At 63.7% G+C, this 115,343-nt stretch carries 95 protein-coding genes and 1 riboswitch; of the genes, 26 read left to right on the top strand and 69 right to left on the bottom strand.

Annotated elements, in window-relative coordinates; genetic code table 11:
• Positions 1 to 243 precede the first annotated feature (243 nt).
• The 4 genes from CHB97_RS18140 to CHB97_RS18125 are packed head-to-tail and all read left to right on the top strand — an operon-like array spanning position 244 to position 3,448.
• Positions 244 to 774 carry a hypothetical protein gene (locus CHB97_RS18140; protein WP_089289410.1) on the top strand — a complete coding sequence of 177 codons (531 nt, stop codon included), beginning with the start codon at positions 244 to 246 and terminating at the stop codon, positions 772 to 774.
• Positions 775 to 820: 46 nt separating this feature from the next.
• Entirely contained in the window at positions 821 to 1,402 is a 582-nt protein-coding gene (locus CHB97_RS18135; protein WP_089289409.1) for a glycoside hydrolase family 108 protein, read from the top strand.
• 16 nt (positions 1,403 to 1,418) lie between these two features.
• Positions 1,419 to 1,955, top strand: coding sequence for a hypothetical protein (locus CHB97_RS18130; RefSeq protein WP_089289408.1), 537 nt, complete (start codon positions 1,419 to 1,421; stop codon positions 1,953 to 1,955).
• Positions 1,952 to 3,448 carry a hypothetical protein gene (locus CHB97_RS18125; RefSeq protein ID WP_089289407.1) on the top strand — a complete coding sequence of 499 codons (1,497 nt, stop codon included), beginning with the start codon at positions 1,952 to 1,954 and terminating at the stop codon, positions 3,446 to 3,448. Before CHB97_RS18130 ends, CHB97_RS18125 begins: the two co-directional genes overlap by 4 nt.
• 33 nt (positions 3,449 to 3,481) lie before the next feature.
• Here the strand turns inward: CHB97_RS18125 and CHB97_RS18120 are convergent, their stop codons facing one another.
• The 3 genes from CHB97_RS18120 to CHB97_RS18110 are packed head-to-tail and all read right to left on the bottom strand — an operon-like array spanning position 3,482 to position 5,794.
• The gene (locus tag CHB97_RS18120; protein WP_089289406.1) at positions 3,482 to 3,919 is read right to left on the bottom strand and encodes a DUF4157 domain-containing protein; all 438 of its coding nucleotides are present in this window, start codon (positions 3,917 to 3,919) and stop codon (positions 3,482 to 3,484) included.
• 4 nt (positions 3,920 to 3,923) lie between these two features.
• Entirely contained in the window at positions 3,924 to 5,279 is a 1,356-nt protein-coding gene (locus CHB97_RS18115; RefSeq protein WP_089289405.1) for an ATP-binding protein, read from the bottom strand.
• Positions 5,276 to 5,794, bottom strand: a complete 519-nt coding sequence (locus CHB97_RS18110) for an RICIN domain-containing protein (protein WP_089289404.1) — start codon at positions 5,792 to 5,794, stop codon at positions 5,276 to 5,278. Before CHB97_RS18110 ends, CHB97_RS18115 begins: the two co-directional genes overlap by 4 nt.
• A 183-nt stretch (positions 5,795 to 5,977) precedes the next feature.
• On the opposite strand from CHB97_RS18110, the gene CHB97_RS18105 reads away from it, so the two are divergent.
• Entirely contained in the window at positions 5,978 to 6,337 is a 360-nt protein-coding gene (locus tag CHB97_RS18105; RefSeq protein ID WP_089289403.1) for a lysozyme inhibitor LprI family protein, read from the top strand.
• A 339-nt stretch (positions 6,338 to 6,676) separates the two neighbouring features.
• Here CHB97_RS18105 and CHB97_RS18100 read toward each other — a convergent pair whose 3' ends face one another.
• The 17 genes from CHB97_RS18100 to CHB97_RS18025 form a co-directional block, all read right to left on the bottom strand.
• Positions 6,677 to 7,468 carry a hypothetical protein gene (locus CHB97_RS18100; RefSeq protein WP_089289402.1) on the bottom strand — a complete coding sequence of 264 codons (792 nt, stop codon included), beginning with the start codon at positions 7,466 to 7,468 and terminating at the stop codon, positions 6,677 to 6,679.
• Positions 7,469 to 7,491: 23 nt separating this feature from the next.
• Positions 7,492 to 9,429 carry a hypothetical protein gene (locus tag CHB97_RS18095; protein ID WP_089289401.1) on the bottom strand — a complete coding sequence of 646 codons (1,938 nt, stop codon included), beginning with the start codon at positions 9,427 to 9,429 and terminating at the stop codon, positions 7,492 to 7,494.
• 27 nt (positions 9,430 to 9,456) lie between these two features.
• Positions 9,457 to 12,843, bottom strand: coding sequence for a contractile injection system tape measure protein (locus CHB97_RS18090; protein WP_143270998.1), 3,387 nt, complete (start codon positions 12,841 to 12,843; stop codon positions 9,457 to 9,459).
• Positions 12,840 to 15,440, bottom strand: a complete 2,601-nt coding sequence (locus CHB97_RS18085; protein ID WP_089289399.1) for a hypothetical protein — start codon at positions 15,438 to 15,440, stop codon at positions 12,840 to 12,842. Before CHB97_RS18085 ends, CHB97_RS18090 begins: the two co-directional genes overlap by 4 nt.
• A 2-nt stretch (positions 15,441 to 15,442) precedes the next feature.
• Positions 15,443 to 18,928: a hypothetical protein gene (locus CHB97_RS18080; protein ID WP_089289398.1), complete on the bottom strand. Its 3,486-nt coding sequence runs from the start codon at positions 18,926 to 18,928 to the stop codon at positions 15,443 to 15,445.
• A gap of 3 nt (positions 18,929 to 18,931) precedes the next feature.
• Positions 18,932 to 19,366, bottom strand: a complete 435-nt coding sequence (locus CHB97_RS18075; protein ID WP_089289397.1) for a GPW/gp25 family protein — start codon at positions 19,364 to 19,366, stop codon at positions 18,932 to 18,934.
• A 2-nt stretch (positions 19,367 to 19,368) separates the two neighbouring features.
• Complete coding sequence (locus CHB97_RS18070; RefSeq protein WP_089289396.1) at positions 19,369 to 19,665, bottom strand: PAAR domain-containing protein; 297 nt, start codon at positions 19,663 to 19,665, stop codon at positions 19,369 to 19,371.
• A 12-nt stretch (positions 19,666 to 19,677) separates the two neighbouring features.
• On the bottom strand, positions 19,678 to 21,462 hold the full coding sequence (gene vgrG, locus CHB97_RS18065; protein ID WP_089289395.1) for a type VI secretion system tip protein VgrG: 1,785 nt from the start codon (positions 21,460 to 21,462) through the stop codon (positions 19,678 to 19,680).
• Positions 21,455 to 22,132 carry a hypothetical protein gene (locus CHB97_RS18060; protein WP_089289394.1) on the bottom strand — a complete coding sequence of 226 codons (678 nt, stop codon included), beginning with the start codon at positions 22,130 to 22,132 and terminating at the stop codon, positions 21,455 to 21,457. The genes vgrG and CHB97_RS18060 overlap by 8 nt, the downstream gene beginning before the upstream one ends.
• Before the next feature lie 9 nt (positions 22,133 to 22,141).
• A complete protein-coding gene (locus CHB97_RS26485) occupies positions 22,142 to 22,312 on the bottom strand; it encodes a DUF5908 family protein (protein ID WP_160105991.1) in 171 nt (56 codons plus the stop codon).
• A gap of 24 nt (positions 22,313 to 22,336) precedes the next feature.
• The gene (locus tag CHB97_RS18055; RefSeq protein ID WP_089289393.1) at positions 22,337 to 22,816 is read right to left on the bottom strand and encodes a phage tail protein; all 480 of its coding nucleotides are present in this window, start codon (positions 22,814 to 22,816) and stop codon (positions 22,337 to 22,339) included.
• A gap of 3 nt (positions 22,817 to 22,819) precedes the next feature.
• The gene (locus CHB97_RS18050; RefSeq protein WP_089289462.1) at positions 22,820 to 23,278 is read right to left on the bottom strand and encodes a phage tail protein; all 459 of its coding nucleotides are present in this window, start codon (positions 23,276 to 23,278) and stop codon (positions 22,820 to 22,822) included.
• Between the two features lie 46 nt (positions 23,279 to 23,324).
• Positions 23,325 to 24,902, bottom strand: a complete 1,578-nt coding sequence (locus CHB97_RS18045) for a phage tail sheath C-terminal domain-containing protein (protein WP_200820008.1) — start codon at positions 24,900 to 24,902, stop codon at positions 23,325 to 23,327.
• Positions 24,903 to 24,978: 76 nt separating this feature from the next.
• On the bottom strand, positions 24,979 to 25,785 hold the full coding sequence (locus tag CHB97_RS18040; RefSeq protein WP_089289392.1) for a hypothetical protein: 807 nt from the start codon (positions 25,783 to 25,785) through the stop codon (positions 24,979 to 24,981).
• Positions 25,782 to 26,345, bottom strand: a complete 564-nt coding sequence (locus CHB97_RS18035; RefSeq protein WP_089289391.1) for a DUF4255 domain-containing protein — start codon at positions 26,343 to 26,345, stop codon at positions 25,782 to 25,784. The genes CHB97_RS18040 and CHB97_RS18035 overlap by 4 nt, the downstream gene beginning before the upstream one ends.
• Before the next feature lie 332 nt (positions 26,346 to 26,677).
• On the bottom strand, positions 26,678 to 27,217 hold the full coding sequence (locus CHB97_RS18030) for a thioesterase family protein (RefSeq protein WP_089289390.1): 540 nt from the start codon (positions 27,215 to 27,217) through the stop codon (positions 26,678 to 26,680).
• 122 nt (positions 27,218 to 27,339) lie between these two features.
• Entirely contained in the window at positions 27,340 to 28,962 is a 1,623-nt protein-coding gene (locus CHB97_RS18025; RefSeq protein WP_089289389.1) for a tetratricopeptide repeat protein, read from the bottom strand.
• A 326-nt stretch (positions 28,963 to 29,288) separates the two neighbouring features.
• Here CHB97_RS18025 and CHB97_RS18020 point away from each other — a divergent pair, with 326 nt between their 5' ends.
• Complete coding sequence (locus CHB97_RS18020; protein WP_089289388.1) at positions 29,289 to 31,091, top strand: hypothetical protein; 1,803 nt, start codon at positions 29,289 to 29,291, stop codon at positions 31,089 to 31,091.
• A gap of 3 nt (positions 31,092 to 31,094) precedes the next feature.
• Entirely contained in the window at positions 31,095 to 32,642 is a 1,548-nt protein-coding gene (locus tag CHB97_RS18015) for a hypothetical protein (protein WP_089289387.1), read from the top strand.
• Between the two features lie 27 nt (positions 32,643 to 32,669).
• On the opposite strand, the gene CHB97_RS18010 is transcribed toward CHB97_RS18015, so the two are convergent.
• Positions 32,670 to 33,554, bottom strand: coding sequence for an EamA family transporter (locus tag CHB97_RS18010; protein WP_089289386.1), 885 nt, complete (start codon positions 33,552 to 33,554; stop codon positions 32,670 to 32,672).
• A gap of 118 nt (positions 33,555 to 33,672) precedes the next feature.
• Positions 33,673 to 33,981: a hypothetical protein gene (locus CHB97_RS18005; RefSeq protein ID WP_089289385.1), complete on the bottom strand. Its 309-nt coding sequence runs from the start codon at positions 33,979 to 33,981 to the stop codon at positions 33,673 to 33,675.
• A gap of 213 nt (positions 33,982 to 34,194) precedes the next feature.
• Here CHB97_RS18005 and CHB97_RS18000 point away from each other — a divergent pair, with 213 nt between their 5' ends.
• Complete coding sequence (locus CHB97_RS18000; RefSeq protein WP_089289384.1) at positions 34,195 to 35,691, top strand: aldehyde dehydrogenase; 1,497 nt, start codon at positions 34,195 to 34,197, stop codon at positions 35,689 to 35,691.
• Between the two features lie 160 nt (positions 35,692 to 35,851).
• Here the strand turns inward: CHB97_RS18000 and CHB97_RS17995 are convergent, their stop codons facing one another.
• The 21 genes from CHB97_RS17995 to CHB97_RS17895 form a co-directional block, all read right to left on the bottom strand.
• Positions 35,852 to 36,250: a hypothetical protein gene (locus CHB97_RS17995; RefSeq protein ID WP_089289383.1), complete on the bottom strand. Its 399-nt coding sequence runs from the start codon at positions 36,248 to 36,250 to the stop codon at positions 35,852 to 35,854.
• Between the two features lie 102 nt (positions 36,251 to 36,352).
• Positions 36,353 to 36,733, bottom strand: a complete 381-nt coding sequence (locus CHB97_RS17990; protein WP_089289382.1) for a helix-turn-helix domain-containing protein — start codon at positions 36,731 to 36,733, stop codon at positions 36,353 to 36,355.
• Entirely contained in the window at positions 36,730 to 36,981 is a 252-nt protein-coding gene (locus CHB97_RS17985; RefSeq protein ID WP_089289381.1) for a type II toxin-antitoxin system RelE/ParE family toxin, read from the bottom strand. Before CHB97_RS17985 ends, CHB97_RS17990 begins: the two co-directional genes overlap by 4 nt.
• 70 nt (positions 36,982 to 37,051) lie before the next feature.
• Positions 37,052 to 37,975: a ribokinase gene (locus CHB97_RS17980; protein ID WP_089289380.1), complete on the bottom strand. Its 924-nt coding sequence runs from the start codon at positions 37,973 to 37,975 to the stop codon at positions 37,052 to 37,054.
• Between the two features lie 74 nt (positions 37,976 to 38,049).
• Positions 38,050 to 39,774, bottom strand: coding sequence for a long-chain fatty acid--CoA ligase (locus tag CHB97_RS17975; protein ID WP_089289379.1), 1,725 nt, complete (start codon positions 39,772 to 39,774; stop codon positions 38,050 to 38,052).
• A 163-nt stretch (positions 39,775 to 39,937) separates the two neighbouring features.
• Entirely contained in the window at positions 39,938 to 40,315 is a 378-nt protein-coding gene (mnhG, locus tag CHB97_RS17970) for a monovalent cation/H(+) antiporter subunit G (protein ID WP_089289378.1), read from the bottom strand.
• Positions 40,308 to 40,646: a monovalent cation/H+ antiporter complex subunit F gene (locus CHB97_RS17965; protein WP_089289377.1), complete on the bottom strand. Its 339-nt coding sequence runs from the start codon at positions 40,644 to 40,646 to the stop codon at positions 40,308 to 40,310. Before CHB97_RS17965 ends, mnhG begins: the two co-directional genes overlap by 8 nt.
• The gene (locus CHB97_RS17960) at positions 40,643 to 41,116 is read right to left on the bottom strand and encodes a Na+/H+ antiporter subunit E (protein WP_089289376.1); all 474 of its coding nucleotides are present in this window, start codon (positions 41,114 to 41,116) and stop codon (positions 40,643 to 40,645) included. The genes CHB97_RS17965 and CHB97_RS17960 overlap by 4 nt, the downstream gene beginning before the upstream one ends.
• A complete protein-coding gene (locus tag CHB97_RS17955; RefSeq protein WP_089289375.1) occupies positions 41,113 to 42,675 on the bottom strand; it encodes a Na+/H+ antiporter subunit D in 1,563 nt (520 codons plus the stop codon). The genes CHB97_RS17960 and CHB97_RS17955 overlap by 4 nt, the downstream gene beginning before the upstream one ends.
• Positions 42,672 to 43,031 carry a Na+/H+ antiporter subunit C gene (locus CHB97_RS17950; protein WP_089289374.1) on the bottom strand — a complete coding sequence of 120 codons (360 nt, stop codon included), beginning with the start codon at positions 43,029 to 43,031 and terminating at the stop codon, positions 42,672 to 42,674. The genes CHB97_RS17955 and CHB97_RS17950 overlap by 4 nt, the downstream gene beginning before the upstream one ends.
• A 4-nt stretch (positions 43,032 to 43,035) precedes the next feature.
• On the bottom strand, positions 43,036 to 43,455 hold the full coding sequence (locus CHB97_RS17945; protein ID WP_089289373.1) for a Na+/H+ antiporter subunit B: 420 nt from the start codon (positions 43,453 to 43,455) through the stop codon (positions 43,036 to 43,038).
• Positions 43,455 to 45,794: a putative monovalent cation/H+ antiporter subunit A gene (locus CHB97_RS17940; protein ID WP_089289372.1), complete on the bottom strand. Its 2,340-nt coding sequence runs from the start codon at positions 45,792 to 45,794 to the stop codon at positions 43,455 to 43,457. Before CHB97_RS17940 ends, CHB97_RS17945 begins: the two co-directional genes overlap by 1 nt.
• Before the next feature lie 215 nt (positions 45,795 to 46,009).
• Positions 46,010 to 46,627: an ATP-dependent Clp protease proteolytic subunit gene (locus CHB97_RS17935; RefSeq protein WP_244559601.1), complete on the bottom strand. Its 618-nt coding sequence runs from the start codon at positions 46,625 to 46,627 to the stop codon at positions 46,010 to 46,012.
• Between the two features lie 177 nt (positions 46,628 to 46,804).
• On the bottom strand, positions 46,805 to 47,749 hold the full coding sequence (locus CHB97_RS17930) for a Gfo/Idh/MocA family oxidoreductase (RefSeq protein WP_089289370.1): 945 nt from the start codon (positions 47,747 to 47,749) through the stop codon (positions 46,805 to 46,807).
• A gap of 232 nt (positions 47,750 to 47,981) precedes the next feature.
• Entirely contained in the window at positions 47,982 to 48,824 is an 843-nt protein-coding gene (locus CHB97_RS17925) for a class III extradiol dioxygenase subunit beta (RefSeq protein ID WP_089289369.1), read from the bottom strand.
• Positions 48,825 to 48,845: 21 nt separating this feature from the next.
• On the bottom strand, positions 48,846 to 49,232 hold the full coding sequence (gene ligA, locus CHB97_RS17920) for a protocatechuate 4,5-dioxygenase subunit alpha (protein WP_089289368.1): 387 nt from the start codon (positions 49,230 to 49,232) through the stop codon (positions 48,846 to 48,848).
• Complete coding sequence (locus tag CHB97_RS17915; protein WP_244559600.1) at positions 49,232 to 50,140, bottom strand: amidohydrolase family protein; 909 nt, start codon at positions 50,138 to 50,140, stop codon at positions 49,232 to 49,234. Before CHB97_RS17915 ends, ligA begins: the two co-directional genes overlap by 1 nt.
• A gap of 1 nt (position 50,141) precedes the next feature.
• Positions 50,142 to 51,182, bottom strand: a complete 1,041-nt coding sequence (locus CHB97_RS17910) for an amidohydrolase family protein (protein WP_244559599.1) — start codon at positions 51,180 to 51,182, stop codon at positions 50,142 to 50,144.
• Positions 51,183 to 51,324: 142 nt separating this feature from the next.
• Positions 51,325 to 52,209 carry an NAD(P)-dependent oxidoreductase gene (locus tag CHB97_RS17905; protein WP_089289367.1) on the bottom strand — a complete coding sequence of 295 codons (885 nt, stop codon included), beginning with the start codon at positions 52,207 to 52,209 and terminating at the stop codon, positions 51,325 to 51,327.
• Positions 52,210 to 52,218: 9 nt separating this feature from the next.
• A complete protein-coding gene (locus tag CHB97_RS17900) occupies positions 52,219 to 53,304 on the bottom strand; it encodes a 4-oxalomesaconate tautomerase (protein WP_089289366.1) in 1,086 nt (361 codons plus the stop codon).
• Between the two features lie 6 nt (positions 53,305 to 53,310).
• A complete protein-coding gene (locus CHB97_RS17895) occupies positions 53,311 to 54,000 on the bottom strand; it encodes a 4-carboxy-4-hydroxy-2-oxoadipate aldolase/oxaloacetate decarboxylase (protein WP_089289365.1) in 690 nt (229 codons plus the stop codon).
• A 154-nt stretch (positions 54,001 to 54,154) separates the two neighbouring features.
• On the opposite strand from CHB97_RS17895, the gene CHB97_RS17890 reads away from it, so the two are divergent.
• A complete protein-coding gene (locus CHB97_RS17890; protein WP_200820007.1) occupies positions 54,155 to 55,333 on the top strand; it encodes a LysR family transcriptional regulator in 1,179 nt (392 codons plus the stop codon).
• Here CHB97_RS17890 and CHB97_RS17885 read toward each other — a convergent pair whose 3' ends face one another.
• Positions 55,334 to 56,215, bottom strand: coding sequence for a helix-turn-helix domain-containing protein (locus tag CHB97_RS17885; RefSeq protein ID WP_200820006.1), 882 nt, complete (start codon positions 56,213 to 56,215; stop codon positions 55,334 to 55,336).
• Positions 56,216 to 56,361: 146 nt separating this feature from the next.
• Here CHB97_RS17885 and pobA point away from each other — a divergent pair, with 146 nt between their 5' ends.
• The gene (pobA, locus tag CHB97_RS17880; protein WP_089289364.1) at positions 56,362 to 57,531 is read left to right on the top strand and encodes a 4-hydroxybenzoate 3-monooxygenase; all 1,170 of its coding nucleotides are present in this window, start codon (positions 56,362 to 56,364) and stop codon (positions 57,529 to 57,531) included.
• Between the two features lie 121 nt (positions 57,532 to 57,652).
• Here pobA and CHB97_RS17875 read toward each other — a convergent pair whose 3' ends face one another.
• Positions 57,653 to 58,906: an MFS transporter gene (locus CHB97_RS17875; RefSeq protein ID WP_089289363.1), complete on the bottom strand. Its 1,254-nt coding sequence runs from the start codon at positions 58,904 to 58,906 to the stop codon at positions 57,653 to 57,655.
• A gap of 123 nt (positions 58,907 to 59,029) precedes the next feature.
• Here CHB97_RS17875 and CHB97_RS17870 point away from each other — a divergent pair, with 123 nt between their 5' ends.
• The 3 genes from CHB97_RS17870 (at position 59,030) to CHB97_RS17860 (ending at position 61,166) form a co-directional block, all read left to right on the top strand.
• On the top strand, positions 59,030 to 59,497 hold the full coding sequence (locus CHB97_RS17870) for a GNAT family N-acetyltransferase (RefSeq protein WP_089289362.1): 468 nt from the start codon (positions 59,030 to 59,032) through the stop codon (positions 59,495 to 59,497).
• Between the two features lie 71 nt (positions 59,498 to 59,568).
• Positions 59,569 to 60,627, top strand: a complete 1,059-nt coding sequence (argC, locus tag CHB97_RS17865; protein ID WP_089289361.1) for an N-acetyl-gamma-glutamyl-phosphate reductase — start codon at positions 59,569 to 59,571, stop codon at positions 60,625 to 60,627.
• Positions 60,624 to 61,166 carry a gamma carbonic anhydrase family protein gene (locus CHB97_RS17860; protein WP_244559598.1) on the top strand — a complete coding sequence of 181 codons (543 nt, stop codon included), beginning with the start codon at positions 60,624 to 60,626 and terminating at the stop codon, positions 61,164 to 61,166. The genes argC and CHB97_RS17860 overlap by 4 nt, the downstream gene beginning before the upstream one ends.
• 16 nt (positions 61,167 to 61,182) lie before the next feature.
• Here the strand turns inward: CHB97_RS17860 and CHB97_RS17855 are convergent, their stop codons facing one another.
• The 7 genes from CHB97_RS17855 to CHB97_RS17825 form a co-directional block, all read right to left on the bottom strand.
• Positions 61,183 to 61,485 carry a SemiSWEET family sugar transporter gene (locus CHB97_RS17855; protein WP_089289360.1) on the bottom strand — a complete coding sequence of 101 codons (303 nt, stop codon included), beginning with the start codon at positions 61,483 to 61,485 and terminating at the stop codon, positions 61,183 to 61,185.
• A complete protein-coding gene (gene treY / locus CHB97_RS17850; RefSeq protein WP_089289359.1) occupies positions 61,476 to 64,262 on the bottom strand; it encodes a malto-oligosyltrehalose synthase in 2,787 nt (928 codons plus the stop codon). The genes CHB97_RS17855 and treY overlap by 10 nt, the downstream gene beginning before the upstream one ends.
• Positions 64,255 to 66,081 carry a malto-oligosyltrehalose trehalohydrolase gene (gene treZ / locus CHB97_RS17845; protein ID WP_244559597.1) on the bottom strand — a complete coding sequence of 609 codons (1,827 nt, stop codon included), beginning with the start codon at positions 66,079 to 66,081 and terminating at the stop codon, positions 64,255 to 64,257. Before treZ ends, treY begins: the two co-directional genes overlap by 8 nt.
• A 143-nt stretch (positions 66,082 to 66,224) precedes the next feature.
• Entirely contained in the window at positions 66,225 to 67,628 is a 1,404-nt protein-coding gene (locus tag CHB97_RS17840; RefSeq protein ID WP_089289358.1) for a glycoside hydrolase family 30 beta sandwich domain-containing protein, read from the bottom strand.
• Positions 67,625 to 69,913: a glycoside hydrolase family 3 protein gene (locus CHB97_RS17835; protein WP_089289357.1), complete on the bottom strand. Its 2,289-nt coding sequence runs from the start codon at positions 69,911 to 69,913 to the stop codon at positions 67,625 to 67,627. Before CHB97_RS17835 ends, CHB97_RS17840 begins: the two co-directional genes overlap by 4 nt.
• Positions 69,914 to 70,199: 286 nt before the next feature.
• Complete coding sequence (locus CHB97_RS17830; RefSeq protein WP_244559596.1) at positions 70,200 to 71,705, bottom strand: tryptophan halogenase family protein; 1,506 nt, start codon at positions 71,703 to 71,705, stop codon at positions 70,200 to 70,202.
• Between the two features lie 75 nt (positions 71,706 to 71,780).
• On the bottom strand, positions 71,781 to 74,618 hold the full coding sequence (locus CHB97_RS17825) for a TonB-dependent receptor (protein ID WP_089289355.1): 2,838 nt from the start codon (positions 74,616 to 74,618) through the stop codon (positions 71,781 to 71,783).
• Between the two features lie 869 nt (positions 74,619 to 75,487).
• On the opposite strand from CHB97_RS17825, the gene CHB97_RS26065 reads away from it, so the two are divergent.
• Both CHB97_RS26065 and CHB97_RS17815 read left to right on the top strand, forming a co-directional pair.
• Positions 75,488 to 75,967, top strand: a complete 480-nt coding sequence (locus CHB97_RS26065) for a hypothetical protein (protein ID WP_143270995.1) — start codon at positions 75,488 to 75,490, stop codon at positions 75,965 to 75,967.
• A gap of 203 nt (positions 75,968 to 76,170) precedes the next feature.
• The gene (locus CHB97_RS17815; RefSeq protein WP_089289354.1) at positions 76,171 to 76,584 is read left to right on the top strand and encodes a hypothetical protein; all 414 of its coding nucleotides are present in this window, start codon (positions 76,171 to 76,173) and stop codon (positions 76,582 to 76,584) included.
• Positions 76,585 to 76,623: 39 nt separating this feature from the next.
• Here CHB97_RS17815 and CHB97_RS27060 read toward each other — a convergent pair whose 3' ends face one another.
• From CHB97_RS27060 to CHB97_RS17800, 3 genes are all read right to left on the bottom strand, one after another.
• On the bottom strand, positions 76,624 to 80,157 hold the full coding sequence (locus CHB97_RS27060; RefSeq protein WP_089289353.1) for a YhaN family protein: 3,534 nt from the start codon (positions 80,155 to 80,157) through the stop codon (positions 76,624 to 76,626).
• Positions 80,157 to 81,401 (bottom strand): DNA repair exonuclease, encoded by a 1,245-nt coding sequence (locus tag CHB97_RS17805; RefSeq protein ID WP_089289352.1) that lies wholly within the window; start codon positions 81,399 to 81,401, stop codon positions 80,157 to 80,159. The genes CHB97_RS27060 and CHB97_RS17805 overlap by 1 nt, the downstream gene beginning before the upstream one ends.
• Before the next feature lie 75 nt (positions 81,402 to 81,476).
• On the bottom strand, positions 81,477 to 83,561 hold the full coding sequence (locus CHB97_RS17800) for a methyl-accepting chemotaxis protein (protein ID WP_160105989.1): 2,085 nt from the start codon (positions 83,559 to 83,561) through the stop codon (positions 81,477 to 81,479).
• A gap of 200 nt (positions 83,562 to 83,761) precedes the next feature.
• Positions 83,762 to 83,963: riboswitch (cobalamin riboswitch) on the top strand.
• Positions 83,964 to 84,134: 171 nt separating this feature from the next.
• Between CHB97_RS17800 and CHB97_RS17795 the strand changes: the two genes are divergently transcribed.
• The 5 genes from CHB97_RS17795 (at position 84,135) to CHB97_RS17775 (ending at position 89,656) form a co-directional block, all read left to right on the top strand.
• Positions 84,135 to 85,988 carry a TonB-dependent siderophore receptor gene (locus CHB97_RS17795; protein ID WP_089289350.1) on the top strand — a complete coding sequence of 618 codons (1,854 nt, stop codon included), beginning with the start codon at positions 84,135 to 84,137 and terminating at the stop codon, positions 85,986 to 85,988.
• Between the two features lie 24 nt (positions 85,989 to 86,012).
• Positions 86,013 to 86,810, top strand: coding sequence for an ABC transporter ATP-binding protein (locus CHB97_RS17790; protein ID WP_089289349.1), 798 nt, complete (start codon positions 86,013 to 86,015; stop codon positions 86,808 to 86,810).
• Positions 86,807 to 87,328, top strand: a complete 522-nt coding sequence (gene cobU / locus CHB97_RS17785) for a bifunctional adenosylcobinamide kinase/adenosylcobinamide-phosphate guanylyltransferase (RefSeq protein WP_089289348.1) — start codon at positions 86,807 to 86,809, stop codon at positions 87,326 to 87,328. The genes CHB97_RS17790 and cobU overlap by 4 nt, the downstream gene beginning before the upstream one ends.
• Positions 87,325 to 87,942: a cob(I)yrinic acid a,c-diamide adenosyltransferase gene (gene cobO, locus CHB97_RS17780; protein ID WP_089289347.1), complete on the top strand. Its 618-nt coding sequence runs from the start codon at positions 87,325 to 87,327 to the stop codon at positions 87,940 to 87,942. Before cobU ends, cobO begins: the two co-directional genes overlap by 4 nt.
• Positions 87,943 to 88,189: 247 nt before the next feature.
• Positions 88,190 to 89,656 carry a cobyric acid synthase gene (locus CHB97_RS17775; RefSeq protein WP_089289346.1) on the top strand — a complete coding sequence of 489 codons (1,467 nt, stop codon included), beginning with the start codon at positions 88,190 to 88,192 and terminating at the stop codon, positions 89,654 to 89,656.
• Between the two features lie 434 nt (positions 89,657 to 90,090).
• Here CHB97_RS17775 and cbiB read toward each other — a convergent pair whose 3' ends face one another.
• Positions 90,091 to 91,065: an adenosylcobinamide-phosphate synthase CbiB gene (gene cbiB / locus CHB97_RS17770; RefSeq protein ID WP_089289454.1), complete on the bottom strand. Its 975-nt coding sequence runs from the start codon at positions 91,063 to 91,065 to the stop codon at positions 90,091 to 90,093.
• On the opposite strand from cbiB, the gene cobD reads away from it, so the two are divergent.
• The 3 genes from cobD (at position 91,064) to CHB97_RS17755 (ending at position 94,780) form a co-directional block, all read left to right on the top strand.
• Positions 91,064 to 92,089, top strand: a complete 1,026-nt coding sequence (gene cobD / locus CHB97_RS17765; RefSeq protein ID WP_244559595.1) for a threonine-phosphate decarboxylase CobD — start codon at positions 91,064 to 91,066, stop codon at positions 92,087 to 92,089. The genes cbiB and cobD overlap by 2 nt on opposite strands.
• 185 nt (positions 92,090 to 92,274) lie before the next feature.
• Complete coding sequence (locus CHB97_RS17760) at positions 92,275 to 93,465, top strand: aspartyl/asparaginyl beta-hydroxylase domain-containing protein (RefSeq protein ID WP_089289344.1); 1,191 nt, start codon at positions 92,275 to 92,277, stop codon at positions 93,463 to 93,465.
• 76 nt (positions 93,466 to 93,541) lie between these two features.
• Positions 93,542 to 94,780: an SGNH/GDSL hydrolase family protein gene (locus CHB97_RS17755; RefSeq protein ID WP_089289343.1), complete on the top strand. Its 1,239-nt coding sequence runs from the start codon at positions 93,542 to 93,544 to the stop codon at positions 94,778 to 94,780.
• A gap of 148 nt (positions 94,781 to 94,928) precedes the next feature.
• Here CHB97_RS17755 and CHB97_RS17750 read toward each other — a convergent pair whose 3' ends face one another.
• The 8 genes from CHB97_RS17750 to CHB97_RS17715 all read right to left on the bottom strand — a co-directional run bounded on the left by CHB97_RS17750 (position 94,929) and on the right by CHB97_RS17715 (position 102,913).
• Positions 94,929 to 95,711 carry an amino acid ABC transporter permease gene (locus tag CHB97_RS17750; protein ID WP_089289342.1) on the bottom strand — a complete coding sequence of 261 codons (783 nt, stop codon included), beginning with the start codon at positions 95,709 to 95,711 and terminating at the stop codon, positions 94,929 to 94,931.
• A complete protein-coding gene (locus CHB97_RS17745) occupies positions 95,708 to 96,517 on the bottom strand; it encodes a transporter substrate-binding domain-containing protein (protein WP_089289341.1) in 810 nt (269 codons plus the stop codon). The genes CHB97_RS17750 and CHB97_RS17745 overlap by 4 nt, the downstream gene beginning before the upstream one ends.
• 3 nt (positions 96,518 to 96,520) lie before the next feature.
• On the bottom strand, positions 96,521 to 98,032 hold the full coding sequence (locus CHB97_RS17740) for a tetratricopeptide repeat protein (RefSeq protein WP_089289340.1): 1,512 nt from the start codon (positions 98,030 to 98,032) through the stop codon (positions 96,521 to 96,523).
• Between the two features lie 115 nt (positions 98,033 to 98,147).
• Positions 98,148 to 98,348, bottom strand: a complete 201-nt coding sequence (locus CHB97_RS17735) for a hypothetical protein (protein ID WP_089289339.1) — start codon at positions 98,346 to 98,348, stop codon at positions 98,148 to 98,150.
• A 64-nt stretch (positions 98,349 to 98,412) separates the two neighbouring features.
• On the bottom strand, positions 98,413 to 98,733 hold the full coding sequence (locus tag CHB97_RS17730) for a hypothetical protein (RefSeq protein WP_089289338.1): 321 nt from the start codon (positions 98,731 to 98,733) through the stop codon (positions 98,413 to 98,415).
• Positions 98,734 to 98,755: 22 nt separating this feature from the next.
• Positions 98,756 to 100,339, bottom strand: a complete 1,584-nt coding sequence (locus CHB97_RS17725; RefSeq protein WP_089289453.1) for a sigma-54 dependent transcriptional regulator — start codon at positions 100,337 to 100,339, stop codon at positions 98,756 to 98,758.
• Positions 100,340 to 100,786: 447 nt separating this feature from the next.
• Positions 100,787 to 101,245, bottom strand: a complete 459-nt coding sequence (locus CHB97_RS17720; protein WP_089289337.1) for a hypothetical protein — start codon at positions 101,243 to 101,245, stop codon at positions 100,787 to 100,789.
• A gap of 243 nt (positions 101,246 to 101,488) precedes the next feature.
• Positions 101,489 to 102,913 carry a mannose-1-phosphate guanylyltransferase/mannose-6-phosphate isomerase gene (locus tag CHB97_RS17715; RefSeq protein ID WP_371333116.1) on the bottom strand — a complete coding sequence of 475 codons (1,425 nt, stop codon included), beginning with the start codon at positions 102,911 to 102,913 and terminating at the stop codon, positions 101,489 to 101,491.
• 532 nt (positions 102,914 to 103,445) lie between these two features.
• Between CHB97_RS17715 and CHB97_RS17710 the strand changes: the two genes are divergently transcribed.
• A complete protein-coding gene (locus tag CHB97_RS17710) occupies positions 103,446 to 103,745 on the top strand; it encodes a CHAT domain-containing protein (RefSeq protein ID WP_160105987.1) in 300 nt (99 codons plus the stop codon).
• Positions 103,746 to 103,769: 24 nt separating this feature from the next.
• On the opposite strand, the gene CHB97_RS17705 is transcribed toward CHB97_RS17710, so the two are convergent.
• The 5 genes from CHB97_RS17705 to CHB97_RS17685 form a co-directional block, all read right to left on the bottom strand.
• On the bottom strand, positions 103,770 to 105,356 hold the full coding sequence (locus CHB97_RS17705; protein WP_089289334.1) for an AMP-binding protein: 1,587 nt from the start codon (positions 105,354 to 105,356) through the stop codon (positions 103,770 to 103,772).
• 69 nt (positions 105,357 to 105,425) lie between these two features.
• Positions 105,426 to 106,703 (bottom strand): MFS transporter, encoded by a 1,278-nt coding sequence (locus tag CHB97_RS17700; RefSeq protein ID WP_089289452.1) that lies wholly within the window; start codon positions 106,701 to 106,703, stop codon positions 105,426 to 105,428.
• A gap of 90 nt (positions 106,704 to 106,793) precedes the next feature.
• On the bottom strand, positions 106,794 to 108,254 hold the full coding sequence (locus CHB97_RS17695; protein WP_089289333.1) for a M81 family metallopeptidase: 1,461 nt from the start codon (positions 108,252 to 108,254) through the stop codon (positions 106,794 to 106,796).
• A 32-nt stretch (positions 108,255 to 108,286) separates the two neighbouring features.
• Positions 108,287 to 109,861 (bottom strand): M28 family peptidase, encoded by a 1,575-nt coding sequence (locus tag CHB97_RS17690; protein ID WP_089289332.1) that lies wholly within the window; start codon positions 109,859 to 109,861, stop codon positions 108,287 to 108,289.
• Between the two features lie 27 nt (positions 109,862 to 109,888).
• Positions 109,889 to 112,732, bottom strand: coding sequence for a TonB-dependent siderophore receptor (locus tag CHB97_RS17685; RefSeq protein WP_089289331.1), 2,844 nt, complete (start codon positions 112,730 to 112,732; stop codon positions 109,889 to 109,891).
• 191 nt (positions 112,733 to 112,923) lie between these two features.
• Here CHB97_RS17685 and CHB97_RS17680 point away from each other — a divergent pair, with 191 nt between their 5' ends.
• Both CHB97_RS17680 and CHB97_RS17675 read left to right on the top strand, forming a co-directional pair.
• Positions 112,924 to 113,655 carry a TetR/AcrR family transcriptional regulator gene (locus CHB97_RS17680; protein ID WP_089289330.1) on the top strand — a complete coding sequence of 244 codons (732 nt, stop codon included), beginning with the start codon at positions 112,924 to 112,926 and terminating at the stop codon, positions 113,653 to 113,655.
• A gap of 110 nt (positions 113,656 to 113,765) precedes the next feature.
• Positions 113,766 to 114,902, top strand: a complete 1,137-nt coding sequence (locus CHB97_RS17675) for a DUF3089 domain-containing protein (protein ID WP_089289329.1) — start codon at positions 113,766 to 113,768, stop codon at positions 114,900 to 114,902.
• Positions 114,903 to 115,343: the final 441 nt, after the last annotated feature.

The following is a 115,343-nucleotide window of genomic DNA, read 5'->3' as shown; positions in this document are numbered from 1 at the left end:
GCGGGCGAGATTCGCGGGTGACGATAGCGAGTGATCGGCATAGCGACAAAAACCTGGAGAGGTTAAGAATTGATCAGTTGCATCTTTTGATAGAGTGTTTTAATAATAATCTTATGAATAATGCAACGAGTAATATGGCGCAGCAGTGTGATGTCTGCTGCGTGCCCATCGTGCTGACAGTTTCGGGGCCGCAGGATCGGATAGGGCTTAGGGAAGATGGTTGACGCACGGCAATGGTCACAGATGTTCACACGCAGCCGGCGTGCCTTTTTCGGGGCGGCGGTTGGCCTGGGCGCCGGCTTCGGGATGAAGGCGGCGCCGGCGCGCGCCACCATGGCGCGCCAGCCGATCAGTTGGGTGCACGGCAACAGTGCCACTGTCGTCGATGCCCAGGGGTTGGAGCGTGACAGGGTGGAAGACAATGCCCGTGTCGTGCATGGCCGGTCCTGGTCGCGCGTCCCGTTACACTTTGCGGTGCCTTCGCTCGCCCTGGATACAGGGTCCGGTCAGCGCGTCACGGCGATCTGGATACGGTTTAAGGCTGAACAGGGGGCCTTGATCAGCGCCATGACGCTGCATGATTGCGAACGCACCCTGACACACCGCGAAAATCTGGCGTTGCAGCATGTGGATTGGGACGATGTGCGCATCGCCCTGGACCCGCCCTGTCTTATGTCGCGCAGCCTTGGGCTGACACTGGAATGCAGCTTTTCTGATGTGGCGCGTCAAATATCGATCAGCGCCATCGGTTGCGAGTTTGGGATGACGGTCTGACCCGGCGTGCCCCGCATCGCCCGGCTGCCCGGAAGAGGGAACAGATATGGCTGATTTTTCACAATTTCTGCCCATCATTTTGCGCAATGAAGGCGGTTGGGTCGATAATCCCGCCGATCCAGGTGGTGCGACCAACAAAGGGGTCACGTTCCAGACCTTCAAAACCTATGCGCATTTATTGAACGTGGCGCCAACACTGGACAATTTGAAAAAATTGACCGATGAGCAGGCCGGGAAAATCTATAAAATTGAATATTGGGATCCGATATTTGGTGACGAAATACAATATCAGAATCTCGCCAACATATTTTGCGACTTCCATGTTAATGCCGGGTATCACGCAATTGAGCTTTTTATAAAAATTCTCAATACACTTGGAAGTAATCACCATCCTTCCGGAAAACTAACGCGCACAGTAATGAGTTCACTGAATAACCATGATTCAACAGAAATATATATGGAATATAAAGATGGACGAATCAGCTATTATCGTGAGCTGGCGCAGACACATCCGATGTTACGCATCTTTCTGAAAGGTTGGGTCGCCCGGGTCAATTCTTTCCCTGATGTTGCCGTTCCCGGCCGCGCTGTAGCGGCCAACACGGCCGCATCGACGGGTAGAAACTGAACAGGAGTGCTGACCCGTGTCCGATCCGGATCATGATCATGAGGAAAAGGCCGGCAGCAGCCCTGATGCCGGTGCCGCGAAGGGGGCAGACGGCCCCCGGCCGCCTTCGCGTATTTCCTTGACCGGGCTGCTGGAAACGGTTCATGCCAGCGTGGTTGGTCAGGTGCGGGAGCATAGCGACCGGGCACTGGAACATCTGCTGGCCCGTTATTTTCCGCTGGATCCACAAACCGGCCGCATGATGCCGAAAACGGTGCAAATGCCGCTGCCGGGCCCCAATGGAACACCGGTTCTCCGGGATGTTCCCCTGTTTTTGCTGACCAATCACCATGATGTCGCCATCGACAACTTTGTCATCAGACTGAAAACCGGCCTGCTGGAAAAGACGGGGGCCAATGGCGCCTCTCAATTGATGTTGGAACTGGAAGCCGGGGAGGGGGGCGGCCATGCCATTGCCGAGATCGAAATCCAGTTTCGTGGCACCTCTGCGGCCCACGGGATCGCCCGGATCAATGATACGATCGTAAAACAGATGGGTGGGGAGGAGCGATGAGCGACTCCCTTTCCGCCGGTGCCGCCGCACCCGTGACACGCAATGTCCTGATCGTGCTGCTGATCCGCTTGGCGGCAGTCCATGTGATGGCCCTCTATGCCGGTATTTTCACCGTAATCCATTGGTTGCGCGATGTGCCACTTGTGGAAAGCTGGATCATCGGCGCCATCGGCTTTGCGATGTTGTTTCTGGCCTTCGGGGTGATGCTGACCGGGCGCGCGACCGGTTTTTTCAGCACGCCCCATCACCGGTTCAGTGTCGATTGGCTGCCATTGCTGCTGATCTGGCCGCTGGGCCTTTCGCTTTGGTCCTGTTTCGGCTTGGGTCTGGCAAGCATGCAGGCCCGGCAACACATGGCCAATGGGGTGGCCATGCCGTTGATGCTGCTGGCCGCCACGGTGCCGCCCCTGCTCTTGGGGCGGATAGCCCCCTGGCCGGAACAGCGCCGCACCTGGCAGAAGCTGCTGGATGCGCATTATGCCCTTGCAACGATGGCCGCGGCGGCCGCCCTGTTTCTCGCCATCCACACGGCAGTGCAGCAGGATTCGGCGATGGGGAATGAGGGTGGGGGGCCCGCTTCCACGGCTTCCACCACCGCTGCCACACCGGGCTTTGTCTGCGATCGCACGAAGATCATCAAATCAGACAATGAGGAGGAGGCGGCGGACAATCAATGTCCCCCTGTCCAGCAGCCAGCCCCCCTTCAGGTGGTGGCACCGGGTGACGCCAGCAAGCGCCCCATTGATCGGCATGCGTCGTCCTGGGGCATGATATGGCTGCTCCTGGCCGGTGCGGTGCTGGGGGTGACCCGGTTCATCGCTGCGCGGGCGGCAACGGCCCATCCAGCCACAGACGACGCGGACGCAGATAGCGCGTTGCCCGCCGGTGCCACGGCGCAGGGAGCGGACATGGCGGGGCGGTTGATGGCGATGGTGCGAACGCAGGCGCTCTCGCAGGCTGCGGCATTACTGCGCGGCAGTGCCGGCACCGCGCCCAATGGCGATCTGCTGACGGATATGGTGGGAAAGATCGTCAGCCGCCCGGCATCCGCGTCACCGGCGGCGCTGGCGCCTTTGCTGGCGAACACGGTTGCGGCTGTCGCGGCAGCGCCGTCAGCCTCAGCCACGCCACCAGCGCCTGAAGTGCCGGTCCCGGCATCGGTGGCGCCGCCTCCCGCTGCGCCAGCCCCGGAACCGGTTCCGGTTGCGCCTCCGCCACCGGATGATCATGTGGCCGCCGCGTTGCAGGAACAGGTCGCTGGCATGAATAGCGCGCTGAACAAACAGCAGGATACGGCCGCGCAACTGCAATCCAGCGTCGTTTCCCTGCAAGACAAGCTGGAACAGCAGGCCCAGGCCATGAATCAGGTCATGACGGAATCGCAGCGCGCCGCGGAGGAAAGCCGCCGTACCATCGACAGCCTGACCCGGCTGATGCAGGGGATGAAGGCCGATCTGGAGCGTCTGAGCCGCAGCCAGTCAGAGGCGTCGTAGCAATATAGAAGGCTTTGGCGATGGCGGCGACGGTCAGCCGCCCTTCAAGGCGCGTTGGCCCATAAGGTCAGCCTCCCGCTCCAGGCCGGGGCTGTCATTGATGGCGGTGCCATTGACCGTCGCCGTGGGTTTGACCCGGCCCTGGGCCTGTTGCACCACATGCCAGGCCTCATGCGGCAGATGTTTTTCCTGCCCGCTGGCCAGATGGATATCGCTGCCCTGGGCGTAGGCATGGGCCTGCATGGCTTGCGGTTTGGCTGAATTATAATGGACCCGTACATTGCCCATGCCAACGCCCGACAATTTCTCGATGCCCTGCGCCAGGTTCATTGGCATCCCGCCGGTTGTGCGCTCATCCTTCAACTGCCGGGGCTGCACGCCGGGCCGCAGGTCGTTCAGCTCAAGCCCCGTTGCCGCCCGCCGCTGTGCCGACGGTTTATGCTTTCTGCCCAGGGATGCGTAGTCGCTCATGAGCTTATCTCCATTGCAGGCTCTTGCTGTCCTTGGCCAGTTCGCGCCGCAGCGCCTCCACCAGGACGCTCCGGGTGACAATACGGCTGTCGCTGGCGGCGGCTGCCAGGGTGACGGTCCGCAGCACATTGATGATGGCGCCACCGGCAACCTCTGCCCGTTCTGCCAGTTCATGCAGATCGATATCGGCGGCCAGTTCCACGCTGCCGGCGAAGGCCGACTGCCACAGGCGCAGCCGTTCTGATGGCCCCGGCATGGGGAATTGCACCATGGCCTGGAAGCGTCGGGTGAAGGCTTCATCCATATTGGCGCGCAGATTGGTGGAGAGGATCACGACGCCGGGGAAATCCTCAATCCGTTGCAGCAGATAGGCCGTCTGCTGATTGGCATGGCGGTCATTGGAACTGCTGGCGGCCGTGCGTTTGCCGAACAGGGCGTCTGCTTCGTCGAAGAACAGGACCCAATCGCGGTATTGTGCCACATCGAAGACGCGGCCCAGATTCTTCTCCGTCTCGCCAATATATTTTGACACCACCATGGAGGCATCGACCCGGTAAACCTCCCGCCCGGTGACCTTGCCCAGCAGGCAGGCCGACAGGGTTTTACCGGTGCCCGGCTGGCCGAAGAACAGGGCGCGATAGCCCGGCTTGATCTTGCCGGCCAGTCCATATTCGCCCATGACCCGCTGGCCATGGGCCAGCCAGAGACGGATTTCATTCAACTGCCCCATGGTCTGGGGATCCAGCACCAATTCCTGCCAGCCTTGCGCGCAGGAAATGGGGCGGGCCGGGAAATCATATTCACTTTCCGGCCGCGCCGGCTCCCCGGTCAGCAGATAATGCAGCCAGGCTTCCGACAGGCGCAGCGGGCTGGCAATGCGCGGCAACCGGTCGCCCTCGCTCTCCAGCCGTAGCACCTGTTCGCGCATCAGCCGGTGGGAAGGGGTGGTCAGCCGGTGATAATCTGCCCAGCCGGACCGGTTACCGGCCGAGAGCAGAAAGGCCAGGGTCTGGCCGCTGGGCAGGAAGCCGCGATGGTTATTTTCCGCCACGCCGCCGAATTCGGTCAAGACACGGCCGGTCTGGCTGCTGGTCAGCAACAGCAGATCCAGCAGTTCCGGCCGCAGATGGGGGGCCAGGGTCAGGGCCAGGGCAATCCGCTCGGCCCGGCCCAGGTCCCAATCCTGCACCAGCCGCCCCAGGGCAGAGGGCGGCTCCGTCAGGTCCGGCGGTGGAAAGTTCGACAGCAGATCGGGATCAGGTTCGGCCGAAAGATAATTTTCCACCTGCGCCTGCAACAAGGCGCCGAACCAGTTCAACTCCTGCTCCAGGGCCGCCAGATTGGCGTCCAGCCCCGTCATAAGGCACAGGCCCGCAATTGCCAATATTGGTTGCGGTTGCCGGCATCCTTCCGCCACAGCTTGGCGGCCCCGCCCTGCAGGTTGTTGCCACCGGAATCCAGCACATAGGGGCCGGCTGCCGGACCATATTGGATGGATAGCGACAGGCCGATATTCTGTACGAAGAAGCTGCCATCGCCGCGCGGTGTGATCTGCCATAGCTGGGTCTGGCGTTGCGGTATATCGGAATTGAGATAGACCAGACAACCGCTGCCATCGGGGAAGACGCCATTCACCTCATGCTGGTCCGGCAGGTTAGCATCCAGGCAGAAGCTGGTCGGCTTTCCGGCAGCATCCAGCAGATATATCCGGCCATTGTCCCGTTTCTGTATCCAGCCATTGGTGCCGGAATTGGGGTGCAGCGGATGCTTGGTTACCAGCACATTGGCACCCGCCACCGGTACTTCCAGCAGCATGTCTGTGTGGCCGTCATTCCAGATCAATTGAAACGGCGTGCCGGTGGCATAGGGGCTCAAAGTGGGGCTCCATCACGGCAAAACGATAAGATTTCATGGTATATTAAACCAATGGTAAGTGCAATTTCTATAAAAAAGACCACAATAGGTGGTCATACAATGCAGGTACGTGACAAATTTGCCATTTGTCCCGCTGCCCTTTACCGGTTAGGCTGTAGTCAGCCGATCTTCTGAAGGGATATCATGATGCGCATCCTGTCTGTGGCACTGCTGGCTTCCCTGCTGTTGGCCGCACCGGCCCATGCCGTTGACTGCGACAATGCCACAACCCAGGCCCAGATGACGCAATGTGCGGCGGATATGTATAGCGAAGCGGACAAGCTGCTGAATCAGACCTATAAGGATGTAATGGCCAAGCTGGAACCTGCTCGCCAAAAGGCCCTGAAGCAGTCGCAGCGCGACTGGATCAAGTACCGCGATAGCCACTGCAAGGCGGAATCCTCGCAAATGTTGGGGGGGAGCATGTATGGAACGGTGCTGAATTCCTGTCTGGCGGAGACGACGACGGCACGGACAGAGAAGTTGAAAGAGATGGGAAAATAATATTTCTTGAATTTCTTATACCAATCCGCCGAGGGTTTGACCCTTGGCGGATTGGAGGCTGGCGACTGCCGGCCCGCGCCACCTGCCGCGTAAGCCAAGGGCGCGGATGCGCCCGCCCGGCGCCTGAGCAACTGTCTCTTTGTTCATGCATGGTTCGTTCTCCTGTTTCTGTCACGCCACTGGCTCTGCCTGTCGGGCTGTCAACAGCATACAGTTGCTGTGATTGACGGCCGTGCATTTCGGGCGTGACAACGCCCCATTGCAACATGAAGTCCCTGAGCATCTCATCGCTTGGCGCCAAGCCACTCTTGAAATGAAATGCCCAGGGAGAACGCAACCTCAAGCCGCCTTGGCATCCACCGCCGTGGCTGCCGCCAGCCCCGCCTGCAGGGAGGCCAGCCGCGCCTTGGCGGTGGCAAGGGCCGCGTTGGCATGATCAAGCTGGGCGGTGGCGTTGGTGCTGCTGGCCAGTTCGGCGTTATAATGCTCCGCACTCTTCTGGTAGAGCCGTTCCAGATGGCCCAGAACGCCGGCTTCATGCTGCTTGCCGGGCTGCAATTCATGACGCAGCGTGTCCGCCTGTGACTGGGCCAGATCCAGGCAGCCACGGGTGGTGGACAGGCCAGCACTGGCGGTCAGGCAACTATCTTGGGCCACCAGGGCCAGGGCCACGACATTGGCGCAATCGCCGGTGGCCTTGCCCAGCTGTTCGATCAGCGCATCGGGGATCAGCGGGTTGCTGGCCTTCTGCTTGTTGGCCAGATGGCCGGCTTTTTCCAGCAGGTTGATGGTGAAGGTCAGTTGGCGCAGCAGTTCCACCTCTGCGTCGGTCACCCGGGTCAGCGCCTCATCCACCGCCGTCACCTGCCGGTGGGATTCCGCACAGGCGGCGGCCAGACCATTGGCGGCGGATTGGGCCGATTGCGCCTGGTTCAGGTTGGCCAGCGCCGTGGCGCGGGCGGCATCGGCCTGGGCCAGCCGTTCCTGGAAATGCTGGGCGCGGGCCGACAGGCTGTCAATGATGGTCTGGCGGGATTCCACCTCCCGCTGCAGCCGGGCCACGGCATCGGTCAGGGCATTGATCTCGGCCAGTTTCAACTGGGCAATGTCGGGGATCAGAAAGGCGGTCATGACAATCTCCGAAGCAAAGGGGTTCAGGCGCGGTGCCAGACATGGTCAAGAATGGTCAGCCTATCCTGCCAGCCGCTGGGTTCAGTGCTGCGCAGGGTGGCCAGGATCAGCGGGGCATAGCGATGGCCGGGCAGCAGCGGGTTGCCGAAGCAATCCTTATCCTCCGGGCTGAGATCGACCGCGTACCAGAGCACGGGTTTCTGCCCCAGGCCGGCCGGAACCTTCACCCCGTCGGGCGCCTTCTCCAGCGGCTTGGCCAAGCTATAGTTGGCGGGCGCCACCCGCTGGGCGGTTTCCAGCGTGAAATAGGCGGGCAGCTTGCCCTTGTGTTCCGGATCGGACAGGCTGGCATCGATGGCATGGTCCAGCAGGATGCAGCGCAGTTCCAGCCGCTGCACCGCGCCCGCCGGGCGGCGGACCGGGGCGGCGGCCTGTTCCAGCAGGGTCAGCAGTTCCGGCAGAAGCTGGCGCAGGGCCGTCAGCTCCGTCAGCGGTACTTCCGGCTCTGGCCAGCTCGCCAGCCGTTTCAGCAGGTCGCGACCGGCGGCCACACCGGTTCCCGGCCGGCCCTCCTTCACGGCGGCCAGGTCTGCCTTGACCAGCTGCACAAAGGGCGGAACCACGGCATCCAGCCCCAGGGCCAGTTCCGGGTCCAGGCTGGCGCCATTGGCTTGCAGCCAGCTGGCCAGCGGGTCCAGCTTGCCGGCCCCGGCCTCCAGCGCCGGCAGAACGGTGCTTGGGGCACTGCCGATCTGCCCTTCGTCGGCCACGGCCAGCAGCAGCTGGTCCGCCGTCGCCCCCTGGCCGGCATAGTGCGGCGCTGGCAGCGCCGTCAGCGGGGTGAAGGGCGCGCTGGCGATGGAGAGATAATCCGCGAAGTTCCCCAGATAGCGCTTATAGTCGATGCTGGGTTCAATATAGAGGAAGGCGACATAGGCGCTGTCGCTGCTGACCGGATTGCCATAAACATCCAGTGCCAGGGTCACGCTGCTCTCGCCCGGCTGCACCCCGGTGAAGCTGCCGCTGTGCCCATCCCATTTGCTGAACAGCTGGGCTGCCCGGTCGGTGCTGAACTGCACGGCCAGATTCTGCGGCACAATGGCCAGGAAATTCCGGGGATGGGGCGCCGGGGCTGCCGCGTGATCGCCGGCCGCGACAGGCGCCTGGAAGGGGCTGAAGCGCAGCTTGATCTGCTTGGCGGAGGCAACCTCCACCTGCAGGTCCAGGTTGGCGGTGCGGCGGGCCCCGATCAGCATGGCTGACATGGTTTCCTGGCGCGCCTGGGCTTCACGCAGCAGATTATGGGCGGTGAACTCTTCAGCCAGACTGGCGCGCAGGGCGGTTTCGTCATTATTGACCGCGGCCACCTTGCCATCCAGGTCGGCCTGGGTCTGGGCCAGCAGGTCGCCCAGGCGGGCCTGCACCCCTGCACCCTGGTCGGCCAGCGCGCCGACAATGCTTTCCGCGCATTTGCTGGACACCTCGGTCCCCTTCAGTGCCAGGAACCGGGCTTGGTTGGCCACGCGGTTGAGGTTGGCGTTGACGCGGGCGATCTGGTGATACAGCTCCGTATCATACAGCGCCGCACTGGCCACATTCATGGCGGCCCCGATGGTGGCGGCCAGCTGCATCACCGCATCGGCGCTGGCCTGCAGGTTCTTGGCGGTGGTGGCGGTATTGGTGATGGCCCCGTCGCTGCCATCCTTGGCCAGCGCCAAGGTACCGCGCAGGGCCGTGGACTGGTCATAGGCCCGCTGCGCGGCCTGATGCACCGACCGGCGCTCATCGCGGTGGCGCTGGTCAGCCTCCAGCCGGTCACGGGTTGCCAGTACCGCACCCTTGGCATGGTACAGATCGGTTTCGGCCAGGGATTGGCCATGCAGCAATGCGGCCTGCTGGTCAGCCAGGGCGGCCAGGCTTTGGCTCAGGCTCTCACGCAAATTATCGTCATAGCTGTTCATGATGCTCTTCCTCAGGGCAGGGGGCGGTCAGGATGGCCAGGTGACGTAGACGGGCTTGCCCATCCACGGCAGCTTGATCACGGCGTAGGAAAACGGACTTTTGCTGAGCAGAATGTCCCAGGGGCGTCGCACCACGGTCAGCCCCCAATGGTCGGCATTGTCGGCCAGGATGCCGTCACGCAGCAGCCAGCTGCCGCGAAACCCGTCCAGGCTGCTGGCGCCCGATTGCGGCCAATGGCCGATGACGGCGCGCAACAGGCCCTCCATCAGGCCGATTTCCCCGGGGGCGAAATCGGCCTCAACGGGGACCGGATCGGATGGCATCAGCCCGCAGAGCAGCTTGTTCAGCACCAGTTGCGGCTCTTCGGCCCGTATCCGCCCGCAGGCCAGGAATTGCAGCGCCAGCAGGGCACGATGGGCGGCGGCAGGGGAGACGAATTTGCGTTCCCGCATCAGGCTCAGCCGTTCGAACAGCGGCGGCAGATAGGCGTGCAGCAGCACCAAACCGGCATTGGACAGGGGCAGACGCTGCGCCTCCATCGGTCGGTCGGCCGGCGGGAAGGTGGCGGGTCTGGCCGGTCGTTCCGGCGGTGGCGGCGCCAGGGCGGCGGCAATGGCGGCCGGGGGCCGCGCTGCCTGCATCCGTTCGTCCAGCCGGTTCGCCTTCAGCCCCGCCAGCGGCAGCACGAACTGACGGAAGGCCGCCAGCAGGCGGGCGGGTTCCAGCGCGCGCCAATCCTGGTGCAGCCAGGCCTCCCAGACCATGCGCCACAGCCAGGCCTCGCGCCGTCCGGCATGGGGAAGGTTCAGCCGCCGCTGCCAGGCCTGCCATTCGCCGATCAGGCGAATGGCCTGTCGCCCTGTTGCCGAAGTGCCCTTGTCGCGGCCGACCAAATCCAGCAGATGCGGCAGGGCCAGGGCCGCCTGCAGCCGCGCCTCCAGCGCCGGGCGGACCGACGCGCGCCGCCATGGCTTGGCCAGCAGACGGCGGAAACTGTCCGGGCGGGTCCAGGCCCATTGATAGACGGCGGTGGCCAGCCGTTGATCGGGTGTGCCCAGGGCCGGCAGCATCCCCACCCCGTGGCGGCGATGCAGGGCGGGCGGTGAATGCCGGCAGAGCAGGCGCAGCATCTGCGCCTGTCCCTGGCTGGTTTCCAGCCATTGGCCCCAGGCATCCGGCCGTGCCGCCCGCCGCCGGTCCGGACCGGCCAGAGGCAGCGGATCAATACCGCGCCCCTCCGCCCAGGCCAGCAATTGGGCGAACGCTTCCCGCCAAAGGGGGCTGGGTGGGGCGGCCAGCCCGCGGGCGGCGCAGGCAGCCACGCCCAGCCCCAGACGTTGACACCAGAGCAGCAGACATTGCGCCAGGAAGAGCGCCGGGGCCAGGGAAGCCGCCCGGGGATCCAGCGCCAGATGCCAGACCACCGGTTCCAGCAGGGCGCGCGGTGCGATGGGTTGTCCCGGCCCGCCGAACCAGCGCACCGCCTGATCCAGCAACGCCTCCACCGGCCGCAGGGCATAAGGCACCAGCCGCGACAGCCAGCGCCGGGCCGCCGGCACGACAGCCAGTTGCGGCAACAGGTGGGCGCGGTCAGGTTGCGCCAGCAACCAGCGCCGCAGCGCCACCGCCGGCAGATGTTCCCACAATGTGGCCAGCGGCATCTGTTTCAGCGGCGGTGGCAGATCAGGGGCGGCACGGCCCATGCGCAGATGCCAGCGCAGCGCCTTCCAGATCAGGGATGGCGGCGGGATTTCCCCCATCGTTGGCACCGCTGACGCCACGGGGGCCGCTGGGGCCGGCACCTTCCAGGGGTCCGCCGCGACGGCGCGGCCGGCGGCGCTGTGCGGGTCTGCTGCCATGGGCATGTCCGCCGCCCATTCCGCCTGCAGGTCCAGCAGGATTTGCAGCAGGATGTAATGGCGTGGATCGGGTCCGGCCACCTGGGCATAGGCGATCAGCAATGCCAGTGAGGCGGCCAGGTCAGTGCTGTGGCGCCGACAGCTCTCCCGCAGCGTTGTGGCCACCAGCTGCCGGCGTTCAAAGCGTGATGCCTGGTCGGAGAGCAGGAAGCTCAGCACCACATCCCAGATGGCGCGGCGTGGCCAGTGGCGGCGCTGCGCCAGATGCTGGCTGTATGATATATGGGCCAGAATGAATTCCGCTTCGGCGGGCTGCAGCAAGATGATCGTGCGGCGCAGGGCGCGGTCATCCAGATGGCGGGCCAGCACCGGGCCGGCGGATGCGCCGGCCGCCACCATGGTGCGCGCCAGCCGCCGCCCGTCCCGCGCTGCCAGCCGGGTGAACAGGCTCTGCAGCCGGATCGGGCGTCCCTGTGCCTGTTCATGCTGGTCCTCCGCCGGGGGCGTCCATTCCCCCAGGCCACGGCTCAACATCCGCGACCATAGGCGCCATTCGCGTTCCTCCCGCGCATCCGGCACGGCGGCAGCCAGCCGGACGGGGCTAGGGGGAATGTCGCGGGCCAGGATGGCGCGGATCAGCGCCTGGAAACGTGGCGGCAGATGCGGGGCAGCCTGATGGCTGATCTGCTCCAGCCGGTCTCGCAAGGCCGCATAGGGGATGCCATAGCTGTTGGCAAGCTGGCGCAGATGGGCGCTGGTAAAGTCTGTCAGGTTGAACAGGCTGCCGCGATCGCTGAACAGACAGGTCAGCAAGGCCAGCCAGACCGCCTGTTCAAAGCCGCTGGCATCATCCTGCACCAGCCTTTCATCGGCATGGCGGGCCACCAGATCGCCCACCCATTCCACCAGGGCTGCGGCATGGGCGGGTTCCGCCAGCCGGATCAGCGCCGGTAACCGGGGCCGCCCCAGCTGCCAGACCAGCCGCTTTCGCACGGTCTCCTGCCGGCCGATGCGGCGCAGCAGGTCCAGCAGCAGGCCGGCCTCCCCCGTCAGCAGGCCCTCCCAGAGCGACAGAAAGCCGGCGGGCTGCTGCTGCCACCAGGGCAGGGTGCCATGCCGCAGCAGATGGTCCAGCAGGGCCAACTTTGTTTCTGTCTGCTCCCCCGCCTCTTCATCGGTGAAGCCGGGCTTGTCCCCAACCGCGTCGGCGGTGCCCCCCATGGAAGCGGACTGCACCGTTGGGGGAGCGGAAAAAGCGCCGAAATGGCGCAACAGCGCACTTGTCAAGGCGGTGGCCAGCCGCTGCGGTAAATCGTCGGACGCCCGCGACAGCGGGATGGTGCCCAGATCCAGTTCCAGCCGATCACAGCGCCAGGTGTGGCCGGGCGGGCAGCAGCGATCAAAAATGTCGGCCAGCAGATCGGGCAGGCTGTGCCGGGAGAAATCCGACAGCCAATCCTGCTGGGCCCGCACCTCCGACGGATCATCGAACCCGCTGTCCCAGATCAGGCGCCCGACAAGATGGGCGGGTGGCGGGGGGGCGCTCATCTTCATGTCGCCCCCCCGGCCAGCCAGCTCATCAGCGCCCGTGCCTTGGCTGCCAGCGCCGCCGGATCGGGATCGGGCTGGCCATAGAGATTATACCAGCCGACAAAGGCCGGGATCAGGCTTGCCATGCGGGCAAAGGACAGGCCTTGTGCCGCCAGCTCCACCGGCGCGGGCCAATGGCGCTGTCGAAGGGTTTCGATGAAGCCCGGCAGATGGCTGGCCAGCCGCGGCACCCAGTCGGGCCAGAACAGACAGGCTTTCAGGCGCAGCGCCGTTTCCGGCATCTCCTCTTCCGGCGGCAGCAGTACAGGTTCCAGCAGCAGCAGCCCCCGGCGCTGGCTGGCCAGCCACAGCAGCTGCAGTGCATGGGCATGGCAGGTCAGGAACCGTTCATCTTCCGCCGTTCCCACCGGGGCGCCAAAGCCACCATTGCTGCCCGCCATGTGCCAGAAATCCGGCCAGCCCGTATGGGCGTTCGGCCTGTCCCAGCCAATTTCCAGCAAGGCACTGCCGGGGGCGGGCGCTTCCGGCCCTGTGCCTTCGCACAGCCAGACCCCGGCGGGAACGGCGAACAGGAACAGATCGCTGTCCGGCACCGCGAAACGGCTGCCGGGCCGGGCGGAGGCGCCCAGCCACTGGCGCACGCCGGGGGCATAGAGTGCCCGGGAAAGGGCGGCGGCAAGGTTGCCCAGATAGGTCGACAGGTCGAGCAGCAGGTCCAGTTTCAGCTCAAAACTGCTGTATCCGGCCAGCGATGTCTCTTCAAAGCGCGTCAGTGCCTCGATCCGGTGCAGATCGGGACGGCCGTTGAAATCCGGCCAGGCCAGCAGGCGCTGCCACCAGGGGATAAGTTTATTGGCACCCAGCCGGGCAAGGAAGCGCGGGTTATCCTCCGGCATGGCCGGATCGCCCGGCAGAAGCAGCGGCGGGGCCGGATAGCGGGCGGCGCAGAAACGGGCGTGTGAAAGGAAGGCCAGATTGCGCAACCAGGCTGCATGAACGATCATCAAGGTGCGTTCCCGGCTGCCATACCATTGGAAGGCCAGGATCATCGGTTCATAATCGGCGGCATCCTCGCCATGGCGGGCCAGCAGATGGCGCAGCATGGCCAGCCGGTTCACCACCGCCTCATGCTCGCTTTCCGTCTGGGTGGCCAGGGCATGGCGATAGGCATTGTGGGAAAAAAGCTGCACCTGTTGCCAGCTTTCCTCCGGCCGGGGCTCCCCCAGCCAATCATCGAACATATGCTGGCCGGCCAGCAGATCCTGGATATCGGGAACCTGATAGAGCGGCTGGCTGTAACTGCTGCGGGCCAGCGGCTGCCAGGGCACATCCTCCGGCCGGTCGCCCCGGTCGGGCGGTGGCGGATGCGCGGGGGAAAACAGGGCGCCCAAATTGGCCAGCTGGGCGAACTGATTGGTCAAGAGCTGCTCGAACGGCAGCAGATAGCCCTGCAGCTGCCGCGCCTGGGCCTGTTGCAGGGCGGTGCGGTCCACCTCCCGACCGGTCAGGCCCCAGTTTGGCGGCAGGGTCATCTGCACCGGGTGATAGGCTGCCAGATTGCGGAAATGCCCCTGCGGCAGCGGGGCCGCGCGGTCGATGCCGGCACTGATGCCGCGCGCCGCATGGGCTGACTGCATGGCCAGCATCCCGGCCGCACGCGAAGGGCCCTGATAATGCAGACAGGGGTGATTATCGGCCCAGAAGGTGAAATCCAGGGTCCAGGCGACAATATCATGCGCGTCCAGCGCCACCTGCCGGACCTCCACCCCATCCGCTTCCAGCCGCAGCGACAGCACGGCCTGGATGCCGGGTACATCGGCCAGCAACCCGGCCAGCGCGCTGATCCGCACCACTTCTGGCAAGGCGGGCAGGGGCCCCGGTATCCAGCCGCGTTCCAGGCGCGGGCCATGGATGATGTCGTCCCCCTCCAGCCCCTGGTCCCGCCAGCTGTGATAGCCGCCCCGTTGCGGGATCGGCGCGCTCATCCGGTCCAGGGCCAGGGAACAGGCATCCGCCACTTCGGCGGCCATGCCGGCATTGGCCAGCATGATGGTGGCACACAGCGTCAAGGGGCGCTGGTGCAGCCAGCGGGGCGGCAGAACCCGATGGCCGGGCAAACGCCAATCGCGCAGATAATCCCTGGCGGCGCGGGCCAGCTGCTGGACCGCGGCATCATCCAGTTGCGGCTGCGGGGCCAGGTAACAGATCTGCCGGCCCGTCGGATGCCCGTTGACATCCGTTTCAGGCAGGATCTGCACGGCCCGCAGACCGCTCAGCCGATCAAACAGTCCCTTGCCATAATCATCGGCATTCACCGGTTGATGGGACAATATCGCCGTCTGGTCGGGGAACTGGTCCGGCACGGCCAGTCGGCCATCGGTGCCGGCCAGCAGATCTTCCAGCGGGAAGCTGGCGCAATAGGCCACTTCCGACAGGGCCCAGCAGAGATGTTCCAGCAGGGTGACGCCGGGATCGACATCATTATAAAGGCTCCAGACGGCGCCGACGCGCTTTTCCAGCGCCTGAATCCCCTGGGATTTCAGCCAATAGGGGTTCTCGGCTGGCGCAGGGGGCTGGTTGAGGATGACGCGATCATTCATGGCTAACCCGCCGCCACAGTCAGTTGATGATCGTTGGCGGACACCCAGAGATGACCGGGCGGGGCGATGATCTGTTCATCGCGGCATAGAGTGCGGGCGCCCTGCGGGCTGGTCAGGGTAACGGTCAGATCCTCAATGGCGAAGACACCCGGAAAGGCAGCAATGCGGCGCAGCAGATCGGCCCGCCGCAGCCCCTGGCGCAGGTCATAGCGGGGCAGATCGCTGCTGATCCAGGGCGAGAGATAAATCCGCAGCGCCAGATTCCAGGTCTGGCGCAGCGCTGGCCAGGCCGCCAACGCGGCCTCCGACAGGATCAGGCTGGCGGACAGCGTCACCTCGCAGGCCGCCATATTCTGCACCAGAACAAGGGCCGTGTCGGCGCTGCGGGCTTGCAGCTGTGCCGCCAGGCCGACGCGCGCGCCGGGGCTGACGCGGGGGCGGAAGGCGCCAGTCATCGATGCGCTGGCCATGCGGGGCACCACGCCCAGTCTCACCTCCCCGCGATGGGCGTTGGCCGGTGGCAATATTTCGGCATGGAACAGGTCCGGCATGAATTCATGCGCCAGCAGCACATAATCGCGTGGCGCCAGCGCCCGGCCCTTGTGCGCCAGCCGCTGCGCCCCCCGGCGGTAAAAATTATTCTCCCCGCTGAAGCCCTCTGCGGTTTCCGCCCCCCGCCCCCCCTGGGATGCCAGGGGCTGGCGGATCGCGGCAATGCTGGGCAAGGGCGGTTTGCTGATGGCGCCGGGGGCGATGGCCGGCACCTGACCCGCGTCGGCCGGCACATCCTGGCGCACCAGCCCCACGGGTTGGGTGGCCAGCAAGGCCACCGACAGGGGCCGCCAGCCGCCCTTGGGCGTTATGGCCAGAAAGGCACAATCCGCAAGGGTGGGCGTCAGGGCCAGTCCGGCGGGCGGTTCCGGCAGCGACAGCTCCAATATGCCAGAGGCAGACAGGCCCGCCGTGCCATCATGCCAGATTTCCACCGGCAGCCAGCCCGCCGGGCTGTAGCGCCAGATGTCAAAACCCGTGGCGTCGCCATCATCGGTCACGGCGGCGAACAGGCGCAGGGTGCAGGGTGAGGGCAGGCCGCTGATGGCCAGCAGCAGGCCGCCATCCGCGGCAACGCGCGGAACCATGGTCAGGCCGGCCTCCGCCAGACCCGGGGCCAGCGGCGCATGGCGGGGAAGCGCCCCGCCGCTGGCCCAGGCCAGCCAATTGTGCCAGGGGCCGTAATGCCGCCATTCCAGCGGGCAGGGCGGATCACTGACGCCGGCATCGGTACCCGGCACCCAGCGATAACGGGCGCTATATTCCACGCTGGCCGATTTCAGCGCCGGGGTGAAGGGTGGGTTGGGGGTTTTGGGGGGTGTTGATCCACCGCCCTTGCCCTGTGCGGACTGGATCATCGCCTGGGCCTGCTGCTGGCTGGCCCAGATCAGCACCTGCGGGTAAATCTGGTGACCAAAGCCATTGGCGGGCTGTTCCAGGGTAAAGGCCAGATAGCCGCCCAGCGCAGTGGCCGGCTCCGCCAGCGCTCCCCCGCCCGCCAGCCCCGGCAAGGGGCGCTGGCCGGGCAGTTGAAAGCTGAAAATGCTTTTGCCATTGCCCTGGAACAGCGTGTGTGGCGATGCCCCAGCCGGTGGGGTGACCGTCGCCACCTTCCAGCCATCCGGTTCCAGCCAGTGCCAGCTGCCCCGCACCGCGTTGGTGGAAAAAGGTGGCAGGTCGTGACGTTCCACGGCCTGCCACATATTATATTCGTGATACCAGCTTGCCAGATCGGCGGGCATGGCGGCCCATTCCAGGGTCAGGCTGATCCGTTCCACCGGTTTGGCGAAAATCTCCCGGCTGCCCAGCAGGAACTGGCTCCCCACTTGCGGCACCGGCCCCAGCGGATAGGGGGCGGCGGCCGAAAGCGGGGCCTGCGTGCTCCAGAGCACCAGATTGGTAAGATCGCGCGCCTTCACCTCCAGATTGATCGCGCTGATCCGGGGCCAGGGATGGGCGCTGGCAGCCGGGGGCAGCGCCATCTTCATCTGCGGCCAGGGACTGTCCTGGCCGTCCAGCGGCTTGGCCGCTGGCTGCAAGGCCGGCGCGTCGGGCGGCAGCATCCATTCCAGCACCAGCTGGCCGGGCTTGCCATCGGCCGGCGGGGTATAATGCGGGGGAAAGCCATAGGCCCCGACATCAAACCACCCTTTGGCCGTGCTGACCCAGCTGCGCCAGCCGCCTGCCCAGTCGGCCGGCAGGTCGGGGGCATTGCCCGTCATCTCCAGGGTCAGGATGATCGACCGCGTCCCCGCCTCCAGCAGCAACAGGGGGCTGGCCAGGGAGAAACCGAGGCCCTGCGGCCGGGCCGCCGGGCTGGCGAACAGGGCTTGATCCAGCGGATGACCGCTGGCGTCGCGCTGGATGCTCTCCAGATCGGCCAGGGTGGTGGCGTGGATACCGGGTTTGAACGCTGGTCCGCCCCGGTCGGCCTTTAGGCTATAGGCGGCGGCTATCCGCGCTTGATTGAGGGTGGTGGTCTGGCTATTGGCAAAAAAGATGGGCGTCCCCTGCGCATCCTTGCCGGCGGCAAAGCGCGTCCCGGCGGGAATGACCAGGATGGGCTGGTCGGGCTGCGGCGACGCCATCACCACCACCTGATCGGGCTGCGCCGGGCGTGGTGCCATCTGCAGCACATTCCGGTAGTAGAAATCCAGATGGCGGCGGCCAATGCCATTGATTACCTGCTGCTGATGCGCCATCAGCTCAACAAAGACGCGCAGCAGGGCGGTGTCGGGGTGCGGCGTGGGCTGGTTGGCCACATCCTCATAATGCTGGGCCGCCGCATCCACCGTCTGGATCAGCACATTCAGCGTATCCAGGTAAAGCTGGCGCAGTTCCGCCAGGGCCTGTGGCAGGGCCTGCTCCGGCGGGCCGGCAAGATGCAGGGTCGGATCGGCCTGGCCGGTGACGCGCCAAGCCGGGCCCAGCCCATTATACCAGCTCTGATCCGGGGCATCGGTCCATTGGCGCAGCGACAGTGCCTGATGCAGGGTGCGGATCTGGGCCAGGGCAGGGGCCAGCGTATGGCGCACCTCCCGCGTCAGGAACTGGCGCAGGGGAAAATCCGCCGGCTGCCATTCCAGCCAGGACAGCCAGTGCGCCAGCGTGGACACCATATGTCGCAGCAGCCGCAGCAGGGCCTGAAGCTGGGCGGGCCGCGCGCCGACAGTACCGGCCTGCCCGCTGGTCAGCGCCTGAAACTGGGCATTCAAACTGCGATAATCGGTAGCGGCAATGCTGGCCAGCAGGATGGCCGCATCCTTCAGCATGAAGGGTTCCCATGTCCCTTCGACCTGATTATGGACGGTGTAGAAACGCACCAGCCGTGCCAGCCGCGCGACAAAGGCCAGCCGGTCGCGCGCGCTTTTCCCGTCCACCGGCGCGGTGCCGGGGTCCAGACAGGATAGCAGCGGCGTCAGCGGGGCAGCCGGCATGAATCAGGCCCCCCCGACACGGGGTGGGGGCGCCAGATTGGACCCTTCCAGGGTGGCGAACGGATAGACGTGGTTATGCCGCGTATTGGTCTGGGTGACGTGATAGCTGATGACCAGCTGCAAAAGGCTGCCATCGGCGCTGTGCTGGGCCTGCAGCTTCTCCACCACGATGCGCGGTTCGCCATGCAGCAGGATGAAACGGGCGGCCGATGCCAGTTCCTCCAGCATCTGGCTGTCGCTGCGGCGGAAGACGAACTGATGCAGATTGCTGCCGAAATCCGGCAGCAGGGCGCGGCTGCCCCGCAAGGTGGAGAGAAGCAGGTCCAGCGACTGGGCGATATTCTCCTCCCCCGCCACCATATTGACGCTGGCATCGGCGGCGTTGAAGCTGGGGGGAAAGCGCCAGCCGCGTCCCAGGAACGGGGCGTCATGACCCATGCTCAGCCCCCGATCATCACGGTCGCCGCGCCCAGCACGATGGTGCCGCCATGGGCAGTGCTGTCGCCCATGCGGGCGGCCGGCATCCCGCAGATCATCACCGTGGAAGAGCCTTTGACGATACTGTCCGGCGGCCCGACGCAGACGGCCATGTCCCCGACACGGGCCGCCGGCAAGCTGCAGATCATCACCGTCGGCGCCCCGACGGAGATGGGGCCGCCGACATGTGGAATGGGGGGCAGGCCTGGCGTGACCATCGGGCATTGGTGGAAATCGCTAAGACGGGCGGCGGGTGGCATGGCATCACTCCTTCAGTTGATCATCACCATGCCGCCCTTGAGCGTCAGTTGCGCGCCGCCCTGAACCTCGGCGCTGGCGCTGCCCTTGGCGGTCAATTGTGCATTGGCCGTCAGCGCCACATTGGTGCCGGTGACGGTGACGTCGCCGCTGCTGCTCTCGGCGGTGATGCCGCTATCGCCCTGCAGGGACAGGGTGGTGGCCGCCTGCACGGTCAGGGCGGCGGCACTTTTCAAGGTGACGCCGCTGCTGTCCATCTGCAGGGAATTGCCATTCTGATCGACCAGTTGGATCTGGCCGTTCTGGTCATCCAGCACCAGCTTGTTGCCGCCGGGTGTGGACAGGGTGATGATCTTGTCCGCATCGTTGAAATCCAGGAACGACCCGGCCTTAGTATAAAGGGCCTTGTGGCTGTTGGTGGAATCCGGTGTCAGGGCGCTGTTGGGCGTGCGACCCTTGCTGTAAAGGCTGCCCAGGATGACGGGGAAACGCGGATCGGCGTTGAGGAAACCCACCAGCACCTCGTCCCCGATCTCCGGCAGGAAGAAGGCGCCGGCCCCGCTGGTGGCGTGGAAATGCGCCATGCGGGCCCAGATGCCGGCATTATTGTCGTTGAACAACGGGATTTCCACCTGGATGCGGAACCCATTGTCAGGATCGCTGTCGATCTTCAGCACGGTGCCGCAGAACAGGCCGCCAATGCCGGGCAGCAGGCCGGCGGCCGGCGGGCTGTTGACATCATGCTCCTGAATGAACCATTGCCGTTCATGGCCCAGCAGCAATTCACTGGTCCAGTTTCCCGCCCGCAAATGATGGCGGATACCGGTGATCAGATGGGTGCCGTTGAACCGGTCGCCCAGCCCGGCCAGCGTCACCGTTTGGCCGGGGATCAGGTCGGAACGGCCCTGCACGGTGGCGCTGGCCACGATCTTTGCCAGCGTGCTTTTCGCCACCTGGGCCTTGGCCCAGCCGGTCAGCCCGTCACTGGTTTCAGCCCCGCCGGTCTGCTGGCTGACCGATCCCGGCCCCGCGGCACTGGCCAGGGTCTGGGTGGTCAGGTTGCCGGGGCCGGCAAAGCTGGCGCTGGCGGTGCCGCTGATCAACTGCTGGCTGATCGGGTCCCAGGCATTGGCGGTCACCTGACTGAGCTGGCCCACCGCGTCCAGCGTGCCCTCGAACCCGAACAGGTCAATGCCCTGGGTGATGGTGACCGACGGGCTACTCTGGTCCAGGGGGTCGAACACCGTCACCGTACCGTTCAGGGTCAGGACCAGCAGGCCGTTAATTTCCGCCCGGCTGAGGATGAAATCCCAATCGGTGCTGTCATACTGAATCAGGGCTTCCTGCTGCGGCGTGGTGGCAGTGACATCCGCCGTCAGCCCAGCATTGGAGAGGATGGCCGAGATGGCGTCGCTGTCGGTGGTGCTGGCATAGGCGGATGATTTCCGCCCCACGGTCAGCAGCACCGCCTTGTCCCGGCATTCCACCTGCAGCGTTGAGCCGGCACCCGATGACATCGACAGGCGCTGGCCGGTGATGATGCCGGAAAAAATCACGCTGGTGGTGTTGTCATAGCCCATGGCGATGCTGATGGTGGCGCCGGGCAGGAAGGTGGAGCCGCTGCTGATGGAGAAATCCTGGGTCGCCGGATCGCCATCGGGCAGGGTCAGGCGGGCCCGGGCAATCCGGTTGGCCAGCTGTTCAATCTCGATATCGGTCACCTGAATTTCGGTGGGCAGCGCCGCACCATTCACGGTGATGATAAAGGAGGCGAGGCCGCCATCATTGCCGTCAGCCATGCTGGCCCTCCGCAGCTTTCAGGGGCGGGGTCAACAGGGTGGTGCCCCCCGCCAGATGCCGGAACTTGTCCAGCCGGTTGGCCCTGGCCAGCGCCACGAAGAATTCCGGCCGGCGATAGACCGACTGCGCGATCAGCGGCAGGCTGTCGCCATCACGCACCAGAATATGGTGGGTGACGTCGGGTGATTGCTGGTTCTGTTGCTTGGCCAGGGTGGCGGCATCGATATAGGAGCGGAAATCCAGCTTCACCTTGGCCCGCAGCGCCGTGCCATCGGGTCTGAAAAACGTGTAATTCACGCTCATATTGGTCAGCACACCCTTGAAATTCAGCGTGCTGCCCCAGACCACGGTGACATAATTCGTCCGGTGGATCGCGCTTTTATAGTCGCGGACCACGGCCGACAGCGTGTCCAGTTCTGTCTTCAGGTCGGTGCGGGTATCATCAACGACACCGGTACAATCGATGATCAGTTCAAAGCGGAGCGTGTCACTGGGCAATTGCTTGAATTTCGGTGCGGCGGCCGAGGTGCCGCTGCTATCCTCGCTATGGTCCACCCCGCGCTCCAGACTGATGCTGGAGGGGTTTAGCATGGCCACATATTGGCTGGGCGCCGGGGCCTGCGTGGTGAATTGCTCATCGCTGTAGCCGGTGAGGGTCAGATTGGCCATGGCCTGTTCCTAGCGTTCGAAGCGGTTGCGGCCCTGGGCGCTGCGCAGCAGCCGTTCGCATTCCTCCAGCATGTCGCGCCGCAGGGCCTGGATCTCCGCCAGCCGCGTTCGCTCCTGCCGGTCCGCCACCCCGGTTTCCAGGGTGGTTTTGATCACCAGCTCGCGGATTTCAACCGGCATGGCCCCCTCCTGTCTTCAGCTGACCTAAACCAGCACATAGCGGCGATAGGCCAGTTCGATGGTTTCGATCAGCAGGGCGTTTTCCTGGGATTTCAGGTCGCTCATGCTCCATTTCACCGGATAGGCGCCGATGACGCTCCAGGCCATGGTCGGCATATGCTGGTTGTTATAGAGCGTCACCAGCACATCCATGGTCGTCACCGGCGTGGCGAAATCACTGTCCAGCACGGCGGCGCACCAGACGGAAAAAGCCGCGCCGCTGATCGCCACGCCGCGCCGCAGCACCAGATTTTCATATTTCACCCGGCCGGGCAGGCGGTAAGCGAAGCGGTTTTCGCCACCGCTCACCACCTCCTCCACCTCCATCTGCTTGGACAGGCCTGACACTTCCTGAAAGGCGGCATCCAGGGCAAAGGGAAGCACGCTGACCCCGAAATAGAAACTGGGCTGCAGCTCGTTCAGCGAGGAGGCGTAATCCGCCAGGGCCGATAGCAGACCGGCCATGGCTTAGCCCCCGTTGGTGACAACGATCTGTTCATGCGCGATTTCGATCGTGTCCACCGCCACTTCATTGCCGTCCGATTTCAGATCGGTGCTGGTGATCTTGGTCGGCCAGGCATTATTCAGGGTCCATAGCATGGTAACGGCGCCATTTTCATCCAGCAGCTTGATCAACACCGTCCGCCGTTTAATGGTGTTCATCTTGATTTCGTTCATCCAGTTCCAGAATGTGTTGTCATTGACGAACACACCCCGTTTCATGGTGATATTGCTGTATTTGGCAATGCCCGGCATCTTGATCGCCGAAAATAGCGGGCTGTTGCTATGGCGATATTCGATGATCTGGACCTCGGCATCCATGCCGGATACTTCCTGAAAGGCGATGCCTGTCAGTTCGGTGCCGAAATCCACCTCAAAACGGAATTTCGGCAAGGGCCATACATTATCTTCTACTTCACCGGCCATGATCATACCTCTCTAAGACGGAAGGGGGTGCGGATGTCGCCCATGCTCAGCCGGACTTGGCCATCTGCTGCTGGAAGGTGATCTCGATGAATTCGGCCGGCCGCACCACCGCCACCCGCACGGTGACGCGCATATAGCCGTTCAGCAGGTCGTCAGCGGTCATGGTGCTGCCCAGCCCCACCGCGACGGAGAAGGCATCGTCGGGCTTGGCGCCCTGCAGACCCCCTTCCTTCCAGACATCGGTCAGGAAGCTGGAGATCATGCTTTTCACCGCCGCCCAGGTATTGGCATTGTTGGGGGCAAAGACATAGGCGCGGGCCGCCAGCTTCACCGACTGTTCCAGAAAGATCATGGTGCGGCGGACGGAGACATAGCGCCAATCCTGGCTGTTGCCGTCCAGCGTGCGGGCCCCCCAGATCAGGATGCCCTGGCCGTTGAAGAAGCGGATGGCATTGATGGATTTGCCGGACACCGCATCAATGTTCAGATTGGCCTGCTGGCTGTCGGACAGTTTGATGGGCAGGCTGGCGGCCCCGACGATGCTGACATTGGCGGGGCTGTTCCAGACGCCCCGCACATTATCATTGACCGTATAGACACCGGCCATCGCGCCGCTGGGCGGCAGCAGATTGGCCACATTGGTCACCTGTTTGATGATCAGCCCATAGGTCTTGCTGGCGTTCAGCAGGGCGCCGTGCAACTGGCTGTTGGTCAGCGGGGTGGGCGGCGGGTTTTCGATCATGGCGATGATTTTGGCCGCCACCGGGTTGGGGCTGGTGGGGGAATCCAGCAGCGGTGCAAGTTGCTTGATATCGCCGCCGAACAGGTTGGTGAAATCGATCTCCCCGCTCTGCATCACCGTGGTGCCGATGAACGGGTAATAGCAGATGCCGTATTTCAGCCCCTGGCTGCCGGTGCCGTTACGGAAGGTTTCAATATCCTGTGTGTACTGGATCGGGTCCGGCTGGTTGCCGTTGATCACATCGAACAGGCAGACGGCCGTTTGCAGTTCCTGCACCTGCAGCAACATGCTCTGCATCAAGGTGGCGTTGTCCGCCACCGGCAGCAGCGTCGCCTCCGGGCAGACATAGATGGTCGGTTCCAGCTCGATCTTCAGCAGGTCAAGTGCGCGCTGAAGATCGGCCAGCTTGACATTGGGGTTGACCAGCGGCGCGGTAGCGCTGTCCAGCGGCTTGCCGCTGGCCGCCCCATAGGGGCCGACAGAGATGATCCAGGCATCGCCACCGCCATTCTGATAGAATAGCCGGATGCTGTTATAGAGATAATAGATGCTGTTGGGATCGGGCAGGACGGAATAGAATTTGCCGTCCACCGCCAGATGCGGGCCAACCTCCGGCTCCTTATCCTGTGCCACCAGATAATATTGGGGGGCATATTGCTTGGCGGCATCGGCCGGTGCCGGCGGGCTGGGCAGGGTGAAATAAGCCTGGTATTCCGCGAAGGAGGTGATGCGCACCGGCTTGTTGTAATAGGATTTGCCCTCATAATCGGCGCGCGGCGTGTAGCCGATGAAGACCGGCACGGCGGTGGCGATGGGGACCACGGAATTGGGAAAGGCGTTGACCTCGTTGATGTAAACGCCGGGTGTCGAATAGGTTGCCAAGATCGCCTCTTCCTTGTCTGGGGTGATGGGTGAAGCCGCATGGTTCAACCCGGCCGGTACATGCTGTCAGGATGTGCTAGAGATAGATGGTCGTTGCCGCGCTCACCTTCCGGTCCGGCCCCTGCCGGTCCCAGATCAGGGAGCGCGGGTCCGGCAGGGGCAGGGATCTGATCAGGCAGACCTCCGTCATCTGATCGGACAAGGGCGACTGAAACTGGTCGAACAGGCCAAGCCGCAGCGTGGGCATCCGGCTGAGGGGCAGGGCCTGCCCGTCCGTGTCGAAGCGCAGGGCCTGATCCCCATCGGGCAGGGAGGTTTCCACCGGTCCGGCCAGCAGGCGCCCGTCAGAGGCGCGCATGAATGGCCGGTTCAAGGGCCGGTGGCTGCGGTTAACGACATAATAAATCCAGGGCAGCCGGGTTGCTTCAAACCGGATGATCCAGCATGTCTCCGGCCCGGCCTTACCTAGATCGTCGGCATAGAGCCATATCGTTGCCAATGGCCCCCTTTCCTCCGACAGGGGCCGCAGGATATGGTCGGTGCCGCCATCGGCGGGCCTGTCCACATTACGGCTGCTGTAATGGGGCAGGGTGCGCGGCCCCTCTGGCAGGTCAGTGACGCTGGCCAGGTGTGCCAGATCGCCGCTGAAGACCAGGCAGAGCGGGGCGCCCTCCAAGGCGCGCGCCAGACCGGCCAGCAGATTTTCCGCTGTCCCGGCGCGGCCGGTATAGAGTGTCCATTCACCGGCTTCATACCGCCACCACAGATCAAAGCGGCGCAGTAGGGTGCGGCTTTGGGCATCGGGCTGCAGGCTTATTGCCGCCACGGGATGCGGCGCGTACCACCCATGGCGGAGCTGCAGGCGGACCAGCGGGTGGTTCATGACCCCACCTCTGTCAATGGCTCCCGCATCGGGGTCTGGAAACCGGCGATCTGCCGGCCATCCATCATTAAACGGCGGATTTTATAGAGGACGGATGGCAGATAGCTGCTGCCCAGAGCGCCCCACATCTCATAGGATTTTGCGTCCGACGTGCTTTCGATTTCGATGTCAAGACTTTGCAATGTCTCTGGCAGGTGCGGATATGATGCACGTTGAAAGCTGTTATTAGATTGAAAAAACAAAATTGCATGAGAAAGAACTTTCAAAGATTCGATATAATCATCAAAATTTGAAGAAATTAATATATTTAAATTAAAGAACTGTGGAACGTTTTTCGATGTTTGTCCGTTTTGACTCTGTGAATTATTGTAATATGCACGAGACGTGTCATATTCAAGTTTTGTTAAGGTCATGATCAGGCGATTTTGATTTTTTTGATTGCCGGCGCCATCATTGGTACTGAGATGATTGAGAACAACGACAGATTCCGGCAGCGACAGACTCCGCTGCAGATGGGAATCGAGGGCGTCTTTCACGAACAGCAGCGCCCGATCCAGCATCTTCCCCCTCCTCCAGGCGCCAAAAACCGATGAAATGAGTAATATGACTGGGGGTAAAATAAGACGAATTTTTCGTCTGTCAATTGCATTTCTTACTATCTTATCTCAATTAAAATTTAACGCGTTTACATGTCAGCAGCCTTCGGTGGCGTTGTCGTAGGTTTTCCTTGCGTTTCCAGCAGTGCAAATCGGCATGAACGCTACCATAGGAGGTGACTCCCTCCTATTAACCAACGATAAGCCATGCAATCAGGGGCTGTGATGATATCAGCGCCCATGGTGGAAATTCCGCCGGCCGGCCAGCACCCGGCTCCCGGGGGGGATCGGACGGCTCAGCCTTCCTTGGCGCGGTTGCTGATGGCGCGTTCGGTATGTTGCCACGCTTCAATATCCGCCGGCATCGGCGGGGAGGGGATATCCAGGCCTAAGGCATGCATCAGTTCAGCCGTATCGACCGACCGGCCTTTTTCCAGAAACACCGCCTTCACCACGATGACGGCAGCGACATCGCCGCCCATGGTTTCGAAGACATGTTCCAGGAAGATCCATTTGCCTTCCCAGCACAGGACCCTGGTTTTCAGCCGATAGGGCTGAAGCGGCTTCAATTCGCGGCGGAAGCGGATGGTCGCCCCTCCCAGCACGGGCATCCATTTCCGCCGCAGGATCAAGCGCAACATGCCGCTGCGGATCATCAGATCAACCCGGCCAAGATCAGCCACCGTGAAGTAGCGGCCATTATTCATATGAAGGTTGGTGTCCAGGTCATTGATCCAGACCCGGAAACCCACGACGGATGTATCCAGCGGCGCCAGCCGCCTGCGCCAGAGCAGGGCCGCAATCACCACACGCAACAGACGCAGGAACAGATTCATCCGGCTTATCCCCGACAAAGGCTAAGGGCGGCGCCAAATCTGGCGCCGCCCCTCATGCTGGTTGGGGAGTGTGGCAGGGTCGGGGGAGAGGTCAAGCCCCCTCCCGACCGTCTGACGATTGCTCAGATATAGAAGTGGATCTGGGTGCGGTCGTACCCAGTGCCGATCATCACCGGCTGGCCCTTCACCACCGGCAAATCCTGGCCGAAGAAATAGACGGCCTGCTTCCAATGGTTGGTCCGGGTGGGGGAGTTGGAATTGTAGGTCACCTGCCCATCCATATGCAGGTCGAACCAGAAGGCGACACCATGGGCAATGCCCGTCTCGCTGGCGGTGACAGTCAGCGCCTTGGAGGCGGTGGCCGGCATGTTCTTGTAGAAATCGAAGAACCAGGCCTGTTCCGGGTTGGAAAGCAGCTGGTGATTATCGGCGGCCAGATCCAGCGTGCAGTAACCCGGCGTGCGGAACTGGTCGAAACGCGACATGTCAAAGCCGCTGATGGTGCGGATCGGGCTGATCCGGCGCAGATCGTCAGCCTGCACCAGGGAGCACCAGACGGTGGCCGAGGCCGGGATGATCTTGGCACCCGGCTTCAGCAGGTTCTGGCGGGCATGTTGCAGGATGGCCAGCATGTCCGGCGCCAGCATCCCGACATTGATCAGTTCAGAGACGAAGATATCGGCCTTTTCCGGCATGTCGCTGCCGATCACCAGATCGGTGGATTTCTTGCCGATGACGCTGACGCGGTCGCTATAGCCGTTCACCGCCACGGTTTCCCGCGCCACCTCAACCAGCGGCTTGTGCATCTCGCAGGTATAGACATGGCCGGCGCCAGCGCGGGCGGCCATCATTGCCACCAGGGCGGAACCGGTGCCGATTTCCAGCACCACATCGCCTTCCTGCACATTGTTCAGCAAGGCCGCCTCATAGGCATCATTGCGTTCATGATCATTGATCATCGGGATGTGCCAGGCGGGGATCTGCGTGGAACGCAGCAGCTGCAGGGCGAACAGCACATCGGAATTTTCAGGCATACGGTTGTGAACCCCGGTCAGCAGGGCGATAGCATCATCAAGACGGCCCTGGCCCTGGAACACCTGCGCCAGACCGATGGCGGCTTCCCCGCGGGAAGGATCGCCGGCCAGCACATTGGCGAACAGGCGGCCGGCTTCATCCAGCCGGTCAGTATAAAGCAGCAAGGCTGCCAGATTATAAGCGGCATCCAGGTTCTTCGGCCGCAGCGCCAGGGAATGGCGGAAGCAGAATTCCGCCTCGCCCAGATTGCCCAGATCGCGCAGCGTGTTACCCAGATTGTTATGCGCCTCGGCATAAGAGGGGCGGCGGGCGATGGCGCGGCGGAAGCACTGCTCTGATTCCATCAGATCGCCCTGGGCGCGCAGGGCATTGCCCAGATTATTGTGGGAAACCGGATCATTATCATCCAGTTCCACCGCCTTGGCGAATTCCACCGCCGCTTCGACGAAGCGGCAGCAGCCATAGAGCAGCACGCCGCGGCTGTTATGGAATTCCGCCTTATGGTCGTCCAGGGCGATGGCCTTGTTGAACAGGTCATTGGCTTCGGCCGCGCGGTTGGAGCGCAGTGCGATGATGCCCAGCAGATGGGTGGCTTCCGAATGTTCCGGTTCGGCCTGGAGCGCCGTGCGGCAGCTCATCTCGGCTTCGGCCAGATAACCGGCCATCAGATGCTGACGGGACAGGCTGACGCAATCCTGGACGAACGACATGGGAAAACTCCTTCGGTTCTTTCTGCCGGTCCGTTGCCCCCCTCGGGCCGCCCGGTATTCGGGAAATCATGAAAGCAAATGGCGTGCCAGCGGGTGAATTTGGCGGAAATGCTGGGGTTTCTGACTGAGGCGGCGGAAAATGCCGGGGTGTGTCCGGCGGTGGGGCGGCGGATTTTTCCCGCTGCCCCGTCCTCCCGGCAGAAGCGGCCCGGCAAATCTGGTGGAACAATGTCCAATTATGAACAACTTTAACTTGACCATGTCATAGGCGTAGGCTGACAGTTCGGGCGGGAGATTTTTCCACCATGTGCAACTAGGGGTGAGAGATGACCGATTTCACATTCGGCACGCCGGCCTTCATTGTTGATTTTCCGGCTTCCACCGAGAAGCAGGCAGCGCTGGCCGCGCTGTGGAATGACAATCTGAAAGGCTTTGTGCAGCAGGCGATGCCAGCGGCCCCGTCCTTTTTTTATGATCCCACGGACACGGTCATTCCGCCCGGCTCCCAGACGGCGCAGGTGTCCTGGTCGGCCTTTTCCGGCCGCCTGATGCAATATTGCTCCGCCACGCCACCGATCCCGCCGGCCAATCCCTATAAGCTGGAGATGCCGGATATCTATTCCCTGGCCGATACTGGCTATTACGGGGCAAATGCTACCCCGTTGCCGGATATTCCGGCACAGTTCTGCCCGCAGGCGAACTGGAGCGGCCCGTTGCAGAAATACGGCCCCTATGGCCCGCGCGGCTGGCATGATGAATATTGTGAATGGGCGGCAGCACGGGATGAAAATAATAATATCATCCGTATCGATTTCTGCTGCGAAAACCCGGAATATTGGTATTCCCTCTGGGCCATCAGCCCCACCCGCGTGGTGGAGCTGTATAATGAAATCCTGAATTATGGCCTGCATACCGATCATCTGGTGGTCATTACCGAGGGTGATCTGACATTGAAGGACGCCGACGGTAACGTCGTGACGGATCCGGGCACGGGCCGCCCCGCCTATAACCCGTTGAACAAGTGGAATAGTGGCCCGAAATCGTCCCGCACGGGCGCGCTGGCCGACCGCAGCGGCGGTGCCATCCATCTGACCAGCACGCCCAATACCCTGCAGACGGAAATCGGACTGGCCGGCGTTTCCACCCAGCAACTGGTCAGCGGCAACAGCGATGCGCAGAAGCTGCTCTGCTGCGGCCAGTACGGCCAGGCCTATCGCAACAGCGACCCGCATATCGGCCAGACGGTAAACCAGGTGGTCGGCGGTCAGGTGACGGGGGCGTATCAGCTGGTCAATCTGGCCAATCCGTTCGGGCTTTATATTCAGATGCCCAATTTCACCACCTGGAGCTTCGGCCCGCGTATCCAGGTCGGCAAGAATGTCCCGGCAGACGCCAAGCCGTCCGACATCTGGCAGGTGGTGCGCGGTGCGGCCACGCTGGTTGACCCGGTGACCGGCCAGAATTTCCCCGGCAATACCGGCGATGGTGGTTTCATCCTGCACGCCGCCTGTCAGATACCATTGTCGTGGCTTGCCATGGATCCATCCCTGACCCTGGCCGACATCCAGATCAATGGCAGCGCCATTACCTGGGCTGGTCAGATCGCGCAGCAGTTTGAGGTGGGGCTTTATGCCCGCCCGCTTTCCACCGATGCCACGCCGCCCACGCTGCCCTGTGCCGGGGCGGGGTCGCAGGCAGCACCTTTGCAGTGCATGTATTCGGTGTTGTGGAACGCCTATTATGCGGTGGTGGAGCCCAATCCCACCGGGTTCGTCCTCCCCATGTCCAGCAACACCACGATGATCGCGCCCTTCCTGCCGGCGGGCGGGGGGGAGGCGGCCCTGACCCTGATTGTCAGCAATTATGAAGGCGCTGACCTGCCCAGCGTCGCGGTGCTGACGGAACTGTCCGGCGGGGCGGTGGATAGCGATGTCACGGTGACGGTGACGGGTGCCAGCCCGGTCTCCTATGCCGTGCCCGGCAATTCTTACCCCGGCAGCTATACAGCGCTGACGCTGACCGTTTCGGTTGCCAGTGGGGCGACGCCCGGCCTGCGTGCCCTGTCGGTCTCGCTGAACGGCGATACCCAGACCATGCCGGCGCTGGTCCATATCACGGCGGGGGCCTGATCCATGCTGCGCCGGGTTCTCTCCCTGCTTTGCCGCCGGGGCGTGGCCCCGGCGCTGGCTTTGCTGTCCGTGTTGATGCTGGGCGCCGGCACCGCCGCCGCCCAAACCGTCAGCAATCCCTGCACCGGCTTCGGTACCACCCAGATCACCATGAATCCGGTGCTGCCGCCAAATTTCAACCTGCGCAACCAGACCAATGCCGATTGCATTGCCTGGCAGCAATTCATTTATCTCAACTGGGCGGCCAGCAGCAGCAAGCCGGGCACGCCGGATACGTCCGTACCGGCCAGCCAGTTCGGCGTGCCCGGCAATAACAAGCCCACCGTCTGGCAGACCTATGTCCTGGCCAACCTGCTGTTCAGCGGTGATAAGGCCGCCTTGAAGAAGGCGGCGGCGCATCCGGGGCGGCTCAATCTCTCTGTGTTGTCAGAGGTTTCCTCGCTGGACCTTTCGGCCATTGGTCAGGCCAGCGGCACCCCGCTGAAACCGGATTGGCTGACTGACCAGCGCGGTGGGCTGACCTATTATACGGTCAGCATCAATCTGGATGAGGCTGCCTATATCACCAGCCAGAATCTGACCAGCTTTGCCGGGCAGGAAGCCTGCGCCAGCAATGCGGGCCAGAACGGGATGGGCGGTTTCAATCTGCCGATGGGGCTGGGCGATGTGGATTGTGCTGGCAATGCCAAAACCTTCGGCCTGAATGTCGGCTCCATCGAACTGAAGGCAGCCTGGGTGGTTCTTCCCGCTGATGGGTCACTGAACTACCGGTACCTGACGGCACAGGCGACCGTGACCGACCCCTATGGCAATACCAGCAACCAGACGGTGGGCCTGACCGGGCTGCATATTATCCGCCGGCTGCCCGGGGCGCCGCAATTCCTCTGGTCCACCTTCGAACAGGTGGATAATGCGCCGGATAATGGTGGGGACACGGTGAACTTGCCGGCCAATCCCAACCGCAAGCCCAGCCCCGGCTATACCTATTTCAATCCATCTTGCGATCCTACGACGGATTTCTACAAATGTCAGGCCAACAAGTCCCCCTCGTTTCCTTGCAACAATACCAGCCCGCCCTATCTGCCCCAGGGCTGCAGTCCCTATGCGGCACCGATGCAGGTGACGCGGATGACGCCGGTGGAGAATGTGGCCAACAGCACCAACCAATATGCCTGGGGCCTGTTTCCCGCCCAATCCGTGTTCAATTATTATCGGTTGATTGATGTGCAATGGCCATCCCTGCCCACGGCCATCCCGCCGCAAAGCGTGGTGCCCCTGACGGTGGGGGGCATCACCCCGGCCACGGCTACGCGGGTGGTGGCCAATACGACGATGGAAACCTATGTGCAAACCGGTAAGGCCTGTATGGATTGTCATCAATATGGTGACATTGCGCAGTCTGCTGCCGTCACCTTCTTCCGCAAGAATGGGGTGACCCAGCGCAGTGTCACCCTGTTCCCGATGACCGCCAATGGCGAGAAAGCGGCGGACAGCACGCCGCACTATGCCACCAGCTATTCCTTCATTTTCTCCGCTGATACGGTGAAGTGATCGATGCGCCAGCGGGTGGCCCGCCCTTCAGGGCAGGGCCGCCCGCCGTCCGAACAGCCGGGCCAGCGGCAGGGATGGTACCAGGATGCCGATGAAGATCAGCGCCATACCCGCCATCCGCTGTGGTCCGAAACTTTCCCCATAGACCAGATGGGCGGTGACGGTGCCGAAGACCGGCACCATCAGAGAGAAGGGTGCCACCAGCCCGGCCCGGTAGGTTTTCAGCAGAAATCCCCAGATGCCGAAGGCCGTCAGCGTGGACAGCACCACGATATAGAGCAGGGATGCCACGGCGACCCCGTTGAAATGGCTCAGCGCCTCCGCCACCCGCCCCGGCCCCTCGATCGCCAGTGACAGGCAAAGGGCCGGCAAGGGGGGAACCACGGACAGCCAGACCATCAGCGGCAGGGTAGGGGTGGGGGGCAGGCGGCGCGTCAGCACATTGCCCATGGCCCAACTGGCTGCCGCCAGAAGCGTCAGGCCAAAGCCTATCCAGGTAACATCCCCGCCGATGGTACCTGCCGTCACGGCCAGCCCGGCAGCGGCGATGCAGGCCCCGGCCAATTGCCGCCCGCCGGGCCGTTCCCCCAGCACCGGCAGGGCCAGCATCATGGTGATGAAGGCCTGGCTTTGCAGCAGGATGCTGGCCAGTCCCGGCGCCATACCATTATCCAGCGCACTGAACAGAAAGGCATAATGCCCGATGAACAGAAAGCTGGAGACCAGCGCCAGATCGCGCCAGCGCAATTGCGGCGGCTTGGGGATGATCAGGATGGGCAATGCCGCCAGGGTGAACCGCGCGGCGGTCAGCAGCAGCGGCGGAAAGCCCGTCAGCGCCATTTTGATGAAAACGAAATTCACGCCCCAGATCAGGGCGACCAGCAGGGCCAGGGCAATATGAACAGGGCGCATCGGCAGTACCCGGATGGAAAGGGGCGACTTCCATCCCGCACGGCCATGCGCCCTGTTGCAACCGCTAACATGTCACGGGGACAATGGTTGGCGGCAGTTCCTTGACATCGGCTGTCTATTAGAAGGAGCCTTTGGCATTCTTCGGATCTTTGAGCACCTTGCTGTAATTGATGAAGCCGGCGGCGACGGCTTCCAGCTCATCATCCGACAGTTCGGCATCGGCCAGCTTGGCCAGTTCCGCTTCCAGGCTGTCGCCCAGGGCGGCGGCATCCACGCTGATCCCCTTGGCGGCGGCTACACCCAGCAGTTCGCTGGTGAGCGCATCCTTTTCCTTGATGGCGGACAGGCGGTCCACCAGCGCCGGATCGGCGAAGATGGCATCGCGCAGGGCGGACAGGTTGGGCGACAGGGGCTGGGCCTGGGTCATGATCTCTCTCCGGTTTTCTCAAAGGGCAGGGACGCCATTCCGACACCCCATCTTTATCCTGTCCGACCGTCCCCTGCATCCGGGCCACAGTTTGCGCGGGCGGCGCGATACTCTGCCATTCATCCCCCGCCTGCCCCCTTGCCGCCCTGATCCGAAGCGGGCACCCTGGGGACCGATCAGGGGCCTCAGGGGCCCGGCAAAGGGGAAGCGACCATGGACAGCACAATCGCCGGCACCTGGCAGGAACGCGCCGCCCGGCTGCAATTCCGCAATCAGGCGTTCATCGGCGGCAAATTCGTTGATGCGCTCAGCGGCAAGCGTTTCGATTGCGTCACCCCGCGCGACGGTTCGGTGCTGACACAGGTGGCCGAATGCGATGCGGCCGATGTGGATGCGGCGGTGGCCGCCGCCCGTCAGGCGTTTGAAACCGGCGTCTGGCGCGATGCCCACCCGCGCCAGCGCCGCAAGGTTCTGCTGAAGCTGGCGCAGTTGATGGGGGAGAATGCCGACGAGCTGGCCTTGCTGGAAACGCTGGATATGGGCAAGCCCATTTCCGACAGCCGCAAGATCGACATCCCCCTGTCTATCCGCTGCGTCGAATATTACGCCGAAGCCATTGACAAGATTTATGATCAGGTCGGCCCCAGCGGCGGCGATGCCATGTCGCTGATCCTGCGGGAACCGCTGGGTGTGATCGGCGTGGTGGTGCCGTGGAACTTCCCGCTGATGATGGCGGTATGGAAGCTGGCCCCGGCATTGGCCACCGGCAATTCCGTGGTGCTGAAACCGGCCGAGCAATCGCCGCTGACGGCCCTGTTCCTGGCTGAACTGGCGGTGCAGGCGGGCTTGCCGGCCGGCGTGCTGAATGTCGTGCCGGGTTTTGGGGAAACGGCGGGGCAGGCCATTGGCCGGCATATGGATGTGGATATGCTGGCCTTCACCGGCTCCACCGAGGTTGGCAAATATTTCATGCGCTATTCCGGGGAAAGCAACCTGAAGCGCGTCTCGCTGGAATGCGGTGGCAAAAGCCCGCACATCATCCTGCCCGATGCGCCGGACCTGGACCGGGCCGCGCGCGAAGCCGTGGGTGGCATCTTCTTTAATCAGGGGGAGGTTTGCACCGCCGGTTCCCGCCTGCTGGTGCATGAAAGCATCAAGGATGAATTTCTGGAGCGGGTCACCCACCATGCCGCCCGCTGGACCCCCGGTGACCCGCTGGACCCGAAAAGCACGATGGGGGCGATGGTGGATGACCGCCAGCACGCCCGCGTGCTGGATTACATCGCCAAGGGCAAGGCCGAAGGGGCGTCACTGCGCCTGGGCGGTGGCGCTGCGCGGACGGAGACGGGCGGCTTCTATATCGAACCCACCCTATTCGCTGGCGTCACCAACCAGATGACCATCGCGCGGGAGGAGATTTTTGGCCCCGTGCTGTCCACCATCAGCTTTTCCAGCACGGAGGAAGCCTTCCGCATCGCCAATGACACCATCTACGGTCTGGCAGCGGCGGTGTGGACGCGCGACCTGTCCACCGCCATGAAGGCGGCCCGCGCCATCCGGGCCGGCAGCGTCTGGATCAACTGCTATGATGGCGGGGATATCACCACGCCGTTCGGCGGTTTCAAACAGTCCGGCTTCGGCCGCGACCGCAGCCTGCACGCGCTGGAAAAATATACCGACCTGAAAAGCGTCTGGATTGATCTGTCGTAATACCAACGGTCATCATTCATGACCGTTGGTACGGCGGCGACCGCCGCCGCGCCGCACGTGCGGCGTAGCCAAGCCAGCGGAGGCTGGCGCCGGCGATTGAGGGGCACGAAAGCGTGACCAGGGGTCATGATTTCATGCCGCGGGTAGAAGATCGAGGGGGTCAGGGCCGCTTGCGTTGGGTGAACGCGGCGGCCAGGGCCTTCAGATTATCCGCCTGATCGCGCGGTTCGGGTTCCGGCAGATCGCCGCTGCCCGTGCCCATGCGGGAGATGATGGCATCCAGCATCTGAGGCGACAGCTTTTTCGGCCCCGGCTGCGGCTTGGCGGCGCGCTGGATACCCTGGCCGGGGGCCGGCGATGCGGTAGTGATGCCACCGCCGCGCGCCACCCGATCCACCGCACTGCCGACAATGGCCTTCAGGAAGGGCTTGGCCAGACCGCGCAGCAACTGCTCATCATCCAGCGCCCAGGTGATCAGCACGCGCTGAGCCTGGGCGCGGTTGCCCTGCGCCGCCTTCAATGCCTCACGAATTTTGAGCGTGACATAGGTATCGCTCATGGCCCACTCCTTCGGGAGATTTGTGCCCAAGACTACCGAAGCCGGCCCCGCTTGCCCAAATAAAAATGTGATGTGCCGTGGTGACCCGGCATCCTGGTGTGTTTATCGACCGACAAGCATATCCAGCGGCACCGACAACGCCGCCGCAATCCGGTTCAGCGTATCAATCCCCCCGCGTTTGCGACCTGCTTCGATTTCGGAGATGAAGGATTGCGAGAGGCCGGCTGCCTGGGCCAGGGCGAGGGCGGAAAGGCCCCGATGCTGACGCAGAACCAACACGGGATTTTCCCCATCCAACAGCCGATTGACCACGTCGTCGGGGAGTGTTCCGGCTTCACCGCCATCCAGTTTACGGGCCACAGCCTCGATATCCGCGAGGTCGGCGGCATCTTCCAGCAGTTCCTGGATGGCTTCAAAATCAGCACGGCTCAACGTCACGCTGTCCGGCGTCTCCGCAATGGGGCGGATATGCAAAGCGTTCATCGATAAACGTCCTTCCTGTTGCCGATTTTCACAACAACCACGGTGATCGCCGATCCATCGATCCGGTAAAGGGCCCGCCAATCACCATGTCGGATACGCCCGGTCCCCGCACCAAACGCCTTGGCCCAAGGGTGCGGCGCCAAAGGATCGGCTGCAAAGAGTTCCAGCTTATCCCGTAGGGCTCTGGCATCTTTCACAGGCATCCGCAGCAGGGCCGCAGCCGCATGGGTTTCATAGCGCAGTTTCATGGCCCAGCATTGGCATGAGCCTGGGGAACGTCAAGGCGATTTATCGCCCAGAGCGATATCCACTACCCTCTCACCCCGCCCGCAGAGCCGCAAACACCTCCTCGGCCTGCGGCATGGCGGTGCCGGTGCCGATGCGGGTGCAGGCGATGGAGGCGGCGACATTGGCATAGCGCATGGCATCGGCCAGCGCGTCCCCCGCCGCCAGCCGGGCAGACAGGCTGCCCACGAAGCAATCCCCCGCCCCGGTCGTGTCCACCGCCTTCACCTTACGGCCCGGCACCAGTTCATGGCCCGTCGGCGTAACGGCCAGCGCGCCGCGCACGCCCAGCGTGGCGATCACCACCTGATCGTCGCGGCGGAACAGGCGGCGGGCGGCGTCCGCCACCGCTTCCACCGGGGCGTCACCGGACAGTTCCACGCCGGCGAAATGGCCCAGCTCCGTCTCGTTCACCACCAGAATGTCGGTATCGGCCCACAGCGCGTCGGGTGCATCATCCAGCGCCGGGGCGGCGTTCAGCACGGTGCGGGCACCGGCGGACCGCGCTTGGGCAAAGATCGCGGCGATGGTGCTGCGCGGCACCTCAAACTGGCTGACCACGATATCGCCGGCGTCAATGGCCACGCCGTCGGCATCGGCGGGCACGATCTCCTGATTGGCGGCGGGGATGACGACGATGCGGTTTTCTGCCGTCGCATCCACCAGGATCAGGGCATTGCCGGTGCCCAGCGTCTCGCTGCGCTTCAGGCCGGATGCCTCAATGCCTTTTTCGGCGAAGAAGGCCGCTACCTGATCGCCGAAGGCATCGCGGCCCACCCGGCCGACAAAGCTGACCGCCACGCCCTGCTGCACCGCCGCCACGGCCTGGTTCAGCCCCTTGCCGCCCGGCATCAGCTGCACCGTCTCCCCATTCACCGTTTCGCCGGCGCGCGGGGCCGCCTGCATGGTGGCCAGGATGTCGATATTGGTGCTGCCGAGAACGATCAGCTTGGCCATGATGGTCCTTTTGCCTCTGGATAGCGGGTTGACGGCGGCGTTCCTACCCGGTTCCCCGCTGTGGGGGAAGGGGCTTAACCCGCCTTCTTCTTCTCTGCCTCCAGCTCATCCAGCAGGGCCTTGCGCGACAGCTTGCCGATCATGGTCTTGGGCAACTCATCGCGGAATTCATACAGCTTGGGCTGTTCGATGGGGGACAGCTTGTCCTCCAGGAACTTCTTGATATCGTCCTTGGTCAAGACGGCGCCATCGCGGGTCTTGATATAGGCCTTCACCGTCTGGCCGCGATAGGGGTCGGGTACGCCCAGCACGATACATTCCGCCACCTGCGGATGCTGGTAGATCGCCTCTTCCACATTGCGCGGATAAACGTTGTAGCCGCCGGCCAGGATCATGTCCTTGATGCGGTCAACGATGAAGATATAGCCGTCCTCATCCAGATAGCCGACATCACCGGTATGCAACATGCCGCCATCCAGCGTCTCAGCCGTTTCCTTGTCCTTCTTCCAATAGCCCTTCATCACCTGCGGGCCGATGATGCAGATTTCGCCCCGTTCGCCGCGCGGCACCTCCGTACGGCGATCTTCCAGGCTGACGATGCGGATATCCGTACCGGGCACCGGCAGCCCGATGGAGCCGGCGCGGCTGGCATGGGTCGGGTTGATGGTGGCGATGGGGGCGGATTCCGACAGGCCATAGCCTTCCACCAGGGCGCAGCCGGTCAGCTTCTCGAACTGCGCCTTCACCTCCACCGGCAAGGGCGCACCACCGGAATTACAGACCTTGATGGAGGAAAGATCGTATTTCTCCACATCCTTGTAATTATTGATGGCGGTATAGATGGTGGGCACCGCCGGAAACTGGGTCGGCTTTTTCTTGTGGATCGTCTCCAGCACCTGTTCCAGCTCGAACCGGGGCAGCAGGATCATTTCCCCACCATTCTGGATGGTCAGGTTCATCACGCAGGTCATGGCGAAGACGTGGAACAGCGGCAGCACACCCAGCATCCGCTCATTCCCCGGCTCCGCCATCGCGCTGAACCAATAGGAGGCCTGGGCGGTATTGGCGGTGATGTTCTGGTGCGTCAGCATCGCCCCCTTGGGCACGCCCGTGGTGCCGCCGGTATATTGCAGCACCGCCACATCATTGACGGCATCCAGCGCCACCGGGCGCGGCCTGCCATCATTGGCCACCAATTGTTTGAACCAGACATGCCGATCATCGCGCGGGATGGCGGCGATTTCCTTCTTCTTCACGAAGGGGAACAGCAGGTTCTTCGGGAAGGGCAGGATGCCGGCCATCGGCACCACGATGATCTTTTTCAGCCGGCTCTGCCCGAACATCTTGGCCAGCTTGTCATAGGTGACCTTCAGATCCAGGCTGATCATCCAGTCAGCCTCTGAATCATTGATCATGTGGCAGATTTCACGTTCCGCATAGAGCGGGTTGAAATTCACCACCACGCCGCCGGCCTTCAGAATGCCGAAATAGCAGATCACCGAATAAGGGGTGTTGGGCAGAAACAGGCCGACCTTCTGGCCCTTCTGCAGGCCCATTTCCTGCAAACCCTTGGCGAACCGGTCCACCAGATCGGTGATCGCGCCATAGGTATATTTCTTGTCCAGGAAATCGACGCAAGGCCGGTCGCGGAAGCGCTGGGTGGCCTGATCCAGCAATTGCGGCAGGGTGCGCTCCGGGATGGGGCTATCCCACTTTACACCGGGTGGATAGGAGCCTTCCCACAGAAAGGGCTGGCGGCCCTGTTGCTGCTGCTGCACGGATGCGACCGCTTCGGCCATTTTATTCCTCCCGGTATGGACTGCCGGCGCCTTCCAGCGCGACGCCTTTGAATCTCCTATATCGGGAGGGGAAATGGAACCTCAAGCGTTTCTTCGGCCTTCCGTTACGTCACCCAAGCGATTTTTTTGCAAGCCCCACCCCGACAGGGCGAATGGCCAGCGGTTACCGTCTCCCCGCCTTCTCCAACAGGCGGCGGCGCGGGTTGTCCGGGCCCTTGGCCAGATCATCCCGCACGGTACCGGCAGCAGGCGATTCTCCGCTGGCATAGGCGGCCCGGCCAATCATGTGGGCAGCAACCGGTGTGGTCAGCAGCAAAAACAGGATGGCCGCCACCACGCGGGCCACCACATCCAGACCGGGAAAGAACAGGGCCACGGCCAGCAGCACCAGCCCGCAACCCAGTGTGCCGGCCTTGGAACTGGCGTGCATCCGGGTCAGCGCATCGGGCAGGCGCACCACGCCCAAGGCCGCCACCAGACAGAAAAACGACCCGGCCACCGCCAGGATGCCGACGATGGCCTGCGCGATCTGGTCAAGCATGGGGCTCCTCCTTCTCCTTCTGTGCTGCCTCCCGCTCCTCCGGCCGGTCCACCACGCGCCGTTCCAGGAAACGGGCATAGGCGACGGTGCCAAAAAAGGCGACCAGGGCCAGGGCGATGGCCGCATCCAGAAACACGACCTGCTGCACATACAGCGTGTAGAGCGCGATGAAGGCTACGGCCAGCACACCGAACAGGTCGATGGCAATGATGCGGTCCGCCGTGGTCGGCCCGCGCAGAACCCGCACGATGGTCAGCGCAAAGGCGGCGAACAGCAGCACCATGGCGATGGTCAGGCACCAGGACAGGAAGGGGGTGATGGCCGGGCTCATCGCAGCACCTCCAGGATACGGCGTTCCATACTGTCCTTGGTTTCCGCACACAGGGCCGCCGCATCGCCCCCGAACATGGCATGAATGTAGAGATGCTTGCGGTCAGGCGACACATCCAGGGTCAGCGTGCCGGGCGTCAGGGTGATGGAACAGGCCAGCAGGGTAATTTCCAGATCCGTCCGCGCATCCAGCGGGATGGCGATGACGGCCGGCTGCACCTTCGCCCCAAAGCCCAGCACGCTGGCCGTCACCTTCAGGGAGGAGAGGACAATCTCCTTCAGCAGCCAGAGGAAATAGCCCAGCGAACCCCAGAGCAGGCGGAAATAACGCTGGTTGGGGTAAAGCGGCCGGCCCAGCCACAGCACGCCATGGCCCAGCACAAAGCCGGCCGCGAAGCCACCCAGGCTGAAATCGGCATTGAAGCCCATCCAGGCCAGGGCCAGCAGCAGGTTCAGCACCAGCAGGTTCATGGCTGCACCTCCATCGCGGCCGGTTCTGCGGCCCCGACCAGGGTGGGGGTGGTCGGCACCGCCCCCAGCACCGCATCAATATAGGCTTGCGGATCGACCAGCCCATCGGCGGCCATGGCGCTGACCCGCATCAGCGGTTCGGCATAAAGGCCGATGGTGACGGTGATGGCAGACAGCAGCACCAGCGGGGCCACCAGCGCCACGCGCGCCGCCCCGCCCAGGCTGGCCGTGCCCAGGGCGTCGCCCGCCGGGTTGCTCTTCCATACCATCTCCGCCCATAGCCGCCCGACCAGCCAGAAGGTCAGCAGGCCCGTCACCAGTGCCACGGCGACGATGGCCCAATTCTCCACCGCCAGACCGGCGCGCACCAAAAGGAGTTTGGACCAGAAGCCGGAGAAAGGCGGGAAGCCGGCGAGCGAGGCCAGCGGCACGAACAGCACCACACAGAGAATCGGTGCGGCGGTGAACAGCCCACCCAGCCGGGCGTAAGACGTATCCCCGCCCGACAGCCGGCGCACCACGCCGGCCCCCAGAAACAGGTTGGTCTTCACCACAATGTCATGCACCAGATAGAAGACGGTGCCGGCAATGGCCAACGGAGTGGCGATGGCCAGCCCCATGATCATGTAGCCGATATGCGCCACCACCTGCCAGGACAGCGCCCGGCGCAGGTCGCGCACCGCCAGCGATCCCAAGGCACCGGTCAGCATTGTGGCCCCGGCAATCCACATCAGGATGCCATGGGTCCAACCCATATCGCCGGTGAAGATCAGGGTGAAACAGCGCAGCAGCGCATAGACGCCCACCTTGGTCAGCAAGCCGGCGAAAATCGCCTGCACCGCCACGGCGGGCGTGTGATAGGCGGCGTGCAACCAGAAGAAGAAGGGGAAGACCGCCGCCTTCATGCCAAAGGCGATGATGAACAGCACGGCAATGGTGCTGACCAGCCCCTTATTGGCGACATGCGGCACGCGCACGGCCAGATCGGCCATGTTCAGCGTACCGGTCACGCCATAGAGCAGGGCAACGGCCAGCAGGAAGCAGGCGGTGGCGATCAGGTTGATGCCGGCATATTTGATCGCCCCATCGATCTGTTCCTTCGTGCCGCCCAGCGACAGCAGCACGAAGGAGGAGATCAGCATCACCTCAAACCAGACATAGAGGTTGAACAGATCGCCGGTGATGAAGCTGCCGCAGACGCCGACCATCAGCACCTGAAAGATGATATGGTATCCGCCGCGTTCGCGCACCGCATCCACATCGCCCAGCGCATAGACGGCCACCGCCAGCGCCATCACCGACGCGATCAGGATCATCAGCGCCGACAGCGTGTCGGCCACCAGGGTGATGCCGAAGGGGGCGGCCCAACTGCCCATCTGGGCCACCTGCACCCCGCCTTCCATCACCCGCGCCAGCAACAACCCGGCCAGGATCAGCAGCAGTGTGCTGCCACCCAGCGACAGCACGCGCTGCAGGGCCGGCCGGTGCCAGAACACAGCACACAGGGCCGCCGTGGTCAGCGGCACCAGGATGGGGGAGGCAACCAGCCAGGCGATCATGCCGCGTCCTCCGGCTCAGCCGTGCGCATCTGGCTGCTGTCCAGCGTGCCCAGTTCCTGATAGCCGCGATAGACCAGGGCCAGCACGAAGGAGAGCAGGCCGAAGCCAATGACAATGGCGGTCAGGATCAGCGCCTGGGGCAGCGGGTTGGCCAGCCCCTGGCCCAACACCTCCTGCCCCTGGCCGATCAGGGGGGCCTGACCGGGCGTCAGCCGCCCCACCAGCAGGATGGCGACATTAACGGCGTTGGACAGCAGGATCACCCCGAACAGCACGCGCAGCAACTGGCGCGACAGGAACAGATAGACGGCACCGGCAACCATGCCGCCGACGGCGAAGGCCATGATGGTTTCCATGGGCTCAATCCTCTTCCATCAGGGCCTGGACCATGGCCAGCAAGGCGCCGACCACCACCAGATAAACACCAATATCGAACAGTACGGGCGTGCCCAGTGCCAAAGCCTTGGCGCCGGTGGCATCCTTGAAGATGATCCAGCGCGCCGTCATGAACGGGTCGCCGCCGGGGCCGGCGAAAAAGCCGGACAGGATACCCAGCAGCAGCCCGCCGCCCAGCAGGCTGCGCGGGTCCACCACCAGCAGGCGCTTCATCTCCTTCACGCCAAAGGCCAGCGCGTGCAGAGCGAAGGCCACGGCACAGATCAGCCCGCCAACAAAGCCGCCCCCCGGCTCATTATGGCCGCGCCAGAGGATGAAAATGGAAAACAGGATCATCAGGGTCAGCAACAGGCGCGTGGCCGTGCGCAGGATCAGGCTGTCCATCACGCGGCCTCCCCCGTCTGCGGCCCCGTCTGCGGTTTAGCTTTCGGTCTGGCATAGCGCGCCTTCAACAGCGCCAGCACGCCCAGCCCGGCGCTGGCCACCACGGTGATTTCCCCCAGCGTGTCAAAGCCGCGGAAATCCACCAGAATGACATTCACCACATTGCGGCCATAGGCCTCTAAGTACGACGTATCGCCAAAGAATTGCGACAGGGTCATGGGCAGCGGCAGGGCGATGATGGCCAGCAGGATCGCCGTCACCACCCCACCCAGACCCAGGGCCAGAATGCCATGCAGAAAGGCCGCCTGCGGCTTGCGGTCCGGCCCCTTGGGCAAGGCTGGCAGGCGGGCCAGCACCAGCACCAGGATGATGGCGGTCAGCGTTTCCACCATCAACTGGGTGATGCCGACATCCGGCGCGCCATAGGCGATGAAGAACATCGCCACCGACAGACCATTGATCGACAGGGCGGTGATCGCCCCCAGCCGGGACCGGGCCCGCAAGGCCCCCGCCGTGCCCACCAGCATCATGATCCCCAGCAGCAGCCCCACCCATTGCCCGCCCAGATCGGTGGCGGGCAGCACCAGCGCCTGGCGGAACCACAGCGTGCTGCCCAGCAGCAGCAGCATGGCGGTGAAGATGATGGCCATGTAACGGGTCATCACCCCGCCCTGAAGCTGGCCGGTCACGGCGCGGGCCAGCGCATCCAGCCCGTTCAGGATATGATCCCAGCCTTTGTCGGCATCAAAGCGGGTGGCGCGCTCCAACCCCGCCAACCCGGCGGTGAGGGGGCGCAGCGCCAGATAAAAGCCAATCCCCAGTGCTACGGTGATTGCCGACAGGCCCAAGGCCGGCGTCAGCCCGTGCCAGAGATGCAGTTCCACCGCCAGCGGTTCGCCCCGCACGGACGCCGCCACCTGCCCCAGCAGCCCATCCAGAACGGCGGGATACAGCCCCAGCAGCAGCCCCAGGCTGGCCAGCAGCGCCGGCCCCAGCCACAGCGTCACCCCGCCTTCATGCGCATGGGCGGCGGCCTTGGACGGTGCCCCCAGGAAGGGTTTCACAAACACCAGCCCCGCGGCACCCAGCATGGTAGCATTGGCCAGCACAGACGCCACCAGCACCGGCCAGACGGGCCGATCGGTGGTCAACAGCCCTTCATAGATCAGTTCCTTGCCGATAAAGCCCAGAAAGGGCGGCAGGCCAGACATGGAAAGGGCGGCGAGCGCGATGAAAACACCCGTCACCGGCATGGCGCGGAACAGGCCGGACAGTTCCCCCACCTCCCGCGTGCCGCTGCCATGGTCCACCGATCCAGCCCCCATGAACAGGGCGCCCTTATACAGGCTGTGCGCCAGCAGAAAGGCGGCGAAGCCCCGGATGGCATAGTCGGTTCCCAGCCCCACCAGCATGGTCAGCGTGCCCAGTGCCATCAGGGTGGTATAGGCCAGGATCTTCTTCAGGTCGGTGGCGCGCAACGCCATGGCACCGCCCCAGAAGGCGGTCAGCGCGCCGAAACCGGTCAGGGTCCAGAACCAGATATCCGTACCGCCCAGCATCGGCGACAGGCGGGCCAGCAGATAGATGCCAGCCTTCACCATGGTGGCGGAATGCAGATAGGCGCTGACCGGCGTGGGCGCGTCCATGGCATTGGGCAGCCAGAAATGGAACGGCACCTGGGCGGACTTGGTGAAGGCCGCCAGCACCAGCAGGGCCAGGATGGGCAGATACAGCCCATGGGTCGTCAGGTCCATGCCCTTGGCGGCAATTTCCGACAGGCTGCCGGCTCCACCCGCCGTGCCCAGCAGGATAAGGCCCGCCAACAGGGCCATGCCACCGCCACCTGTGACCAGTAACGCCTGTAGGGCCGACCGGCGCGAACGGGCATCGGCATGGTTGAAGCCGATCAGCAGGAAGGAAGTAACCGAGGTCAGTTCCCAGAAGACGAACAGGCTGATGATATCATCGGCCAGCACCAACCCCAGCATGGCCCCCATGAAGGCCATGATGAAGAACAGGAAACGCCCTTCATGCCGGTGCCCGCGCAGATAGCCGCCGGAATAAAGCACGATCAGCGTGCCGATGCCGGTGATCAGCAGGGCGAACAGCAGCGACAGCCCATCCAGCCGGAAGGCCAGTTCCACGCCCAATGCGGGCACCCACTTCCACGATTCGGCCACTGGCTGCCCGCCCACCACTGTGGCGAACTGCCCAGCAAACCAGACAAATCCCCCCGCTGGCGCCAGCGCCAGCAGCCAATGGGCGAAGGAGGGGAACAGGCGGTTGAGCGTCGGCGCCAGGGCCGCTGCCAGGAAGATGATCCCTATCGCTGTCAGCATCGGGGCGGCCGGCCTCTCTCGTTTTCGATTATCGGTTCAGGCCAATATAGGGGCTGATCGCCCCCCATCAACCAAAACCGGACCGTTCAGGGACGAAAACGTTCCAAACCAGCTTTCGATGTCAGAAAACGCGGCGGGAAAGCCGGATCAGAAAAAGAAAAGGCCGGCACCCTTTGACAGGTGCCGGCCTTTTTTAATCCCGCAGGCTTTGGCGCTTACGCGTCCAAGGCAGCGGCATTGTCGATGATGTGGCTGACAACGCCATATTCCTTGGCTTCTTCGGCCGACATCCAGAAATTACGGTCGGTATCTGCCGCCACCCGCTCAATCGGCTGGCCGGTTTCCCGGGCGATCACCGTATTGATGCGGTGACGCATCTTGATGATCTCCTTCGCCTCAATGGCGATGTCGGTGGCGGGGCCACCCACGCCGCCGGCGGGCTGATGGATCATGAAGCGGGTGTTGGGCAGGCAATAGCGATCTTCCTTGGCAGCGCCCAGGAAGATATGCGCGCCGGCCGAGGCGACCCAGCCGGTGCCGAGGATTTTCACCTTCGGCTTGATGAAGCGGATGATGTCATGGATCGTGTCGCCCGACTCGACATGGCCGCCGGGGGAGTTGATCACCAGCTTGATCGGATCATCGCTTTCAGCCGCCAGCGCCAGAAGCTGGGCGACAACTTCCTGCGCCACCTTCTGGTTGATTTCGCCGAACAGCAGGACCGTGCGGGCCTTGAACAGGTTCTGGGCCACGCTGGGCGGGGCCTTGGCCGGCTCCTTGGTCGCGGTCTCCGGCTTTTCTTCTTCGTCGAGACGGATCGGGTTAACGAGCAAGGCACGCTCCTGGTTTGAAGACCTGTACAGCATCTGACCTAGCCGGAAATCGGCAAAGGTTCAACCCATCGCAGCATGGATAACCTTATTTGGCGTGACGCGGGGCTTATTCAATCGACCCCAACGCAAAAGGGGTGGCCTCAGCGCCACCCCTTTTCAATCAAAAGAGCGCAGAAATCAGCCGTTCAGCGACTGTTCCAGCCTATGCAGTACCTCATAGCAGGGTAGAACCTGATGCACGCTGGCATTGGGTTCGCGGCCTTCGCGGATGGCGGCGACGAATTCGCGGTCCTGCAGCTCGATCCCGTTCATGGAAACGTCCACCTTGGACACGTCGATCTTCTCTTCCTTGCCGGTGATCAGATCGTCATAACGGGCAATGTAGGTGCCATTGTCGCAGATATAGCGGAAGAAGGTGCCCAGCGGCCCTTCATTGTTGAAGGACAGCGACAGGGTGCAGATGGCCCCGCCTGCCGTCTTCAACTGGATCGACATATCCATGGCGATGCCCAGTTCCGGGTGAATCGGCCCCTGCACGGCATGGGCCTTCACCACCTTTTCTCCCGTCTGGTACTGGAACAGGTCCACCGTGTGGGCGGCATGGTGCCACAGCAGATGGTCGGTCCAGGAACGCGGCTGGCCCAGTGCGTTCATATTGGTGCGGCGGAAGAAATAGGTCTGCACATCCATCTGCAGAACTTTGGCTTCCCCGGCCTGGATGCGCTTGTGCACGAACTGGTGTGACGGGTTGAAACGGCGGGTATGGCCAACCATACACACCTTGCCGGTTTCCTTCTGCACCGCCGCCACCGCCTGGGCGTCGGCCAGACTGTCGGCCAGCGGGATTTCCACCTGCACATGCTTGCCGGCCTTCATGCATTCGATGGCTTGCGATGCGTGCAACTGGGTGGGGGTACAGAGGATGGCGGCATCCACGCCCGGCTGGGCCAGGGCCTCGGCCAGTTCGGTGGTGACATGGGGCACGCCGTACTTATCGGCGGTCTCCTTCGTCTGGTCCAGGCGGCGACCGACCAGGGAGACGACCTCCACCCCGTCGATCAGCTTCAGGGCGTCCAGATGCTTCTGACCAAAGGCGCCAGCGCCGGCGAGGATGATCTTCATGGCTTGTACTCTCTGATGGATGGGAATGGTGTTTGGGGGGAGGGGATCAGCGCGCAGGAAAATTGTTGCCTCCCCCGCGAAAGCGGGGGGCCAGGGGGGATCATCACGCCGCTTTGTTCCCCTGGCCCCTGGACACCCGCTTTCGCGGGGGAGGCACTGTTATGAGAATGGCGACCGTTTGGCATTCGATCTACGCCCGGCTAACGGATAAGGGCGCGCTAAGCACGCGACCTCACCCCCCGTTCTTCAAAATCAAATGCCCGACCGCCGTGTTGGAGGCCGGCACGTGGTAGAAGCGGTGCAGCAGGTCGACATTGGCTTCCAGCGCGCCGCGCATGATCAACCACATCACCAGTTCAATCCCCTCCGACCCGGCTTCACGCACGTAATCGATATGCGGGATGCGGGCGGCCGCTTCCGGGTCGTTGATCAGCAGGTCCAGGAACTTATTATCGAATTCCTGGTTGATCAGCCCGGCGCGGGGGCCCTGCAGCTGGTGGCTCATCCCGCCCGTGCCCCAGATCTGCACATTCAGATCCTGGTCGAAGCTGCGGATGGCCTTGCCGATGGCCTTGCCCAGCGCATAGCAGCGCGCACCGGACGGCGGCGGGTACTGCACCACATTCACCGCGAACGGAATCACCTTGCACGGCCACGCGTCGGGCTGGCCGAACATCAGCGACAGCGGCACGGTCAGCCCGTGATCCACATCCATCTTGTTGACGATGGTGAGGTCGAAATCATCTTGAATGACCGACTGGGTGATGTGCCAGGCCAGTTCCGGATGGCCATGTACCACCGGCACCGGGCGCGCGCCGAACCCTTCATCAGCGGGCTTGAATTCCTCCCCGCAGCCAATGGCGAAGGTGGGGATCAAATCCAGGCTGAAGGCGGATGCATGGTCATTATAGACCAGGAAAACCACATCGGGCTTTTCCTCGGCGATCCAGCGCTTGGAGAAGTCAAACCCCTGGAATACCGGTGCCCAATAGGGCTCGGCAGACTTGCCCAGGTCCAGGGCCGCGCCGATGGCCGGCACGTGGGAGGTGCTGACACCTGCGGTAATTCTTGCCATTTCCGTTTCCTCCCCGTTTGGTCAGACGACCTTGTTGCCGTTGCTGCCATCCGGGCGGCGCCCGCCTGACAGCATCATGGCGGCATATTCTTCCTGGCTCATGCCGGTCATCGTGGCGGCGGCGGATTGGAAGCTCTTGCCATCGGTGGCGAAAATCTTCGCCAGGAAATAGACGTTGCCGCCCAGCGACAGCAGGCGATTATAATCGCGTGCCAGAACGCCCAGCTTCTGCTCCTCCGTCATTTTCCATTCGTCCAGATAGGCACGCTCATCGGCGCGGAACCGGTCACGGTTCTCGGCCTTCATCAGCGACATGCAGAACTGGTTCAGGTGATAACCCCGGCGCGACATCTCCGCATCGAAGATGATGGTGCCTGGAATGTTTCGGTAAGACGTATCTTCGGACATCAGCGCACCTCTTCCGGCCAATAGAGACGCAGGGGGTTATCCACCAGCAGCTTTTGTTGCAGTGCTGCCGTCGGTGCGATCTGCGGGATCACATCGACCAGATGCCCGTCATCGGGCATGTGGGTCTTCATGTTGGGGTGCGGCCAATCCGTGCCCCACAGCACCCGGTCGGGGAAGCTTTCCACAATATGCCGGGCGAACGGCACCACATCGCCATAGGCGGGGGGGCCGAGTTTCGACAGGCGTTCGGGGCAGCTTACCTTGGACCAGAAATTGGTGTGCTCGCGCATCAATTTCGTGAACAGGGCGAATTCCGGCCCGTCCACCGGCTTGGTCACATCCGGGCGGCCCATATGATCCACCACCACCACCGTGGGCAGGCTGGTGAAGAAATCATAGAGTTCGGGCAGTTCCTGCGCCTCGAAATAGATCACGATGTGCCAGCCCAGCGGCTTGATCCGCTGGGCGATTTCCAGCAGCTCATCGCGGGGCAGGGCATCGACCAGCCGCTTGACGAAGTTGAAGCGCACGCCGCGTACGCCAGCGGCGTCCAACGCCTTCAGTTCCTCGTCCGTCACGCTGCGGCGCACGGTGGCGACACCGCGCGCCCGGCCGCCTGATGCCTGCAACGCATCCACCACGGCGCGGTTATCCGCGCCGTGGCAGGTGGCCTGCACGATGACATTGCGGCTGAAACCCAGATAATCACGCAGCGCCCACAGTTTCTCCTTAGGCGCGTCGCAGGGGGTATATTTGCGTTCCGGCGCATAGGGGAACACATCCCCCGGCCCGAACACATGGCAATGCGCATCCACGGCCCCCGGCGGGGGCACATAGGCGGGCTTGGACGGGTTGGGATGGAAGGGTAGCCAGTCGGCATCCATCTGGAAGGCGGGTTTATCAGCCATCTTACAGGTCCCTTCCGGCATTGCCGCGCGCCTTCAAGGAGGCATCCAGACGGGGATAGACGCGGCGGGCATTGCCCTCGAACACGCGGTAACGGTCATCATCCGACAAGGGCAGGCTATCCAGATAGCGCTTGGTATCATCGAAATAATGCCCGGTTTCCGGGTCGATGCCGCGCACGGCCCCCACCATTTCCGACCCGAACAGGATGTTCTTGATGTCGATCACCTTGAACAGCAGGTCGATGCCCGGCTGGTGATAGACGCAGGTGTCGAAATAGACATTCTTCATCACATGCTCGGGCAGCGGCGGCCGCTTCAGCATGTCGGCCAGCCCGCGATACCGGCCCCAATGATAGGGCACGGCCCCGCCGCCATGCGGGATGATGAAGCGCAGATCGGGGAAATCGCGGAACAGGTCGCCTTCGATGAACTGCATGAAGGCGGTGGTGTCGGCATTGATGTAATGCGCGCCTGTGGCATGGAAGCAGGCATTGCACGACCCCGACACATGGATCATGGCCGGAACATCCAGTTCCACCATCTTTTCATAGAACGGGTACCAGTGCTTGTCGGTCAGTGGCGGGGCGGTCCAGTGACCGCCGGACGGGTCCGGGTTCAGGTTGCAGCCGACAAAGCCCAGTTCGGTCACACAGCGTTCCAGTTCCGCCACCGAATTGGCGATGGGCACACCCGGCGATTGCGGCAACTGGCAGACGCCGATGAAGTTTTCCGGGTAGAGATCGACCACCCGCTTGATCAGATCGTTGCAGGCTTCCGTCCAGGCGCGGCTGACGGCTTCATCCCCGACATGATGCGCCATGGTGGAGGCGCGGGGGGAGAAGATGGTCATGTCCGCGCCGCGTTCGCGCAGCAATTTCAACTGGTTGGTCTCAATCGTCTCCCGGATTTCATCATCGCTGATGTCGGGGCGCGTCGGTTCCGGCAGGGCGGGGTTCTTGATACGGGCGATCTGCGCGTCGCGGAAGGTCTGATGCTTGGCGGGTGCCGTGGTGTAATGGCCGTGGCAATCGATGATCAGCATTATTGCTTTTCCCTGTTCTGGTTCCCCATTGATCCTTCCGACAGGCTTGTTGGAAGGATCAATGGACCGCTGCGACTGCGGCGGCGCGCCGCGTGGCGCGTGAAAGCCTGCGTGGTGTTTGAACGCGATACGGGAAGCCGATTCATCGGCTTCCCGGTACAAATTGAACGCGCATCGCGTCCAGCATGGCGGTGATTTCTTCCTGGTCCAGCGCGCTGGACAGCGGTGGGGCCCATTCCTGGCGCTCCACGGTGGCCAGGCTCATCCAGGGGGACAGGCCGGCCTCTTCCACCGTGCGGGCGACCTCGCGCATTTCCTCTGCCCGGCGCTTGCCATGTTCCATGGTGCGGGAAATCATGTAGCGCGACAGCTTGTGCCAGTCCGGCCCCGGAAACAGATCGTTCAGGGAGGTCAGCACCGTGTCGTCCACCCCGTAATGCCGAGCGGCCAGCAGGCTTTCGCTCAACAGCGCCTCAATCCCCTTCACCATCACCGACCGGCACATCTTGGCCGCAGAGGCCTTGCCATATTCAGCGGAGAAGACGGAGAGGTTGGACAGGCCAATATCCCGCAATGCCGCCAGCAGGCCATCGGCATGGGGGCCGCCCAGCAGGATGGGGGTGCCCAGCCGCTTGGGCGGTACCGGCGACATCACGGCGGCTTCGACATAGCGGGCACCGGCCCCGTTCACCGCCGCCGCCGCTTCGCCCTTGGCACCGGGGGAGGCGGAATTGAAATCCACGAACACGGCCCCGGCCGCCATACCCGCCGCCGCTGCCTTGGCCGCATCAATGGTGCGGGCGGCGGTGACGGCGCTGATCACCAGATCGGCCCTGGCCACCGCGTCAGCCGCATCGCTGCCCCGGCGCAGGAAGGATCGCGATGCAGCGGCCTGCGACGGCGGGGAAGCCGGGTCAGTAAAGCGCACATCCCAGGCCGACAGGGTGAAGCCGCGTTGGGACAGGTCATCGGCCAGGATGGTGCCGACCTCTCCCAACCCGATCAGGGCGATTGATTTGAAGGACATGCTGTGACCTCACCCCAACAGATGGCCGGGAACATAAACCTCACCCCGCATCAGCTTGCGCGCCGTGCGCAGCAGGGCAGAACGGTTGACCTTGATGCCAGCGCCATCGGCGGCGACATCCATATCCACGGTGAAAAACCCGGTCGGGTGTTCCACCTCCAGCCGCTGCGGCCCGGTGGCCCCGTCCAGCCCCGCCACCTGGGCCGCCACTGAACCGGGCAGCACGCAGGCGGTGGCGACACTGACGGCCCCCAGCACGCCAATCGCCTCATGCACCCGATGGGGGATGAAGCTGCGGGTGCCGACGGCCCCGCCATGGGCGGGGGGGGACACCAGCGTCATTTTCGGCACGGTCTTCTTGGCCACATCGCCCAGATTCATCCGGGGGCCCAGTTCCAGGCGAATTGCCTCCACCCTGGCTTTCAGGCTGGCGTCGGCCTCCAACGCTTCCGGTGCTTCATCACCTTTCACGCCGAAATCGGCGGCGTTCAGGATGACGACGGGCATTCCGTTATCGATGCAGGTGACGCGCACGCCCGCCACCTCATCCACCACATTGCCGGTGGGCAGCAGGGCACCGCAGCTTGAGCCCGCCACATCCAGGAAATCGATGGGGATGGCGGCGGCGGTGCCGGGCACGCCGTCGATGCGGGCATCCCCTTCATATTCCACCAGCCCGCCGGGCGTGGGCACATGTGCCACGGCCAGCGCCCCGGTATTCACCATATGGATGCGCACAGAGGTGATGGGGCCGGCCACTGGCACCAGGCCATTTTCAATGGCAAACGGCCCCACGCCCGCCAGAATATTCCCGCAATTCTGGCTGTCGCTCACCTCTGCCTTGTCCACCACCACCTGCAAGAACAGGTAATCGACATCGGCATCATCGCGGCTGGATGGGCCGATGACCGCCACCTTGCTGGTCAGCGGATGGGCACCACCCATGCCGTCGATCTGCCGGGCATCGGGCGAGCCCATGGCGGCCAGCAGCACGGCATCGCGTGCCGCGCGGTCGGCGGGCAGATCATGGGCCTGGAAATACAGGCCCTTGGAGGTACCGCCGCGCATCACCGTGCAGGGGATGGGTTTCAGCATGGCGGCTTACTCCTGGTCGGCGGCCTCGATATAGGTCAGGCCCTTTTCGCGCAGCCGGTCGCGCATCTTGTACAGGTCCAGGCCCAGCACGCCCTGCTTGAACTGGGCGCGGTTCTTTTCTTCCTTGATCTCACGCGCCTTGGCGCTTTCCAGCACGCTGGCCGCTTCCTTACGGGCGACGACAACCACACCATCATCATCGGCAACAATGATGTCGCCTGGATTGATGGCGGCCCCGGCGCAGGTGACGGGCAGGTTCACATCGCCCAACGTCTCCTTCACCGTGCCCTGGGCGAAGACCGCCTTGGACCAGACGGGGAAGCCCATTTCGGTCAGCGTGGCGATATCGCGCACGCCCGCCTCAATGATCAGGCCGCGCACGCCGCGCGACATCAGGGATTCGGCCAGCAGATCGCCGAAATAACCATCCTCGCAGGGGCTGGTCGGCTTCACCACCAGGATATCGCCCGGCTGGCACTGTTCGACAGCCACATGGATGGTCCAGTTATCGCCCGGCGCCACGGTGCAGGTGACGGCGGTGCCGGCAATGTGCGCCGGGCGGTAGATCGGGCGCATATAGCTGGCCAGCAGACCCTTGCGGCCCTGCGCCTCATGCACGGTGGCCACGCCGTAGCGGGCAAATTCATCCACCAGGGCGGAATCGGGGCGCTTGATATTGGTGACGACCACGGGCATGGCCAAACATCCTCCAAAACGGGTGCGCGGATTGGTCCTCCGCGCTTGATCTTGGGTGGGACTATGGACCCGGCTTGCCAAGAAGCTCCACTTCAAAACGCCGATCATGCTATAACATTTTGTTAGAACGTTCTGGATCATAAGGATTGCTGCGGTGCAGGAAATCCCGAAACTGCGGGCATTACAGGTTATTGCGGAGGTTGTTCGCACCCGCAGCACGGTGGCGGCGGCCGACGCCGCCCACATCTCCCAGCCGGCGGTGACGCAGACGGTGGCCAAGCTGGAAGCGGCGGTGGGGGAGGTGCTGTTCACCCGTACCGGCACGGGGATGGAGCCGACCGAACCCGGCCGCCGCTTTGCCCAGCGCATCGCGCGTGCCTTCGACCCGTTGCACGTGGCGGAACGTGAACTGGCTGTGCCGGGGCTGGCGGGCCGGGTGACCAGCGTGCAACTGCGCACCCTGGTGGCAGCGGTGGAGGCTGGCAGCTTCACCCTGGCCGCCGCAAAGCTGGGCGTCTCACAGCCCAGCGTCAACCGGGCCATGCGCGATCTGGAAAGCCTGTGCGGCCGCCCCCTGCTGACCCGCACGCCCCAGGGGCTGGAACCCACGCGGGAGGCGCGCGGGCTGGCCCGGCTGGCGGCGCTGGCGCTGGCAGAAATCCGCCAGGGGCTGGAGGAATTGCGCGAATGGCGGGGCCAGATGACGGGGCGGGTCTCCGTCGGCTGCCTGCCGCTGGCCCGGTCGCACCTGTTGCCCCAGGCGATAACGGCGCTGCTGGCCCGCTATCCCGGCGCGCAGGTGCGCATCATTGATGGGCCCTATGCCGAACAGTTGCATGAATTGCGGCATGGCGGGCTGGACCTGATTGTCGGCGCGCTGCGCCTGCCACCGCCCACGCCGGATATCGAACAGGAGGTGCTGTTCGTGGAACCGCTCTCCATCGTGGTGCGGGCTGATCACCCGATCCTGGCGGAAGGGGAGCCGACGGCGGCGGCCCTGGCCGCACTGGACTGGATCGCGCCGCGCGAGGGCACACCCGCCCGCGCCCATTTCGCCAGCTTCTTCGCTGCTGCCCAGGTGAAGCCGCCGCGCCACATTATTGAATGCAGCTCCCTGATCGCCTCACGCGGGTTGCTGATGCAAAGCGACCGGGCCGCCCTGCTGTCGGCCAGCCAGGTGCGGCAGGAGGTGGAGGCCGGGTATCTGGCCGTGCTGCCGCAGCCCTTGCCCGGCACCGAACGCCCCATCGGCCTGACCGTGCGTAAAGGCTGGCAGCCGACGCGGGTGCAGGCCGCGTTGATGGAATTGCTGCGGCGGGGGGTGGGGGAGTGATCACCCCCCCGCCCCCCGGCGGAAACGACCGGGGGAACAGCCGATGCGGCTGGTGAAGAAGCGGTTGAAATAGGCGGGGTCGGTGAAGCCCAACTCAAACGCCACCTCCGCCACCGGCAGGTCGCCGTAGAGCAGGCTGTGTTTCGCCTCCGCCAGCAGCCTTTCATGCAGCAGGTCGATCGGCGCGCGGCCCGTCACCTCCAGGCAGGCCGCGCGCAGGCGGCCCGGCGTGGCCCCCAGGGCGGCCGCATAATCCGCCACCGACCAGCCGTCGCGGAAATGGGTGGCCAGCAATTCGCGGTAACGGGCCACCAGCGTCACCCGTGGCCCGCGTGCTGCTGCCCCGGCGGCCCCTTCCACCAGCCTTGCGGCGCGTAAACTGGCCAGCAGCAGGGTGGTCAGCAACCCTTCCACCATCAATTCCCGGCCCGGCCTTTGTTCCTCCATCTCCGCTTCCAGAGCGGTGGCGAGTGGCAGACACAGCGTATCATTGGCGGGCAGGGGCACGGTGCGGGCGGCGGAGAACAGGTTTTCCAACCCAGCCTCCCGCCGGGCCAGCGCGTGCAGCAGCGGGTCCACGAAGGTGATGACAAAACCCTGGCTTTCTGGCCCGAAATCAAAGCCATGCACCTCCCCTGCCGGGACCAGCAGCAGGGCAGGGGCGGTGAAGCCATGCGCCCGCCCGCCGGCCAGCATCGCCCCGCTGCCTTTGCCCATCACCAGCACATGGTTCAGGTCCGGGTGGGCATGGGGGGCGATTTTCCAGCCGCTGGGGCGGGAGCGCCGTTCCAGCGTTTCGGCATGGATGAACCGTTCATCCGCCTTGGCCGGCGCTTCACCATAGAGAAAGAAACGCGGCACCAGCGGGCGGGTGGGGCGCATCGGCGAACCCTCAATTTATGCTGTTATGCAGCATTACGAAGGATCGATGAAAAGTCCAATTTTTTGATTGCTGCGTGTCCTGTTTGTTGGGTGAACCTTTTGTAGCATCGCGCCAACAACGTTAAATCAGCGGAGAGGAAACGGCGATGCGTACCCAGGTGGCGATTATTGGCGCAGGTCCGGCAGGTTTGCTGCTGTCCCATCTTTTGTACAAGGCCGGGATTGATTGCGTGATCCTGGAACGGCGCGACCGCGCCTATGTGGAAAGCCGCATCCGCGCCGGCATCCTGGAACAGATCACCGTCGATCTGCTGCGCCAGGTCGGCGTGAATGAGCGGATGGACCGCGAAGGTCTGCCGCATGACGGCTTCGCCATGGCCACGGGTGAGGAGACGATCCGCATCGACATGACGGCGCTGACCGGCAAGAACGTCATGGTCTATGGCCAGACGGAGGTGACGCGCGACCTGATCGACGCCGCCATTGAGCGCAACATCCCCCTGCTGTTCGAGGCGGAGAATGTCGCTGTGCATGAGGTGACAGGGGCCAAACCCATCGTCACCTGGACCCGCAACGGGAAAGAGGAAAAGCTGGAGGCGGATTTCATCGCCGGCTGTGACGGGTTCCACGGCGTGGCCCGTGCTTCCATCCCCGCCGACAAACTGTCCTTGTTTGAACGGGTGTACCCGTTCGGCTGGCTGGGCCTGCTGGCCGATGTGCCGCCGTGTGATCATGAACTGATCTATGCCAGCCATGAGCGGGGTTTTGCGCTGGCCTCCATGCGCTCTCACACCCGCTCACGCTATTATGTGCAGGTGCCGCTGACGGAGAAGGTGGAGGAATGGTCGGATGAGCGGTTCTGGGATGAGCTGACCGTCCGCCTGGGGCCGGATGTGGCCCCGCGCATCACGCGGGGGCCATCGCTGGAAAAATCCATCGCGCCGCTGCGCAGCTTCGTCGCAGAGCCGATGCGCTATGGCAACCTGTTCCTGGCCGGTGACGCCGCCCATATCGTGCCGCCGACGGGGGCCAAGGGCTTGAATCTGGCGGCATCCGATGTGGCCTTCCTGGCGGAAGGGCTGATCGACCATTACAAGGGCAGTGCCACCGGGCTGGAGCTTTATTCCGCCCGCGCCCTGTCGCGCATCTGGAAGGCGGAACGTTTCTCCTGGTGGTTCACCAGCCTGATGCACCGTTTCCCGGATACTGATGCCTTCGGCCGGCGGATGCAGATGGCGGAGCTGGACTATATCAAGGGCTCCGAAACCGCCCGCCGCACCGTGGCGGAAAACTATGTCGGGCTGCCGCTGCGGTAGAGCTGCTTTCGGTTGACCGGAAACAGGCCCGGCGATTGAGGAGAACGAAAGGTTAAAGCCCGTTTCCGCACAGCGGAAACGGGCTTTAACGTGGGTAATTCACGGGGATAGGGGGCTGCCCCTATCCCCGCTGCTCCACCGCGCCGGGGAACCGGTCCACGGTGCGCAGGGCCGGGAACAGCACGGCCCAGATCAGCACCACGGCCAGCGTGCCGATACCGCCCACCACCACGGCGGGGCCAGCCCCCAGCCAGGCGGCCATCACGCCAGATTCGAACTCGCCCAACTGGTTCGATGCGCCGATGAACAGGCTGCTGACGGCGCTGACCCGGCCGCGCATCTCATCCGGGGTTTCCAACTGCACCAGCGACTGGCGGATGAAGACGCTGACCATATCGGCGGCCCCCATCACCACGAGCGCGATGCCGGCGATGATGGCGGAACTGGTCAGGCCGAAAATCACCGTACCGACGCCGAACGCCGCCACACAGATGAACAGGGTCCGCCCCACCTGCCGCCGCACCGGCCAGATGGACAGGGCCAGGCCGGTGGCCAGCGCGCCGACCGACGGGGCGGCGCGCATGATGCCGACCAACATGGGGCCGGCGCCAAACTGATCCTTGGCCAGAATCGGCAGCAGGGCGGTGGCCCCGCCCAGCAGCACGGCGAACAGGTCCAGCGAAATGGCGCCCAGCACGATGGGTTTGGCCTTGATGAAGGAAAAGCCGGCCAGCAGCACCTGCATGGAAACCTTCTTGGCGGCTTCCTTGGGCGTGCGCGGTTCCAGCTTGATCAGCCAGACCAGCACGAAGGCCGTAGCGAACAGGGCGGCGCTGACGGCGAAAACCGTGTGACCGATCACGCCATAGAGCACGCCGCCCAGCGCCGGGCCGATGATGCTGGCCCCCTGCCAGGCCGATGAATTCAGCGCCACGGCGCGGGGGAAAATCTCCCGCGGGACCAGATTGGGCACCAGCGATGCCGCCGCCGGCATCTCAAAAGCCCGGCCGACGCCCAGGATGAACACGGCGATGAAGGCGGGCCAGATCGGGGCATTGTCATTCCACAAGGCCATCCAGAGCAGCATCATGGCGATGATGTCCAGCGTCTGGCAGACATTGATGATGCGCCGCCGGTCGAACCGGTCGGCGACATGGCCGGTGATCAGCACCAGCAGGATCGATGGCAGGAATTCAGCCAGCCCGACGAATCCCAACGCCAGGGCGCTGCCGGAAACATCATAGATTCGCCAGCCGGTGGCGACGATCTGGATCTGCAGGGCCAGGATGGCGCAGATGCGGGCGAACCAGTAAAGCCGATAGCCGGAATAGGCGAACGGGCTTTGCGGCTTTTCAAGCGGGGAGGGGGCAGACATGGCACCGGATCGGGTAACGGGCGACAGGTTGGAACTATGCGCCAGCCCCGATCCGGGCGATAAGGGTGCATCCTGCAAGGCAGAATATCGTCTGGGGCAGGACAGGATGTCAGGGGAACCATTATGGCGCTGAAGGATGATGTGGTGGTGCGGGTGGCGCAGCGGCGCGATGTGCCCGACATGCTGGCCCTGCTGCGGGAAGACAGCCTGGACCCCAATGCCACCGACGTGAATGCCCCCGACCTGACGCCCTATTACGAGGCGTGGGACGAGATCATGCTGGACCCCAACGCCGAAGTGCTGGTGCTGGATGTGGATGGGCGGGTGGTCGGCGTGGCGCAACTGAACTATATGCGCCATCTGGCACGCGGCGGGATGCGCCGCTGCATGATCGAAAATGTGCGCATCGCCAGCGCCTTTCGTAACCAGGGCCTGGGCGAAGTGCTGATCGAAAATTGCCTGGATCTGGCCCGCGCGCGGGGCTGTGCCCTGGTGCAGCTGACCAGCAATTCCCAGCGGACCGATGCGCACAGGTTCTACCAGCGCTTAGGCTTTCAGGCTTCGCATGTCGGCATGAAGCTGTATTTGTAATGAAGTGATGGGATAACAGCCCCATCGCCCGTCGTGATTTTCACCAGAGCAGCCGAGAGAAACGGAACATCATGAGCACTATCGATCCGTCCGCCCCCGTCCGCGTCGCCATTCTGGGCGCTTCCGGCTATACCGGGGCGGAACTGATCCGATTCCTGCTCCGCCATCCGCGCGCCCGCATCGTCGCCCTGACCGGCGAACGCGCTGCCGGCAAGCCGGTGGCCGAGGTGTTCCCGCATCTGGCCCCCTATGACCTGCCGGCCCTGACCAAGATTGCCGATGTCGATTGGTCGGGCGTGGATTTTGTCTTCTGCGGCCTGCCGCACGGCACCACGCAGGAAGTGATCGCCGGCCTGCCCGAACATGTGCGTATCTGCGACCTGTCGGCGGATTTCCGCCTGTTCGACGTGGAAACCTATGCCCAATGGTATGGCCACGCCCACAAGGCCCCGGCGCTCCAGGAAAATGCCGTCTATGGCCTGTCGGAGATTACGCGCGAGGCGGTGGCCAAGGCGCGGCTGGTGGCCAACCCCGGCTGCTACCCCACCGCGTCGCAATTGCCGCTGATCCCGCTGTTGCAGGCTGGCCTGATCGAGATTGACGATATCATCATCGATGCCAAATCCGGCGTTTCCGGTGCCGGGCGCGATGCCAAGCAGGGCAGCCTGTTCACGGAAGTGACCGAAGGCATCCACCCCTATGGCATTGCCAGCCACCGCCACGCGCCGGAGATCGAACAGGGCCTGACGCAGGCCGCCGGCAAGGATATTGTGGTTGCCTTCACCCCGCATCTGATGCCGATGGCACGCGGCATCCTGGCCACCACCTATGTGAAGCTGAAGGGCAGCGCCACGGCGGATGATCTGCGCGACATGCTGCGCAACACCTATAAGGATGAGCCGTTTGTGAAGGTGCTGGCCGATGGCGTGGCCCCGCAGACGCGCCATGTCCGCGCCTCGAACCTCTGCCTGATCAATGTCTTTGCTGATCGGCTGCCGGGCCGCGCCATCATCATCTCGGCCATCGACAATCTGGTGAAGGGGGCGTCGGGTCAGGCGATCCAGAATTTCAACATCATGTATGGCTTTGAAGAGACGCTGGGCCTGGATCTGGTGCCGGTGTTCCCATGACCAGCCCGCTGCAGCCCACCATCCTGCCCTTCAAGGGCAAGCTGCCGGTCATCGACCCCACGGTCTTCCTGGCCAACGCCGTGGTGATCGGCGATGTGGAGATCGGGGCGGAGAGCAATATCTGGTTTGGCGTCACCATCCGTGGTGACGTCAACGCCATCCGCATCGGTCGTGGCACGAACATTCAGGATGGCAGCGTCGTGCATTGCACGCGGGAGCGGTTCAGCACGACCATTGGCGACAATGTGACGGTGGGCCATCTGGCCCTGCTGCATGGCTGCGTGGTGGAAGATGGCGCCTTCATCGGCATGAAGGCCTGTGTAATGGATGGGGCCGTGGTGGAAGCCGGCGCCATGGTGGCGGCCGGCGCGCTGGTCACCCCTGGCAAGCGGGTGAAGGCGGGGGAACTGTGGGGCGGCAGCCCCGCCAAATTCCTGCGCCCGCTGACGGAAGAGGATGTGCGGGTGCAGATGGGCATTGCCCCGCACTATGCCAGCATGGCCAAGCAATATCTGGCAGAGGTTGGCGGCGGGCTGTGAAGGGGGCCGGGTCTGCCTATTCCCCTTCTGCCGGGGCGATCTTGTCGGCCACCGCGTCCCGCTGCCGCCAGGGCAGCAGCTTCATCGTCAGGATGAAGGCTGACAGCAGCAGACAGATGAAATTGGTGACGATCAGCGGCCAGTCGCCCCGCAGCAGCCCATAAAGGAACCAGCAGCAAAAGCCGCTGACCGTCAGCATATACATGCGGGCGGAGATGGCGCTGGTATCGCGCTGGCGGATGATCTTCCAGGCCTGTGGCGCGAAGCTGAGGGTGGAGAAAAGGGCGGCCAGTGTGCCGATGGTGGGGATCAGTTCCATTCGCCCCCCTCCCCCCGCACCAGCAGGGCCACCGGCAACACGCTGAAGAGATCCGCCGCCCGCACCGGCCCGCCCGGCATCTGCCGCCCGGTCAGGGTGCAGCGCCAGCGGCCAGGCGGCAGGCTCAGGCTGGTATCCTGCCAGCCACCCTGGGCAGCCAGGGCCAGGGGCAGCCTTGTGGCGGCGGTGATGACGGTTTGCCTGTCCATGTCACGGGCAAAGGCAACCAGATGGTTGGCGGCCACGCCCTCGGCCGGCATCCCCTCATACCCGCCATCGCGGAACAGGTCCGGCAGGCGGCGGCGCAGATGCAGGGCCTGCCGGATTACCGCCAGCTTCACCGCCCCGTCTTGCCAATCGGCCAGCAGGCGGCGCATCAGCCCCGCCGGGTCGGCCTGCAAGCCTTGTTCGATGTCGTCCAGCAGCCTGGCGCGGCTGTCGTAATCGACCGGGCGGCGGTTATCCGGGTCCACCAGGGTCAGATCCCACAGGTCGGCCCCCTGATAGAGATCGGGCACGCCGGGGGCGGTCAATTTCACCAGGGTCTGGGTCAGGCTGTTCACCACCCCCGCTTCGGCGATACGGGCCTGGAAAGGCAGGAATGCCTCCAGAAAGGCGGGGCGGCCGAGGTCCAGCGCATCGCGGGCAAAAGACAGCATTGCCTCTTCATAGGCGGGATCAGGGGCGACCCAACTGGTGTGGCGCTTGGCCTCCCGCAGGCTTTTCACCAAGGCACCTTCCAACCGTTCCCGCAGGCAGGTCAGGGCATCGGCATTGGGGATGCCGATGCCGGTCAGCTCCGCCGGCCAGACACCCAGCAGAAGCTGATAGAAGAAATATTCGTCATTGCGGTCAGGCGGGGCCGTACCATGCAGATCGCCCCGGCGGGCGCGCAGGATGCGGCTCCAGGTTTCCACCTGCCGGCCCCATTCATCCGGCACCTCCGCCAGCAGGGCCAGCCGCGCGCGCACATCCTCCCCGCGTTTGGTGTCATGCGTGCTGGTGCCCAGCATGGTGTGCGGCCAGTATTTCGCCCGTTCGGCATTGGCCTTGTGAAAGGCGGGCAGGGGCACGCCGACATGGTCGGGATGGCCGCCCACCTCATTCAAGGCGATCAGCCGGTTGAAGCGGTAAAAGGCCGTATCCTCCAGCCCCTTGGCCATCACCGGCCCGCTGACCTGCTGGAACCGCATGGCCAGCCGCACCGCCTGGGACCGGCTGTAGCCACTGCCGGGGCGGGCCACCAGATCACTGGTCAACAGCCGGTACAGGAAATCAAAGACGGAACTGTCCAGTTCCGGGGCATGACGGCGGGCATGGGCCACCGCCCAGTCAATATCGCGCCGGTCTTCCGCCGTCGCCTCCCCGCCATCGACATAGGTGCGATAGACGGGGAAGGCGGCGATGATCTCCTTCAAGCCGCGCTGCAGGATATTGCGGGTGAAATCGGTGGTGCGCGGGTTCTGGCGGGCCAGCCGGGCGGCATCGCGCGCCAGCACATTCAATTCCCCCGCCAGTTCGTTCTCCATGATGCGCAGCTTGGCCTCGCGCACGATGGCGGGGAAAGGCTGTGTCTGGCCGGTGAAGCTGTGATAGGTGCCGGTCAGGGCCAGTTCACCACCGCCATCCACCAGCAGGCCCAGGATCAGGTTGGCAAATTCATAGCCGGTGGTCCCCTCCACCGGCCAATCCGCGCGCAAGCTTTCATGCCGGGCCAGGATTTTCTCCAGCACCAGATAGAAGGGCATCGGCGCCTTTTCCCGCAGCCAGCGGCAATAAAGGCCGGGGTCGGACAGGCCATCAATATGATCGATGCGCAGACCCTCCACCACGCCTTCCCGCAGCAGCCGGAACACCAGCCCATGGGCATGGTCGAACAGTTCCGGCAATTCGATGCGCAGGCCCGCCAGTTCATTGATATTGAAGAAACGGCGGTAATTAATGTCATCCGCTGCGACGCGGAAATGGGCCAGCCGCCAATATTGCCGCTGGATCAGCCCGTCCAACCCCATCCAGCTTTCCAGATCGCCGGTCAGGCCGGTGAATTCCGCCACTGCATCGGCCACCGTCTGCGCCGCCTCTTTATCGCTGGCCACCAGGGCCGCCAGTTCGGCCTGCAGCTCCCGCGCGCGCCGCACCTCATGCGGGTGGTGGGCGGACAGGTTGGCGAAGGCATCGCCGATCCGTTCCAGTCCCGGATGGCGGTTGCCCAGCACGGCGGCATAATCGCAGGCACAGATGGGCAGCCGGTGGGTGCCATAGGCCCAGACGGAAAAACGCCCCTCCTCCGCCTCAAAGCGCAATTCAATATCGCCGGCGGCCAGCACGGCCCCATATTGATCGCCCAGGAAGGGCAGCAGCAGCTTGCCCTGCAGATAGCGTTTGTCGGGATCCCAATCGATATCGAACCAGCCGGCAAAGGGGCTGTCCGGCCCCCATTCCAGCACATCCAGCCACCAGGGATTATCCGACCCGCCCACCCCCATATGGTTGGGCACGAAATCCAGTATCTGGTTCAGACCATTGGCGCGCAGGGCCGCCACCATGCGTACAAAGGCGGCGACATCGCCCAGTTCCGGGTTCAGCCGGTGATGATCAACAATGTCATAGCCATGTGTGCTGCCCGGCCGTGCCTGCAGATAGGGCGAGGCATAAAGATGGCTGACCCCCAGCCGCGCCAGATAGGGGGCCAGGGCGGCGGCATCATCGAAGCCGAACTCACGGCGGAATTGCAGGCGATATGTCGCCAGCGGCACCGGGTTGCGGATATCAGCCATGGCTGGGTTCTCCTTCCATCGGGGCCGGGGGGATGATGGCCCAGCGCACGCTCCAGGGGCCCAGCGTGCCGGTGTCGGACACCGTGCCCTCCACCCAGATTTCCCGCCCTGGCGGCAGGGCGAATCCGGCCATTGTCTCCGGCCCCAGATTGGCGGCCAGCGCCAGCACCCCGCCATCGCCCAGCCGCCATTCCACCATCAAGCCATGGTCGCTCAGGGTGCGATATTGCCCGGCCCCACCCGGGATGCCGGGCAGCAGGGGGATGATTTCCTGGCGCCGCAGGGCCAGCAGGGCGCTGTACCAGCCCAGCCACGGCCCCTGTTCCGCTGCCGCCCAATCCAGCTTGGCGGACAGAAAGGTTGCCTCTGCTGTCGGGTCGGGGATGCGGGCGCGGGCGGCTGCATCCTGAAAGGCGGGGAAACGGGCAAATTCCTGCCGCCGTCCTTCCCGCACGGCATCCTTCAGATCCGGGCCCAAATCGCAGAAAAAGGGGAAGGGGCTGGTCGCCCCCCATTCTTCCCCCATGAACAGCAGCGGGATTTGGGGGCACAGCAGATAGAGACAGGCGGCAGCACGGACGGCCTGTTCCGGGGCCAGGGCGTGGATACGGTCGCCAAAGGCGCGGTTGCCCACTTGATCATGGTTTTGCAGGAAGCTGACAAAACGGCTGGGGGGCAGGTGGGCACTGGGCTCCCCCCGGGGGGAGCCGCGATAGGCCATCACCTCCCCCTGGAAGGCGAAACCCTCCGCCAGGGCGCGGGCCAGTTTGGCGATATCGCCCTGATAATCGGCGTAATAGCCGGCATCCTCCCCCGTTACCGCCACATGCAAGCCGTGATGCACATCATCATTCCATTGCGCGGTGAAAACATGCCCCAGGCGGCGCGCCTCGTTCTCCTCATTCTCCAGGATCAGATGCACGGGCCGGGTGCCGGCGGCGGCGCGCACGCGGCCCGCCAGCTCATCCAGCAGATGGCGGGGGCCCTCATCGCGGATGGCGTGGACGGCATCCAGCCGCAACCCATCCAGATTGAATTCGTCGATCCAGTACAGGGCGTTATGGATGAAGAATTCCCGCACCGGGGCGGCATCCGGCCCATCGACATTGATAGCGTCGCCCCAGGGTGTCTTATGCGCATCGGTGAAGAAGCCGGGGGCATAGAGCGGCAGGTAATTCCCCTCCGGCCCGAAATGGTTATAGACCACGTCCAACAGCACCATCAGCCCGCGCGTATGGGCGGCATCGATCAGGGCCTTGAAATCATCCGGCTGGCCGTAACAGGCGGCGGGCGCATAGGGCAGCACCCCGTCATAGCCCCAGCCGCGCGTGCCGGGAAAGGCCGCCACCGGCATGATTTCCAGCGCCGTGACGCCCAGCCGGACCAGATGGTCCAGCCGGTCGATGGCGTCCCGGAAGGTACCGGCGGCTGTGAAACTGCCAATATGCAGTTCATAGATCACCGCCTCATGCCATGGCCGGCCCGGCCAGCCGGTTTCCTGCCAGCGATAGGCAGCGGGGTCCATCACTTCGCTGGCCCCATGCACCCCATCCGGCTGGTGGCGGGAGGCAGGGTCCGGCACGGCTTGGCCGTCCGGGAGCAGAAACCGGTAGCGGTCCCCCGGCCCGGCATCTTCCACGGTCAGCTCATGCCAGCCGCCGGGCAGGGCCTGCAGGGGCATCGGTTCCGCCCCATCCAGGGCCAGCAGGATTTCTGCGTGCCCCGGCGCCCACAGGCGAAAGCGCACGCCGCCATCCGGCAACAGCGTCGCCCCGAAGGGCATATCGTGATAGCGGGCCTGATGGGGGGGCAATGTCATGGCGGGCGTTGCTTTCCTGGCCGTACGTGCCGCCATGCAACGCCACCGGATGCCGCTGGTTCCCAGGCTCCCCTATTCCGTAATGGTGGAAAAGGGGGAGGGCCTGGGTCCAGCCGATCACAAAATTGTATCTGACGCAGGCATCACCAGACGAAGCTGCCCGCCGCGCGCGGCGGCAATTGCGTCCTGAAGCGCTTTTTCCCATCGCTGATGACAAACCGGGCCGGTTTGTCGCCACGGTTATAGGCCACCAGTACCCGGCTTCCGTCCGGGTTTTCAAAGGCGACACTTTCCACGTCACCCACCTCCGCCGGCGCGGCAATGCGCACGGCCCCCGGCTTCACGAAGCGGCTGGCATGGCCGAAGGCGTAATATTCCTGGTTGCGGGTGATGGCCCCCGTCTGGCTGTTGATGGTGACGATGCCCCGGCAGGTGTCGCAGCCACCGGCATTGGGCCGGTTCTTCTCATCCAGCGCCAGGTTCCACATCAACACGCCGCGCGCGCCATAGCGGGTGGAGCCGATGATCAGCTTGCGCATCATCCAGGCGAAGCTATCGGCATAATCGGGCGCCCATTCCCCGCCGGAACATTCGGTCAGGAAAACCTCTTTCTCCGGGTGGGCCTGCTGCACGATGGCCTGGGCCGCCACTTGGCCATTATAGCAATGCCAGGCCACGCCGCTGACATAGCCATTGGCCTTTTCATTGGCAAAGACGGTCAGCGGCTGTTCCGGCTGGTCCCAATTATGATCCCAGTCCAGCAGCTTGGTCTTGATACCCTGTGCCGTCAGTTCCGGCCCCAGATGGTCAGCGAAGAAGCGGGCGCGGTCGACGGCCCGCCAGCGCATCCCCGGATAATCCTTCGGTTCGAAATCCGGTTCGTTCTGGATGGTCAGGTAATCGGTCGGCACGCCCTGGGCTGCCGCCTCTGTGATGTAACGGGCGAAGAAGCGGGCATAGACGGGGTAGGCGTCATCCTTCAACTGCCCCTTGATCAGCGAGCCGGTGGTTTTCATCCAGGCCGGCGCGCTCCAGGGGGAGGCGACGATTTTCAGGTCGCCATTAATGGACAGCGCCTGCCGCACCGTGGGGAACACATGTTCGGCGGGGCGCTTCAGAGAGAAATGCTGAAGCTCCGGGTCGGGGGCGCCGCCGGGCGCATCATCCAGGCTGTAATGGTCGAGCGAGAAATCAGACGCACCAATGGTCAGCCGTGTCAGGCTGAACCCCAGCCCGCCCTCCTGCCGCCCGAACAGCTCCGCCAGCAGGGATTGGCGCTGGCTGTCCGTCAGTTTGGTGCGGATCAGCCAGGCCGAACTGTCGGTGATGGCCGCCCCGAACCCCACCATGGTCTGGAAGCGCTGGGCCGGATCGACGGTGATCACCGGCAGGCCGGTGGCGGCGCCGGGGTTAACCGGCGCCTGTTCGGTGAGCGAGAAGCGGCGGTCGCCGCTGGTGATCCAGGCCCGCATCGGCTCCGCCGCCGCTGCCAGTTGCGGCAGCGACAGCAGGGCCAGGGTCGCGGCGATGGTGATACGGGTTTTCATGGCTTGCCCTTCCATGCATCCAGCTTGGCTTCCCCGGTCAGGGCCTTGTCGCCAGCATGGCCGCCGACATAAAGCCCATAGCTGCCCTGGGGCAAGCGCCAGCCGCCGGCGTTGACATCATAATCGGCCAGCACGCGCGGATCGACCGTCAGGCTGACGCGACGGGTCTCACCGGGGGCAAGGTCCAGCTTCTTGAACCCGGCCAGCCGCAGCATCGGCCGGCGTTCACCGGCCTGCACATAAAGCTGCGGCGTATCGGCCCCGGCCACCTGTCCCTTGTTGGTGACATCAAAGCTGACGGTCAGGCGAACGCCCCCCTCCACCGTCAAATTGGCGTACTGGAAACGGGTATAGGACAGGCCGTAACCGAAGGGGAACAGCGGCTTCTGCCCCTTTTCGGCGTACCAGCGGTAACCCACGGCAGCCCCTTCAACATAATCCACGGCAAAGGGTTTGATCCGCCCCACCTTCTGGCCATTGCGCCCGGCCTCGTCAATGGCGGCCTGTTCGGCAAAGCCGGGGGCGGACGGGCGGGGGGCTTGGCTTTCAGCGGCGGGGAAGGTCATGGGCAGGCGACCGGACGGGTTCACCTCCCCGAACAGGATGCGGGCAATGGCTTCCCCGCCGCGCTGGCCGGGATACCAGGCGGCCAGCACCGCCTTTACCTTGTCCAGCCAGGGCATCAGCACCGGGCCGCCGCTTTCCAGCACCACCACGGTTTTCGGGTTGGCGGCCGACACCGCCTCAATCAGCGCATCCTGCCCATCGGGCAGGGCGATGGAGGGGGCATCCTGTGCCTCTGTCTGCCAGTGCCAGGCGAACAGCAGCACGGCATCGGCCCCGGCGGCTGCCTTGGCGGCGGCAGCCGGGTCTTTGCCATCCACATAGGTGACCTCGGCCCCCGGCAGCATCGCCTTCACCGCCGCGAGCGGGGAGGAGGCGTGCCAGGTGACGCGCACGAAGGAGGCGGCTTCCCCGCCATTCAGCGGGATTTCCACCGGCGCCCCGCCGACCGAGCGCACCTGCGATGAACCACCGCCCGACAGCACGCCGACATCGGCATGGGCCCCGATCAGCACCACCTTGCGCGCCGTCTTGGCCAGCGGCAGCAAGCCGTCATTCTTCAGCAGCACGGACCCGCGTTCCGCCACCGCCTGGGCCACCTGGGCATGGGCGGGGTAATCGATCTTCTGTTCGCTGGTGGGGAGGGGGTTTTCCATCAGCCCGGTCTGGATCACGCCATAGAGCACACGGCGCACCATGTCATCCAGCCGGGCCGGCTTCACCTTGCCCTCGGCCACCGCCTTTTTCAGATCATCGCCAAAGAAGATCTGCGTATCCAGTTCCTGGCCGGATTGCTGGTCCAGCCCGGCATTGGCTGCCTTCACCGTGCTGTGCACCGCCCCCCAGTCGGACATGACAAAGCCCGGATAGGCCCAATCCTTCTTCAGCACCCGGTTCAGCAGGAAGTCATTCTCGCAGGCCCAATCACCATTCACCTTGTTATAGGCGCACATGACGGACGCCGGCTTGCCCCGCTCAATGGCGATCTGGAAGGCCAGCAGGTCGCTTTCCCTAAGGTCAGCTTCACCGATGCGGGCATCCATGACATGGCGCCCGGTTTCCTGCGCATTCAGGGCGAAATGCTTGATGGTGGAAATGATGTTGTTGGACTGCACACCGCGGATGCTCTCCCCGGCCAGCACACCGCCCAGCAGCGGGTCTTCCCCCAGATATTCGAAATTGCGCCCGGCCCAGGGGTCGCGGGTCAGGTTCACACCACCGGCCAGCAGCACGTTGAAGGTCTTGGCCCGTGCCTCCGCGCCAATCATGGCACCGGATTTATAGGCCAGTTCCGGCTCAAACGTCGCGGCCAGCGACAGGCCGGACGGCAGGGCGGTGGCCGTATCGCCCTTGCGCTGTTCCACCTGATTGGCCACGCCCAGGCTGGCATCGCTTTCCCGCAGATTGGGGATGCCCAGGCGCGGCACGCCCGGCACATAGCCGGCAGACGGGATCATGTCTGCCGGTGGGTTCTTGGTCTGCGGCGGGAACAGCCCGTGCAGATAGGTGATCTTCTCCTCCAGCGTCATCTGCCGTACCAGGGCATCCGCGCGCGCCCAGATCGGGTCATGCGCACGGGCCGCCAGCGGCGGGCTGTCAGCGGTGGGCTGGGGATTGCTGGCCTGAGCGAAACCCGCCGGGCTGCAGGCCAGCAGGGCGGCGATGGCGGTCGTCAGGCAAAGCTGGCGCGCGACCAGCGATGGCTGGCGGTAACGGGGCATGGTTCTCTCCCTAAGGCTTATGGTGTGCCCGCCGGGGCGGGGTGAAAAGGCGGTTGGGGATTGCTGGTGTTTTGTTTTTGGGGGAGTGACGCGGGATAGGAGCGCCCCTTTCTCCCTCGCACCTTTGTTGCCTCCCCCGCGAAAGCGGGGGTCCAGGACCAAGGGCACTGAAGCGTTGTTCCTGTGACCCTGGACCCCCGCTTTCGCGGGGGAGGCATGGAAGTGAAAGCGAACTGGTGTTTATCCTTAGCGAGGAACGGTACAAGATTTTCCAATCGGAAATCCCTCACCCCACCCCACAAATCCGCTCCAGATAGGCCGCATGGCCCGGCATCACGGCGACGCATTTGCCGATGACGCCTGTGATATTGCTGAGATATTCCGCAATCTCCGCATCATCCTGCACCCGCACCAGCGGGTCGGGGGAGCGGGGGATGATGCCTTGGCCCAGGAACACCTGAATCCAGCTTTCCTCGGCAAACAGCTCCTCATCCTCGCGGAAGATGCGGCCGCAGGCGGCGAACAGGTCGATCTTGCGCTGCAGCGTTTCCGGTATCGCCATGTCCCGGCAGTAGCGCCAGAACGGCGTGTCATCCCGCGCGGTGGCCTTGTAATGCAGGATGATGAAATCGCGGATACGCTCATACTCAAAATCGCTCTGGCGGTTGAATTCCGCGATCACCGCCGGATCAAAGCGGCCATCGGGCATCAACCGCACCAGCCGGATGGCGGCGGACTGGATCAGGTGCAGGCTGGTGCTTTCCAGCGGTTCCAGAAAGCCGCTGGCCAGCCCCACCGCCACGCAATTGCGGTTCCAGAGCTGCCGGCGCTTGCCGGTGGTGAACTGTATCCGCAACGGATCGGCCAGGGCCGGCCCATCCAGGTTGGACAACAGGATATGCTCGGCCTCCGCCTCTTCCATGAAGGGGCTGGCATAGACATGGCCGTTGCCGGTGCGGTGGCGCAGCGGGATGCGCCATTGCCATCCGGCCCCGTGTGCGGTGGCGCTTGTATAGGGCGTCATCTCCCCCGGCTGGCGGGCGCAGGGCACGGCCAGCGCCCGGTCACAGGGCAACCAGTGGCGCCAATCCTCGTATCCGGTTTTCAGCGCCTGTTCGATGATCAGGCCCCGGAAACCGGAACAATCGATGAAGAAATCGGCCGCCACCTCCCGCCCGTCAGCCAGGGTGACCGATTGCACGAAACCATCCTCGGGGCGCAGATGCACCGCCCCGATGCGGCCTTCCAGCCGCTGCACGCCGGCCTTTTCCGCCATCTCCCGCAGATAACGGGCGTAGAGCCCGGCATCGAAATGGAAGGCATGGGCGATGTGGGACAAGGGCGAGTCCGGCAAATCCGGCCGGGCCCGCATGAATTTCCCCGCCCGCGCGGCAGCCGTATTAATGGCCAGCCCGTCGAAATCCGGGGCCTTACCCTGGGCCTGCTGGTGCAGCCAGTAATGGTGGCAGCGCAGCCAGCCCAGATCCTGGCCGATGGGGCCGAAACCATGGATATAGCTGTCACCCTGCCGGTGCCAGTTTCGAAACTCGATCCCCAGCTTGAAACTGCCCTGGGTGCGTCGCAGGAAATCATCCTCGTCCAGCCCCAGCAATTCATTGAATCGCTTGATGGCGGGGATGGTGGCCTCGCCCACGCCGATGGTGCCGATCTCATCGGATTCCACCAGCGTGATCTCATAAAGCCGTTTGAACAGGCGGGAGAACAGGGCGGCCACCATCCAGCCGGCCGACCCGCCCCCGACGATCAGGATTTTCTTGATCTGTTGTTGCACAGGGCAAACCTTCCAACTGCCAGAGGGAAGGGGGCCGGCATCCCCCATGCGCGGGATGCCGGCCCGATGATGGGGTCAGTAGCGGTAGCTGACGCCGAACAGGAATTCCCGCCCGTACTTCTCATAGGTTTCCGGCAGGCTGGACCCGTCACTGGTCTTGGTCCCGCCGCCATCCAGGCCCACACGGGTGCGATAGGGGCTGTCCGTCAGATTGTTCACCTGGAACAGGAAGCCCAGATTTTCAAACTGGCCTTCCTGGAAGGTGTACCCAATCTGCGCATCGACCTGCTTGTCGGACAGGATTTCCGTGAAGCCACGGTTGGCGTAAAGCTGTACCACCTCGCCCTTGAAGGCGGAGCGATAGCGCTGGCTGATCCGCGCCTGGAACCCGTCGCGTTCATAATAGGCGGTCAGGTTATAGACCGTCTTGGACAGGCCGGGAATGCGCACGGCCTGTCCCGGATCGTTCTTGTCCGTCGGGTTCAGGCTGGACCAGGTGAGCGACAGGCTGCCCTGCACGCCAAACCCTTCCAGCGGCTCATACAATTGGCCGAAATCCAGGGCGCCGGAGAATTCCAGCCCCTTCAGATTGCCGCCATTGCCATTGGCCGGCAGGGTGATCTGGCCCATATTGCTGATCTTGACCCCGGCGGGGATGCTGGATGCCGTGGTGGGCAAGGGCAGGCCGCTGAAATCAAAGGGCTGGGTCTGGTTGTAGATGTAGGTCTTCAGCTTCTTGTAGAAGCCGGCGATCGAAATATAGGTCGTCGGCGCCACATACCATTCATAGGCCAGATCGGCCGCATCGGCCTTCCAGGGCTTCAGGTTGGGATTGCCACCGCTGGCCGACCAGGGGTTAACCGTACTGCCCGCCGCGCAAGTCTGGCCGTTGCAGATTGTGCCGTTGAAGGAGGGCGTGACGTTGGCGCGCATGTCATCCATTCGCGGCCGCGCCATGGTCTTTGACAGGCCCAGCCGCAAGCGATGCCCATCGCCCAGATCATAGATGGCATTCAGGCTGGGCAGCACATCGGTATAGGTTTCCTTGGCGCTGATGGCGGTGGGAACCACCTTGCCACTGGTGCCATTGATAATCACACCGCTGGATGATTGCTGCTGCCGCACCACCTGCACACCGACATTACCGGTCAGGTCGCCAAAACCATAATTGGCGCGGGCAAAGAAGGTGGTGACCTTTTCGGAGATGTCCCAGTTCTTGTCGTAATTATTGGCATCGACCAGCGGCGTCTGATCAAAATATTTTCGCCAGACATTGCCGATATCCACGCTCAGCACATCGCCCATGCCGGCAAAGCCCAGCGAGGTGGGGGCCACCAGATCGGCGGGATCGACATAGATCTGCTGATTGTTCTTCAAGAACAGATCATATTCCACCACCCGCTTGGTCTTTTCACGGTTGGTGTAATTGATGCCGACCGACAGCTTGTTGATGAAGCTGTCAAAGTCCTGGTCAAGCCGGGCCTCGGCGGATTTCACCTCTTCCTTCACGTCCGGATAACGGACAGCGCCATCATGGCCCCAGCCGCCCCAGGGGGCATGGTCCCCCAGCGACACCTTGGTCGCATCGGCATAGTTCAGCCCGGTCTTGTACTGGGAGAAGCCGTCATCATTGATGTTGAAATCGATCTTGTCGAAGGTGCGACCGACATCGGGGGTGTTGCTGGTCACGCGCCCCACGCCACGGCCATAGCCGGCATAGGTTTCCATGATCTGTTCGCGCCGCTTGTTGCGCGAATAGGAAAGATCGGCGACCAGCTTGGTGCTGTCCGTCAGGTCGAATTCATTATTCAGGCCGATGGAGAACAGCTTGTCATTGCGGGTGTTGAAGTCGTTGCGCAGTTGCGGCACGCCATTATTCAGCGTGCCGCTGCGGGCGAACAGCGACCCGCCCACAGTATCCGTCTTCAAATTGGTGAAGGTGGCATTGTCCGCGTAACCATTGGAGAACCATTGCGCGCCGCGCGTCGTCTCTTCCTGATCGAACTTGGAATAATAGACGTCCAGCGTGCTGTGGATCGTCTCGTTCGGCTGGAACTCGACAATGCCGATCACGGCGTCGCGGGTATTATTGCGGGAGGTGGCGAACACCTCCTGCCCGTTCAGCATCAGCGCATTCTTGGCGGCGGCATCTTGCACGGCGTCCGGGAACGCCTCATAGCCATAGGCCTTGTAATGCTTCACCTGGGACGGGCTGTCCATATGGGCATAGCCGATGGCCACACCCAGCTTGCCATCCAGGAACTGATCGATATAGGAGGCGCTGGCCCGGTTGCCCCAGGTGCCGACATCACTGTTCAGCTTGCCGCCGGACAGTTTCTCGCCCCGCACATTCACCGAGGCCGCCCGTTTGCCGAATTCCAGCGGCCGCACGGTGCGCAGGTCGGCGGTGCCCGACAGGCCCATGCCGGAAACCTGCGCATCCGGTGTCTTGTAGATAACGACGGACGACAGCAGTTCGGACGGATACTGGTCGAACTCCACCGCGCGATTATCGCCGGAGCTGGCCTGCTGGCGGCCATTCAACAGGGTGGTGGTGAAGTCGGGCGCCAGACCACGGATGGAGATCACCTGGGCGCGGCCATTGACGCGCTGGGCCGCCAGACCGGGCAGGCGGGCAATGCTTTCCGCGATGGAAATATCGGGCAGCTTGCCGATATCCTCCGCCGAAATCGCCTCCACGATGGAGGTTTCGTTCTTCTTGATATTGATCGAATTCTGGATACCAGCGCGGATGCCGGTCACGACGATCTCGTCGATCACATCGCTGCTGCCGCCCGCCTGTTGCTGGGCCGCTGCGGCCCCCGCCAAGGCCAGGCTGAGCGCCAGGCCCGACACGGTGCGATGCAGCACGCCAGACAGCGTCCAACCTCCGCCGGAAACGCGGTTCGCCATTAACTCCTCCTCCCACACACCCCGGGCCGCAACTGCGGCGGCCCTGATTATTGTTGCCCTTGGAATGCCATTGCGTTGCGGCATTGAAAGCGCTTCCAATTTGCCTGCGATGATAGAGCTTTGTCAAGTCACGCTAAGGGGGGCGGCATTCCATAGGCTGCTTTGTGCAGGCGCATGTGACCTATTCGCATCTACAGAATCAGTCCATAGTCGCGGCCACATCCCGCATTGTATCGACGTCGGATCAGCGCAAGCAGCGCCGGCTCTGCCGGGTCGGCAGAAATCTCCCCAAGACCGTCAGGTCGTGAAGGGGCTGCGCCAACCGTCATGAAAGGCTTTGGAATCGATCCACGAATCGACGTCAAGAGCTTTTTCAGCAGCCCGCCGCAAGAGGAGGGGGCGTTACAATAATTCGTTTTTAGTAGATATGTACTAAGCATGTTTCGCCTTTTATTGCCTTTAAGTATTATGGCAGACGCAGGGGTGATAAGCTGGGGCGGAGCTGGGTATATTGGTTTAGTGCGGCAAAAGGCGGTGGCGCAGGCCGCGCGCCACCTGGCACCGACAGGCACAATCCTTGACCGGCGTCCAGGCCAGCCGCCGGGACAGCTGCGTGACCAGCGGGCCACTCCCCACGCGCCGACGACGGCACAATGGGTGGAGGACGCGACGGCAAGGCCCGCCCCGACCGAGGACGCACCCTTGACGCCGGAGGAGATCGCGGCAAAGCGGGCTGCCGCCGACCAACGGATCAGCGAGGTGCAGAAGACCAGCAAGGTTTATTATAAAATAGAAGTTGACCATGATGTGCCAGAAAAACTTCCAAATGGTCAATATGCGATTAACTCCACTTTCTCATTTGATTGGGGGTGCTTGATATATTGGGCAATCCAAAATATTACCACAGCTCGCAAATAGAGTCGATTGCCAATACCGAAGGAGCAGAGCCCTTTGACATAGAAATGGAATATGATGGATCTTACGATAAGATAAATCATAGCAAGTCCACCCCGGATGCCATACTCGCCAGCAATCAATGGATGTCAAATGGCAAGCCACATTCTATCAAGGGTCATTCAAAGATATCCCCCACATCCGACAATTCACTGAAATGGATTACACCTGGGCTTTCATCTCCGAAAATCATTGATTTGACAGACCATAAATTCTATAAAGACAATGATTTATTCAGTCTGCATTTTGGGAAAAACTATGTTAATGTTCGCAATATTCTCGATGGGCTCATCGTCGGAAGCACAGTGATCGTGGATGACGGTACGAATAGCCAACAGACCGGGCAAGTGGTAGCAATAGAGAAAAATGGGCCTTGGTCTCGTATTTATGTCTGATCCAGGGGCCAAGGCGACCTATCCCCGAGGAGCATCCTGGGTATCACGCGCCCATCCCGCCGGCGGCACGCCTCTGATACGTGACTGCTACGCGGCGGGGTTCCCGCAGGTGCGTGGATTGGGCCAACCTGAGACCTGACTGGGCCAATGCGCCCTGCGCAATGGAGCGGCCAATATTATGCGCGGGTGGAGGTGCGGTTCTGATGCCGGGCTGGACGCGGCGACACCTGTTGCAAGGCGGTGGGTTGGCCCAGGGGACCGGCCTGTTGCGTGTGGCGGCGGCCACCACCACCGGTCTGCCGACTGCTGGTGGTGCGCCCGCTGACAGTGCCTTCTGGCGGTCGGTGGCGGCACAGTATGACGTCACACAGCAGGTCACCCAGCTGGAAAACGGCAATTGGGTGATGATGGCGCGGCCGGTTCTGGCGGAACATCAGCGCCAGCAGGCGCGGGTGAACGCCGAAACCTCCTTCTATGCCCGCCGCAGCTTCGGCCCTGATGTCAAACGGGTGGTGGAGCAGGTGGCCGGCCTGATCGGCTGCGGGCTGGATGAGATTACCCTGACCCGCAACGCCACAGAGGCGCTGCTGGCTGCCCTGCGGCATATGGCGGGGTGATGAAACGATCGCGCGGCGGCCAGCCGCTGGGACTGCGCGTCATTCATTCCCCAGCCGGTGCACCTGAACCCCCTCCAGCCCCTCTGCTGCATCCAGCACATAGCGGTGGTGGGTGAACAGCACCACCTGCGTGCTGGCCCCCAGTTCCGCCAGGGCCGCCAACCCGGCTGCCGTGCGCGGCTCGTCAGAGGTGATGAACAGGTCATCGGCGATGAAGGGCAGGGGGGTGGCCTGGGCCACATGCGCCTCCACGGCAGCGATGCGCAGGGCCAGGAACAGCTGATCGCGCAGGCCCTCGCTCATATCCTGCACCTGGGCGTCGCTGCCGTCGCGGCGCACGCCCAGCAGCACCGGATGATCGCCATCGCCATAATCCACCTTCAGATGCGTCACCGGGTTGCCGCCGCTGGCGGCCATCAGGGCCAGGATGCTGCTGGCCCGGCGCAACAGCGGATGTTCATTCCGGTTGCGATACCGTTCCACCGCCTGCGTCAGCAACAGCCCGGCGGCGCGCAGCCGCAGCCAACGGGCGGCGTACTGGGCTGTCTTGGCCTCGGCTGCCGCCGCTTCCTGCGCCGCCTCGCCGATGCCGCTGCGCTGGCGTAGTTCCTCCAGCAACCGTTCCGCATCGCGCAGGTCGGCGGAAACCTGGGGCAGGGCCGCCTGCAGCCGGTTGATCTCCTGCCCGGCGGCGGCCAGTTCGGCGGCGGCACCATCCGGGTCCAGCCCGCCCACTTCCGCCGCCAGGGCTACCCGACCCTGCCCGTCGCCGGCCTGGGCCAGCTCGGCCAGGGTGGCCTGTTCCGCCCGCTGCCATTCCCGCCGCCGGCTGGCCAGGGCCACCAGGGCGGGCACATCATCCGCCGCCCCCAGCCCGTGCAGCCGTTTCAAATCATCCCGTTCCGCCTGTGCCTCGGCCAGCTCGGTGGCCGCTTCGGCATCACTAAGCCGGGCCTTCTCCACCGCCTCCGCCAGCAAGCCGCAGCGTGTCTCCCGCCGCCGCGCCTCATCCAGCGCCATCAGCAATTGGTTGGCCGCATCCGGTACCGTGGCATCCAGCGGCAAGGCAGGGTCCAGGGCCAGCGCCTTTTCAACCAATATCGTCAAATCATCCTGAAACTGTTTGATATCGCTGGAAAGTCTGTCGATACGGTGAACCAGATCATGCCGCGCCCGCAATTCCTGGCCGATATCCTCCCAGGCGGTCAGCGCCGCTTCCGCCTCGGCCGGGCTGGTGCCGGCGGGCAGCCCCAGGGCGGCCATATCGCCGGCCCAGCCCGCCGCCCAGGCTTCCAGTGCCTCCGTCGCTTCGGCCTTTTCCCGCTGGGCATCGCGCAGCGCCCGTTCGGCGCGGGCCTGTTCCTGCCGGCGCTTTTCCGCCTTGTCTGTCTGCTCCCGGCAGGCCTTCACCGCCGCATCGGCGCGGGCACGCAGGCGGGAAAGCTCCGTCTCCCCCGCTGCGGCCGGAAGGCCGGCCAGCGCCATGGCATCACGCAGATGGCCAGCACAGCGCGCCGCCTCTTCCGCCAGCCCCGACTGTTTGCGCGCCGCCTCCCGCCCCTGGCGATGCAGCGCCAGCACATTTTCCACCTGCCGCCGCCAGCCGGCCATCAGGGCCGGTTCGGCCGGGGTCAACCCGCTTTCCTGCCACAGGGATTGCCAGTCATTTTCCAGCGTCCGGGCCTGTGCCTCCAGGTCATTCCGGTCCCGTTCCAATGCCTGCAGCCGCGCATCAGCCTCGGCCAGATCGCTGCTGGCGCGGGCATGGCGGCTGACCCGCTGCGCCTCCCGGTCGCGCCGGTCGGCCAGTTGGTCGGCCGTCCGTATCGTCGCCTCAAAGCGCGGGGCCGGGGCCTCCCCCAACCCCAGGCCAGACCATTCCACATCCGGAACGTCCAGTTTTTCCAGCATCCGGCGGCGGATGGCCTGCCAGGCCCCATCGCGCAGCCGCCGCGCCTCTTCAATGGCGGCCAGGGTTGGCACCTCGCCATCGGCGGCCAGTTCGGCCAGTGTGGCGGCATGTTTGCGCGCGTCTGCCTCTGCCTGGGCCAGGGCATCGCGCAGTTTGGCGCGCTGCTGCGCCAGATCGCCCAGCCGCGCGGCCCAGCTCTCAATCACCGCCAGATCGGGCAGCGGCAGCCGGGCCAGGGCCTCGGCCCCACCGCTGAACCGGCCCAGCCGCGACAGCGCATCGGCCAGTTCGTCGGTGCGGGCATCGGCCTCCCGTGCCGCCTCATCCAGCCGCGTTTCCACCTCCCCCAACCGCAGGGCGGCGGCCAATGCTGCCTCTGCGGCCAGCGGATCGCCGGCCGTCTCCCCATCGCTGGCGCCATCGGCCAGATCGGCCAGGCTGCGCGCGGCCAGCATTTCGCGTTTGCTGGCCGCGTCCCGCGCCCCATCCAGCCGGCCATGGGCGGCGGCTTTCTCGCGGATGCGGGCCGCCAGCACGCGCCCCGGCTGGGCCGCTTCCAGGGCGTCGGGCGCATCATGCCGCCCCAGCCGACCGGCCAGCAAGGCCAGCCTTTCATCCGCCATTTCCAGTTCCCGCTGGCGGCGGGGCAGGTCGGCCCGGGCCTTTTCCACGCTGCCGGCACGCTGGAACAGCGCCTCGATCTCCGTCGCCAGTTCCGGCAGCCGGGGGGCCTCCCCGGCGTCGGCCAGCGCCGCCAGGGCCGCTTCCACCTGCTGGGCCGCTTGCTGGCGATGGCGTTCGGCCTGCAGCAGCCGGGTCGCCGCCGCGTTCCACAGTTCCGCCAGGGTGGCCGGCAGGTCCGGCCCTTCGCCCAGTTCGGCACGTTCGGCGGCCAGCGCCTCCAGCCGGGCCAGCAGCGGCCGCACGCGGCGGATACGTTCCAGCCGGCTTTGTGCCCTCTGCGCCTTTTCCAGTTCCGCCTGCAACCCGGCCAGGGCCGCCCGCGCATCGGCCAGCCTTTTCTCTCCCGCTTCCCAGGCTTCTGCCTTGGTGGCCTCGTTTCGCATCCGGGCCGATGCGGCCTGATGCGCGTCCAGCGCCTCATAAAGCGGCTTGCTGCCCTGGCGCTTATGCGGGCTGCCCAGCCGGTCGGCCTCGGCCTGCAACCCGGCCATGATATCGGCGATGCCGGTCAGCCCGCTGCCGGCCTGAAACAGGGTGCGGGCCAGATCGCCGCCGGCCGCCAGCATCGCCTCTCCCCCTGCGCGCAGCCGGGCATGGTCCAGCCCGAACAGCCGTTCAAACTGCACCCGGTCAATGCCGCCAAGCAGCGGGGCCAGCGTGCCGTCACCCAGGGCCGTGCTGCCATCGGCGGCCAGCAGCGTGTTCTGCCGCCCCTTGCGCCGCTTCACCTCCAGCAGGCTGCCATCCGGCTGGCGCAGCACCGCGCCGATGCGCAAGGCATTGTTGCCATGGCGAAAACCCAGCCGGGTACGTTCCGGCACGCCGAACAGCAGGTCGCAAATGGCCGCAAGGGCGGTGGATTTCCCCGCCTCATTGGCGCCATGCACAATATGCAGCCGCACATCGGTGCCGGAAAAATCCAGCCGATGGTCGGTGAAATGCCCGTAACGCTCCAGGTCCAGCCGCTCGATCCGCATCACGCTTCCCCCGCCAGCCGGTTCAGCAACAGGGCCTCCGCATCGGCCAGCACGGTTTCCAGCATTCCCACCTCATCCTCTCCCGCCAGCCCGGCCGCCTCCAGCGCGCCGGGGGGCAGCCGGTGGCGCAGGGCCGCCAGATCGTCAGCCAGCAGCCCCCGCGCGGCGGGATCATCGCGCAGCTCGGCAATGGCGGCGGCCAGCTCGGCCAGCGCATCGCCTGCTGTCGCTGGAACCGCCACCGCGTCAGTCGTTTCGATAACGATCCGTTCGATCCAGATATCCCCGCCGGCCCGGCTGGCCGCCAGCTCCACTTCTGCCGCCAATCGTTCCGTATCCGATTTTAACCAGCGATGCAGCCCGGTGCGGCCGGTCAGGCACAGGCGCACGGCCAGGGTTCTGCCCTCGGCCTCGGCAACGGCTGCGGTCAATGAAGCGGCCAGCCGGTCGCCCAGGGCGGCCTCATCGGCACAATCGCTGGCATCCACCACCAGCTTTGCCCAGCGGACCTGATCCAGGGCCAGCGCCTCCACCTTGGCGATGCGGCCTTCCTCTACGCTGACCAGTGTGGCCCCTTTCGGCCCGGTTTCATTGGCGTGGCGGCCCTGCAGGTTGCCGGGAAAGATGATCCAGGGGTCTTGCGCCAGCACGGCCCGTTCATGCACATGGCCCAGCGCCCAATAATCATAGCCTTTTCCCATCAGGTCGGTGATGGAGCAGGGGGCATAGGGTGCGTGCGGCGGCCTTCCTTCCAGGGCCGTATGCAGCACGCCGATATTCAGATATCCCGCCACCGGCGGCGGGTAGGAGAGCGCGATATTCTCCGTTACATGCCGGCTGGGGAAGCTGCGGCCATGCAGGGCGACGCGCAGATCATCCAGCCGGATGGTTTCCGCCTTGCGGGCGGAGAATACCCGCACATTGCCGGGCAGGCTCAATTGTTTGGTCATCAGGCTTTCGGCATCATGATTGCCGCGCAGGATGATGACGGGGATGTCGGCCCGTTCCAGCCGGGCCATCTGGCCGGCAAAGAACAGGCCGGTCATGAAATCGCGCCAGTCACCATCATACAGGTCACCGGCGATGATCAGAAAGGCCACCGGTTCGGCCAGAGCGGCATCGACCAGCCGCACCAAAGCCCGCCGGGTTGCCCCCACCAGCTCATCCGCCCGTGCGCCGGCGCGCCCGGCCAATCCCAGCAACGGACTGTCGAGATGGATATCGGCGGCGTGAAGAAAGCGCATTGGACCCAACCGGTGATGGACAAGGGGCCCTCTTGCTTAACGGCAAGTGCGCCCCCGGTCCAGCATCGCTTGGTATCACCCTTCCCGGATGCGGCGCAGGAAGCCGTGGGTTTCCCCATCCGCCTGGGTGGCATGGCCGCGCACATCGGTGGCACTGCTCAGCGCCATGGCGGCGGCTTCCGTCACCTGCACCACCCTGTCGGCAATGCCCTGAATGGCGCGCGAGGCATCGTCGGTGCCGCGCGAGGCCTCTGTGACATTGCGCGCAATCTCCTGCGTTGCCGCCGTCTGTTCCTCCACGGCACCGGCAATGGCGGTGGAGGTCTCGTTAATCGACCGGATGGTGGCGGCAATGCCCTGGATGGCCTTCACCGCCTCGCCGGAACTGTTGCGGATATTGGCCACCAGCTCGGCAATCTCCTCCGTCGCCTTGGCGGTCTGGGTGGCCAGATTCTTCACCTCTGCCGCCACCACGGCAAAACCCTTGCCGGCCTCTCCCGCGCGGGCCGCCTCAATGGTGGCGTTCAACGCCAGCAGATTGGTTTGGCTGGCAATTTCGGAAATCAGCCCGACCACGGCGCCGATGCGGTCGGCGCTCTGATTCAATGTATCCACGGTCTCCGTGGCGGCCCCGGCCTCTTCGGCGGCCCGCGCGGCCACGCCGGCCGACATCTGCACCTGATTGCCGATCTCGGCGATGGAGGCGCGCAGTTCTTCTGCGGCCGCCGCCACCGTCTGCACGTTGGCGGCGGCTTCCATCACGGCGGCAGCCCCCAGGGCGGCACTCTGCTGGGTGGCGTTGCAGTCGCTGGACATCAGGTTGGACTGATCGACCAGCTGGCCGGCCGCTTCATTCACCTGCCGCAGCAGGGCGCCCACTTCGCGTTCGAACTGATCGGCCAGGGCCAGCCGGTCCAGGCGCTGGCGCTCGGCCATCTGTTCTTCGCGCTCTGTGGCAATCTCCCGCAGCCGTTCGGTTTCCGCCAAGCCGTCGCGGAAGCCGCGCAAAGCCTTGGCCATCTGGCCGATTTCGTCCCCATGGTCCTGGCAGGGGATTTCTGATGCCAGATCGCCCTTGGCCATGCGGCCCATGGATTGGGTCAGGTGCAGGATCGGGCTGGCCAAGCCATGGCCCAGCCAGGTGAAGCTGGCCGCCGCCAGGGCCGCCAGCACCAGACCGGTCAGCGCCATCGGCAGCACATTGTCCCACACCGCCTGTGACACCACAGCGGCGGGCACGGTCACCAGCACGCTCCATTGTTCCGTTGCCCCGGCAAAACGGATGGGCAGAGCCACGGCGATGCGGTCCACCCCTTCCAGGGTCAGGCGGGCCGTGGCCGGTCGGCCGCTGCTGGCCGCCTCCGTCAGCAGGGGGGCCAGGCCCGGTGCTTCCACCTTGGCGTTCAGCTTGTCGGCGACGGGGTGCACCACCCAGTGGTTATTATGGGCGATCAGCCGCACATCACCCACGCCCATCGGCTGAAAGCCGGCAAACTGCTTTTGCAGGGCGGTCAGTGCCAGATCGGTGGTGGTGATGCCCACCGCCTTGCCCTGGCGCCGGATCGGCACGCTGGCCGTCACCATCAGCACATCCTTGCCTTCCACCGGATAGATATAGGGGGCGGTCAGCAGGGTGCGGTTCTGTTCCAGCGGGTCCAGGTACCATTCCTTGATCCCGGCCTCCAGCGTCATCACCAGCACATCAATGCCGACACCCCCACCGCTCTTGCGGAAGAAATAGGGCACGAAACGCCCCTTGGCGTCGGCGCCCGGTGTGCCCAGATGGCCGGCATCGTTGCCATCCAGCCCGTCGGGCTCAAAGGCGATGGTAACCCCGACAATGCCCGGATTGGCATTCACCAGCCCGATGGCCTGGGACGACAACATCTCCCGCGACACCCCGGCCTGATCCAGGCCGCCTTCCACGAAGCCATTGATCAGAATGGCATTGTGCAGCGCCTGGTTGATGATGTCGGCCGCGATCTGCCCATATTGCTGGCTGTTTTCCCGTACCGTCTCTTCCACCCGGTACCGGGTGTCCTGATAGGTCAGGTATCCGGTAACACCGATCAGGCTGGCCCCCAGCAACAGGCACACAGCGATGCCAGACACAACCAGACGTGCCTTGAGGGAGGAGTTGAGCAATGAGAGCATCGCCATTTCGTCTCCTGTACACAGGGCGGGAGAAACGGGAAGTCGAATTATTTCGCATTGCAGTATGTCAGGCGATTGTGACGGTCTTTGCATGTGGGCGCCAGCCGCAACATAACGTGAAGATTTTATTTTTTGACCAGAATGCGCCTGCCGCCGCCTTGCCATGCGCGGCGGCGCGGCCGCTTGATTGCCAAGCATGACCGGCGTATGACGGCCCTATCGATGGTTCCCCCGTAACAGGGGGTGAAAAGGGAACGCGGGCAAGGGCTGGTCACAGTCCGGAGCCGCGGCTGCCCCCGCAACTGTAAGCGGTGAGCGATGCCCATCATGGCCACTGGGAAACTGGGAAGGCCGGGCGGAAGCGACGACCCGCAAGCCAGGAGACCTGCCATCAGCAATGCGTCGCGCGGCCATTGGGCGGGGTGCCCCGGTGGGACGGTTTTCCGTTTCGCGTTGGCGCTTCGGCGGTCCTTCGGGCCGGCCGGGGCGGTTTTTCGGGGCATAGGCTCCCGCTCCCCGCTTCGCGCCGGTTCAGGCTCCGCCGGACCCAGGTTTTTGCGAAGCGGAGTGAAACTAGAAATGTCGCGTCCCTCTCTTTCCCTTTTCGGCCCGCTGCTGCTGGCCGGTCTTGGCACATTGCCGGCAGCGGCCCAGTCCGCCCCCACCACAGAGGTGGCGGAACTGATCGTCAGCGCCAACCGTCTGCCCACAGAGGCTTCCCGCGTCGGCGCTTCCGTCGATGTCATCGACCGGGCGGAGATTGACCGCCGCCAGCAGGTGCAGGCGCTGGACCTGCTGAAGCGGCTGCCCGGTGTCTCCATCTCCCGCAATGGCGGTTTTGGGTCCACCTCCACCGTGCGGCTGCGCGGGTCGGAATCCGGCATGGTGAAGGTGTTGGTGGACGGGGTGGAGGTGAATGACGCCGCCAGCACCGGCAATGAATTCGATTTCAACAGCCTGCTGACCGGCGATATCGAGAAAATCGAGGTGCTGAAAGGCCCGCAGAGCGCGCTTTATGGCAATGACGCCATGGGCGGCGTCATCAATATCATCACCCGCCAGGGCAGCGGCGCGCCCCGCATCACCGCCCTGGCAGAGGCCGGTTCTTACGGCACCTTCCGCCAGCAGGCCGGCATCAGCGGGGCCAGCAACGGCACCTCCTATGCCCTGAACGCCTCCAACCTGCATACCGATGGCTTCTCCCGCACCTTTGTCGGGCCGGAGAAGGATGGCAGCGATGCCCGCGCCGTCAGCGGCAAGCTGGCGGTGCAGGCCAACGAGCTGCTGCGGTTTGATGTCAGCGGCGGCTGGTCCTGGCTGGACAGCGATTATGACCCGTTCGCCGCCGATGGCGCCGCCTCCCAGGAAAAGGAGATGTGGCAGGGCCGCGCGGCCGCCGATCTGTCGCTGCTGGATGGCCGCTTCACCAACAATCTGGCCATCTCCGCCGCCAGCACCCAGCGTGATTTTGATGAGCCGACGGGCTGGTACACCGCCTCCACCTTCGACAGCCGGCGGGAGGCGCTGGATTACCAGGGCAACCTGCATCTGGGCCGCGATATCGCCACCTTCGGTCTGTCGGTGGAGCAGGAGGATGCCAAGGTTAACAATACCAGTGCCTTGGGTCTGGAACCCGGCATCGATAATGATGTGACCACCAAATCCGCCTTCATCCAGTATCAGGCCGAACTGGCGGACAACCTGACCGTCACCGCCGGCGGCCGGGTGGATGATCACGATGCTTTCGGCTCCAAGGCGACTTACCGGCTGACCGGCGCCTATCAGGTACCGCAGAGCGGCACCACCCTGCGCGCCTCTTACGGCACCGCCTACAAGGCACCGACACTCTACCAGCTCTACGCCCCCCTTTATGGCAGCGCCAGCCTGCGACCGGAGGAATCCAAGGGCCTGGATGCCGGCATCGAACAGCCCCTGCTGGATGGCAAGGTGACGCTGGGGGCCAGTCTGTTCCGCAATTTCTATGACAATCTCATCGGCTTCACCTCGGCTTATGTGAATGTTGCCAAGGCCCGCACCCAGGGCGTGGAACTCAGCGCCCAGATCCGTCCGCTGGAAAGCCTGCGCCTGTCGGCCAACTATACTTTCCTGGACGCCACCGACCGCATCAGCGGTGATGACCTGCCGCGCCGCCCGCGCAACAGCGCCAATGCCAGCATTGACTGGGACGCGACGCAGCAGCTGACCCTGGGTGCCGCCCTGCGTTATACCAGCAAGCAGCATGACAATGCCTTTGACAGCACGGCCATCCTGGATGGCTCCACCGTGGTGGATGCCACCATGCGCTGGCAGGGTTGGGAGAATGTCAGCCTGTTTGGCCGGGTGGAGAACCTGTTCGATGCCAATTATCAGGAAGTGCTGAACTACCGCGCACCGGGCCGCTCGGCCTATGGCGGCGTGCAGGTGCGCTTCTAAACACCTAAAGCAACAGGGGGGCGCATGGCCCGGCTGGAAGCCACCCAGATCCATCTGTCACGCGGTTCCCGCCCGGTGCTGGCCGGGGTGGATTTCGCGGTTACGGCTGGCCAATGTGTCGGCCTGATTGGCCCCAACGGGGCCGGCAAATCCACCCTGCTGTCGGTGCTGGCCGGGCTGCTGGAGCCGGTATCCGGTCAGGTCAGCCTGGATGGCACCCCCCTGGCCGCCGTGCCCCGGGCTGAGCGGGCCCGGCGCATCGGCTATCTGGAACAGGGGGCCGCCTGCCATTGGCCGCTGCGCGTGGATCGGGTGGTGACCCTGGGCCGCCTGCCCCATGCCAGCCCCTGGGGCGGGGAAGGCCCGGCTGACCGCGCCGCCATCGCCCGCGCCATGGATCAGTGCGAGGTGTCGCATCTGGCCGCCCGCACCGTCACCCATCTGTCCGGCGGGGAACGGGCGCGGGTGATGCTGGCCCGCGCCCTGGCGGGGGAACCCGCCCTGCTGCTGGCCGATGAGCCGGCCGCCGGGCTGGACCCGCACCACCAGCTGCATGTGATGGAACTGCTGGCCGGTCTGGCCGCCGCCGGCACCGGCGTGGTGGTGGTGCTGCATGATCTGGCCTTGGCCGCCCGCTATTGCACCCATCTGGTCCTGCTGGATGAGGTGGGAAGGGTGGCCGCATCCGGCCCGCCCGCAACCCTGCTGGCCGATGGGGTGATGGAGCGGGTCTATGGCGTGGAATTGCTGCGCGGTGAGCGGGATGGCGTGCCCTATGTGCTGCCCTGGCGCCAGCGCCCGGTGCGGGGGCAACAGGCATGACCGCCCGGCTGACCCTGGTGCTGGGTGGCGCCCGTTCCGGCAAAAGCGCCATGGCCGAACGGCTGGTGACCGGGCTGCCCGGCCCCTGGACCTATATCGCCACCGCCCAGGCCTTTGATGAGGAAATGCGTCAGCGCATCCGCCAGCATCAGGCCGACCGTGTGCCCGGCTGGCAGACGCTGGAAGAGCCGATGGATCTGGCCGGTGCCCTGGCCAGCAGCGCCGCCGCCGGCCCGGTGCTGGTGGATTGCCTGACCCTGTGGCTGACCAACCTGATGCTGGCCGGGCGGGATATCCCCGCCGAGCGCGCCCGCCTGCTGGCCCTACTGCCCACCTTGCCCGCTCCCGTCGTGCTGGTGGGGAACGAGGTGGGGCTGGGCATTGTGCCGGAAAATAAACTGGCGCGGCAATTCCGCGACCATGCCGGCCGTCTGCATCAGGATATTGCCCGTATCGCCGACCGGGTTCTGTTCATGGCGGCAGGCTTGCCGCTGGCATTGAAAGGGGAAGCGCCATGAATGTGGAGATCACTGAAGCCGAGGCCGAACGCCACCGCCGCAAGATGGAAAAGCGCAAGGCCCTGATGGACCGGCGCGTTGCCGAACGGCAGCATGAAAAGGGGCTGCTGATGGTGCATACCGGCCCCGGCAAGGGCAAATCCACTGCCGCCCTGGGCCTGATGCTGCGCGCGGCGGGCCATGGCTTCCGGGTCGGTTTCATCCAGTTCATCAAGGGGGCCTGGGCAACGGGTGAACAGGTGGCGCTGGAACGGTTCGATGATCTGATCGACCATTACACGATGGGCGAAGGCTTCACCTGGGAAACCCAGGACAAGGCCCGCGACATTGCCGCCGCCAGCCGCGCCTGGGACAAGGCGCGGGAGATCATGGCCGATCCCCGTTACCGCCTTCTGGTGCTGGACGAGATCAACCTGGCCCTGCGCTATGATTATCTGGACATTGACGAGGTGGTGGCCACCCTGGTGTCACGCCGGCCCGACCTGCATGTGCTGGTCACCGGCCGCAACGCCAAACAGCCGCTGATCGACGCGGCCGATCTGGTGACCGAATTCCAGAACGTCAAACACCCGTTCAATGCCGGCATCAAGGCCCAGGCGGGGATTGAGTTTTAGGGGGCGTCGTTCGTCCTTAAACTTTCGGTCATCGCAGCGATAAACCCGTAGGCCTCAACCTTGCGCACCTCGTTAATGCCTCCCCCGCGAAAGCGGGGGTCCAGGGGCCAAGGGCACCAGAGCGTGGTTCTTGGCGGCCCCTGGTTCCCCGCTTACGCGGGGAAGGCAGGTGGGGGCAAGGGGGGAACCCAGTCTCCACTTGGTTTATTGCCGACTTAAGAAAACACCCCCAACCCCCGGCCCGCCCATGACCCGCCCCCGCGCACTGATGATCCAAGGCACCGGCTCTGATGTCGGTAAATCCCTGCTGGTGGCCGCCCTTGCGCGGGCCTACAGCAACCGGGGCCTGCTGGTGCGGCCGTTCAAGCCGCAGAACATGTCCAACAATGCCGCCGTCACGCCCGATGGGGGGGAGATCGGCCGGGCGCAGGCGCTGCAGGCCCGCGCCTGCCGGGTGGTGCCGTCTGTCCATATGAATCCGGTGCTGCTGAAACCGCAAAGCGATATCGGCGCCCAGGTCATTGTCCAGGGCCGGATGATCGGCACCTCCCGCGCGGCCGATTATCAGGCCCGGAAGGGGGAGTTGCTCGCCGCCGTGCTGGACAGTTTCGCCCGCATCGGCCAGGGCGCTGATCTGGTGCTGGTGGAAGGGGCGGGCAGCCCGGCGGAAATCAACCTGCGCGCCCGCGACATTGCCAATATGGGCTTTGCTCGGGTGGCCGGCGTGCCCGTCATCCTGGCCGGTGACATTGACCGGGGTGGGGTGATCGCCAGCATCGTCGGCACCCATGGCGTCGTCAATGCCGACGACCGCGCCATGATCCGCGGTTATCTGATCAACAAATTTCGCGGTGACATCCGCCTGTTCGATGAGGGGCTGGTGGAAATCACCCGCCGCACCGGCTGGCCCAGCTTCGGCGTGCTGCCCTTTCAGCCGGCAGCCTCCCGCCTGCCGGCGGAAGATGCAGTGGCGCTGGATCATTGGCGGGGCGGGCAGGGGGCGTTGCGCATCGCCGTGCCCATGCTGTCCCGCATCGCCAATTTTGATGATTTTGATCCTTTGCGCCTGGAACCGGGTGTCACCATCACCATGGTGCCGCCCGGCAAGCCTCTGCCGGGTGATGCCGATCTGGTGATCCTGCCCGGCAGCAAGGCCACCATTGCCGACCTTGCCTTCTTCCGCGCCCAGGGCTGGGATATTGACCTGCACGCCCATATCCGCCGGGGCGGGCGCGTGCTGGGCATCTGCGGCGGCTATCAGATGCTGGGGACACGCATCAGCGACCCGGACGGCATCGAAGGCCCGCCCGCCAGCGTGGAAGGCTTGGGCTGGCTGGATGTGGAAACGGTGCTGACCGGTGCCAAAACCCTGACCGCCGTGACCGGTCATGCCATTGATGCGGAAATACCTTTGACCGGTTATGAAATGCATGTCGGCATCACCAGCGGCCCCGGTCGCAACCGGCCGATGCTGTATCTGCATGGCCCCACCGGCCCAGCGGGGGAAGGGGCCATTGCCCCGGACGGCCGTATCGCCGGCTGCTATATCCATGGCCTGTTCGGCCACGATGCTTTCCGCCGCCATTTCCTCTCCGGCTTCGGTGCCGGCTCCGACCTTGCCTATGACGCCACGGTGGAAGCTGCCCTGGACGAACTGGCCGCCGCCTGCGAACGCCATCTGGACCTGGATGGGCTGCTGCGCTGCGCCGGGTGATCTGGAATTATTTCCTATTTTCTGTTAGGGTGCGGAATTTGAACCGGCAGCGGGAGGGGGCGATGCAGGGGGATGGGACCAAGGGTTTGCCATTTTCGGTGCTGTCTGCTCTGCCCTTCATTCGCCAATGGGCGTACCGCTCCGCCTTTTCTTGCCTCCCCCGCGAAAGCGGGGGTCCAGGGGCCAAGGGCACCGAAGCGTGGTGTTCGGCCCCCCCTGGTTCCCCGCTTTCGCGGGGAAGGCAGGGTGAGATGACGGGAAGCGGAGGGGCACGCCCTCCATTCGGAGCAGCCTTCACCCCCACCAACCCGCCAGCCCAACCGCCCCAATCACCTAACCCCTTGATCTCCCACAAAACCACCCCGCACCCCCTACGCAACACCGAACATAAATCTGTTGCGTACTGTTGCGTAGGCCCTCGCCCAACTCCGAATTCACCCCATCGCCCAGGCCCAAACCCCGGCCAGCAGCCACAGGCCCGCCAACGCCCGCCGGTACAGCCGCAAGCCCGCTTCGATATCCGCCGCACCAGCCTCGGCCCGGCCATCCCCCATCCAATGATCATCCACCATCACGCCGGCATAGCGGCGGGGGCCGGCCAGCCGCAGGCCCAGGGCGCCGGCCATGGCGGATTCCGGCCAGCCGGCATTGGGGCTGCGATGCTTGCCGGCGTCGCGCCACACCGCACGGGCGGCAGCCCCGGCCCGTGCCCCCCGCGTTACCGCCGCCGCCCCCACCAGCAACAGGGCCGTCAGCCGCGATGCCGGCAGGTTCACCAGATCGTCCAGCCGGGCCGCGGCCCAGCCGAACGCTTCATGCTTGGGTGTGCGGTGGCCGATCATGCTGTCGGCCGTATTGATCGCTTTATAGGCCAGGATGCCCGGCAGCCCGCCCACCGCCAGCCAGAAAGCCGGGGCCGTCACCCCGTCGGAGAAATTTTCCGCCAGGCTTTCGATGGCGGCACGGCTGACGCCCGCCTCATCCAGGCTGTTGGGATCACGCCCGACAATATGCGCCACCGCCGCCTGGCCCCCATCCAGCCCCTCGCGCCGCAGCGCTGCCGGCACGGCGGCGACAAAGCGGTAAAGGCTGCGCTGCGCCAGCAGCGCACTGGCCAGCAGCCCCACAATCAAGGCCCCACCCGGCAGGCCCAGCAGCCATATCTGCAGCGCCCCGCCCATGCCCAAAGCACTGCCCAGCAGGATCAGCACTGTCAGCACGCCCCCGGCACGCCGCCAGACGGTGGGCCAATGCGGCCGGTTCAGCCAGCGGTCCAGCTGGGAAATCACGGCACCGATCCACACCACCGGATGGCGGATCAGGCGATAAAGCCCATCCGGGTAACCCAGCAGCGCTTCCAGCAGCAAAGCCAGTGACAGCAAAAGATAAGGTGAGGTCAGGTCGATCATGATGGTGTCAGCCAATAGCATGGAAGCGGGGGCCGCGCAGCCCCATGGCGGGGATCTGGCGGCGGCATCCGCCCTTTTCCCCCAGGCGCCCTGGCCCTGGATCGATCTGTCTACCGGCATCAACCCCTGGCCCTATCCGCTGCCCGCCATTCCGGCCAGTGCCTGGGCCCGCCTGCCCGAACCGGCGCAGGAACGTGCGCTGTGTGCGGCGGCCGCCACCGCTTATGGTGTGGCCGATCCGGCCTTGCTGGTGGCGGCCCCCGGTTCGCAAATCCTGATCCAGACCTTGCCCTTCCTGCGCCCGCCGGGCCATGTGCAGGTGCTGGCCCCCACCTATGGCGAACATGCACCCGCCTGGGCCCGCGCCGGCCATCGGGTGGAACAGGTGGCTGGCCTGCCCAGCCCGGAGGGGCCGCTGCCCGATGTCGTTTTGCTGGTCAACCCCAACAATCCCGATGGCCGGATCGTCCCGCCGGCTACCCTTGTGGCCCTGGCCGATGCGCTGGCGATGCGTGGTGGCTGGCTGGTGGTGGATGAAGCCTTCTGCGACCTCATGCCGGCACTCAGCCTTGCCCCCCGTATTGGCCGGCCTGGCCTGCTGGTCCTGCGCTCCTTCGGCAAATTCTACGGCTTGGCCGGTCTGCGCCTGGGTTTCCTGCTGGGTCCGGAAAATCTGGTTGCCGCCATGGCTGACCGGTTGGGCCCCTGGCGGGTGGCGGGGCCGGCCTTGCTGGTGGCCAGTCAGGCCCTGGCGGATATCGACTGGCAGGCGGCCAGCCGTGCCCGCCTCGCCAGCGCACGCCAGGCCCTGGAACGGGCTTTGGTCGGTGCCGGGATAGCGCCTTTGGGCGGCACCGACCTGTTCCAGCTCGTCCGCTCCCCCGCCGGGCGGGATTTATGGGCAGATTTGGCGGCCGCCGGCATCTGGACCCGGCGATTCCCGGATCGGCCGGGTCTGGTCCGTATCGGCCACCCGGCAGATGCCCATTCTTTTAGCAGAGTCTGCGAAATACTTAATCAATAAAGGGTATTTACGTATTTCCTAAAGGAAATGAAGAGAAAAATATAATCATGCATGATTAGAATCCATCTCCTCTTCAGCGAAATCTTCGTGCTTTGTCGAAACCCCCTTTCCAGGGGCTGCGTTTCTGTGACACGCTGTTACAAAGCAGTAACGTCGCGTTTGCACAGCCCTGGAAAACCACCGATATGCAGCCGGCAACCGGGTCCAAAGCACAAGATGCTAATCTGATCGCCATGCGCCTGCTGGAGGCGCGTCGCTTTGGCGAGGCGCGAGAATTACTTGAGGATCGTTTAAGAACCGATGGCCAGGATGTCTCGCTCTGGCTCAATTATGCGGTGACCTTGCGGGTCTTAGGGGATGCCACCGGCGCCCTGGGCGCCCTGGAGGGGGCCTTGCGGGTGGACCCGCGCTGTTTTCTGGCCCTGCTGATGCGCGCGTCCATTTTTGACCAGCTGGGTGATGCCCGTCAGGCTGGTCAGGCCTATGGGGTGGCCCTCTCCCAATACCGCCCGGAAACCGTAAAAGATGAACCGACGCGCCGCGCCGTGGCCCGCGCCCAGCAGGTGCATGACGCCTATCAGCGGGAAATGGAGGCGACCTTGCGCGGCGCCCTGGCCGGCACCACGGCTGGCAACAATGACCTGCGCCGTGTGAACCAGCTGATCGATCAGATGATGGGGCGCCGCAAAATCTATCACCAGCAGCCGACCCATTATCATCTGCCTGGATTGCCAGCGATTGAGTTTTTTGATCGGGAGGAGTTTCCCTGGCTGCCCCTGCTGGAATCCGCCACGCGTGACATTCAGCTGGAAATGGCCGCCGTGATGGCGGATCGCAGCCTCGACAGCGCCTTTGAACCCTATATCCATTATCCGGACTGGATGCCGCTGGATCAATGGCGTCCGCTGAATAACTCCAAGGATTGGAGTGTCTTTCACCTGCTGGAGAAAGGGCGTCCCGTTCCCGGCAATGCCGACCGCTGCCCCCGTACCATGGAAATCCTGGCCCAGATGCCGCAGCCCTCGGTTCCCAACCGTTCGCCTGCTGGCATGTTCTCAGTGCTGAAGCCCCGTACCCGCATACCACCGCATACCGGCGTCGCCAATACCCGGCTGGTGGTGCATCTGCCCCTGCTGGTGCCGCCCGGATGCGGCTTCCGCGTTGGCAACGAAACCCGCGAATGGAAAGTGGGGGAGGCCTGGGTGTTCGATGATACAATCGAACATGAGGCCTGGAATGACAGCGATGAAACGCGGGTGGTGCTGATCTTCGACATCTGGCATCCCCGGCTGACGGAGGCTGAAAAACAGGCCTATGCCCAGATGATGGTGGCGATGGATGCCTTTGGCGGCAGTGGGGGAGAAAGGGGTATCTGATCCTTCACAAAGGCTTGGCATGATTTGTCTGATAATATACCCTCTGCTCTCTTCATAAAGGGGGGAGGGAGCTTTCATGCCCACATCACGGCACCGGCAAGGATTGATTGCCGCGACCTTGGCTGGCCTGTTGCTGCTGGGGGGATGTGCCGCCCACCCGGGTGGGGTGGGGATGAAGCCGTCAGTGGCGGAAACCGCCGCCCCGGCCTGGCGACCCGCCTGGGCCCTGTCGCCGCTGCCGGCTGGTAATAACCCTTCCTTCGATAACCAAACCGTCCGCCAGATTGTGCCGCTGGTGACGTCGGGGGAGGCTGTGCGGGTGCGGCTGTCCAATGAATTGGGCACGCGGCCGGTCCTGATCGGGGCGGCCCGGCTGGCCCTTGCGAATGCCGATGGCAGCATCCGCCCCGGCAGTGACCGGCCGCTGTTGTTCGGTGGCCAGACGGGTGCCGTGCTGCCGCCCGGTGCGCCCCTGCTCAGCGACGCGCTGCCCGTCAAGGTGGCGGCGGGCGACCGGCTGGTGATCTCCATCCATTATCCGGGCCCCACCTTTGTCGCCGGCCATCAACCCCTGGTCACCATTGCCGGCCCCGGCGACCTCACCGTTGCGCCTGTGTTGCAGGGGGAAACCAAGCGCGCCCCCACCCTGGTCGGCGCGGTGGAGGTGCTGGCCGCCCAGCCCGCCCCTGTGCTGGTGGCCATTGGTGACAGCATCACCGAAGGTGATGTCAGCCACGCCAAGCCTGCCGGCACCTATCCGGCCAAGCTGGCCGCCCTGCTGGCGGCGCGCAAGGATGAGGCGGCCCGCGTGGCCGTGTTGAATCAGGGCATTTCCGGCAATCGGCTGCTGCGCGATCAGGCCGGGGCCAACCTGCTGGCCCGCTTTGACCGCGATGCCCTGGGCCAGCCCGGCGTCAGCCGCGTGGTGCTGCTGATCGGCGTCAATGATATCGGCAACGGCACCCGCCGCCCGGCAGAGGCCGTGACCGCGCGGGAGCTGATCCAGGCCCTGTCCCAGCTGCGCGACCGCGCCCACGCCCATGGGGTGCGGCTCTATATCGGCACCATCATGCCTTATGCCGGTGCCGGCTATTATTCGCCGGAAGGCGATGCCATCCGGCGGGAGGTGAATGACTGGATCCGCCGGAATGAGGGTTTTGACGGTGTGGTGGATTTCGATGCTGCCACCCGCGATCCCGCCAACCCGGCGCAGTTGCTGCCCGCCTATGATGTGGGCGACAAGCTGCACCCCAGCGATGCCGGCTATGCTGCCATGGCGGCAGAAGTGGAGAGGAGTTTGTTCGGGGGGAAATGATACCAAGGGGTATGTTCCATGCCCCTTGGAGGCCGGCGACCGCCGGCCCGCGCCCGCGTGGGCGCGCAAGCCAAGGCGGCGGATGCCGCCGCCCGGCGCTGAGGGAACTGATAATGACCAAGAGCCATGATCCATGGCTCTTGGAAACTCAAGGCGGCGCCCCCCAGCGCCGCTCCAGCCAGCGCGCCAGCCGGGAAAGCAGCAACAGGATCACCAGATATTCCAAGGCCAGCAGCGTATAAAGTTCCAGCGGGCGATAGGTCTGCGTCTGCAGCTCCGTCGCCCGCCGGGTCAGCTCCGCCAGACCGATGGAGGATGCAAGGGAACTGTCCTTTACCGTATGGATGAACTGGCTGACCGTGGGCGGCAACATGCGCCGTAGGGCCTGGGGTAGGATGATCCGCCGCAGGGTCAGCCAGCGGCCCATGCCCAGCGACTGCGCTGCCTCCACCTGCCCGCGCGGCACCCCCTCAATACCCGCCCGGAAAATCTCCGACAGGAAGGCGCCCGCATTCAGCGCCAGCGCCATCACGGCGGCGGTGAAAGGTGTCAGATCGGCGATCCGGCCCAGCAGGGCAAAACCCCACCCCTCCCGGTCCAGCCCCTGCACCATGATGGGCAGCGCATAGAATACCCAGAGCAGCAGCACGAACAGCGGCAGGGTCCGCATCAGCTCGACATAGGTTTCCGCCAGCGCCCGCATCGGCCGGTGGCGTGACAGGCGCAAGGCAGCCGTCCCTAACCCGATGGCAACGCCCGACAGCAGGGCCATGGCCGACAAAGCCAGGGTCAGCCATGCTCCTTCCAGTAGAAACCGCAGATTGGCCCAGCCTTCTGGATCGGCTGGATTGACAATATGCCAGCCCTCCGCACTGCACCCTGTCAGAAGCAGCAGCACCGCCAGGGGCAGGGCAGGGGCCGGACGTCTCACGGCTGTGTCGCCAGCTCAAACCATTGGTGATAAAGGCCGGTGAAGAAGCCATCGGCCAGCCGGGCTTCCACCCATTCATCCAGCCAGTCCAGCAGAACCATATCGCCCTTCACCGTCATCAGGGCATTTTCCGTTTCATTGCCCGGCCGGGCCCCGGCCTGCACCATGGTCAGTTGCGGATATTCCCGCCCGATCTTGGTCATGAAATAGAGATTGTCGGTGAAGGCGGCTTGCGCCCGCCCCGCCAGCACCTCGGTGAAATCGATCACCGGGTCAGCCACGCTCAGCAGCTTGGCCTTGGTGAAGCTGCGCCGTGCCATCTGTTCCGGGGCCGTGCCCTGCTGCACGGCGATCACCACGCCCGGCTGGTCAATATCGTCCCAGCTGCGAAAGCGCTCCGCGTCCTTTTTCTGGATGATCGGCAGAAAGGCCGGGCGCAGATAGGGGGTGCTGAACCCCACCACCCTGGCCCGCTCCGGCGTGATGGTCACGCCGGACGCCACGATATCATATTTGCCGGCCAGCAACCCCGCCACCAGGGTCGGCCAGGTTGCCTGCACCAATTGCAGCTTCACCCCCAGATCGGCGGCAAGCCGGTTGGCCACCTCGATCTCATAACCTTTGAAGCCGCCGCTCTTCACATCCCGGAAACTATAGGGGAAGTAATCCCCCGTGGTTCCGACCCGGATAGTTCCCTGCTGCCGGATGCGGTCCAGCAGACTGCCGGCCGCCAGGGCGGTACCTGGCAGCAGCAGGGGCAGGGCGGCCAGGCTGGCCAGCAGCTGGCGGCGATCCGGGCGCATCATGGCTTAACCGCGCCGGGCGACGAACAGCAGGCCGGGCACCGGTTGCCCGCCCTCGTAGCGCAGGATGCCGGAAGTGATTTCCAGCGGGGTGAAGCCGACGGCCGCCAGGGCTTGCTGCACATGATCGGCGCGATGGGCATAGCGCCCGGCCGGGCCCAGCACAAAGGGTGCCTCGCTGGTCTGTGCCTCCACCGTGCCCACGATCAGGCCGCTGGGCTTGACACTGCCCGCCGCCGCCTGCAACGGCGCCTGCAGATCACCGAAATAATTGAACAATTCGCCAAAGCCGATCAGGTCAAAATGATGGGGCTGGGCGATCAGATAAGCGGTCAGTTCGGCCTGATCCAGGCGGTTGTAAATGCCCCGGCGCGAGGCCTGCTGCAGCATTCCCAATGACAGATCAACACCGGTGAGATTTTGCGCATAGTCCCGCAGGGCCAGGCCGGTCAGGCCGGTGCCGCAGCCGGCATCCAGAATCTCCAGCGTCCCGGCCGGATCGCCCAGATGGCGCTGCAGCGCCTCGGCAATCAGCACCGGCACCTGATAGCCCAAGCTCAGGATCATCTCATCGAACCGCTTGGACGAGGCGTCGAAGGTCTGGGACAGATAGGCATCCGATGCCCGCTCCGGTACCGGCTCCAGCCCCAGTGCTGCGCGCGTATGTTTCAGGATGGCCGTTTCGCCGGCCACCTTGCGCCACCGGTCCAGCACATCAACCAGCGCATCGGCCTTGCCTTCGTTGAACAGGGCCGCACAGACGGACCCCAGTTCCACCTGGGACTGGGTGGATTCCGGAGCCAGCACCAGGGCGCGCAGGGCCGATTCAGCGGCCAGATCGGTGCGCCCGCGCCCGCGCCAGGCCAGGGACAGGTTGATATGCATACTGGGGTTGGTCGGATCGAACGACATGGCCCGCCCGTAACAGGCGATCGCCTCATCAAACTCCCCGATCTCCATCAGGGCGATGCCCAGATTGGCATGGGTCTGCCCCATATCCGGCCTCAGGGCCAGGGCCAGCCGGAACTGTTCCACCGCTTCCACCGGCTTGCCCAGCCGCCGCAGCGTCAGTCCCAGATTGGAGGCGGCTTCGGCATAGTCCGGCCGCGCCTTCAGGGCATTGCCATAATGCTCGGCTGCGATTTCCAGATGGCCGGATTCGAAGAACAGGGTGCCCAGATTGAAATAGGCTTCGGCGAACAGCGGTTCGCGTTCCAGCGCATCGACATAATGGCCGGCAGCCTCATGTGCCCTTCCCTGGGCCTGAGCGACGGCACCCTGATTGAAATGATAGACCGGGTTTTGCGGATCCAGCGCTGCCGCTGCCGCATAGGCCTGGGCGGCGGCGGGATAATCTTCCAGATTTTCCAGGGCGATCCCCAGATCGGCCCGGATGGTCGCATCACCGGGATCATCCAGAACGGCTTCGCGGAGCAGGGGAACGGCATCGGCGAACCGGCCACTATCCAGGGCGACGCGCCCCAATTCCACCGGGCTGCCGCTGGCGCTATCGCTCATCTATCTCGTCCCCCGCTCCACCACCGCCGACGCCGTCAGGGCCGGGGCGGTACGATCTGCCAAATGCGAGGCAGGATAACGGGTTACGCTGGGGCTGAACAGCCTTTGCTGTCGCTCAGGCCTTGATATCGACCAAAGCACCGCGCCCATTGGCACCGCTGCCAGCTTCCGTTCCGGCGGTGGTGCCGGTTTGCAGCACCTGGGCAGCTTGCTGTTCCTGGTCGGCATTCTGTTTCAGCTGACCAGTCTGCAGCTGGCTGCGGGTCTGCAATACATTGACGGCCGAGGCATACCCGGCGGAGGAGCCGACTTCCATCGCAGTAATCCTTCCTGGTTATGGACGGATTATAGGCTGATCCGGGTCTTCCCGCCAGGGGGCTTCATCCCAGCGTGCTCATGATGGAAAAGCATAGCGCATCGCCCTGCGCGTGAATGGTTTTCAGCGCATCCTTGGGCAGCGGGATGCGCTTTTCCCGGCAATAGGCGACGATCAGCCGCGCCAGCTGGTAGCTTTCGACCTCCAGCTCCCCGCGCGGACCGCTGACCCCGTCGCTTTGAAGGCGGACGGAGGGCGGGGGGCCTTCCACGACCTGCACGCGCATGATGCGGCGGCTGGGATCAAACCCCTCCAGCGGCACGGTCTGGAAGACCAGCTTCAGCTCATCGTTGGAGAAAATGATGTGACGGATTTCGGTGATCATGGCTCTCTCTGCCTCCGGCGCCTCAGCCCGTCTTCTTTTTCTGCCGACGACGATAAATCGTGCAGGGGTTGATTTCCAGCAACGCGGCGGCACGGGTTATATTACCACCACAGGCCTGGATTGCCGCATCAATGGCTTCTTCCTCCACCATCCAGAGCGGACGAATATGCCGTTCTGACATTTCCGCAACCGGTGGCGTGGCGGGGGGAGGGGCGGCCACCGGGGCGGTGGGCACCCCGACAACCGTTGCGGTCGGTGGCAGCGACAGGCCGGGAATGCCCAGGCTGGCAAAAGGATTGGCACCGGCGGCAACCGTGCCCGGCGGCTGTGCAAGCGGCCCCATCATCGCGGCCCAGCGCGGGTCTTGCAGCAGGGGCGGCACGATCATGGTCGGCTTGTTCAACGGCGGCGGGAACATAAAGGGCTGAATGATGTCGCCATCATTCAGCACCACGACGTTGCGCACCACATTCAACAGCTGGCGCACATTGCCGGGCCAGGCGTAATTGCGGATGATCTGTTCCGCTTCCGGACTGAAACCTTTGAAATCCTTGCGCTCCTCCCGGCCAAACTTGGTCAGGAAATGCCGAGCAATCAGCAGGGCATCGTCCCCCCGCTCCCGCAGGGGCGGCAGTTCGATGGAAATCACCTGCAGGCGATAGAACAGATCCTCCCGGAAGCGGCCGGCCTGCACCTCGGCATAGGGATCGCGGTTGGTGGCGCAGACGATGCGCACATCCACCGGTTCCAACTTCTCCGAGCCGACCTTCTTCACCATGCCTGTCTGCAGGAAGCGCAACAGCTTGGCCTGCAGCGACAGGTCCATTTCGCCGATTTCGTCCAGGAACAGGGTGCCGCCATCGGCCTGCAGGGCGGCACCGGAATGGTCGGTGGTGGCCCCGGTGAAGGCACCTTTCACATGGCCGAAAATCTCCGACTCCATCAGGTCTTTCGGGATGGCGGCGCAATTGATGGCGATGAAGGGGCCGCCGCCGCGTGGGCTGCGTCGGTGAATGGCCTCGGCACAGACCTCCTTGCCCGTCCCGCTTTCGCCGGTGATGAAGACGGTGGCCTTGGAAGGGGCGGCGGCATCAATCAGCCGATAGGCTGCCTGCATGGAGGGCGAGGCACCGATGAAGCCCATGAAGGCGCTGCCATCGGGTGTTTCGGGCTTGCTGTCGGCCTTCGCTGCCTTGGCAGGACGCTTGGTGGTGCTCGGCTTTTCCGCGGCCGGGCGGGTCGCCAGGGCGGCAGCCACGGCACCGCGCAATCGCTCCGTGCCGACGGGCAACAGCAGCACATCGGCTGCCCCGGCGCGCATCGCCTCCACCGCCACCTGCACAGACCCCTGGGCCGTCAAGGCGATGGCCCGCGCCGCGGTACCAGCCGCCAGCAGGTCACGCACCAGTTCCGTCCCCGGCTGGTCGGGCAATTGAAGATTGACCAGCACCAGATCAGCCGCCTCCGCCGCCAGCGCCCGCTTGGCAGCGGCGGCGGTATCCACCACGGCGATGTTGTGACCCTCCCGCTTCAAGGCGTTGACATAGGCCAATGCCAGCGACGGGGCCGGTTCAACAACAAGAAGGTTGAGATTGTTATTATTCATCAACAGCAGTTTCGCATGGAGTTCATGCGAAAAGCAACGATAATGATGCGATATGCTGCGTAGCTTTGCAAAATGCACCGCCTATCCATCGCGTTGATTATATTTCCAACCGGAAATGACAGGCGCTTCCAACGCTCCTTTATGGAAACTTGGCGGGGTGAGTTGGCGCGAAAATTGCTTGTACCTTTGCGGGTGATTTCCTCTCCGAGGATTACCCGCCGATAGGGACGCTCCATCCCTTCGGCTCATACCCAGGAAACCGGCCTCTGTGCTGCCGGGCCCATTTTTCGGTTCAGGGCGAAAGCACCACCTTGATGCGGCGCGGATGGTCTCATGCCATTCGCGCCGTCTTTTCGGTGACGTCATGCCCATTGGGGAGGGCCCGTTTGGGCAGAATGGTCTCGGCAAAATTGGCCGCTGGGCAAAATTTGCCGCTCTTGCCCCCCCTCAAATCTCCCCGTCTTCCTCACCATAGGGGAAAGGCGTGCCAGCCGTTCCCGTAACAGACCCACTGTCAGCACGAAATCGCCACACCTTTGGTTCATTAAGGGCCAGCCCGCCGCTGGTCAGCCGATCCATAATAGTGATGGCAATATCGGCCTGCAGGCGTGTAGCCCAGGGCGTCATAGCGGCCTTTTGATCTTCCAGGTAAGCAGCAGAATAGAGCGTATGCGCCACGCCTTCGGCATGGCGCAGCATGAAGCCCACCACCTGGCGTGCGCAATCCGCCGGTTCCAGGATGGGCTCGATCCCCGATGCGGCGGCGGCCAGTACCGGAAACATCAGATGCTCGCGCTGGTCAAGCGTGGGCTCGCCGCTCAACGCATCTGCGACCTTGCGCAGATAACTGGCGCGGGCAGCCGGCAGGTCCCGCAATGCCAGATCCAGGATTTGCCTATGGTTCATTCTCTCGCCCCGACGGGAATGGTCCGTCCTGATAGCATCAGGCTCCTCCTCTTATCGCAAGGGGTGAGGTGCCTGTCACGCCCCGAACCGGTTCCTTTCGGACAGGGCTTAGCAGGGTGCGGAAAAACCAATGCACTGCTGAAGGGGGGCATTCTTGTCAATCTCGCGTCACGGGATTGCCGACAATCCCTCAGCCTAACGACGCGTCAGCCTAACGACGCGAAAGCCTATTTCCGCACCCTGTCAGAGCTTCGTATATTTATCCTCGAAACGGACGATATCATCCTCGCCCAGATAACTGCCTGATCGCACCTCAATCAGCTGCAGGGGAATGCGACCGGGGTTGGTCAGGCGGTGTTTTTCGCCGATGGGGATATAGACCGACTGGTTTTCATGTACCAACCTTACATCTTCTCCACAGCGCACCTCAGCTGTGCCTTGGACGACAACCCAATGTTCGGCACGGTGATTATGGCGCTGCAGGGAGAGCTGTTCGCCCGGTTGGACCACCACACGCTTAACTTGATAACGGTCACCAGCATCAATGATGCGATGATAGCCCCAAGGCCGATGCAAAGTGGTGTGGGTGTCACACTCCGACCTGCGGGCCTTTTTCAGTTGGTCAACAATCGCCTTGATGTCCTGTGCGCAGTCGCGATGAGCAACAAGGACGGCATCGTCGGACGACACCACCACGATATCAGAGAGACCGGCAACGGCAACCAGACGTTCGTCCGTGCGAATATAACTGTTACGGCAATCATGCAGGAGAACATCACCGATTTTGACATTGCCGGCATCATCCTTGGCTGCGATTTCCCAGAGGGCCGACCAGGCGCCCACATCGTTCCAGCCCATATCCACCGGCACCACAACGGCTCGGTCGGTCTTCTCCATCACCGCATAGTCGATTGAAGCGGATGGCGACGCGGCAAAGGCATCCCGCGCTACACGGCAGAAAGTAAGGTCAACCTGCGCGCCTGCCAAGGCCGCACTGCACGCCGCCATGATTGCTGGCGCTTGCCGTTCCAATTCAGCCAGATAGGCCGAGGCAGCGAAAAGAAAGATGCCGCTGTTCCAGAGATAGTTGCCTTCCGCCAGGTAGCCGGCTGCCGTTTGTGCATCCGGTTTCTCGACGAAGCGATCAACCTGATGGGCGGCACTTCCAGCGGTCAATGATCGTCCCATCCGGATATAGCCGTAACCCGTCTCCGGCCGGTCCGGCCGAAGACCAAAGGTTACCAGCGCGCCTTCCCGCGCTGGCACGACGGCTGTTTTGATTGCCTCCCAGAAGGCCGTCTGATTCGCTACGACATGATCGGATGGCATCACCAGAAGCAGCGGATCGCCGCCTGCCTCTCTGGCTTTCAAAGCCGCCAGCGCAATGGCGGGTGCGGTGTTGCGCGCTACCGGTTCCAGCAGGATCGCTGCCGGCTCCACCTGGATGGTGCGCAATTGTTCAGCCAGGATGAAGCGATGATCCTCGTTGCAGATCATCAATGGGGCGGCGAAATCAGTGCCCCGGACGCGCAAGGCGGTTTCCTGAATCATGGTTCTGTCGCCGGCCAGCGGCAGAAACTGCTTGGGGTAGAGGGCGCGGGATGCCGGCCAAAGCCTTGTGCCAGAACCACCTGACAGGATGACGGGGGTTACCTGCAATGCTGTCATATTCCGCATCCTCATTTATATGCATAGGGCGGCAAGCACAGGCGCAATGCCATCAATCATCGCGGGATGTCAAGTCAGGCAGGGATGAGGACGCCTGTCATTCCCGGCCGAACAGAAGGACTGTCGGGTGAAACGCCCCACGACGCGGGAGCGGCAGGGCAAACCTGGACAGCGACGCCAAGCCGGTATCCAGGTCGCGGGAATGCTGCCTATTGAGCGGATCGCGGAAAAGCGGAATCGCTTTGGAACGTGAATCCGCTCGCCGAACGAGGACTTATACCAATCCGCCAAAAGGTTAACCTTTAGGTGGATTGGAGGCCGGCGACCGCCGGCCCGCCGCTCGGTAGCGGCGTAAGCCAAGCTGCCGGAGGCAGCGCCCGGCGATTGAGGGAACACGAAATCTCCCTGGATCGGTCACGATCAAGGGAGATTGGTATTATATACCCAAGCGCCGAATAAATTCGGCAAAATGCTCAAACGCCGCAAGGGCTTAGGTATACCCAGTTCCGGGATTCTCCCGTCACTTGGGTATATGGATCTGCTGGTCCTGTCTGCCTGTGAGACCGGACGGGGGGAGGAAACCTTTTTGGGCGGGGTGCGCGGTTTGCCCGTCGCGGCCAGTCTGGCCGGGGTGAAACGGTCGCTGTTGACGCTATGGCCCGTGGCGGATGAAGGCACCGCCGATTTCATGTTGGGTTTCTACAAGAACCTGAAGGCTGGCCAGACCTATGCAGAGGCATTGCGCACCACGCGACGGCAGGCGATGGAGGGGGCGATCCCCACCACCCGTGACCCCTCCGTCTGGGCGGCCTTCGTTCTTTTTGAAAATTGATGAGGGTTTGGTTCAGCCGGGCGGTCAAGTCGGCTGTTGGCCGAACTGTTGGCGCAATTTCATCCTGTCAATCTTGCCCGTGGCGGCCAGGGGCATTTTTTCCACTTCGATAATCGCATCCGGCAACCACCAGCGCGGCACCTGGCTTTCCAGCAGGCCCATCAGGGCGGGCTGGTCGATGTTCTGCCCGGCGCGGGCTTCCACGATCAGCACGGGCCGTTCGGTCCATTTGGCGTCGGCGCGGGCGATCACGGCGGCCAGCCCCACGCTTTCCACCGTGCCGATAATGGCTTCAATCTCTCCGGGATTGATCCATTCACCGCCGGATTTGATCAGGTCCTTGGTGCGGCCCGTGATGGTCAGGTTGCCATGGGCGTCGATAACCGCCAGATCGCCGGTATTGAACCAGCCCTCTGCATCAAGGGCGGTTTCAGGTGCATCAAAATAACGTTCCAGCACGCTGGCTCCCTTCACCTGCAGCCGGCCCTCTACACCGCGCTGTTGTGGCAGGGCACTGCCGGTTTCATTCACCAGCCGCAGATCGACCCCGGCGCAGGGGCGACCGGAATTTTTGGCGCTGCGATGGGGGGAATTAACGGCGGCAACAGTGCCCAGGGGGGACAGTTCCGTCATGCCCCAACTGGGTTGCACGACGGCACCCAAACGCTTTTCAATCCGTTCCATCAAGGCTTCCGGCACGGACGAACCACCCAGCAGCACCCGTTTCAGGCTGGGCAGTTCGCCACCATGCTTTTCCAGATGATCCACCAGCCCCAGCCAGACCGTGGGGATGCCGGCAGCAACGGTGACGCCCTCCCCGTTGATCAGTTCCGCCAGCCGCGCCCCATCCGTACGCCGCCCCGGCAGCACGAACTTCGCTCCCACTGCCGGTGCTGCAAAGGGTAAGCCCCACGCATTGGCGTGGAACATCGGCACCACGGCCAAAACACTGTCCTGCGCGCTCAACCCCAGAATATCGGGCTGCACAATATTGGCCGTGTGCAGATAGTTGGATCGATGGGTGTAAAGCACCCCCTTGGGTGCCCCGGTGGTGCCGGAGGTAAAGCAGAGCCCGGCATTCGCCGTTTCCGCGAAGCCGCCCCATTCTGTTTTGGCACCATGGCTTTGCAGCAGGTCGGATTGCCGCCAGACCCGCACGCGGTCGGGTACGGGCGGAGCGGAAAAGGCCACGCCCGGTTCATCCAGCACCACGACATGTTCCACGCACGGGCAATTGGTGACCAGGGCAGCCACCAACTCATCCTGGCCGGGGCTGACGGCCAGCACCCGGTCATTCGCCTTCAGGATCATCTCTGACAGGTGGGGTGCGCCGATACGCGGGTTCAGCGTGTGGCAGACGAGGCCGACCCCAAGCGCCGCGTACCAGCATTCCATATGGGCCTGGCTGTTCCAGGCCAACGTCCCCAGCCGGTCGCCGAACCGCAGGCCCAGGGCCAGCAGCGCGCCGGACAGACGGTTGCAGCGGTCCAGCAGATCGGCATAGCCAATTCGGGCGGAGCCTTCGTCGCCGCCCGTCACCACCTCTGTATCGGGGTGCCACTTGGCGGCATGGCGCAGGAACTTGTCGAGCAGTAATTCGTAATGCTGCATGGTCGTGTCACCGGGTCGGGCGGGTGGGGATTTGGGGCGGCATAAGGCCGGCAGCCCGCGAAAACTGGGTCACGCGGCTTTCCGTTCGCGGTTGATGGCGAAGGCCAGCGCCACATAGATCGCGATGGCGATCAGGTAGAAGGGCAGCAGGCTGTAAAAGGCCATTTGCAAGGGATTGTCGGCACCGCCGCTGCGGAAATGGTCGCTCATCGCGCCTAGATATGTTGGTCCCAGGCCCAGGCCGATCAGGTTCATCACCAGCAGCAGCAGGGCGCCTGCCAATGTGCGCTGATAGGCGGGTACGGCGTTCTGCACCTGGGTGATGGCCGGGGTGAGGTAGAAGAAATTCAGGAAAAACGGGATGGCAAGAAACAGCATGGCCGTCTGCCAGTCCGGCACATGCACGAAGCCGATATAGAAAGGGGTGGCCAGGGCTAGGGCACCAGCAGGCACCAGGGCGAAGGCGCTGGGCCAGCGCCGGCCCAACCGGTCCACCAGCCAGCCGGAAACAAAGATGCCGCCACCGACCGCCACCCCCACCAGCAGGGAGAAGTAAAGCGCTACATCCGCCAGCCCCATCCCCTTTTCCCGCATCAGGAAAAGCACCGCGAAATTCGCCATGCCATAGGTGATGAACTGTGTAGCCCCGGAGGCCAGCGCCACCAGTGACAATGCCGGACGACGGAAGAAATCACGCGCACCCTGCCAGAAGCTGGCCCGGTGGCCTGTCGTTGTTGCCTTGTTGCCAACCGGGTCGCTGGCACCGCGTGCCGGTTCCCGCACCGTGCCCCAGACGATTACCGCCGCAACGACGCCGACGGCCCCCAGTACAATGAAGGCCAGACGCCAATCATAAAGGGCGGCCAGGGTGGCACCAAAGGCCACGCCCAACGCCTGGCCAATGGGCGGAGCCAGGTTGAACAGACCCAGCGCCCGGCCCCGCTGTTGCGGCGGGAAGTAATCAGACAGGATGGCATAGGATGGCGGGGCACCGCCTGCTTCGCCCACACCCACGGCCATACGCGCCAACACCAGTTGGGCATAGGAGCCGGCCAGCCCGCTGGCGACCGTTGCCGCACTCCACAAGGCGCAGGCCACACTCAGCACACGCACCCGGTTGCCGCGGTCGGCAAACCACGCGACGGGCAGAGAAATCCCGCAATAGAACAGGGCGAAATAGAGCCCGCCCAGCAGACCTAACTGACCATCCGTCACCTGCAAATCATCCTGGATCGGCTTGGCCAGGATGGAGAGAAGTTGCCGATCCAGGAAATTCAGCACATAGACAAAGGTCAAAAGAACCAGGACGAACCAGCGATATCCCGGTGATGATGTGGCCTTCGGCATCCAGAAGGGACCAGCCCTGTTCTGGGGTACGGCAATTGGGCCCTTCCCATCCATGCATTTCCTCCTGTCCGACTGTTTTGGTTGGGTGGTTTATCGGCTGACGGGCGGGTGGATATCGTCCAGCGGCCAGATCGGTCGTTGAATGTGCTGATATACCAGTGCCCGGAAATCCAATGTGCCGACGCCGGGGGCGGCGACCGACAGGATGGTGCCGGCCATCGGGGCAAACCAGGCGCGGAAATGCTGGGTGGATTTCACCAGCAGCACCGGATGGCGGTCCAAATCGACCCCGAAATCACTGAAGGCATTGGGGCTGAAACATTGGCTGCGCAGGCTGGTCAGCACGAATGTCACGCCCTGGCCACTGACAACCGCCACATCGCCCAGTGGCATCTGCCCCAGTTCGAAGCCATAGATGGCATTTTCCACGATCCGGTCGACCCGGACCCGCATTTCCAGCGGCGGCCCGGAAAGGTCGCAGGCCTTGCCGCCAATATGCAGGGTGATTTCCGCCTCAACCCCCGCCGCCATCGCGGCTTGCACTGCCGCCGCATCCCACAGGAAGGCGACGGCCAGACCGGTAATGCCGGCTTGCAGGCAGGCATGGATCAGATAGGTTGAATCCCCTGGGGCCCCGATGCCAGGATTATCCGCCCCATCGGCGAGCACCACCGGGCGCGCAGCCCCCGCCAGCACGGCGTTAGCGGCCTGCTGGCAATCCAGCACAATTCCCATCGTGCGGTCGCGCATGTCGATCAGCGCGTGGCCCAACTGTTCGGCCACAGCATCCGCCAGTTCGGGACTGTCATCGGTAATCACCAATATCTTGGTGCCAGTGTCCGGCACATCAGCCCAAGGGAAGCCATGCACCAGGGAAACCGACAGGATGCCCGGTCGCTTTTCCACCTGCTTCATGCGGGCGACAAAGCCCGCCATATCGGGAAGGCTGGTGTAATAGAGGTTCAGCATGCGGCAATCGAATTGCCGCATCACCGGGCGGCAGCGTTTCTGGCTTGCCGCCACGCAAAGCCGCCACAGTTCTGCTGCGCGATCCGGGATGTCTGTATGCGGATATTCCTTGAAACACACCAGCAGATCGGCAGCCTGCATCATCGCATCCGTCAGATGGCAATGCGGGTCCAGCTCCACGCCGATGATGGTGTCCGGGCCGGTAATCGCCCGCACGCGGCGCAGGATATCGCCTTCGCAATCTGGATAACCGTCAGCCACCATGGCGCCGTGCAGTACCAGAAAGACGATATCCACCGGTCCGGCGGCGCGTAGGTCGCCCAGCAACTGGTCGCGCAGCCCTTCATAAACCTTGCGGTCCACCAGCCCGCCGGGTTGGGCGAAGGTCACAAGCCCTTCCACCAGTTCCCAGCCCAGGGCGGCGCATTGATCGCGCACCAGCAGCAGCGGGGAACCGAACGGGCCCGGTCGGGCCGTCCGGCTGCCGCCCGGATAATAGAATTCCGCAAACGCCGCCCGTCCTGTGGGGATCGGTGCGAAACTGTTGGTTTCCGTCGCGATGGAACCGGTAAAGACGCGCATGGACCCTCACAAGGGACGGCGGGACAGACGGATCAGTGGGGAAACGGCACATAGGTGGCCGGGCGCAGGGCGGCGGCCCCGGCGGCATCCTGTGCCCGCACGATATCGGCAAAGGCCAGGGCCATATCCAGCAGCTTGTCCCGCAGGATGGTTTCCGGCGTATCCTTGGGCGTAAACTGGTAGATATTGTGGGAAATGCAGTTGACCAGCGGAATGCCATGCTGCGTCAGATCCCAGCCATCCCCCAGCAGGAAGTTGGAGATGCGGGACCGGTCCAGATCATGGCGGTCGATGGCTCCCCGCACGGTATCCAACAGCACCGGGTTCGCCCCGCCCTCCGGTCCGGTCACGCCCCAGTATCGGATGGAGGCCAGATCGGTCGGCACCCAGCCATCGCCGGTGCTGCCGGGTTTGGCAGGGCGGTACTGGCGGCCCATCATTTCAATATTGTTGGCCGCCACGATCTGCGGCAGCAGCTCGCGCAGCTTGCTGGAGAATTTCTCCCAGCCCGGATCAAGGCCATAGATGCGTGTGGCATCCGCCACTGACATATTCCGCTCTTCAGGGAAGATGGTCCAGCCCACACCGAAATGGCTGGCGCGGAAGAAAAACAGAACATCCCGGTCCAGCGGAGTGGCCTTCTGGTGGCTTAACAGGTGGGCCACGGCCAATGTCACGGCCGATCCCGATGCCTCGTTGGTGGCCCAGCCATCATGGTGGCTTTTGACCAGCACATATCCGTCACGCTTGCGCCCCGGCAGGGTGCCATAGACGTTGAAGCTGGTGCCCTGGCCGCGTGTGCCGGTCAGCGTGATGGTCGCTTTCGTGCCAGGTGACAGGGACCGGCGTAGCCGATCCCCTGTCCGGGCGCTGATGGTGACCGCCGGCAATTCATAACCCGCGTACCAGTGATGATATTCAGCCGTATCATCCCCGAACAGGTCCAGAATGCCGATCCAGCCGGCAGCCCCGTGCTGTACGGCAAGCTTGTAGGAGGCGGCGAGGTTGGCCGGCGGCCAAGCGAAATTCGCCTCGTCCTGGGGGATGGTGCCGTCGCGGTCCAGGACATAATAATCCGCCCCTACGCGTGGTGCCTTGCCGGGCAGGCCGATATCCACCATCACGATTTTGCCGCGCACATCCTGGGCGGCAAAATCCGCTGCCTTGCCATCGCCGACATGAACAAGTTCTGCGGTCAGGCCTTCAGGCACAGTGTAGCCGGCATAGCGCAGGAAGGAGCAGGGCAGCGCTTCCCGCTTGCCATCCTGGTGGAGTTCCAGTGACCAGCGGTCGGGGAAGGCGATGGCCACCGGAACGGGTTCCAGCATCACATCCACCAGCCCCAGCTTGCGCAGTTCGTCGGCGATATAGTTGGCATTGGCATGATCAGATGCCGTGCCCGGCATCCGATAGCCATAACGGTCCGCGGCCCCCAGCGCATACATGGCCTTGGCCCAGGTCATAATATCATCGTCATTGAGGCTGGATACCGTCCCACCCGCCATGGCTACTGACAGCGGGGCCGTGGTCAGGGCGGCGACACTGGTCAACAGATCACGCCGGGTCAGTCGCCAGCTTGCTCCGCGGCCATGTTTGGAAAGGGGCATGGTGTCTGATCCTTTTTGCCGCCGTGCTTAAAACACTGCCCGGAAACCGGCAGTGAAGTTGCGACCCAGAATGTCGTAAAGCTGCGGATTGGTCGGGTAGACGACGTTGAAGGTGCCGAACGGCAGGGCAGGGGGCTGCTTGTTGAACAGGTTGTTGACCGTGGCGAAAAACTCCACCTTGCCACCGCCCATGTCGAATGCTTGCCGCGCGCTGATATCGGTATAGGCGACAGCCGACACATGGTTGTCGGCCAGGGCGGGATTATAGACTTCCGTACCCGCCTGGAATTTGCCGGAACCGATGAAGCGTTCCTGCAGGAACAGTGTGAAATCACCTTTGGTGTAAGTGGCGCTGAGCTTGGCGGATAGGCGTGGGTTGGAATAGATGCCGCCGACCACGCCGGTGGCATCGATCGGCTCTGCGCCAGGCTCAATCCGCGTGTAATCGATCAGGTATGTCGCCAGCCCGCGCAGGGAGAGCGTACCCTCCAGCACGGAGGACCAGTCAGACAGGTCTGTATTGTAGCCGACTTCGAAATCCAGCCCGTTGGTCTTCAGCGCGCTGAGATTCAATTGTGGGGTGATGATGCGGATCAGCCCGGTGCGCGCTGTGGGATTGGAATAAATCAGGTTGGAGCAGATGGAACCGGTGCCGTCGGACGCTGCACACAAATCAATGGTGCGCTGGCCGGTATACCGGCTGATCACGTTGCTGACATCGATGTTGTAGTAATCGACCGAGGCGGTGAAATTCTTGTTTTCACCCGCCCGGAAGACGATGCCGGTCGTATAGGTGTCGGTTTCTTCCGGCTGTAGATCGGGATTGCCCACCTCGCTAACCAGCACATTGGCGGAGACGTTGTTCAGCGTGTCCTTCACCGTGGTCAGCGATGCCTGCACCGCCGGCGAATAAAGCTCGGAGATGTTCGGCGCGCGGATGTCGCGGGAAACCGTACCCCGCAGCGTCACACTCTCCACCGGTTGCCAGACGCTGCCCACCTTCCAGGTCGTCACCCCACCGCTGGTGCTGTAGTCGGTATAGCGGATGGCGGCATTGGCGCTCAGCGAATGGGCCAGGGGCAGATCTCGCAGCAGGGGCACATCCACCTCGCTGAAGACTTCGCGAATATCATAGGAGCCACTGATCGGCTGGATATTGGTCAACTGCCAGCCGCCAGGGCTGGCCAGCACCTGGGCCGGCACGAGGCGCAGACCGACGGATGAGACCGGCGTCTGCGCAATCTCGTCGGAAACCTGCTTCACCTCCTCGCGGCGATATTCAAAGCCAGCGGCGAAGCTGACGTCCCCGGCGGGCAATTCAAATGGGGTGCCGCGCACCGTCATAGCGGCCACCTGCCGGGAGACATCGGCCTTGTAATAGGCGGTACCCTGCACATAGGCGATGGCTTCATCCGACGGGCTGCCCGATCCGATCAGGTTCAGCGGCACGCAGCCGGGATAACGGCCGGGATTGGTCAGCGTGACGCGGCATACCGTGTTACCAGTGGTTGGGTCGCGCACGGCATCAACGGCGGCGAAGAACCGCGCGTAATTCAGGTTGTTCTCGGTTTTGATGCGCTGCCGGTTGCTTCCATATTGATAATAGGCATCCAACTCCCAATCAGGGGCGAATTCGTAATTGAAGCCGGTAACGGCGTTGTAGGTCTGGTTGGTGGCATCGGCCACCGATGCCGGCATATCCAGATTCAGCCGCCCCAACTGGAACCCGACCTGCCCATTGGCGATCATCGTCGCCTGCAGCGCTGCCGGTATATAGGGATTGCCCAGCAGGATGGTGGGGGCGTTGAAGCCGGGGATATGGAAATTCTCGGTCTGCCTATACCGGTTATGTACGCTGGCATAACTGCCTTCGACAAAGGCCGTCAGTTCTGGCGTCACCTCATATTCAGCATGGCTGAACAGGCTTTTGGAGCGCACAGCAGCCAACAGCGTCTGGCTGGCGACCGATCCCTGGCCGCCCACCAGTTCCCCATCCACGATGGTGCCGGCATTGAAGGGGACGACGCTGCCATCGGCCGCAAATTGCTGCGTGCCCATGCCCAGCCCGGTGCCGCCATAGATCAGGCCGCCATCGGCGAAGAAACTGCTGCTGTAATTGCCGACCATAATGCTTTCGGTCGGGTTGGCTGGGTTGGTCACAACCACATTGGCGTCACGCCCGAAAGGGCGGTCACGAACACTTTTCACCCCATCGGAGTCATAATAGGAACCGCTGACCACGATATGGCCGCGTCCGCCGGCAAAGCTGTCGCCGCCGGTCAGGCTATATTTCTGCGTGCCATTGTCGCCATAGGTGGTCAGGCTGCCTTCGGCACTGGCCTTGATGCCGGTGAAGTGGGTATCCAGAACGAAATTCACCACGCCTGCCACAGCGTCGGAACCATAGGCTGCTGACGCGCCGCCGGTAACCACATCCACCCGCTTCACCAGTTCCTGGGGCAGGGTGTTGGTATCTGTGGTACCGGTAATAGTGGATGGTGCCGTGCGCCGCCCATCAAGCAGCAGCAGCGTGCGCTGTGCGCCCAGGTTGCGGAGGTTGAGAAAACTGCCGGAATTGGGACCGGTGGCGGAAAGCTGGCCGGATGCGGCGTTGGTGGAACCCTGGAATACCGGAAGCTGGTTCAAGCCCTGTGCGATGGTACCCGGTGCCCCCGCCTGCAGCTCATCCACGCTGACCACGGTTACCGGTGTTGGTGCCTGCGCCCCATTGCGGATGGCACGTGAACCGGTAACGACAATCTCTTCCAGAATGGAACTGTCGCTGTTCGCCGGGCTCGATGCCGTTTGGGCATTGGCCTGGACACAGGCCAAGGCGGTCAGCCCCAGGGCTGACGACCATGAAAGTCGCATCCGTTTCCTCCCACATTCATTTGATTATTTGTTTTCCGCCAGTTGCCGGTCGGTTCTGCTTCGCGGTGACCGATCCTTTGCATCCTTGCGCATTCACCGTGACCTCGGTCGGATTTACCGTCAAGTTTTTTCTTTAAAAAAAAGAAATTAATGAAGTTGCATCGAAAAGGCGGATTGGCTAAGGTGTTGCCATGATGACGTCACGCCTGTCTGAAGCCATTGATGATGCCCCGGATCTGGCCCCTGGTCGGCGCACAAGGCGTTCCCAGGCGGAACGGCGGGAGGCGTCGATGACGCAAATCCTAGATTCCGCAGAGGCTGCCTTTGCGGAACTGGGCTATGGCGGCGTCAGCTTGAATGAGGTCGCAAAGCGCAGCGGGATCCCGGCACAGTTGATGCGCTATTATTTCAACGACAAGGCAGGCCTGTTTTCGGAGGTGATTGAGCGGCGGGCCACCGTCGTGAACGCTATCCGCATGAAGGTGTTCGATACCTATGAAGCGGAAATGGGTGATGCCATGACGCTGGAGGGGGTGATCCAAGCTTTTGTGCAGACGGGTTTTGAGATGATGTCACGCGATGCCGGTTGGAAGAATTACTGCACCATCGTCGCCCACATCAACAACTCACCCCAACTTCGACAGTTCATGTCGGAGGCGTTCAATGTAATTTCCCTGCGGATGATCGCCTTGATGCGTCGTGTTCTGCCGCATGCCCAGGAAAAGGATATTTACTGGAGTTTCCAGTTCCTGACTGGGGCCTATACCTATTCGCTGGCGGATACCCGCCGTATTGATGAATTGTCCCAGGGGCTCGTCAGTTCCGGTGATGCAGCGGAGCTGTCCGCCCGCTTCGCCAAGGCGATGGCCGCCAGCGTGGAAGCCCTGTGTGGTCCCGCCAAGGGAAGTTCGAGTAAACCGTAAAGTACAAGGTGCCGTGGTGCGCCGCTGGCGGACTTGCCGGGAAACACCATCCAAGCCGAACGAGGATTATCCCGTTTAAAGGGAATCCCACTCATCAGGGAGGTATCATCATGCCGCCGCGGAACCGCAGTTTCGGTCGGTACGCGTTTCGTCTTGCTGCCATTCTGGGCTTGGTCGGGCTGACAGCAGCCTGTTCCAGGCCACCCTTATCCTTCCGTGAACCGCCGGCCCCGTTTGAGGAAACAGCCGCCCCTGCGGCACCGGATTATAGCGCCCGCGAAGCCTGGCTGGCCTTTCCGTGGCGCAACGGGCTGGAAAGGTCGGTGCCTGCCGGGGATGAGGCGGTTGACGAGGCAACGGCCCCGGCGGATGTGTTTTTCATACATCCTACGACCTACACCTCTAACGATCGCTGGAATGTGCCTATTGATATGCCGGCGGCGTTAAGCGCGCCGGTCCTGCTCAATCAGGCCAGCGTTTTCAACGGCTGTTGCCGGATTTATGCCCCGCGCTACCGCCAGTCCTCGCTGGTGGGGCTGGCTCATGACGGCCCTTTGACAGTCGCGTATAATGATCTGCGCCGGGCCTTCCTGTATTATTTGGAAAAGCATAATGACGGTCGTCCGTTGATTCTGGCATCGCACAGCCAGGGCACCGGCCACATGATCCGGCTTTTGCAGGATGAGGTGCTGGGCAAACCAGTGCAGCAACGGCTGGTGGTCGTTTATGCCATCGGTGCCTATGTTCCCAGCAGCTTTGCCGATATTGGCCTGCCTATCTGTGATCAGCCGAGCCAGACCGGATGCCTGATCTCCTGGAACGTCAACCAGCCTGGCCTTTTCTCTATGGCTACGTTAATCGAAAATCCCCGTTACTGGTGGGGCGATGCTTATATCCACGGAAATGCGCCGGCGGTTGTCGTCAATCCACTGAGCTGGCGGCGCGATGGCAAGGCCGATGCCGCCGCAAACCCGGGCAGCATGCCATTCCCCCCGGCTGTACCCTCCGATACCGTCCCGGCCATTGCCTTGCCGGCCCCGCAACCGGGCTTGGTGGGGGCGGAAACCAAGGATGGCGTTGTGCTGGTGGAGCTTCCCTGGTTCCAAAAGGGCTTTTATGATGCGCTGAGTGTGCTTTGGGGCAGCTATCATCGGTTCGATTACGGGCTCTATTATGAAAGCCTGCGCCGCAATGCCGTGGATCGGGTTGAGGTGTGGAAATCAGGTTCCGCGGCTGAACCGCGTTGATTGCGTCGATTATGCGGGTGGGTTCTGATCGGTATGTTTTGGGATAGGGCACGTCCACCTAAAAAACCGCTTGCATCCTAATTTTTGTTCGCCTATTAAGCGCCTCCCACGACGACGGGCCGGTTGGTTTGTCAAGTTGTGGGGCGGGGTGATGGTGGTTTTGGCCAGTATCACCGACGGTTCTTGGAAGGCTTCGGCCTTCGGACAAGTGGATTGATCTATCGTACTGTTGGGCGGTTTGTCTGCTGGACTTGGGTCTGGTGGGTTGATTGCTTGATGGTCCGTTGACCGGGTTGGTTCTATGCTTTTTGTAGCGTTTCGGCGCTGCGGAGAAAAAAGTTTGGAACGGTGAAAAAAACGGTTGACGGGTTGGTTGGAGGTGTTTAGAAAGCGCTCCACCAACGACGGCGGCGCCGCTGCCGACGATGGATTTGCAGTCTC

Source organism: Azospirillum sp. RU38E (assembly GCF_900188385.1).
Lineage (GTDB): Bacteria > Pseudomonadota > Alphaproteobacteria > Azospirillales > Azospirillaceae > Niveispirillum.
This window is presented reverse-complemented; position numbering and strand designations above follow the sequence as displayed.

What these genes read in the sequence shown, in the direction of transcription:
- CHB97_RS18140 (WP_089289410.1), top strand. Translation starts at nt 244, where the DNA reads ATGTTCACACGCAGCCGGCGTGCCTTTTTCGGGGCGGCGGTTGGCCTG.
- CHB97_RS18135 (WP_089289409.1), top strand. Translation starts at nt 821, where the DNA reads ATGGCTGATTTTTCACAATTTCTGCCCATCATTTTGCGCAATGAAGGC.
- CHB97_RS18125 (WP_089289407.1), top strand. Translation starts at nt 1,952, where the DNA reads ATGAGCGACTCCCTTTCCGCCGGTGCCGCCGCACCCGTGACACGCAAT.
- CHB97_RS18120 (WP_089289406.1), bottom strand. Translation starts at nt 3,919, where the DNA reads ATGAGCGACTACGCATCCCTGGGCAGAAAGCATAAACCGTCGGCACAG.
- CHB97_RS18115 (WP_089289405.1), bottom strand. Translation starts at nt 5,279, where the DNA reads ATGACGGGGCTGGACGCCAATCTGGCGGCCCTGGAGCAGGAGTTGAAC.
- CHB97_RS18105 (WP_089289403.1), top strand. Translation starts at nt 5,978, where the DNA reads ATGATGCGCATCCTGTCTGTGGCACTGCTGGCTTCCCTGCTGTTGGCC.
- CHB97_RS18100 (WP_089289402.1), bottom strand. Translation starts at nt 7,468, where the DNA reads ATGACCGCCTTTCTGATCCCCGACATTGCCCAGTTGAAACTGGCCGAG.
- CHB97_RS18095 (WP_089289401.1), bottom strand. Translation starts at nt 9,429, where the DNA reads ATGAACAGCTATGACGATAATTTGCGTGAGAGCCTGAGCCAAAGCCTG.
- CHB97_RS18090 (WP_143270998.1), bottom strand. Translation starts at nt 12,843, where the DNA reads ATGAAGATGAGCGCCCCCCCGCCACCCGCCCATCTTGTCGGGCGCCTG.
- CHB97_RS18085 (WP_089289399.1), bottom strand. Translation starts at nt 15,440, where the DNA reads ATGAATGATCGCGTCATCCTCAACCAGCCCCCTGCGCCAGCCGAGAAC.
- CHB97_RS18080 (WP_089289398.1), bottom strand. Translation starts at nt 18,928, where the DNA reads ATGCCGGCTGCCCCGCTGACGCCGCTGCTATCCTGTCTGGACCCCGGC.
- CHB97_RS18075 (WP_089289397.1), bottom strand. Translation starts at nt 19,366, where the DNA reads ATGGGTCATGACGCCCCGTTCCTGGGACGCGGCTGGCGCTTTCCCCCC.
- CHB97_RS18070 (WP_089289396.1), bottom strand. Translation starts at nt 19,665, where the DNA reads ATGCCACCCGCCGCCCGTCTTAGCGATTTCCACCAATGCCCGATGGTC.
- vgrG (WP_089289395.1), bottom strand. Translation starts at nt 21,462, where the DNA reads ATGGCTGACGGCAATGATGGCGGCCTCGCCTCCTTTATCATCACCGTG.
- CHB97_RS18060 (WP_089289394.1), bottom strand. Translation starts at nt 22,132, where the DNA reads ATGGCCAATCTGACCCTCACCGGCTACAGCGATGAGCAATTCACCACG.
- CHB97_RS26485 (WP_160105991.1), bottom strand. Translation starts at nt 22,312, where the DNA reads ATGCCGGTTGAAATCCGCGAGCTGGTGATCAAAACCACCCTGGAAACC.
- CHB97_RS18055 (WP_089289393.1), bottom strand. Translation starts at nt 22,816, where the DNA reads ATGGCCGGTCTGCTATCGGCCCTGGCGGATTACGCCTCCTCGCTGAAC.
- CHB97_RS18050 (WP_089289462.1), bottom strand. Translation starts at nt 23,278, where the DNA reads ATGGCCGGTGAAGTAGAAGATAATGTATGGCCCTTGCCGAAATTCCGT.
- CHB97_RS18040 (WP_089289392.1), bottom strand. Translation starts at nt 25,785, where the DNA reads ATGAACCACCCGCTGGTCCGCCTGCAGCTCCGCCATGGGTGGTACGCG.
- CHB97_RS18035 (WP_089289391.1), bottom strand. Translation starts at nt 26,345, where the DNA reads ATGCTGGATCGGGCGCTGCTGTTCGTGAAAGACGCCCTCGATTCCCAT.
- CHB97_RS18030 (WP_089289390.1), bottom strand. Translation starts at nt 27,217, where the DNA reads ATGAATCTGTTCCTGCGTCTGTTGCGTGTGGTGATTGCGGCCCTGCTC.
- CHB97_RS18025 (WP_089289389.1), bottom strand. Translation starts at nt 28,962, where the DNA reads ATGTCGTTCGTCCAGGATTGCGTCAGCCTGTCCCGTCAGCATCTGATG.
- CHB97_RS18020 (WP_089289388.1), top strand. Translation starts at nt 29,289, where the DNA reads ATGACCGATTTCACATTCGGCACGCCGGCCTTCATTGTTGATTTTCCG.
- CHB97_RS18015 (WP_089289387.1), top strand. Translation starts at nt 31,095, where the DNA reads ATGCTGCGCCGGGTTCTCTCCCTGCTTTGCCGCCGGGGCGTGGCCCCG.
- CHB97_RS18010 (WP_089289386.1), bottom strand. Translation starts at nt 33,554, where the DNA reads ATGCGCCCTGTTCATATTGCCCTGGCCCTGCTGGTCGCCCTGATCTGG.
- CHB97_RS18005 (WP_089289385.1), bottom strand. Translation starts at nt 33,981, where the DNA reads ATGACCCAGGCCCAGCCCCTGTCGCCCAACCTGTCCGCCCTGCGCGAT.
- CHB97_RS18000 (WP_089289384.1), top strand. Translation starts at nt 34,195, where the DNA reads ATGGACAGCACAATCGCCGGCACCTGGCAGGAACGCGCCGCCCGGCTG.
- CHB97_RS17995 (WP_089289383.1), bottom strand. Translation starts at nt 36,250, where the DNA reads ATGAGCGATACCTATGTCACGCTCAAAATTCGTGAGGCATTGAAGGCG.
- CHB97_RS17990 (WP_089289382.1), bottom strand. Translation starts at nt 36,733, where the DNA reads ATGAACGCTTTGCATATCCGCCCCATTGCGGAGACGCCGGACAGCGTG.
- CHB97_RS17985 (WP_089289381.1), bottom strand. Translation starts at nt 36,981, where the DNA reads ATGAAACTGCGCTATGAAACCCATGCGGCTGCGGCCCTGCTGCGGATG.
- CHB97_RS17980 (WP_089289380.1), bottom strand. Translation starts at nt 37,975, where the DNA reads ATGGCCAAGCTGATCGTTCTCGGCAGCACCAATATCGACATCCTGGCC.
- CHB97_RS17975 (WP_089289379.1), bottom strand. Translation starts at nt 39,774, where the DNA reads ATGGCCGAAGCGGTCGCATCCGTGCAGCAGCAGCAACAGGGCCGCCAG.
- mnhG (WP_089289378.1), bottom strand. Translation starts at nt 40,315, where the DNA reads ATGCTTGACCAGATCGCGCAGGCCATCGTCGGCATCCTGGCGGTGGCC.
- CHB97_RS17965 (WP_089289377.1), bottom strand. Translation starts at nt 40,646, where the DNA reads ATGAGCCCGGCCATCACCCCCTTCCTGTCCTGGTGCCTGACCATCGCC.
- CHB97_RS17960 (WP_089289376.1), bottom strand. Translation starts at nt 41,116, where the DNA reads ATGAACCTGCTGGTGCTGAACCTGCTGCTGGCCCTGGCCTGGATGGGC.
- CHB97_RS17955 (WP_089289375.1), bottom strand. Translation starts at nt 42,675, where the DNA reads ATGATCGCCTGGCTGGTTGCCTCCCCCATCCTGGTGCCGCTGACCACG.
- CHB97_RS17950 (WP_089289374.1), bottom strand. Translation starts at nt 43,031, where the DNA reads ATGGAAACCATCATGGCCTTCGCCGTCGGCGGCATGGTTGCCGGTGCC.
- CHB97_RS17945 (WP_089289373.1), bottom strand. Translation starts at nt 43,455, where the DNA reads ATGGACAGCCTGATCCTGCGCACGGCCACGCGCCTGTTGCTGACCCTG.
- CHB97_RS17940 (WP_089289372.1), bottom strand. Translation starts at nt 45,794, where the DNA reads ATGCTGACAGCGATAGGGATCATCTTCCTGGCAGCGGCCCTGGCGCCG.
- CHB97_RS17930 (WP_089289370.1), bottom strand. Translation starts at nt 47,749, where the DNA reads ATGAAGATCATCCTCGCCGGCGCTGGCGCCTTTGGTCAGAAGCATCTG.
- CHB97_RS17925 (WP_089289369.1), bottom strand. Translation starts at nt 48,824, where the DNA reads ATGGCAAGAATTACCGCAGGTGTCAGCACCTCCCACGTGCCGGCCATC.
- ligA (WP_089289368.1), bottom strand. Translation starts at nt 49,232, where the DNA reads ATGTCCGAAGATACGTCTTACCGAAACATTCCAGGCACCATCATCTTC.
- CHB97_RS17915 (WP_244559600.1), bottom strand. Translation starts at nt 50,140, where the DNA reads ATGGCTGATAAACCCGCCTTCCAGATGGATGCCGACTGGCTACCCTTC.
- CHB97_RS17910 (WP_244559599.1), bottom strand. Translation starts at nt 51,182, where the DNA reads ATGCTGATCATCGATTGCCACGGCCATTACACCACGGCACCCGCCAAG.
- CHB97_RS17905 (WP_089289367.1), bottom strand. Translation starts at nt 52,209, where the DNA reads ATGTCCTTCAAATCAATCGCCCTGATCGGGTTGGGAGAGGTCGGCACC.
- CHB97_RS17900 (WP_089289366.1), bottom strand. Translation starts at nt 53,304, where the DNA reads ATGCTGAAACCCATCCCCTGCACGGTGATGCGCGGCGGTACCTCCAAG.
- CHB97_RS17895 (WP_089289365.1), bottom strand. Translation starts at nt 54,000, where the DNA reads ATGCCCGTGGTCGTCACCAATATCAAGCGCCCCGATTCCGCCCTGGTG.
- CHB97_RS17885 (WP_200820006.1), bottom strand. Translation starts at nt 56,215, where the DNA reads ATGCGCCCCACCCGCCCGCTGGTGCCGCGTTTCTTTCTCTATGGTGAA.
- pobA (WP_089289364.1), top strand. Translation starts at nt 56,362, where the DNA reads ATGCGTACCCAGGTGGCGATTATTGGCGCAGGTCCGGCAGGTTTGCTG.
- CHB97_RS17875 (WP_089289363.1), bottom strand. Translation starts at nt 58,906, where the DNA reads ATGTCTGCCCCCTCCCCGCTTGAAAAGCCGCAAAGCCCGTTCGCCTAT.
- CHB97_RS17870 (WP_089289362.1), top strand. Translation starts at nt 59,030, where the DNA reads ATGGCGCTGAAGGATGATGTGGTGGTGCGGGTGGCGCAGCGGCGCGAT.
- argC (WP_089289361.1), top strand. Translation starts at nt 59,569, where the DNA reads ATGAGCACTATCGATCCGTCCGCCCCCGTCCGCGTCGCCATTCTGGGC.
- CHB97_RS17860 (WP_244559598.1), top strand. Translation starts at nt 60,624, where the DNA reads ATGACCAGCCCGCTGCAGCCCACCATCCTGCCCTTCAAGGGCAAGCTG.
- CHB97_RS17855 (WP_089289360.1), bottom strand. Translation starts at nt 61,485, where the DNA reads ATGGAACTGATCCCCACCATCGGCACACTGGCCGCCCTTTTCTCCACC.
- treY (WP_089289359.1), bottom strand. Translation starts at nt 64,262, where the DNA reads ATGGCTGATATCCGCAACCCGGTGCCGCTGGCGACATATCGCCTGCAA.
- treZ (WP_244559597.1), bottom strand. Translation starts at nt 66,081, where the DNA reads ATGACATTGCCCCCCCATCAGGCCCGCTATCACGATATGCCCTTCGGG.
- CHB97_RS17840 (WP_089289358.1), bottom strand. Translation starts at nt 67,628, where the DNA reads ATGAAAACCCGTATCACCATCGCCGCGACCCTGGCCCTGCTGTCGCTG.
- CHB97_RS17835 (WP_089289357.1), bottom strand. Translation starts at nt 69,913, where the DNA reads ATGCCCCGTTACCGCCAGCCATCGCTGGTCGCGCGCCAGCTTTGCCTG.
- CHB97_RS17825 (WP_089289355.1), bottom strand. Translation starts at nt 74,618, where the DNA reads ATGGCGAACCGCGTTTCCGGCGGAGGTTGGACGCTGTCTGGCGTGCTG.
- CHB97_RS17815 (WP_089289354.1), top strand. Translation starts at nt 76,171, where the DNA reads ATGCCGGGCTGGACGCGGCGACACCTGTTGCAAGGCGGTGGGTTGGCC.
- CHB97_RS27060 (WP_089289353.1), bottom strand. Translation starts at nt 80,157, where the DNA reads ATGCGGATCGAGCGGCTGGACCTGGAGCGTTACGGGCATTTCACCGAC.
- CHB97_RS17805 (WP_089289352.1), bottom strand. Translation starts at nt 81,401, where the DNA reads ATGCGCTTTCTTCACGCCGCCGATATCCATCTCGACAGTCCGTTGCTG.
- CHB97_RS17800 (WP_160105989.1), bottom strand. Translation starts at nt 83,561, where the DNA reads ATGGCGATGCTCTCATTGCTCAACTCCTCCCTCAAGGCACGTCTGGTT.
- CHB97_RS17795 (WP_089289350.1), top strand. Translation starts at nt 84,135, where the DNA reads ATGTCGCGTCCCTCTCTTTCCCTTTTCGGCCCGCTGCTGCTGGCCGGT.
- CHB97_RS17790 (WP_089289349.1), top strand. Translation starts at nt 86,013, where the DNA reads ATGGCCCGGCTGGAAGCCACCCAGATCCATCTGTCACGCGGTTCCCGC.
- cobU (WP_089289348.1), top strand. Translation starts at nt 86,807, where the DNA reads ATGACCGCCCGGCTGACCCTGGTGCTGGGTGGCGCCCGTTCCGGCAAA.
- cobO (WP_089289347.1), top strand. Translation starts at nt 87,325, where the DNA reads ATGAATGTGGAGATCACTGAAGCCGAGGCCGAACGCCACCGCCGCAAG.
- CHB97_RS17775 (WP_089289346.1), top strand. Translation starts at nt 88,190, where the DNA reads ATGACCCGCCCCCGCGCACTGATGATCCAAGGCACCGGCTCTGATGTC.
- cobD (WP_244559595.1), top strand. Translation starts at nt 91,064, where the DNA reads ATGATGGTGTCAGCCAATAGCATGGAAGCGGGGGCCGCGCAGCCCCAT.
- cbiB (WP_089289454.1), bottom strand. Translation starts at nt 91,065, where the DNA reads ATGATCGACCTGACCTCACCTTATCTTTTGCTGTCACTGGCTTTGCTG.
- CHB97_RS17760 (WP_089289344.1), top strand. Translation starts at nt 92,275, where the DNA reads ATGCAGCCGGCAACCGGGTCCAAAGCACAAGATGCTAATCTGATCGCC.
- CHB97_RS17755 (WP_089289343.1), top strand. Translation starts at nt 93,542, where the DNA reads ATGCCCACATCACGGCACCGGCAAGGATTGATTGCCGCGACCTTGGCT.
- CHB97_RS17745 (WP_089289341.1), bottom strand. Translation starts at nt 96,517, where the DNA reads ATGATGCGCCCGGATCGCCGCCAGCTGCTGGCCAGCCTGGCCGCCCTG.
- CHB97_RS17740 (WP_089289340.1), bottom strand. Translation starts at nt 98,032, where the DNA reads ATGAGCGATAGCGCCAGCGGCAGCCCGGTGGAATTGGGGCGCGTCGCC.
- CHB97_RS17735 (WP_089289339.1), bottom strand. Translation starts at nt 98,348, where the DNA reads ATGGAAGTCGGCTCCTCCGCCGGGTATGCCTCGGCCGTCAATGTATTG.
- CHB97_RS17730 (WP_089289338.1), bottom strand. Translation starts at nt 98,733, where the DNA reads ATGATCACCGAAATCCGTCACATCATTTTCTCCAACGATGAGCTGAAG.
- CHB97_RS17725 (WP_089289453.1), bottom strand. Translation starts at nt 100,339, where the DNA reads ATGAATAATAACAATCTCAACCTTCTTGTTGTTGAACCGGCCCCGTCG.
- CHB97_RS17720 (WP_089289337.1), bottom strand. Translation starts at nt 101,245, where the DNA reads ATGAACCATAGGCAAATCCTGGATCTGGCATTGCGGGACCTGCCGGCT.
- CHB97_RS17715 (WP_371333116.1), bottom strand. Translation starts at nt 102,913, where the DNA reads ATGACAGCATTGCAGGTAACCCCCGTCATCCTGTCAGGTGGTTCTGGC.
- CHB97_RS17710 (WP_160105987.1), top strand. Translation starts at nt 103,446, where the DNA reads ATGGATCTGCTGGTCCTGTCTGCCTGTGAGACCGGACGGGGGGAGGAA.
- CHB97_RS17705 (WP_089289334.1), bottom strand. Translation starts at nt 105,356, where the DNA reads ATGCAGCATTACGAATTACTGCTCGACAAGTTCCTGCGCCATGCCGCC.
- CHB97_RS17700 (WP_089289452.1), bottom strand. Translation starts at nt 106,703, where the DNA reads ATGCCGAAGGCCACATCATCACCGGGATATCGCTGGTTCGTCCTGGTT.
- CHB97_RS17695 (WP_089289333.1), bottom strand. Translation starts at nt 108,254, where the DNA reads ATGCGCGTCTTTACCGGTTCCATCGCGACGGAAACCAACAGTTTCGCA.
- CHB97_RS17690 (WP_089289332.1), bottom strand. Translation starts at nt 109,861, where the DNA reads ATGCCCCTTTCCAAACATGGCCGCGGAGCAAGCTGGCGACTGACCCGG.
- CHB97_RS17685 (WP_089289331.1), bottom strand. Translation starts at nt 112,732, where the DNA reads ATGCGACTTTCATGGTCGTCAGCCCTGGGGCTGACCGCCTTGGCCTGT.
- CHB97_RS17680 (WP_089289330.1), top strand. Translation starts at nt 112,924, where the DNA reads ATGATGACGTCACGCCTGTCTGAAGCCATTGATGATGCCCCGGATCTG.
- CHB97_RS17675 (WP_089289329.1), top strand. Translation starts at nt 113,766, where the DNA reads ATGCCGCCGCGGAACCGCAGTTTCGGTCGGTACGCGTTTCGTCTTGCT.